Consider the following 99,735-nt stretch of genomic DNA (forward strand, 5'->3'; position numbering starts at 1 on the left):
TAACCTTGCTCGATGCTCTAAATATGACCATGTTAGATGAAAATGGAAATCCTTTTTTACTGGATGTACATAAAGAAAAAGATATTACCAATATTACCGTTAATTAATCGTGCTTATGAATGAATTTTACTCGTGAAAAAGTTGATTAATCTATTTAGTTAATTGTGAAAAAACCGTAATTCGTTACGGTTTTTTTATGCTAAAAAAATAATAATTTAATACCCCTAATTTTACGTTTTTGCTTTTTTTTCATAACTTTAATTATTGAATTCAAAATGCGATTCAAATCAGCTAAAATAAATTTTAATCTTTAATAATAACGTCATGGTAATACATTATCAGGGAAAACAACACGGAAAAAGTACTAAATTCACTATTAGGATAATTGGTAATAACCTTTCAAAAAGCAGTTCAAACTACCAGATTGATTTGTTGGTAGGAGAGAGTCAATTGCCATTATTTACTTCTGAAATTCATCAGAGTTTGTCTAATTGCCTTAGAGAGATTTATTTGTTTGCAAAATATAACGGAATCACGTTTGATGCCTCTTCAGAAAAAACGGAAAAATTATTGGTGCCTTACGATAAGGTTTTGTATGATTATAATAAATATGCTTTGTTTAGAGCATAATTGAATTTTAGAAACATAAAAAAAGACTGCCTTACTAAGCAGTCTTTTTTATGTTTTTTTAGCTGGAATTTAGATGATTTGTTTTTCTTTTTTGAAATTCATCCAACCCAAAGCGATGAATGCAAGATTAATAAAAACTAAAGGCAGAAAACTTTTTGACAGGCTGGTTTCTGAGTTGTCTTCAAAAGTTTCGACTCTAAATTTAGACCAGTTTTCTTTGGCTACTGGAGCATTATCAAAGATTTTAGGGTAAAAATACAGCCTCGTTTTTTCATGAAATGCTGTCGTTTTTTGTATAAATAAAAGCTGGTTTTCAAAATCTGATTTTGCAATTTCATTCAGTTGGATTTGGGTATGTAAAGTTGGAATAAATTGGGCTATCATCTGGCTTGCCTCGTTTCGTTGCTTTAATTTGGTCTGCAATTCCTGAGACTGTTTTGCTGATTCATCATCACCCATTTGCTGCATCGCATAATACCAAAGCCAGCTGAATTCGGTATCCGGTAAAATATAGCTTTTGAACTGTGGATAATGACTGTAGAATTTATCCATCGTCGTTTTTTTATCCATATCCCATTTTTCGTGGTAGGCATTTCGTTGTTTCAATGTCAGTTCTAATGCTTCGGGAACCGGATATTTGTTGACAATATAAGTATTGATCGTTGCCGGCAAAATGATAATCAGAAACAGCCAGACCGTTAATAAGATTACGGAATTAAAATTCGAGTTCTTTTGAAGCGAAACAATAAAAAAGCAAACGGCAAACCAAAAGAGAATGTACAAAATACTGATGATGTAAAAAGTGAGAAGTGAACTGTCAAATGGAATATTCAAAAGTATGACAGCAACAACCAGGATAATTGTCAGCAATGCAAGCAAACTTAAAATTCGGATATAGAATAATTTCAGAATGTATAAAAAAGTATTGTCGCTTTGCGAGGCAACAATTTTCCAGGTTCCGGATTCTTTTTCTTCTGAAACGATATTGTACGTAAAAGCAATGATTAGAAGCGGAAAAATATAAATGAGAACAAAACTAAAATCAAGGTTTCCCAACAAAAGATTATTTGGATTATTTAGTTCTGAATCGTATTTCTGAGCTTCCACACCCCGAATCGTAACGCTCTGAATCGAAGGATTGACATCGCGCTGACCAATTGCCAGACTATTGAGAGGAAATGTTTTGTTGACCAGTGAAAATTTTACATAATAAAGCAAAAGACCCATTTCATCTTTATGGAAAGAAGCGTTTCGGGCGATATGCTCTTTTTGATAAACCGCTGCTTCTGTAATGTTTTTATGTTGCTTTTGCTGGAATTGCTGTCCAATTAAAAGACTGATAAACCCAATAACGAAAACAAACAATAAACCAACTTTTGTTCCTTTGGAGCGTATGAAATTTTTAAATATTAATGCTAACATATTAAATGGCTTTTAGTTTTTTTGAAGCTGTCCTGATTAAGATGAATAACAAAATAATCCAGAGAAAAAGTGAAATGACAGAGATAATTTCGTTCTTTAAAACGGTGAATACTCCTTTGGGCTCATAATGAAATTCCTGGACTTCTGCCCAATGATCTTTGTCAATGACAGTTGGCTTGTCTTTTTTATTACTGATGTATTTAATTTGTAAAGCATTCATTTTTTGCGCCATATTATAGCGATACGTTTCAGCCTGTTTCTGAAAATCGATGTACGAATCATAATCTGTATTTGATAATGCCATCGACAGGTTTTTCATCGCGATATACGGATTCAAAAACGATACTGCTCTTGAAAAACTGTTTTGCTTTTCGTAAACCTGAAGCAGATTTTTCAAATGTTTGTTGTAAATATTCGAACTGATTTTCTCGCCTTCGGTCATGATAAAACCGGAATAATTGAAAGGGAGTTTCTGAACCGAGTCGACTTTGTGAACCGCAAGTAAAGAATCCTTAATCGCTTTGTAATGCGAATCATTTGGGTTGTGACTGTCACCTTGTTTCAAAATATCTTTTTCGATATCGCTGTTGAACTTAATTTTTGAAGGCGCTTCATAAATATAAGCACCAATTGCCTGCGTTGTTCTCGGTAAAATAATTGTGAAAACCAACCAAATCCCAATTAACGAAACCAATGCTTTTTTTGAAGTTTTGCATGAAGCAGAAATCAAAACAGCAATGGCGCAAAAAAATAACAGATATAGAAAATGAAACACAATAAACAAGATCATTTTAAGGGTTTCGTCAAATGAAACGGCAAAGTTCTGAAGCAATAACCAGATGAAAACCAAAACGAGAATTGCCGGAATAAAAAGCATCATAATGACAGAGGCAATTCCAAGTATTTTGCCTAATAAAAGCTGTTTCCAGCTGATTCCCTGACTCAAAAGCAGTTTTAGTGTTCCGTTTTCCCTTTCGGCTGCGACCGAATTAAATCCCAGGAAAAAAATCAATAAGGGCAATAAAATCTGTAAAACCATAGCAGTACTGATTTCCCCAAAACGCAGCATGCTGTTCGAGAATCCGGCTTCAGAAAAATTGGCTGTATTTTGCTTATGCGCTTCCAGAAATATCGCATTTCCAAAAAACGGTTCCATTCCAAATTCAAACACGCTTAGCGAAGTACTTTTTCGAAAAGCAAAATTTCCGTAATGCGCCATTCTGTGCGGATTTTTGTCCGGATTTTTGAGCCAGTCTTCTCTGGATTCGTGTTGGTATTTTTCGCTGGTTTCATTTTGATTGATGTAGTTTTTCCATCCGGATAAAACGGCATAAATCAATAAAATACCAATAAAAAAGGTAATGATATATGTAGCCAGATTTTTAAAAACAGATTTTCTAAAATGTTGGGCTATCAAATTTTCTACGTGTAATGACATAACTGCAGATTAAAATTTATAAGTTACGGTAAGCGTAGCGTTTCTTGGAGCTCCGGGAAATAATCGAAGGTAGTTTTGCGCGCCAAACCAATATGTTCTATTAAAAACATTGCCCACGTTCATCGCAATTTGCATGTTGCTTTTAGTGGGTTTGTAATAAACCGCAGCGTCAAAAATGGTAAAATCCGGAATTGTAAAATCTCTGGTAAACCATGGAATTTTGCTGCTTTGGTACTGCATTCCGGCACCAATCCCAAAGTTATCCAGAGCAGAATCAGAATTGAAGTTGTAGCGTGTCCATAAGTTTGCACTGTTTTTAGGTGTGTTTTGTTTTCTGGCACCAATTAATGAAGCATTGCGATCATTGGTAATTTCAGCATCAATATAACTGTAAGAAGCATTAATTTGCCAGTCCGGAATTATATAACCAGCCAAATCGCATTCAAAACCACGGCTTCTTTCAGCACCTCTTGTTACCAGTAAATCAGGATTTACGGGATCATTGGCATTCATCAAAATATTACGCTGGTTTATTTCGTAAATGGCAGCATTAAAACTCATTGAGTTATTGAGAAAAGTAGCTTTAATTCCCACTTCTTTCAAATTACTTTCCAACGGTTCAAACTGGCTTCCGGCAGGTAAACTTCCGGTTTGCGGCATCAAAGTTACCGTGTTCGATTGTGGCTGATAGCCCTCTAGATAAGTTGTATAAAGATTAATTGAATTGTTTACGGCATACGTTACCCCAACTCTTGGCAGTAAAGCTGATTTTTTTACAGTAAGTTCGTTGTTGGCTTTATAATTCGTAATATCCTTGAACCATTCGTTTCTTAAACCCAATAAAAAGGTAAATTTAGCCCACAGAATCTGATCCTGAATATAAATTGCATTCGTAGTGGTCAATGCAGAGGGTAAAGCTGTTCTAACATTCAAAGTATAATCTTCCGGACTTGTAACGGTATATTTTGGATTGTTCAAATTGAAATAAGTTACATTTGGTTTCGGCATAACAACTCCGTCGATAGTGATTGTTTGATAATTTGCAGCATTTGCCAAAACGAAAGAACCTGCAACAGTTCCGTCATTTAAGAGATAACCTCTGGCTGCATTTTGACCGCCGCCTATGTTTTTGTTCCAGCTGCTTAAATCGTATCCTGCCAATAATTTATGGGTCAGTTTTCCGGTTTTTAGATCGAAATTTAAGTAAGCGCTCAAATTGTCGATATCCCAGTTTTGCTGACGCTGTACAAACTGCATCATCGCCAGGTTTGTAACCGGCTGATTATCCATGTCAACCGCAAAGACATTAGTGGTTCTGTGTTCCTGAAGATCTTCTGTCCAGGTTTGTTTCATGTACGAAGCATTAAAACTAATTTTAGAATTGAATTTATGCGCAAAATTCGTCATCAGAATCATTTCTTTTGACCTGAAAAAATCGCTCGGAGCACCCAGATTCAAACTTATTGGGGTTTTGTTCAAATCTGTCACTCCGGCAACGGCACCAAAAATGGGCTGTCCTCTGTCAAGAATTCCTTTCATATCGCTCAGAATCAATTCAGTATTGATAGCCGTTTTTTCATTCGGAATATAACTGAAAGATGGCGAGATCAGGAAGGATTTATTATTAACCAGATCACGGAACGATTTGGCTTCCTGGTAAGCACCGTTTACACGGTACAATAATGTTTTGGATTCGTTGACAGGTCCGGTAAAATCTAAAGTTCCTCTCAAAGTGCTGAAACTTCCAACACTCATACTGACCTCCTTGTGTTCTGTTGCTAAAGGTTTTTTAGTCACCAGATTGATGCTTCCACCAGGATCTACTGAGGAAAATGTAGCGCTCGAAGGACCTTTTATGACCTCGACACGTTCAATATTGGTAGTCAGAGGTTGTAAAAAATAATACTGACGGGTTCGCATTCCGTTGATAATTTGCCCTTCCTCATTTTGACTGATTCCACGAATCGTATATTGGTTATAGTAACTCGCCGGAATAACACCGCTTGTCATTTTTACGGCATCGGCCAGATAAAAAGCGGCTTTATCGGCAATTAATTCTTTGGTTACAGTCGAAATAGATTGTGGAATATCTTTGTTTAATGCTGCCGTTTTTGTCGCTGCAAAAGAATAGTCGCTGTAATATTTTTTGGTTGAACGGCCAATGATTTCAACGGTTTGGAGTTCATTTCGCTTCGCTTCCATTTCAATAGAATCTTTTGCGATGCTGTCCCTTATTTTTTCATTAATGGTTTGGGATCGTATGGATTGTATGCCTGTTAGAAATAATAAGGCAAATAAAAAGAGATGTTTCATTTTGGTTGATGGAAATCCTAATTTCCTTTTAAACAGTTTGTAAATACAGATTTTCTAATTCATTGGCAGAGATTTTTTCGGCTTCGATAACGGTTACCAGATTTCCCTGTTTCATAATGCCAATGTGTGTTGCGACTTCCCTTGCTCTGAAAATATCGTGTGTTGCCATTAAAATAGCTGTTCCGTCTGCCGAAAGTTCTTTTAAAATCTGTGAAAACTCATTTGAAGCTTTAGGATCCAGACCACTTGTAGGCTCGTCCAGTAAGAGTACTTTTGCTTTTTTAGCAATGGCAATGGCGATGCCTACTTTTTGGCGCATTCCTTTTGAGTAACCACCCAGATTTTGATCGTGGGCTGTAATCTGTAAACCCGCTTTGGTTAAAAAATAAGTCAGTTCTCCGTTTGAATATTTGAATCCGGCAAGGGAAGAGAAGAATTTCAGGTTTTCCAGACCTGTTAGATTTGGATATAACATGACTGTTTCCGGAATGTATGCCACATCTTTTTTAGTTGTATCAGCATCGGTAACAACCGAAATATCATTTATTTTAATTTCGCCTTCGGTAGGTTTTATAAATCCGAGAAACAAGTTTATGGTAGTTGTTTTTCCGGCACCGTTTTGTCCTAAAAGCGCAAAAATTTCTCCTTTGTTGATGGTTAAATTCAAAGCGTTTAAAGCAATTTGGTCACCGTATTTTTTAGTCAGGTTTACTGCTGTGAGCATAATGTATAGATTTGGAAATTATTATTTTTTTAATAGATATAGCTGTTTCAGGTCGTTCCATAGGAACGTCCAGAGCTATTTTATTAAATGTGAGAGAAAGAGTATTGGTGGAACTTTTATTTAAACTTGAAAATAAAGAGATTGATCAAATTTGCTGATGGAATCTATTCGCCAAAATAGATTTCATCAAATAAATTGAAATAACAGACATTTCCTCTTGTCCAAAACAAAAAGAATGATTTTCAACATTTAAATAGTAAGATCCGGTAAACTAAAATAGGGCAGGTGGTGCTCTTAAAGCAAAGAGACTGCCTTTGAAAAACGTTGAGGTTGCTTTGCTGTAAAAGAAAACAGCCGAAGTAACAACGTTTAATTTATGAAATGAAAAAGTATGAAATATCTCTGAAATAAAAGTGCTGAATGCAAAATGACAAACAGGACAATTAGTATCTACAGCATGACTATGCGTAATCTGCTTTTGATTGGGAGTGTATTTGTGGTCGCAATGTTTCTCATGGATTTGCGTGTAAATATGCTCATAAGAATGAATAGTCTGAAAAAGCATTGCGAACAACACCATTAAAGACATGAAAAGATTAATTAGTAAAAATTTCTTTTTATTCATTCTCGATTTGGAAATCTTAGCAGTAAATAACGCAACTAGGTTGCAAATATAGAGATCTTATTTTAAAATAAAAGCAAATAATTTTATCTTTTTAAAAGCTTAATCTAACAAACTATTTTCCAATGATTTCTTTCCGGTGTAAAGTTCCCCAGTCTTTTAAGGCCATTATGACATTTCCCAAAGATTGACTGTGCAATGTTCTGCGGTATTCAACAGTTGGTGGAAAAGTATCATAAACTGTTCTTATAACCAGTTTATTTATTTCCAGATCTTTGAGTTCTTTCGACAGCATTTTATCGGTAATTCCATCCAGATCTCTTGAGATTTCTTTAAATCGTTTGGGACGATCAGACAAAGCAATCAGTATTGGCAATTTCCATCTTCCGTTCAGCACTTCCAGAGCATCCCTTACAGGTAATAAGGCACTTAAACAGGATTCTTTTGAGCAGGCGCTATCTTCGCATGTATTTGTGTTTTCGCTTGTCATTTTGATATTGCTTACGTTACTATCTTCGACGATAGCGCTATCCTTGAGGATAGTACTATAAAAGAGATAGTAAATGTAAATAAGTTTGTGTAGTAAACAAAATAAAAATAGTATGGGTAAAAGAATTCTGAATATCGTCACAAGTATTAAGGGAGATGCTTCCTTTAGCAATAAATTATCTAACGCAGTTATTGAAAAACTGACAATCGCCTACCCGGAAATCGAAGTTGAGACACTGGATCTTTCAAAAACACCTTTGCCTTACCTGGATGAATCACAAATTGGGGCATTTTTTACACCGGTTGAACTGCAGACATTAGAGCAAAAAATAGCCATTAAAAATTCTAATGATGCTGTACAAAAATTGATGGATGCTGATATAATTGTAATAGGCGTTCCTCTTTACAATTTTGGAATTCCGGCGGTTTTAAAAGGCTGGGTAGATCAGATTTCAAGAGCGGGAGTCACTTTTAGTTATGCAGACGGACATCCAAAAGGACTGGTAACCGATAAAAAAGTGTATTTGTCTGTAGCTTCAGGGGCTATATTTTCTGAAGGACCATACAAAAGTTATGATTTTGCAGAGCCGTATTTACGCGCTGTTTTAGCTTTTTTAGGAATGACAGATGTAACAACTTTCCGTGTAGAAGGAACGTCAATTCCTGATTTTGCAGAAAGTGCGTTGCCAAAAGCTTTGACAGCTGTTGAAGAATTTTCGTTTTAATTACACAAAAAAATCCCAGTCTAAAAATAGCTGGGATTTTGCTTTTGAAGCATTTTTTATTTTTCAATAATCATTGTAATTCCTTGTCCGCCTGCCGCACAAATTGAAATAAATCCTCTTCCGGATCCTTTTTCGTTTAATAGTTTTGCCATAACACCTATAATTCGGCCTCCGGTTGCTGCAAACGGATGTGCTGCTGCAAGACTGCTCCCTTTTACATTTAGTTTTTCCCGGTCAATTGATCCTAATGCTTTTTTCAAACCTATTTCTTTGCTGAGTTCAGGGCTTTCCCAAATTTTCAGGGTTGCTAAAACCTGTGCTGCAAAAGCTTCGTGAATTTCATAATAGTCAAAATCCTGTAAAGTCAGTCCGGCTTTTTCAAGCATTCTGCTGGCAGCAAATAAAGGAGCTAATAAAAGGTTTTGCTGGTTTTTAACATATTCAATTGCAGCGACTTCTGCAAAAGTAATGTAGGCCAGAATCGGAAGGTTGTGTTTTTTTGCCCATTCTTCGCTGGCTAAAAGAATACAGGAAGCTCCGTCTGTAAGAGGGGTTGAGTTTCCTGCCGTTAATGTTCCGTTTGCCTTATCAAAGGCAGGATTTAATTTGGCTAATTTTTCAATAGTGCTGTCTTTTCTCAGATTATTGTCTTTTTCAAGTCCGTTAAACGGAGTAATCATATCATCATAAAAGCCTTCGTCATAAGCTTTTGCCATATTCAAATGACTTTTAAGAGCCAGATTATCCTGATCTTCTCTTGATATTTTATAATGTTTTGCCGTAATTTCTGTATGTCCGCCCATCGAAAGTCCGGTTTGGGATTCTTCATTTCGGGGAACCAATGGCGTTAAATCTTTTGGACGGAGTTTTAAAAATAATTTGATTTTTTCGCCTAATGATTTCGCTTTTCTGGCGTTCAGTAAAATTTTCCTTAGTTTTTCGCTCACGGCAATCGGCATATCACTGATAGAATCAACACCTCCGGCAATACCGGATTCAATTTGCCCCAGAGCAATTTTATTGGCAATATAGATAGCACTTTCTATTCCGGTGTCGCAGGCTTGCTGTAAATCACAGGCCGGAGTAGCAGGATCGAGAGCTGTTTTCATGACACATTCCCTCATCAAATTACTGTCATAAGTATGTTTGATAACTGCACCGCCAACTACTTCGCCTAATAGCTGCCCGCTTAAATTATATTTATCAATAAGTCCGTTTAAGGCTGCGGCCATCATTTGCTGATTTCCAACTTCGGCATAGGCAGTATTGGCTTTTGCAAACGGAATTCGGTTATAACCTACAATAGCGACTTTTCTAATGGCATTGGGAGTACTCATATCTCGATTTTTAGGACAATTTAAAATTTTCTGAGATTAAAGATAAGCAGGAATTTCTAAATTTTGGGTACTAAAATGAGGTGATTTGTTTTAAGAAAAAGTATAGATATGAAATTTTTTACTCGAAACAAGAAAAACGATTAAATTACTTTTTCAATAAAAGAGCTGTAATTATTCAAAACGTCAGTTCGAATGCTTTTTGTGCAGAGAAACGGAACAAAAAATGTATCGAGAACCGTTTTTAATGATAATTTTTCTGTTCTCGATACAATTTTCTATCGAAAATTACTCGAACTACGAAAAATCATCATTAAAAACTAATTGCGTTAAAATATATTCGATTTTAATTTAACCGTAGTTTTTTCTTTTTTCCGAACAGCAGTAGTAAAACTGTTTTCACCTTTTCTTCCAGTGAAGATCGCAGAATAGAAAATGCTTTTGTAATCTGCGCTTCAACCGTTTTGATTGAAACATCAAGATGTTCAGCAATTTCAATATTGGTAAGTCCTTCTTTTTTGCTCAAAATAAAAACTTCCCTGCATTTAGGAGGCAAACTTTCTATCTCTTTATTTACTACCTTTAAGACACGCTGAAAAGATTCGGAGTCATCTTCAAGAACAACTGAATTTAAAGCGTCGTAATATGTTTTTTCAAGAGAAAACAAAGATTGGTTTTTTCTGTATAAATCAATGAATTCATTATAAACCAATTTATAAAGAAAACTTTTGATGGAATGGTCTGATTTTAATCGTGTTCGCTGTTCCCAGACTTTTATAAATACATTTTGAACGATGTCTTCGGCACTGTAAATATTTTTTGCCAGACTGTTAGCGTAAATACAAAGTTTATGATGATAGGTGTCAATTAGAAAAGTATAAGCCCTTTCGTCTCCGTTTCTCAGAGATTCAATTAGTATATCGTTTTCGTTATAATCATCGGTTTTCATAGTAACAAATATATTAATTTATAATTTTTCAGGTTTAGATTTTGAGGTGCATTTCGTAAAAAAGCCTCACTTTTCTGTTTTCTATTTGAATTTTATTACAAATAAAAAAGTGATAAAAATGCAAAGATAAAACTTTTACCACTTTACTTCTATCAAATTAATATAGTTTTATTGAAGGAAAACACTTGTGAAAAATAAAAAAATCACCAAAATCGAAAAAACTTTATCAAATTGTTAGGGTTTTGCTTTTTGGCTTCGTAATAATATTAAAAAAAGAAAAAATGACAGTAAAAAAGTCAGAACGATTAATGGTAAAATTCATCACCAATCAGGCAAGTCAGGATGAAATTGAAATGCTGACGGAGTGGTTAAAGGAGGAAGGAAACCAAATTGAGTTTAGGGAATTTGTAAAAACAAATTACGCCATTGATAGCACTATGAATACATTCGATTCTGCTGAAATAAGAAAGCAGTTATCAGAAAGGATTCAGAAAGAAAATAATGTTTTTTATAAAAGAAGATTTTCTTCTTATTATAAATATGCGGCGATTTTGGTTGTCGCTTTGGGCGGATTTTATTTTTATAAAAATTCAGATGTATCGAAAGAGAAACAAAATGTTGTGATTCCGAGACAGGATGAAATTGTTTTAAAATTAGATAACAATTCTGAAGAAGAAATTGATACAGCTGATACCAGAAATCTAACCGATAAAGATGGGAACATAATTGGAAGGCAGGAAAAAAACAGGCTGGTGTACAACAAAGTATATGCTGAAGGTAAGTTAGTTTACAATTCAATTAAGATTCCGTATGGTAAAAAGTTCGAAGTACAATTATCAGACGGAACCATTGTGCATCTGAATGCCGGAACTTCATTGACATATCCGGTGCAGTTTTTAAAAAATCAGGGAAGAAAGGTACAATTGACTGGTGAAGCGTATTTTGAAGTTGCCAAAGACAAGGCACATCCGTTTACGGTAAATGCTCAGGAGGTTAATGTTGAGGTTTTGGGAACCCGATTTAATGTGGATTCGTATATCGATAATAATAGTACCAATGTTGTATTGGCTGAAGGAAAAGTTTCGCTTTATAAAAATCAGAAAACAAATGAAAATCAGGTGTATTTAAAACCGGGTTCAAGAGGTTCAAATATAAAAGGACAGTCTGTGATTAAAATAGATGAGGTAAATACTGACTATTATACGGCCTGGGTAAAAGGAAGCTTAGTATTTAAAAATGATTCGTTTGCTGATATTATCAAAAAGCTGGAACGCCATTACAATGTCACTTTCATAAACAGAAATAAAATGCTGGGAAGAGAAATTTTTAATGCCCGTTTTGATAATGAGCCAATTGAAGTTGTACTGAAATATTTCAGCGACAGTTATGCTATTGATTATACTATTGACAGAGATAAAATCACTATTAAATAAGAATGGCAATATCAATAACAATATCAAAGGTCGATGGCAAAAATCAATTGTAACAAATAATAATAAAAGATCTAAAATAATAAGGAATGCCTATGTAACAAAAATCCAAACCGAAGGATCGTTATTTAAAAAAACCGGAAAATGCGCCAACATTTTCCGGGAAATAGGAATGCGATCAGTAATTAACCAATCACACTAAAAAAACATTTTAAAAGTATGAAAAAACTATTGAACAAAATTAGGTTCGACAAGCCTTTTTTGAAATTTGATTTGAAGATGAAATTGACGACATTATTACTATTAACCACTTTGTCTGTTATGCAGGCGGGTGTTACTTATTCTCAAAAGGCAAGACTTTCTTTCAGCGCCAGCAACATGACAGTTGGAAAAGCGATTGAAAAACTTGAATATACAAGTGATTACCGATTTGTATATAATGTGAGATCGGTAGATTTAGATCGTAAAATAGATGTTAATTTAACCAATGCTTCTATAGAAACTATTCTGAATACTATTTTTAAAGATTCAGGTACCGATTTTAAAGTGAGCGGTTCACACATTGTTTTAACACCTAAAAAAGCACCTGTCGATAAACCTGCACCTGTCAAAGAAGTACAGGATTTTATAGTAAAAGGAAGGGTAACAGATGAAAAAGGAATGCCTTTAGTAGGTGCGGCGATTTCTGACAATGGATCAGGAAGAGGTGTTCAGACTGATTTTAATGGTGACTATCAGATTATTACAGTGGGCGGTGAAACTACATTGGCTTTTGCTTACTTAGGATACATCAGACAGGAAATAAAAGTTGAGGGAAGAAGTGTAATCAATGTTGTACTTAAAGAAGATACAGTTGAATTAGGCGAAGTGGTATTAACTACTGGTTATCAAAATATTTCGGCAGAACAGGCAACAGGATCGTTCTCCAGTTTAAAAGCAAAAGATTTCCAGGAACAGCGATTGAGCAGTTTAGACAAAATATTAGAAGGGCGTATTGTTGGGTATCAGGACGGAAAAATTCGTGGAACGACTACTATGACAGGAACAACAACTCCCTTATATGTTATTGACGGATTTCCTGTTGAGAATACAAAATTAACTCCGTATTCTGCTCTTGATGAAAATGTGCCTAATCTGAATTTAGAAGATATTGAAACCATTACTATTTTAAAAGATGCAGCAGCTTCCTCTATTTACGGAGCACGTGCGGCCAATGGAGTTGTGGTAATTACAACTAAAAAGGCAAAAGCAGGGAAAACAAATATTTCGTTTTCAAGTAACTTAACCTTTACACCTTACAGAAACTATACAGGAAACCTAACTGATTCTGCCGATATTATTGGTTTAGAAAGAGGCTGGGCTGCAGGAAATCCTAATTTACAAGGAGCTAATGCCAGCACTTATGCAAAATCTTTATTAAATAATGCTGTATTTACAAGTTTAGGAATGCAGTCTATTTTAAATGGTTATGCCGGAAATATTTCTCAGACAGAAGCAAATAACCGTTTAAATTCATTAGCTGGGCAAGGTTATAAATACTTTGATGATATTGCCAGATATGCAAAACGTGACCAGTACTTTATGCAGCACAACGTTAGCTTAGGTAAAGCTACTGAAAACAATACTTTTAATGCCTCTTTGACCTATAGAAACAATGAACTTGAAGATAAATATTCTGAAAATCAATCTGTTGGTGTTAACTTAAAAAATACGACCCAGATTAACAACTGGCTTTCTTTGGATTTAGGAACTTATATTAACTACGGTAAAGGAGATACGCAGTATTATAAAGCTAATAATCCATCTCCTACTTCAGATAATCCGGGTTTTAAATATCAGCCATACAACCAATTGGTTAATAACGACGGAACTAATTTTGTTTCTACTGCAGCATCCCGTTATAATGCTTTTACGCTTCAGTCTTTACAAAATTATGGACTTTACAACATGGACATTACCCCAATGGACGAGTTTGGAAGAAACCTGATTAAAAGCAAAAATTTCTTAAACAGAACGTTTGCTAAATTTAACGCCAAGATCAGTCATGCATTCAATTACAACGTAATGTTCCAGTACGAATATGGTGCAGATCGTACAAGTCAGTTATTTGAAAAAGAATCTTATTATGTTAGAAGCAAAGTAAACGGTATGGTCACTGTTGTAAATAACAAACCGGTTTATAATCTGCCTTATGGAGACATTATAAAAGAAGCAAATCAATACAATAACGCTTACAATTTCCGTCAGCAGTTAAATTTCAATCAGACTTTTGCTGAGAAGCATGATTTTTCTGCCATTGCAGGTATGGAAATTCGTCATACAAAACTAGAGTATACAGATAACACCCGTTATGGCTATGATGACCAGACTTTAGGTTTTGCTCCGGTAAATCAGGCTGATTTGCTTAAAGTGTACGGAAGTGTGTTTGGCGGATCGATGACGCAAAATGATTTCTCATTAGAAAGAGAATTAATAAACCGTTATGTTTCGGTATATGGAACAGGAGGTTATACATATGACGGAAAGTATTCTGCAACAGGAAGTGTACGCTGGGACCGTTCGAACCTTTGGGGAACAGACAATAAATATCAAAATAAACCAACGTGGTCAACTGGTGTTGCATGGAATATCAATAAAGAATCATTTTTTAAAGTTTCGTGGGTAGATGCGCTTAAAGTTCGTGCTTCTTATGGTATTGGAGGAAATATTGCTAAAAATTCAGCACCATATTTAACAGCGTATTACAATTCTAATTCAAATGTTGGAGGAAATCAGGGAACTGTTAGTTCGAGACCAAATCCTGAATTATCCTGGGAAAAAACAACCACTACGAATATCGGTTTAGACTTTGCATTATTCAAAAACAGATTAAGCGGAACTGTAGATTTATACAATAAAAAAGGAGAAGATTTATTAGCAAGCAGCCAGGGAATTCCAACAGAAGGATGGGGGTATTCTACTTACAATACAAATAATGGAGAAATGACCAATAAAGGTATCGAAGTTAGTTTAAGCGGTACTATCGTAAAAACGCCTTCATTCTCATGGGATGCAACTGCTTTATATGCGTATAACAAAAATAATGTGGATAACGTGAAAGTTGAAGCTCCTGTTTATTTCTTGCAATTAGATTATCCTCAGGCTTTCCCAAGAGTAGGAACCAGTTTTAATTCTATTTATGGTTACAAATGGGCTGGCTTAAGCAACACAGGAGTTCCTCAGGTTTATGATGCTTCAGGAACTGCAGTAAAATATAATCCGGGTCAAATTGATGCTATTAAGGATTTTGGTTCAACAGTTCCTACACACAGCGGATCTTTCCATACATCTGCTAGTTATAAAAACTTCTCACTTTCTGCGCTTTTCATTTATGAATTGGGGCATAAAGTAAGAAATACATTCCTGCCAATGTTAACCAATAATTACAATGGTGCTGCAGGCGGATACGTAACAGATATTACAGTGGTTAATAATAATATTGCAAACCGTTGGATGCAGCCGGGTGACGAAGCATTTACAGATATTCCAAGAGCCGTATACGAGTACGAAGCAGATTTCAATTCAGATTCCCGTTCTATTTATTCCTATGCGGACATCAACATCTTGGACGCTTCAAATGTAAGATTAAGCAACATTTCATTGAGTTATCAATTGCCAAAAGATCTTATTCAGAGAGTAAAATTACAAAATGTACGTCTCAATCTGAATGCAGAAAATGTTTACACATGGGCTAAAAGCAGAGATGCTAAATACATGTTAGGCGGTTTCCAGTCTCCAAGTTTTGTTTTGGGTGTAAATGTTAATTTCTAATTTATAAAGACTAAATGATGAAAAATATATATAAAAATGTAGTGTGCTTCTTAGCTTTAGGATTGACTTTTGCATCCTGCGAAAACTATCTGGATGACGCTCCAAAAGGATCTAAAGTACCTACAACATTAGCAGACTATGAAGCTTTTCTTCGTGACGAATATACCAATCACAGAGTAAATATAGCAGGAGCTTCACAATTAATGAATGACCAGTATGCAACGCTTGCTACTTTATCAAGTGACAGATTAATCAATGCCAATTATATGTGGGATCAAAATGCCGACCGAATTGCATTGAAAGTATCAGATGAAACGACTTATTATGCAAGTTATCAGGGAATTTCGACTTTCAATTTAATTATTGAAAATGCTCTTTCTACAACAGAGGCTACTGAAGAACAAAAAAGAATAGTCTGGGCAGAGGCAAAAGTATTGCGTGCCATGAACTACTTTAATCTGGTTAATTTTTATGCAGATACTTATGTGGCTTCAACAGCTGCTACAAAATTATCAGTTCCTTTGATTACTAGTGCCAATATTAATGCACCTAGTAAACAGGTAACTATTCAGGAATTATACGATTTTATTATAAATGATGTTAAGGAAGCTCTGCCTTACCTTCCAAAAGTTTCTCAGACTGTTTTACATCCAAATTTGGGTGCCGGTTATGCTTTTTATGCCAGGGTTTATCTTCAAATGAACAATTATACAGAAGCTTTGAAATATGCAGATTTGGCATTGGCAGAAAACAATAAACTGTATGACTGGATTGCGTTTTACAATGCTAATAAAACATTAATTGAAACTCCTGCTAATTATACCACATTTACATCTCCAATGGGATATAATTATGTAGAAAATTACAACTATCGTCATGGCGCTTTCAATAGTTTAACAACAGAAAACAGTATTCCTGTAGAACGTGCACAGCGTTTTGAAGCAGGAGACGCGCGTTTCTTGTCACGTTGGAAAACCTACACTGTTGGTGCCGAAACTTATTATAGAAGAACCTTATCCGGAGCTTTTAATTTTGGCGGAATGACAACTGTAGAAATCTATTTAATTAAAGCAGAATGTCTGGCACGTGCCAATCAAATCAGTGATGCATTAGATGTCTTAAATACAGTTCGTAAAACCCGTATTCTTCCTGTTTCTTATCAGGATATTTCGACTACAGACAAAACAACTGCTTTAAAGGCTATTTACAGAACAAAAAATAATGAACTTACCAATACGTTGATTCCTTTTGCAGATGCACGTCGTTTAAATGCCGAAGGTGTTTATCCGGTAAGTTTCTCAAAAGTGGCAAACGGAATAACTTATACATTACCATCTAGTTCTCATATGTGGACAATGCCTTTCCCACAAGGAGCTGTAAAAAATCCGGGTAACGGAACAATAACGCAGAATGTAGCAAAATAATAAAGGCCCCAAAGCTTCCTGAGTAGGTCTTCCGAAAGGGGAGCTTCTTATAAAATATCAAAAATATCAATCAAAAATGAATACAATTAAATTTAAAATTTTAGGATTGAGTATCTGTCTGTTTATGATTACGAACATTCAGGCTCAAAAGAAAAAAGCAGCCACTCCGGCAGCAACTTCTTATACGATTGAAGGAAATATTATAGGCCTTGAAGATGGAACAGCAGTAAAACTAGTTCCGGGAGCAACCCATTCTTCTGAATTACCAGTTGCAGAAACAACACTTAAAGAAGGTAAATTTACTTTTACAGGAAAATTAAATGAGCCTCGTTTTTTCTACGTTGTACTGGGCAAAAACAAAGCATATATTCCGGTTTTGGTTGAAAATGCCAAAATCAAAGTAACCGCTGATGCTGAAGTTTCAAAAAAGGAAGATGAAAGAATCAACTTAAAAAATGAAGTGGTTTCTGGTTCAAAATCACACGATTATTACAAAAAGGAAACAGCTTTCAGAAAAGATTTAGAGAAAGATTATGAAGAGTATCATAAAGGTACTGAAGCGATTTCAGACGCTTATGGTAAAGCAAGAGTTGCCGGAAATAAAAAGGCAATGGATTCTATTGGGAACACTCCGGAATGGAAAGCTTTTGAAGCCAAAGAAAAAGCTTTTTTTAACAAAGTAGCTTCCAGTTCAAAAAATCTTATTTTAAAACATAAAGAAACCTGGTGGGGACCTTTTTTTATGCTGATGCAATACAGCTATTTTACACCTGAACAAAAACCTGAATTTGAACAATTTTCAGAGGCTGCCAAAAAAAGTTACTATGGGCAGGTAGTTGATAAAGATTTAAATCCGAAATCATTAATCGGAACCAGTGTGGCCAATTTCAAACTAAATGATAAAGACGGGAAACCACTTAGCGTAAAAGAAATAGTTGCAGGAAAAAAATATATTTTAATTGATTTTTGGGCTTCATGGTGTGCACCATGCCGAAAAGAAATCCCAAATTTGAAAACGGCATACGCCAATTATGCTGAAAAAGGATTTGAAGTTTTAAGCATTTCTATCGATAAAGATGAAAAAGCATGGCAGAAAGCATTGGCACAAGAAAATATGCAATGGCCAAATTTACACGATGACGATAAAGTGAGCAAAGCATTTAATGTAAAAACAATTCCGGCAACTTATTTAGTAGACAGCAAAGGTGTTATTATCAGCGATAATTTAAGAGGAGCAGCATTGGAAGAAAAATTAAAAGAATTATTGAAATCATAATCTGGTTTTAACAAATAAAAAAATATCAACATGAAAAATACAATCTTAAAATCAGGTTTGGCAGCTTTAGCGCTGATGACCGCAATTACTTCCTGTTCAAAAAAAGAGGAAGGCTTTACAATTAACGGAAATATTCCGGGACAAAAAGACGGAATCGTTTATTTAGAATTACAGGATGGTGATCAAACCATTGTTAAGGATTCTGTTAAAATCGTTGACGGTAAATTTAGCTTTACAGGAAAAGTCGAAGAGCCTTTACGATACAGTATAAAACTAAAAGGTCAGGAATACGGAAAAGTTTTTGTTTTATCTAACGAAACTATCGGATTTACAGCGCATAAGGATTCAGTTTATATGGCGAAATTATCGGGAGCAACGCAGGATTCTATTTATGGTTCGTATTACAAAAATGAATTTAAAAAGATCCAGAATGTTGCGGGACCAATTTATAAATTATCAGATTCTTTAAGTCAAAACGGAAAAGCAAAACTTACCACTGAACAGCAGGCGATGATGGACAAAAAATGGAAGGATTTGCAGACTTTAGCAGATGATTTGACTTTTAAATTTATCAAATCACACAAAGATCAGCTTGCAGGTGCATTGGTCTTGGATGACCGTTTGGTGACTTACGGAACTCCGGAGCAGGTAAAAGAATATTTTGCTGTTTTAAGTCCGGAAATCCAAACATCATATTTTGGTAAAAAGATAAAAGAAGGAATTGAATTGAATAATAAAACGGCCGTTGGAGTTGCAGCACCACAATTTTCTCAAACCGATGTGAACGGAAAAGTGGTAAAATTATCTGATTATAAAGGAAAATATGTATTAGTTGATTTTTGGGCAAGCTGGTGCGGTCCATGCCGAAAAGAAAATCCAAATGTGGTTTTGGCTTATAAAACTTACCATGACAAAGGATTTGATGTGTTAGGCGTTTCATTGGATGATAAAAAGAACCTTTGGGAAAAAGCAATCGCAAAAGACGGTTTAACCTGGACTCACGTTTCAGATTTAAAAGGCTGGAAAAATGAAGCTGCTGTTTTGTACGGTGTAAAATTAGTACCAACGAATTATCTTGTTGGTCCTGACGGAAAAATTGTAGCTAAAAATCTTAGAGAAGCTGAACTTCAATCAAAACTGAAAGAAATTTTCAGTAAATCATAAAACTGCTGAACACATAGAAACATACGGTCTTTTTTCATGTTTCTATGTGTTTAAATGACCATTTATATTCTTTTCTAAAATATCAAACAAATGAAAAAATACATCTTTCTGGGCTATTGCTCACTGGCTTTCTGTACAATTGTTTCTGCACAGAGTAAATCGGATAATTTTAAGAAAATTAAAGCGTTAGGCGGAATCGAAGAATATTTGTACCAGCCAAACGGAATGAATGTTTTGCTTCTGCAGGACAACGCTTCTCCGGTTGCAACCGTGCAAATTGTGTATCGTGTTGGCTCGAAACATGAAGTGTTGGGAAACACAGGATCAACGCATCTTTTAGAGCATTTAATGTTTAAAGGTACGCCAACTTTTAATAAAAAAAGCGGTACTACAATTACAGATGTACTTCAAAATACAGGAGCTCAGTTAAATGCTACAACCTGGTATGACAGAACCAATTATTTTGAAACGCTTCCAAGTGACAAAATTGGACTGGCTTTGCAGATTGAAGCCGACAGAATGCGTAATTCTTTATTGACCAAGGAAGATAAAGAAGCAGAAATGACCGTTGTCCGCAACGAATTTGAACGTGGCGAAAACGACCCGAACAGCTTACTGGATAAAGAAATCTGGGCTTCAGCTTATATAGCACATCCGTATCATCATTCAACAATCGGATGGAAATCGGATATTGAAAAAGCGCCAATTGAGGTTTTACGCAATTTCTACAATACCTATTACTGGCCGGATAATGCAACTTTAACGATTATCGGTGATTTTAAAAAAGAAAATGTATTTGAATTAATCGAGAAATATTTCGGTGGAATCACAAAAGCGCCTCATACACTTCCACAGCCTTATACCGAAGAGCCTGAGCAGTATGGCGCCCGTAAAATTGTGGTTAGAAAACCGGGTGAATTAGGTGTTGTAAATAAAGCGTATAAAATTCCAGGTGCTCTGCATGAAGATTTACCGGCTTTGAATATTTTAGGCGAAATCATCGGATCAGGGCCTTCAGCAATTTTGAACAAAACTTTTGTGGATACCCGTATGGGAATCTATGCATATGCGAGTGCGACAAATTTTAAAGAAGTTGGTCTTTTTACCATTGGGGTTGGTTTTCCAACAACATCAAAACATGAAGATATCGACGCTAAAATAAGTGAAGTAATAGCCAAAATTCAGAAAGATGGTGTAACGCAGGATGAGGTAAACCGAGTGGTTGCCAAAATTAGTGCACAGACTATTTTAGCCCGTGATGGTTCAGGTGTTATTGCTTCAGAATTAAACGAAGCTATCGCGTCAGGCGACTGGACGGACTTTGTAACAGGAGTTGACCGATTGAAAAAAGTAACACCTGCTGATGTTTTACGTGTAGCGCAGAAATATTTGGTTGAAGATCAAAGTACAACAGGATATTTTATTCCTAAACAATCCGGTACTCAAAATCAGGATGCGGCTCAGGCGAATAATTTCATGCCTGAAAATGGTCCTTTTTACTACAGACATCCGGAAGACGGACATTCACATGAAGAAAATTCTTCTGAAATTTCAATACAAAACAATAATACAGCAGAAATTGCTTTAGATAATAGTGTAATTGAAAAAACAGCTTCGGCTTTCAAAAGAGAAAAAGTAGCCGGAATTGATGTGGTTTCAGTAAAAACATCTGCAAAAGATTTTGTGACTGTTGCAGCCAGTATTTCATTAGGAAATTTTATTAATGAAACTAAAAATCCGATGGTTTCGTCTTTAACAGCTTCGATGCTTTCAAAAGGAACTACGCTAAATGATAAATTTAAATTCTCTGAAAAACTTCAAAAATTAGGGGTGAACTTAAATGTAAGCGCTTCTACAACCAAAATAAATATCGGTTTTAAATGTCTTAAAAAAGATTTAGATCAGGTAGTTGCTTTATTGGCAGAAGAAATTCGTAATCCTTTATTTGACCAAAAAGAATTTGAAAACCTGAAACAGCAGTTTACAGGAAACATGCAGCAAAATTTGAATGATCCGGGCGAAAGAGGCGATATTGCGTTGTCTCAGGCAATTTATCCAAAAGGGAATCCAAATTACAGCCTAAGTGTTGAAGATAATCTGAACAATATAAAAAATGCATCCCTTGATGAGGTTAAGGCGTTTCATAAAAAATATTTCGGTCCTGCATCGATGCATTTGGTGATCGTGGGAGATACAGATGGAGCGAACCTGAATGCTTCTTTGAAAAAATCATTTAAGAGCTGGAATGGCGGTGTTTCTGAAACCTTAAAATTTGAAGATGCCGTAAAAGCAGCTTCAAAAACAGAAGTAGTTACAATTCCTGAAAAACCAAGTGCCGAATTGTACATCGGGCAATACACAGGTTTAAAAAGAGCAGATGCAGATTATCTTCCGTTTTACATTGGAAATTATACTTTAGGTGCCGGTTTTGCAGGTCGTTTAATGCAGACTGTTCGTGATAATGACGGTTTAACATATAGTATTTCATCTGGTTTAGGTGGAAATATCCAAACCGGCGGTTACTGGCTGGTAAATGCTTCTTTCAATCCGTCTTTGTTCCAAAAAGGACTGGATGCTACTAAAGTTCAGATTGATAAATGGGCAAAAGACGGTATAACAGCGGCTGAACTTGAGAATAAGAAAACCAATTTGATCGGAAGTTTTAAAGTAGGAATGTCCACTACAAACGGAATGGCAAGAACGATTTTAAGCTTTGTAGAAAGAGGTTTAGAACCAAATTACATCGACCAATATCCAAAAGATATTGAAAAAGTGACTTTACAGCAGGTTAACGATGCCATTAAAAAATACATTCAGTTAGACAAAATGATCATCATTAAATCAGGTTCGCTGGACAAAGATGGAAATCCTTTAAAATAAACTATTCAGTCTTTCATTTTTACAAAATCATGGTTAGTTAATTATTTTGTTGAAAGGCCTAAAGAGCTGTTTTCGGACAGCTCTTTTTTTAAAATATCAAATCAAAATCCAATGAAAAATAGTATAATAACCTTCATGCTGCTGCTGAGTGCGGGCATGTTTGGGCAGATGTACAATCCAGTAAAATGGAAAACTTCTGCAAAACAGATTTCAGAAAAAGAATATCTTTTAAAAGTTGAGGCCGAAATTCAGTCCGGCTGGCACTTGTACGGGCAATATATTGAAGAAGGAGGTCCGTCAAGAACCGCTTTTACTTTTAAAAATCCGAATAAAAATTTCGAATTAATCGGTAAAACAACCGAAGAAAAAGGGCATGAAGTTCAGGATAAAATTTTCGATATGAAAATTAAATATTTTGAAGGGAAGGCGCTTTTTACCCAAAAAATCAAAGTTATTTCAGGTTCCCTAACAGCTGTAAATGCTGAGGTAGAATTTATGGTTTGTGATGACAGCAATTGTTTGCCGCCATCTTCGGAAGAATTGGTTTTTAAAATTCCTGCTTCAAAACAGGCTGTTGCCGAAGAAACTGCTACTGCAAAAATTGATACAGCTGCGATTAAGAATGATACATCAGCAGTAAATGAAACTCCGATTGTTAATGAAGAAGATGCTCAAAAACCATTAGTATTTCTAGGTTCAAAAACATCCTCAAAAGGATTATGGAGCATTTTTATTATTTCTTTTCTTTCAGGTTTTGCGGCTTTATTGACACCTTGTGTTTTCCCGATGATTCCGATGACGGTGAGTTATTTTACAAAACAGAGTAAAACCAAAACGGCAGGGATTAGAAATGCCCTGATTTACGGGTTCTCTATCGTAATTATTTATGTTTTATTGGGTTCAATCGTAACCGCGGTTTTTGGTGCCGATTCGCTGAATGCGCTTTCAACAAATGTTTGGTTCAATCTTATCTTCTTTATTTTATTGGTTGTTTTTGCCTGTTCGTTTTTAGGAGCTTTCGAAATCATGCTGCCCAATGCACTGGCGAACAAAGTCGATTCACAGGCAGACAGGGGAGGACTGATCGGGATTTTCTTTATGGCTTTGGCTTTGGCGATTGTATCATTTTCGTGTACAGGACCAATCGTAGGAACGTTGTTGGTTGAAGCTGCTTCAAAAGGAGGAATTGCTCCAATTGTTGGAATGTTAGGATTCTCGATTGCGATTGCTTTGCCGTTTTCATTATTCGCTGCTTTTCCGGGCTGGCTGAATGCTTTGCCAAAATCTGGCGGGTGGCTCAATACTGTAAAAGTGGTTTTAGGATTTTTAGAACTGGCTCTGGCTTTCAAATTTTTATCCAATGCCGACTTGGTTTTACAATTGCACTGGCTGGAAAGAGAAGTTTTTCTTGCGATCTGGATTGCCGTTTTTGGTGTTTTGGCATTTTATTTATTTGGAAAAATTACGTTGCCGCACGACTCTCCGTTAAATCATATTTCGGTAGGAAGATTGAGTCTTGGGCTGATTGTTTTAAGTTTTACGATTTATCTGATTCCGGGACTTTGGGGAGCACCTCTGAAAATGATCAGCGGATTTCCTCCACCAATGCAATACAGCGAATCACCGGACGGATTTGGTGCTAAAAGTTCAGCTATAGTTAAATCAGACTTACCTGAAGGAGCAGAATTTGGTCCGCAGAATATTATCACTTTTCATGATTATGATAAAGGAATGGAATTTGCCAAAAAAGCCGGAAAACCTGTATTACTTGATTTTACAGGATATGCCTGCGTAAACTGCCGAAAAATGGAAGAATTGGTTTGGTCTGATTCTAAAGTTTTAGGTGTTTTAAATAATGATGTGGTTTTGATTTCACTATATGTCGACGATAAAAAAGAACTGCCTGAAATCGAGCAGTATGTTTCTGAAACTACCGGAAAAAAAATCAAAACGATTGGGAATAAATGGAGCGATCTTCAAATTAAAACGTATAAAGCCAATGCACAGCCATTTTATGTAATTGTAGATCATAAAAGTACAAATCTGACAGAACCTTCTGCTTACAATCCGGATATTACAGCCTATTACAACTGGCTTCAAAACGGAATTAAAAATTTTAAAAAATAAGCTGTTTTAAAAGAAATAAAGTAATGAATACTATTCTGAACAAAATTGAGACCACGCAATTAGAACAACATTTTTCAAAGTTTAGAGGTAATATAATTGGCGTGAATCATACTTTCGAATCGGTTTACGGAACGCAAAAATTACGCTACGCCGACTGGATTGCCAGCGGAAGACTGTATATTCCGATTGAAGACATTATGCTCAATAAAATAGGTCCGATGATTGCCAATACACATTCTTTTTCGAGTGAAACAGGCAAAGCATCAACTTATGCATACCAGCATGCCAGACATTTGATCAAAAAACATGTTAATGCCAATGAAGGAGATGTTTTGGTAACAACCGGAACCGGAATGACAGCCGCTTTGAATAAACTGCAGCGTATTATGGGACTACGTTCTGCTGATAATATTTACAATGTGAAACTGAATTTTGATGCAGAAAGACCAGTGGTTTTTATCACGCACATGGAGCATCATTCGAATCAGGTTCCGTGGTACGAAACAATCGCAGATGTGGTGGTTTTGCCTGCAGGCGAAAATAATTTGGTTGACCCGAAAATACTTTCAGCAGAACTTAAAAAATACGAAAGCAGAACTTTAAAAATAGGTTCTTTTACGGCCTGTTCCAACGTTACAGGAATTATTACTCCGTATCATGAACTGGCAAAAATCATGCATCAGCACGGAGGTTTATGTTTTGTCGATTTTGCAGCTTCGGCACCTTATGTCAAAATTGATATGCATCCTAAAAATCCGGAAGAACGTTTAGACGCGATTTTCTTTTCTCCACACAAATTTTTAGGCGGCCCGGGCACTTGCGGGGTTTTGGTCTTTAATCAAAAAATATATAAAGCTGATTTTCCTGATAATCCCGGCGGAGGAAATGTAAAATATACCAATCCGTGGGGTGGCTATGAATACAGTGATGCGATAGAAGTAAAAGAAGATGGCGGAACTCCGGGTTTTCTACAGGTGATGCGGACTGCCTTATGTCTCGAACTGAAAGAGCAAATGGGAGTAGAAAATATTCAAAACAGGGAGAAAGAGTTATTGGCTCTTTGTTTTTCGGAACTTCAAAAAGTAGAAGGCTTATCTATTCTGGGCGATTTGAAAAGTGAGCGAATTGGCTGTGTTTCTTTTACTATAGAAAACATTCGCTACAATTTAATCGTCAGGCTTTTAAATGACCGTTTCGGAATCCAGGTTCGCGGAGGCTGGTCCTGTGCGAGTACGTATGCACATTATTTGTTTGACTTTGACGAGGAAAAGTCCAAAATGATGACCAATGAACTTCAGCAGAAAAACCTGAGCAATAAACCAGGTTGGGTACGTCTGTCATTACATCCTACCATGACTGATGAAGAACTATTATTTATTTGTGATGCCATACAAAAAGTAGTTCTTAATTATAAAAAATGGCAAAAGGCGTATCAGTATAATTCTTCTAATAATGAATTTGAAAGTGTTATTGATAAAGAGACGATTGCCGAAGATGTAAAAAAATGGTTTTGTTTATACTAAAGTATTTATTTCTATACTATAAATAAAGGCACTTCTTTTTGGAGTGCTTTTTTTTTGCAAAAATTCAGATCTGATTTTAAACTTTCTTAAGAGTGGTAAGAATGACAGGACAGGACAGGACGGTTTTGTTTCCTTAATAAAATATGTTTGTAAGAGGATAGTGAACTTTAGTTAGAATATTATCTATTTTATTAACACAAAGGCGATTAGTTATGAATGAGGTCACGATTGATTGTGTAGTTTTCGGTTATGATAACGGAAGCTTAAAAGTACTCTTGTCAAGAGAAAATAAAGGTGTAGGGACAAAATGGGGTCTTATATCCGGAATTGTGAAGAATGTGAAGAAAGCAGATGAGGCTGTGATGAATCTATTGAATGAATTTGGCAATTTTGAAAAAGCATCCTTAAAACTGCTAACCGGAGTCGGTGCAAATTCTCAAACGTTACGATATTATACTGTCATTAATATCGAAGATTACAGAATAAAATTTGGGGCAGTTGATGCCTACCAAAGATGGTTTAAAACGGCAGAGATACCTGACTTAATTCATGATCATAATTTAATATTAGATTATAGTTTGTATCAGTTGGAAACATATGTGCGTGAGTCACCTGTTGGTTTTAATCTTCTGCCGGAGAAATTTACAATATCAGAATTAATGAATCTTTACAAAGGAATTTTGGGAATAGAAACTGATAAAGAGAGTTTTAGCAGGAAATTTTTGAAGAAAAAAGTATTAGTTCCTTTGAAAGAGAAAAAAGAAAACATTTCTAATGAGTCAGATAAACTGTATAAATTTAATACGTCTTTTTTCGACAAAAATGCTACAAGAGATTTTGTTTTGGATTTTTAAATAAGCAAAAATTAAACAGAAGTTTCTGTTTGAAAAAAGATCGGATAGAGAAAGGCTAATAGGTATAAAAAAAGCGGTTGTAAATTTAGTTACAACCGCTTTTTGCTAATCTGGCTAATTCGAATATTGTATAGTAGATAGCTGTATTGTATAATCAAAATCTAAGTAGTCCATGAATCAGATTAATAGAAGTTAACGGGCTGAAACATGTTTTTATTAAAAAAATTAAAGGCTTATAAATATTAAATCTATAAGCCTTTTTAAAATTTTATTTGCTATCCCAAGTAAAGGGCAAATACCAATTATTAACATTCATTAGTTTAGAACGTACTTCATCAGCATTTGCATTTCCTTCCTTACTAAGTTTTTCGTATACTTTATCAGCTAAAAAAGCAGGGTGATTTCTGCGTAAAGAAATACGTACCAGATCTTCCCAGCGATTTCCTTCATACGCTAATTCTAATGCTGCTTCATCGATGATATTATTTTCTATAGAAATCAAAGGATCTCCAACAATTTCTGCTCTTTGAAGTCTCGCACGGCCACGAATCCCACCACCACGGTGCCAGATTGCTCTAAAAGATGGGAAATCACCCTGACGGGCATCAAAATCATATGGAAAAGGAAGTTTGGTTTGCTTAATATCTGTAGCATCTCCAGTAGCATTATTGTATCCTGCAGGGGTATAAGCTTCTTGTATACCAAAATTTAAAAGGGCATCAGCAATTTTATGTTGATTATCTCTGTTGGCTGCTTCTGCATAACGTAAATGCAATTTGGCTGCACGATACAAAAACCAGTCACCATCTGTTTTAAAGGTATTGGCTGCAGCTTCATATTTATAAATATATTTCATGATTACAGGTTCTCCGCCTACCATTTTATAAGTAAATTTTTGCCCACGCGCATCGTAAGGGAAACCATTGCTTTGTGTGTTGCTTTGCCAAAGATCTATTGCTCGCTTAGATGGTTTTGCTAAGTATTTTCCGCTTGTTTTTGAAAAAATTTCAATAAATGGATTTTTAGGAGCAAAATCACTATCAAAAGGTAATGACCAAACCCATTCTGTGTTCCATAATACATCTCTGTCTCTCCCAAAAATGGATCTCCAGCCCTGTGTATTGTTATCTACCAATGTTGTAGCGTCCTGTTCGTAATATCTTAAATAACCTACCGCTAAGTCATTATTTGTAACAACTTCAGCATATTTAATTCTATACATGTCAACATCATTTCTTGGAGTACCTGTTTCCATTACATTTTTGTAATGCATGGCCGCCTGCAAATAATTCCCTTTCCAAAGTTGTAAGTCGCCCAATAAACATTCTTTATTGATAAAAAACTTCTCTGTATTATAACCGTCCACAGTTACTAATAAGCTGCTTCCTGCTTCGTATATTTTTTTATACTTCAGCCCTTCAGTAAACGTAACCAGTTCATCCAGAAGCTGATTAAAAGAAAGTCTTGGGAATTTATTAATATTCTTAACATCTTCTATGTTTGCCAAAGGTTCCGTGATGTAAGGCACAGTACCATATTGAATTCCTAGTTGCAAATAAATCCAGGAACGGATACAGGCAACATCTGCATAGCGCTGTTCGTATTGTGATTGCGTAAATTTCTTTTCGGCAACCATAATATCGAAATTTTTAAGAGCGTCATTACAGTTTTGAATTACCAGATAGAAGTCTTTTGGACTTACATATGGGTTTTCTGCCGAAACATTTTGTTCTGAAAGTTCTTTTAAATAAGGATCAGAATTATTGGTTGTTGTCATCAAATCTGCACGCATTTCGTTAAGGATAACGTACTTCTTTGCAAGCCCCATAAATTTTCCATAAATCCCAATAACAGCAGCATCGGCATCATATACATTGCGGTACATTTGCTCTTCAGCTACTTTATCCTGAGGCTCTACATCCAGATATTGCTCACAAGAGCCAAGGCTCAGTAACAGCACTGAAACCCATAAAATGGCCTTGGTCGATTTTTTTGTTCTTATTGTTGTTGTCATTGGTCTTTTCTGTATGTTGTAATAATAATTTTAAAGTCCTAAGCGTAATCCAAGCTGATAGTTTGTAAACTGAGGAACCAAACCAATATCTGCTCCCTGTCCAAAAATAGATGAGGTAGCACTGAATTCAGGATCATATCCAAGATATTTGGTGAAAGTAACTAAATTGTTGGCTGTAGCGTACAGTTGAATATATTTAAGATACTTGCTATTCATCGGAATATTATATCCTAATACTAACGTTTTTAATCTTAAGTAAGAACCATCTTCAATCCATCTGTCTGAAAATTCAGAGTTGCCCATTGGATCTCCCCAGACCGCTTTTGGCATATCTGTTTGCTGGCCTTCGGCTCTCCATCTGTTTGCAACAGCAATACTTTGATTTTCATATCCGCTCATTTTTTCAAGATTGTAACGTACGCCATTATAAAGATCATTACCAACAGAGAAATTAAACAAAGCCTGAAGGCTAAATCGCTTGTATGTAAAATTTGTACTGAAACTTCCTAGTACATCAGGATTCGGGTTTCCGATAACCATACGGTCTTTGTCGTCAATTACTTTGTCTCCGTTAACATCTGTAAAACGCATGTCTCCACCGGCAAAAGGAACTAAGCTGCCATTTGTTAAGCGTCTTGATAATCCTTCAGCATTAGCTTCAGCAGTTGTACTGTACACACCATTACTATTTAATCCGTAAAATAAATTGGCATCTTTGCCTACAGAAGTCAAGTAAGTAGCTCCGCCAAATTGCGTAAGAATATCTCCGCTTGGTAAACTTTCTACTTTATTTTTATAATGGCTTAAATTAAGTCCAAAGTCAAAAGCAAAGTCTTTAGTGTTGATAACACGGGCATTCAAAGCAAGTTCAGTTCCATAAGTACGCATTGCACCACCGTTGGTAACTACATAATCAAATCCGCTTTCAGCAGCGATTGTTTCATAGGTAATCATGTTGGATGTTTTATTAAGATAATAATCCACAGAAAGATTGATACGTTCTTTGAACAAACCTAAATCCACACCTAAATTCTTTTTTAAAACGGTTTCCCATTGCAAATCAGGGTTTCCAATATTACCACGAACCAAACCTTGCATTCCCAATAAATTTTGAGAAACATAATACGTTTGAGCCGTATAATTACCAATATCATCGTTTCCGCTTGTACCGACACCAACTCTAAGTTTAAGGTAATCGATGTCTTTTATATCTTTCATGAAATTTTCTGAAGATACTAACCAGGCACCCGAAATTGAAGTCATCAATGCATATTTACTTTTTCCTGTTGCTGCATCATCTCCAAATCGGCTTGACCCATCTACAGCATAACTTGCGGTTAGAAAATATTTATTACGGAAATTATAGTTTCCATTAGCATACATATTCATCCAGTTCGATTCGCCCAATGCTCCTCCAACCTGACGTAACAAATTTGAACCAGCTCCTACACTTGTAAAATCATCCGTAGAAGAATTATATCCTAAACCTAAATCACTTTCTGTTTTATTAGTTTGAGCCCTGAATCCAAAACGAACATCTAAATTATGATCATTATTAAAGTTTTTCAAATAACTGGCAAAAGTATCCGTGTAAAGGCCATTATAAATCTGAACTTCGCTTCCTGACTGGTTTTTACCAATAGCAGTAGGCAAGATAAGATCTGCAACTCCCAAATCCGGAAGAAAAAATGATTCTCTTTCCTTATTATAATTCAAACCTACTACTGAAGTAATATTCCATGCTTTGTTTAGGGCATAGTTGAATTTTAAGTTACCAAAAAAGCGGTAGTTATTGTTCTTAGCAAATCCATTTGACAGAATAGCATTGGGATTACTAACATTAAAATAATCTGTATCGGCAAAATTTGGTGAAACTTCTCCGGCATCGCTAACATCATTATAAGTTACAAGAGGAGATTTTGTCAATGCTAAATATAATGGGCTTGTTTTATAAGCTAAACCTTGATTCCACTGATTTTGCTGATTGTCAATAAAAGAAAGATTAGCGTCTACAGTTAATTTTTCTGTTAATCGTAAGGCAGCATTTAAACGAACGCTATAACGTTTTGAATCTGTACCTTTAATAACTCCCTGGCTGTCTAAGTAACCTACAGACAAACCAAACTTTGCGATATCGTCACCTCCACGAACTTTTAGGAAGTAATTTTGATTATAACTAGAGTTAAAAACCTGATCCTGCCAATTGGTCTGGTTATGATATTTATAATATCCAACAGAACCAACCTGATCATTCATGTATGGTAAAGCGGCAATTTGTTCCTGAGATAGTCCACGGCTTGATTCTAACTGAGAAATGTGAGTACGATAGGCATCTGCACCAAGCAAAGGCAGTTCATCCGGAGTTTGATTAACCCCACCGTACATAGTGAAATCAATTTTAGTTGATAACTCACTGGCACGGGTAGTGGTAATATTTATTACTCCATTCGCTCCTTTGGTTCCGTACAACGAAGTACCATCTTTAATAATAGTAACATCTTCAATATCTTTAACATCAATATTTGTTAGAGGAGAAGAGCTGTTGTTTTGTATAATTCCGGAACCGTAATCCTCATCATCATAAATCATTCCGTCTACCACAATTAAAGGTCGGTTACTTGCATATAAAGAATTAAAACCTCTTAAAGCCAGATAACTTCCGGCGTTGGGGGCACCGGAGTTTCTGATACTGGTTAATCCTGCTGCTCTGCCCTGAAGAAACCCAGCTACAGATTCGGTTACAGAACTTGACCATTGATCTTTTTCGAAGTCAACTACACTGGCAGCATTTGTATTATTATACTGCATGAGATTACCGGATGGTAAATTAGCAATTTGATAAGCAGGGGAGTAGTTGGCTCCATGAAGCACTATTTCTAAACCTGATTTTCTGTTTTTAACAGGATAAACTTTAGTTTGAAAATCCTGACCACTTATGGTAAGAAGTGCTCCTAAATTGGGTACTGTAATTTCAAAACTACCGTCATCTTCTGTAATAGCTGCCGAAAATCCTTCAACAGCGATATTAATTCCTGATAGAGGTGCTTTAGTTTTTGCGCTTTTAACAACACCCTGTACTAAAATTCCCTGTATTTTTTTCTGAGGAACTGTTGCAGTTGAGTCCTCAGCAGCCTGTGCATATAATTGCGAATCAAAGCTACCGGCAACAAAGAGGCTTACAAGGCAGGTTAGTTTTATAATTTTTAACATAATTAATTTTTTATAAAATATTAATTTTTAAGGAAGGTCAGGGACAAATTTTAAATAATCAAGAGTAAGGGCACTGGTTGCTTTTGAACCGCCTATAAGGGAAATCAAACCACTATAGCCTGCGTTAGTATATTGAAAATCCCCAATATAAACCTCTTCATAATAATTAAGCGGTACTATTACAATTGGGAACGTTTTCGTAATGTTTTCAACAGGGAATCCAGTAATAGTTGTGTTGATTTTTCCGCCAATAGCCAATTGCTGTTCAAAAAGATTGGCTGTTCTGTCGTTTATGGCTCTCCAATAGATTTTATATTTTACACTAAACATGTCATTTGCCTGATAAAACAGGGTAAACTTAGTCAGGTTAGGAAGTTCTACCATAAGGTCATTGTAAAGACCATCTGGGTAAAGTGGACTAGTTGGTCCTTTTTTATCACGATAAAGCATTCTGCTTCGAACTCCATAATATCCCCAATTCTTTTCTCCTTGTATGATGGTAGTAACTAAACGTTTTTTAAGCTTAACGTCTACTTTTTTCATGATGTAAACAATCCCGTTACTCAATACAATTGGCTCGCCAACAATTTGTGTTTTGTCCACATCAAACTCAACTCCAAATCTTGATGTTAATGTAGCAGGCAGTTGATCTTTTGTATAGGCTTTCGGAAAAGCCATATCTCTTACTGTAAAATATTTTGAATAAATAGCAGTTGAATCAATAGCAGGATTATTGGACGTTTTATTCAAATAAGGTTTCATTTTGGTTACTTCGGCATCGTAACCTCCATCTTCCATTAAGAAAAGTGTATATGAATTCTTTTCGTTGTTCAGGTTGTAAACATTTTTTAAATATGAATTTGATAATGAATCCGCAAGAAATCCCGGAACGGCAGTAGATTTAGCAATAGCATCAGCATTATAAATACTAAATTCTTTCAGACTTAATAAATAATTACTCATTGCCGAAGTACCTCCTTGTGAAGTAACATATTCCCAGATATTCAGTTTTGGAGCAAGGGCTTTATTGACAATATGGAATACTCCATTGGCAGCATAATGATTTGCAGCAACTATCGTAGCATCACCAATTGTTGTACTTCCTTTGAAGGTTAAGTATTTATCACTAAGCATTTTAATTCTTTCTTCGGCAGTATTTCTTACAGATGAATAAGAACTTAATGCAATATGGTTTTCAACGAATTTTTTAAGTGCTTCCGGGTTATTTAATATGGTTGTACTAACTGCTTTCAGCGCTTCGTTTGTGGGCACAAAAACAGTGTAGGTTTTAGAAGCGGCTAATATTTTGTCATAGCCCGTTTGCGTTAGTAATTTACCAAATTCAGCTGTTTCTGATGTAGTACTGATAGCTTCATTTAGCGTCACATTTAAATTTACATCACCATTGCCTTCTTTATCATCCCACGGACTGGAACATGAAACCAATCCGATTGTGAGAATGATAAAAAGAAGTTTTTTATATTTTAATAAAGTCATTTTTACTTAATTAAGTTTGAAATTATATTTTTGAGTCAACTTTTGAATTATGGAGTTGGCGGTGTGTAAAAGCCAGGTCCTCCTGATTCAAATTGCGGATACAACTGATCCATATCTACTGGTCGAAATTCCGCCACATCAAACCAGGCCTGTGCTGAGAATGCATTATTACTTTGTAGTGTTAGCTTATGTCTTCCTGTAGTGGTAATATCTACTGTACCTACTAATCTACAATTCATTTTGGTGGTATGTGGGTAAACATGACGTTTGTAGCCTTGCGACTCTAATACTCTTGCTTCTATACTGCTGAATTTGTTCCCGTTTTCCAGCATATTTATTTGTCGGGACATTTCTACTCCGTCAACAAACACTTTTACAAGCCCTACTTTTGAATCCTGGCCTCTGTAAGAAATCCATAATTTATATTTTCCTTTAATGATTACTGGAGTATTAAAAGTAATATTCTGGCAATTTCCATCTCTAAAACGATTTATTTCAAGACAATCACCATGCCATCCAAAACCTACTGTTCCTCCTTTTGCCGGATCTTTGAAATAAGTTAGAACATCATTTCCATCCCAGGTAACATCCTTAAATAGAGTTTTTGCTAAAGATGTTTTAGGAGCTGCTCCAGGGATTCTGAATACAGAAGTTAACTGTCTGAATTCATTTTGATCGCAGAAATCAAAATATACAGGTGCCGGTAAACGTTTTTTGATGGCAAAATTAGCAGCAGCAAAATGCAATACCCCATTTGAAGCCGTTACATCACTTTTTTCTCGGGTAATAGCGACACCTTTTTCTAATACGCCATTAAAAACCTCTTCGTTTAATAAAATGACATCCTTATCAAGTTTTGCACTGATAACTTCAAGCGGAGCTTTAGTTACCAAAGCTGGTGATATTGCTATATCTGCTAAATATTGCAATTTTGGTAAAATACGGTAACTCACAAATAAATTCAGACTGTCTTTTGGATTTGAAGGCTCATGCAAATGGCTGTATTTTGCTTTTAATTCTTCTATGTTATTAATGCCAGCTGCTTTAAAAGCATCATTTGTCTGTGCTAAAACAGTAACATAACTATCGATATCATTTTTTGTATAATCAATAGGTTTATTGAGTTCATCATACCATCCTGTAATTTTTAACGCTTCAGTAAACAAAGATAGGTTTGTATCCTGTTCAATAGTTTTTGCTAACGTTTTATCTGCCACACGCAATACTTTGTCAATCACATGAATAACTCCGTTTCCAACTTCAACATTAGACTTAAGAATACTGGCTTGTTTATTAACTGTAGTACTGGACTGTCCATTTTTATTTGTCGCACCGGTTACTAAAAACTGGCCGTATAAACTTGGCGTGGCTATTTTTCCATCGGTAAAAGATGTGGTATTTATTGTTTGGCTTAATATATGAAGTTTAACAACATTCTGTAAATCTGCCAAAGGAACTTCCTTTAGAGAATTAGCGCCTACATCCTTTAAATACTCTTTCATAGCATCATTAGTAGGAACAAATACGGTATAAGTACCATACGTATTCATAAATGGAGCATAATTGGTAATGTCAAGGGCTTCTACAAACATAGAATATTCCGGTGCATCTCTTAAATAATCGGTGATATTAAGAGTTTCATCTGTACTTTCCTTAATCTTTTGCTCAGTGCAATTTTGAAACACTAAAGCGATCAAAAACACTAAAGTAAATCTCAAGAGGCTAGGTAATCTTAATAGTCTTTTCATGTCTTGTTGTTTTTTTATTTATAAAATGGATTTTGTACAAGTTTTTTATTGGTGTAAAGCTCGTAAGTATTAATAGGCAAATAGTGGCTATTTGGATCTTTTAATTTTGCAACGATGGATTGCTGCTGCTCAGGAGGTGCACTCAAAAGAGCAGCATCAGTTAAAATATCTAATCTTTCGTAGTTGTTTCTTCTGGCATTACGAAGCATATCGAACCAGCGCTTGCCTTCAAATGCAAGTTCACGTGAACGTTCTGCTAATATATAATCTATAACTTCTTTTTTGTTATCAGTACCAATTGACTCAGCAGTCTGGTCGATTGCATCATGCTGTAATCTGACATATTCAATAATTGCGAGTGCCTCTGATCCTCTGTTCAATTCAGCAAGTGCTTCAGCCTGCAATAGTAATACATCTGCATAACGATATACAAACCAATGGGTATCTGCATCCTGCAAATCTTTTCTGGTATCGTTATCTAAACCTACATATTTATAAATCTCATTTGTTCCGGGAACCAAAGCGGTACGCTCACCGCGAATATCTTTATTAGCAGGATTTTCAAAGTCAACACCAAATACATCTTCTAAAACAGTTGCTGAAGCCAAAAACTGTGGCCTGAAAGTAAGGAAACCGTAAAATGGGCCTAAATTTGTTTTAGTATATTGGAATTCAAAAATGCTTTCAATTGAATTTCCTTTTGCAAAAACAGTATTAAACCAGATATTGTTTGAAGCTTCAATTAAACCAAATTTACCGGATTTGACTACTTTGTCAGCTGCATCAAAAGCTTCCTGAAAATTATCATTCCACAGGTAAACATCTGCCAGCATCGCATTAATACTATACACTGTAATGCGCCCTTTGTCAGATGCAATATCACCATAACTCTCAACAGCGTATCCTTCAGCTAATTTTAGGTCTTTGATTACCTGGGCAAAAACCTCTTTTTGAGGAGTAACAGGCAATTGAAAATTATCCTCATCAGTAAGTGTTGCTGTTAATTTTAAAGGAACATCTTTAAAAGTACGTGCCAATGTAAAATACAAATAAGCTCTTATTGCCAAAGCTTCAGAAAGAAAATGATTGAGCTGAACCTGAGTTAATGTTGGATCATTTTTCAGAACTGTAGGTGCAAGATCAATTATGGTATTGCAATAATTGATGGTTCTGTAAAAGATAGCCCAATTTGTCAAATCATTGGATGCCATAATATTCGAGTTCATAATGTCTCTTTGATCCTCCGTAACATTCGGACCCGGGGCAATCATATCGCCTCTTAATTCTCCGTGCATAAATAAATATTGAGGCATTGACAAATCACCTACTCCCGGAGGTGAATTTAACAGAGAAGAATACATACCAATAACAGCGGCCTGAATGTCTTCTTTGGTTTTCCAAAATTCTTCACGGATAATTCCGTCCTGCGGACGTAAATCTAAGTAATCATCACATGATGTTACAGAGATAAACAGGGTGAAGATGGCGAAAATGGTTTTTATTTTAGTTTGCATAATTCAAATTTTATTATTAGAAACGGACAGAAGCTCCTACTGTAATACGTTTTGTTGGCGGAGTGCTGGATTTGTCGGCTGCGATAGCAAATGGATCGCCAGACTTCATAGTTACCTCAGGATCCTGACCTTTATAGTTGGTAAATGTGATTAGGTTATCTGCGGTTATGTAACAGCTTAAGTCTCCCAGTCTTAATTTTTTTATTAAATTTTTGCTGAAAGTATAACTGAAAGTAACTGAACGAAGACGGGCAAAAGAAGCATCTTCAACATAACGATCAGAACCTAACCAGTTGTAACCCGCTCCATAAACTGCTCTTGGCATATCGGTTACGTCACCCGGGTTGCGCCATCTTGATAAAACAGCCGTACTCTGGTTGCTGTATCCATACATGTTAGTGGTTTTCATATCAGTATCATTCACGACTTCATACCCTACTCTGTATGTAAAATAAAGCAATAGTCTGAATTGGTTATTAAAAGTTACTGTAGGTCCAAAACCACCTGAGAATTTAGGATTACTATTTCCTAAATATACAACATCACGGCTATCGATATTTCCATCATGGTTGACATCTTCGTACATGGCATCTCCGGGTTGGAATACATAATTTGTAATTGGATAATTGAAACGCATAAAAACGTCTTGTCCGTTAGGACCTACAATAGTATTACCACTGGCATCTTTAGCTTTAGTCGCATTTAGATCAGTATATACTCCTTTAAAACGGTATCCGTAAAATGATCCAAAAGGATTGCCAACCTGAAGAAAACGCTTATATTCTCCATTTTTGTCTGTATTTCCACTTTCACTTGGATAATATTCAGAGATTTCTTTAACCGTATTTTCATTGCTTGAAACGTTAAAATTGAAATCAATTTTCCATTTATTAGATTTGAGAGGAGTGGTGTTAAGTGCTATTTCAAATCCTTTGTTTTGTAATGTTCCTACGTTTTGATCTACACTATTGTAACCTGAAACACTGCTTAGTTGAAGATTGTCAAAAATAAGATCTTTGGTAATGTTTCTATACAAATCTACATCTAGATTAATACGGCCTTTAAATAATTGCAGGTTGAAACCTAAGTTTGTACCTTGTAATGTTTCCCAACGAAGATTACTCAATTCGATATTGGAAGGAAAAACGCCATTAAGACCTAAATACTGAGTTGTGAAATTCGAATACGTGTTGAAATAAGTATAATCAGCTTTTGGGGCTCTTCCGGATTCTCCGTAACTTGCCCTGATACTCAAATCGTCAAGAAATGAAATGTTTTTCATGAATGATTCTCCTGAAACTCTCCAACGACCGGATATTGAAGGGAAAAAACCATACCTGTTTTCCGGCCCAAATTTAGAACTTCCGTCTCCACGTACCCCTACATTAAGGATGTAACGATCCAGTAAACCGTATTGTACACTCATTAATGCACCAACAGTTCTGGCCTGACCATTACTGGTATATAAAAATAAATCAGAGTTTTGAGTTCTTGACGGAACTGATGGGTCTGTTAATACAGATGAAGCGGTATTGGAGGTCATTGACCTGTGAGTCGTGTACATGAAATCATTGGTTTGCAATGATAATAATGTTTGTAAAGTTTGTTTTTCTCCAATATTTGGCGTCCAGATAAAGTTTGTTTTGGTTACAATATTAGACTCATCGCTATCAGCATCAGATGCTCTGTTTACAGCTGTTTCAGTAAAAGGGCGTCCTGTTGCATTTTGTGGTAAAAATGCTTTGGATTTTGTGCTTTTATAATCAAATTGTAAATCGAAAGTCGAAATAAATATTTTAGGTATAATATCCACATTCACATTAAAATGCGGAGTTATACGGTCCTGCACCTGATCATTCATAGCATATTCAGCCATTGCAAGTGGATTATAGGTACCTGAATAAGTCCCCTGAATATTAAATGCCGGCGAAAAATAATTTGGTGTAAGATTTCCCATTTCGTCATATTCATAAATGCTCATATTTGGCATTTTAGTGAAGGCAACAGCACGCAAACGGTCACCATCCTTATCATCAAAACTATTTACATAGTTACGTTGCGTTTTAGTATGAGTATAAGCGATATCGGTTCTGAATTTAATACGGTCAGAAACGATATAATCCAAATTTAATCTGGCATTTAATCTTTCCAGACCTGTTCCTACGGTTACTCCCTTTTGTGTGTAGTAACCAACAGAACTAAAATATCGGGCTTTTTCTCCACCTCCCTGTAGAGAAAGGTTGTGTTCATGTGTTATACCTGTTTGTGAAATAGCACCTACCCAGTCTGTATTTTGCCCGTAATTCTTATAATTGTAAACATCTATAGGATCATACTGAAATTCTTTAACAAGCCAGGTATTCAACGGAATTCCGTTTCTGTTCATAACTGCTTCAGGAATCAGTTGAGAATACTGATCTCCACTTAACATTGGAATAGTAGAAGGCAATTTAGAAATCGTTGATTTATAGGTGTAAGAAATTTTAGGAGCACTTACTCCTCCACGTTTAGTAGTAATTAATAAAACCCCACTGGCAGCACGTGAACCCCACATTGCAGTAGCAGCAGCATCTTTTAAAACGGTGATGCTTTCAATATCTGTAGGAGCAATATTTAATAAAGCAGAGTAACTTTCAGAATCTGCAGTACCAAAATTAAAATCATCCGGTACAGATGTTTCATATGGCATTCCATCCACTACAATTAAAGGATCTGAAGAACCAGAAATAGAAGAAGTCCCTCTAATTCTGATTTGCATTCCTGCCCCCGGATCACCGCTGGTAGATGTAATGTCTACACCGGCCAGACGTCCTTGTAAAGCTTCATCAATAGTAGGAGCCTGAGTGTAAGCTAAGTCTGCAGCATTTATAGAGACAGAACTGGTAGTCCTGTTTCTGTCATCAATTTTCATTAAACCGTTATCAGATTTTTTTGTACTGGTAACCACTACCTCGGTAAGTGATTCTACAGTAGAAACAAGTGCAATTTTAATTGATTCTCTGCCTTTAATTTCAATGCGTTGGGATTTGTATCCTATTGTTGAAATAAATAGTTTATTGTTTGGATCTTTAACACGTATGGCAAAATTTCCATCGATATCTGTTATTGCACCGGAAACAGTACGATTTTCAGAATCCTGCTCTGCAATTGTTGCTCCGGGAATACTTAGTTTATCACTTGAGTCAATAACCTGACCACGAACTAAAAAAGTTTTATTTCCTTGTTGTGCCAAAGCTGGAAAAGCAGTCAGTAAAACCAAGGCAAAAGTAAAACTGTAAAATATATTTGTAATTTTGTGTCTCATTTTATTGTTGATATGTAAGATAGTTATCTACTAAATGAATTAAAGATCTGTCTGCCAAATTATTACTTTGTGCGGGTACGTAGTGAGCCCAGTTTAAATAAGAATCTCTGAAGGATAAAGTACCAGGGGTGCTCTCAACCAACACATAGATTTTTTCGCCAAAATTATCTTTTCTTTGAGTTTCAAACTCCCCCGTTGTCAATCCGTCATTAGAAGCTATTTTATTTACTAAAATGTGTGCACGAATAAAGTCTATAACCTTATCCTTATCACTTTGAATTGCTGGAGTAACAGAGGAAGGCAAAGCACCTTTTGTTACTGCCTTTGCAATTGCAGCATTATTAGGAATTATAAAAGTGTAAGACGTTCCTAAATCAACTCCCTGAATTTTACCTGTAACAGGATCGTATATAGTAGAGTTTTTGAGATAATCAAAGAAAGAAAGGTACTGGGAATTAGCCGTTTCAGATAAACGTTTTATTTTTAGTCCCTGCATCTCTTCACTATATTGAAGTAAATTATCAACATAGTAGGTTCTTCCATTTTGCTGGTCTTCGTGACCAAGAATTCCAACTGGTGTACCGCCTGTTACTTCATTTCCTGCCGCATATAATTTATTATTGCTCCATTTGATGTATTCACCCGGAAGATCCATATCTCCTGAACGAATAATACCTGAGCCGGACAAATCGTTTAATTCTCCGTTTGGAGTTAGCACTATTCCATTATACAGAATGCGTAATAAGCGAGCCCTTGCAAGACCACTTGCAATAGATGAACCTCCAACTGCGGGATTAATATAAGTCCATGATGAAAGTGTAGCATTGTATCCAAATCCCATTTCCATAAGCTTAGCATCTGATGGTAAAAACAGGGTATATCTTGTACTGATATTACTAATCATTTCCTTTAGCCCTGATCCATCATTCATTAGCCTTGTAGCCATGGTGAATTTTGGATCTAAATATGCCGAGGTGTAAACACTGTAAAACAAATTCGATTTTTGAATTTTATTAGTGCCATAAAAAAATCCGTTACTCAGGATTTTAGCCTCAGTAATATCAGCATTAAAATTAAATCTTAGATTTTCATTCAAGGCATTGCTATTAGCTGGTCCTTTTGATGGCCAAACAGCATTTTGAACCATATGAGCATTAATAAAATCGCGAAAAATGTATATAGGAAGTACATTCAGAGAAGGATAATTTTTGAGTAACACATGGTCTATAAAATCTTGTAAAGGTCCATTTTCAGGAACTAACATCGTATACAAATCACTTTGACCGTCATTATCAGCCTGTTTTAAATAATTCTCATTATTTGGAGAAAATGACAAAGTAGGATCGTAAAATTTAATGTAAACATTATCTGATTTTCCAGTGTAATTACGATATGTGTTTGTAACATCCTGATTAAAGTAGTAAGAAACCAGTCCATGATCTTCCAGCAATTCGCGAAACTTACTATATTTTGGGTTTTGCTCTAAATATTGCTCAAGTGTTGGTAAGGGAAGATTTACTTTATTAACTTCATGAATAATTCCATTTTCAGCAACAATATCAGCCTCGGTAACTTTAGAATCCAAAACATTAAATCCGGAGTATTGCGCATTAGGATAGAAATAATTAAAATCGACAGCACTTAAGCTTTTTGCTGCGAAATGCTCATCTGTAAAATAACTGATATATTTATTGTTGTTGTCTCCAATAGCATAAGCTCCATTACGATTGGCACCTACGATCACTTTAGATTCTCCTTTAATTGTTTTAGTTACAAATCCGTCATAATATGCCGTTCTTCTTCTAAAAGCATTGTCAATTACCCATCCCGTCCCGGATTGGTAGTCAGAAAGTTGCTCAGTACGGAAAGCATTGTATATAAGGGCATATCTAACAATTTTTGCCGCAGTTTCAGCATCAATTTTATTTACATCTGTGATACCTTGTTCCTGAAAATACTTATTGAAAGCCTCGTCATTAGGAGCCATCATAGTCCAATAACCGGCTTTGCCTAAAATATCTTTGTATCCGGCTTTTTCTATTAAAACCAGAAGATTTTTAAAATTTCCAAGAGCTTCAAGTCGTTGGTAAATAGGAGGTTCCAGAGTGTCTGGTCGCTCATAGTAATCATCATATGCATCCTTGCTGCAGCTTGACAGAAGGATTAAAAATGAAAAGACAAGTAATTGGTGTATTTTTTTCTTCATTCCTGGTTAGTTTAATATAATTGAAAGGCTAGTTAGTTTTAACTTTTTTTTAGTAAATACCGATATGCCAAACCTAAAGTGTTCTGCTGCTAATTCTATCCTGCACTATCCTGTTTTTTTTTATATGTGTTTTTTTTAGCAGAATTAAATATTAATACCATAATCTCTGTGTTAATATTTTGTAAATATGTAAAATCAGTATTTATAAGGGTTTGCATTATAATTTATGTGATTTTTAACGGTAACAGGCTCTTGAAAAAAAAGAAGTTATTTTTGAAAAAAACGTCAAAAAGAGTAGCTATATCAGCATTTTATGAAAAATATTGAGCTTTTTTTAGAAGAAAATAAATACTAAAATCATACGTAGTTTTATTGAAAAAGTGAATTAATTTTCTAATAGCAAAAAGTTTAACTTAGAATATACAATATGTTTCGTTTTAACATTTTTTATGTTAAATTTGTTAACACAGTTTAATTGAATCAGAATGCTTCCAGAAATACAAAGATTACACGATGTTTGGCTGAATAACCGAACAGCTCAAACCACATCTTCAAATCAAATATCCTTTAATGATCTTACTAATTCAATTATTAGTACAGGGCCATTTTCTTTTTACATTATTGACTTTTTTGATATGTCATTGTCACATATAAGTCCTTCCATATTTGAAATGCATGGCTTTGATCCGGAAACTTTAACGTTCAATGATATATTAGGTGCCATTCATCCCGATGATATTAGTTTTGTAGTAAAGGCAGAAGCATTTTTGACTAAGTTTTTTTTCGAAAATGTAGGACGGGAAAAACTCTTAAGTTATAAAATCAGTTACAGTCACAGATGCAGAGTAAAAAGTGGCGAATATGTTTTGTATAACCATCAGGCATTAATGCTGACTATGGATGATAACGGAGGATACGGAAAATCATTAAACATTCATACCCGAATAGATCATTTAAGCAATTTTAATACCTACAAAATATCTCTTATTGGTTTAAATGGTGAACCTTCTTTTATGAATCTGAGTCTTGATGATGAAAATAAAGAAAATAAAGAATTTTCTAAAAGAGAAATTGATATTATCAAACTAATTGGAAAGGGCTTGAGTAATGCTGAAATAGCTGATGAACTTTTTATTAGTCCTTTGACGGTAAAAAAACATCGAAATAATATATTGGCTAAATCTGATTCTAAAAATACAGCAGAACTCATAAAAAACTGTATTCTGCAGGGGATTATTTAAATTTCTCCATTATGAGAACATTTGCAATTTCGAAACCTGCTTGAAATTATTAGATGTTAGCAGTATTGATGCATTGAAAATTGATTTTAATTTTATTGCATTTAAAAAAAAAGACCATCTCAGAATAAGATATTCTGAGATGGTCTTTTTTTTTAAATCTAACAACTGAAAATATTTTTAAAATATTACTTTAAATATTTTGAATACTAAATCGTTTTAGTATATTTGCCTGCTAATTGTTCGTTTTTGCTAATAAGTATGATAATTTCAAAACTTATTTATTAATTGATTTTTTAATAGTTAAATTTTGATGTACTTATCAATATCAAAACAAAAAAGCAGATAAATTTTGAAACGTTATTTCGAATTTTTCAATGTAGACAAATGCCTTTTTATTATAAATCAACCCTTATTTTTAGAATGAAAATCAAACTTTTTTTTTACCAAATCTTATTAATATTGGTTGCTTCTAATTTTTCATATGCTCAGGATTGGCCTAATTTAAATAAGTATAAACAAGAGAATGCTACAGTATCGGTTTTAAATTCTAAAGAGAATAAGAGGGTCGTTTTTATGGGGAATTCTATAACAGAAGGATGGCGGAGTAAAAGACCGGATTTTTTTAAAAACAAAAATTATATTAACAGAGGGATAAGCGGTCAGACAACACCACAAATGTTATTGCGATTTCGACAAGATGTTATTGATTTGAAACCTTCAGTAGTTGTTGTTTTAGCCGGGATAAATGATATCGCGCAAAATACAGGACCCTATTCGGTTGAAGCTACCTCGGGGAATATTTTTTCGATGTGTGAATTGGCTAAGCAAAACGGAATCAAAGTTATTATTTGTTCAGTACTTCCTGCTATAGATTTTCCCTGGAGGCCAGGTCTTGATCCATCTCAAAAAGTTATTGCTCTAAACACTATTCTTAAATCTTATGCGGCAAAACATAAATTTGAATATGTGGATTATTTTTCTGTAATGGTCAATGACAAACAAGGTTTAAAAGAAGAATTGGGTACGGATGGTGTGCATCCAAATGAAGCAGGATATGCTATTATGGAACCAATTTTACAAAAATCTATTTCAAAATTACTGAAAAAATAAACCAAAAGTTACTTTTAAAAGGAAGGTGATAATTTAAATATTTAACATTTTTTCTGATTAGCACGAGAATGGATTGATAATAGTGGAGACTGCATACGAGAATAGTATTGTTTTTTGATAATATAGTATCGAATGACAAAAGTCTTTCTTTTTAGGTTTGAATATTATTTTTAATCTAAAAATAATAAGGATTTGAATAATAAGCATAATGAATTTAATAATTGATTATAAGTTAAAATAATTAAAACGATTGAAAAAAATGTCAGTAACAATAGGTATAGATATAGGAGGGAGTCATATTAGCAGTGCAGCCGTAAGCAGTGATAATTTTAAAATAATTCCGGGAACCTATTTTAGCGGAGCTGTAGACAGTAAAGCGTCTAAAGAAATAATAATCCAAAAATGGGCTGTAATAATCAATCAAACAATAAAGGTACTTCAGGAAACTAATGAGATTTCTTCTGATGAAACGATTGGAATTGCTTTTTCAATGCCGGGCCCATTTCAGTACCAAACCGGAATTGCTATGTTTGAAGGTAATGACAAATATGAATCATTGTATAATGTTTCGGTTTCTGATGAGCTCTTGAAATATTTAAGTACCAAAGATGTTAGTTTTAGATTTTTAAATGATGCGAGCTGTTTTGGAGTAGGAGGAGCACTTCAACAAGAATCTACGGAGAATAATAAAGTGGTTGCGATTACTTTGGGGACCGGATTTGGAGCTGCTTTTTTAGATAACAAACTGCCTGTAACACAAGGAAGCAATGTACCGAATAATGGATGTTTATGGGACAAGCAATTTAAAGACAGTATTGCAGATAACTATTTTTCGACAAGATGGTTTTTAAATCAATATGAGAATATTACCGGAGAAAAATTAACCGATGGAGTAAAAGAAATTGCCAGTATCGAAAATTATTCAACAGCAAAAATATTCGATGACTTTGCAAATAATTTGAGTAACTTTTTGTCGCCCTATCTTATTGATTTTGATGCCGATTTGTTAGTAATAGGAGGGAATATCGCAAAATCATACCGTTTGTTTTTACCTAAATTGAAAGAGAATTTAAAAAATAATAATATTGATATAGCAATAAGTATTATTGAAAATACCGAAGAAACGAGTGTTTTGGGGTCAAGCTATCTTTTTAATGAGGTTTTTTGGGAAAAAATAAAAGCAGAACTGCCGACTTTTTAGATTGGCTTAATTAATTATAAAAAAAAATACAATGAATATAGAAATTTCAAATCAGGATAGTAAGGCAACAGTATTTGATAAAATCAGGAATGAAATTGAAAAATATAATTTCAACATTATAAATGAGGATCAAACCAGACCCTGGGGAGGTTTTTTTGTAATTGATGAAACTCAGGCAAGTGATTTTATTGCTAAGTTTTTTTCACACTTAAAACTTGACGATGTAAAAATTACAAACAAATTAAGCCCTAAAATATTAGTTGTAGCCCCAAACAGCAGACTTTCATGGCAATATCATTTTAGAAGATCAGAAATTTGGAAAGTTGTCACAGGTCCTGTTGGAGTGAAAATTAGTGATACTGATGTTGAAGGAGAATTAAAAACACTTGATAATGGTGATTTTATTCAAATGGATAAAGGAGAGCGCCATCGTTTAATTGGTTTAGATTCATGGGGTGTTATTGCTGAAATCTGGCAGCATACAGATGAAAACAACCCATCAGATGAGGATGACATTGTGCGTCTTCAGGATGATTTTGGCCGCTAAAACTGATTTGTTTTTTAAAGTGAAAAACACAAATGTTAGAAGTAGTTTTTGATAAATGTTTAAATTACACTAAATTAGATTTTAACAATACACTATAACTTTAGTATATTTGAACCCAATTTGTGGATTAAATTTAAAAATGATTCTTGATGAAAAAGAAACCTGTTTCTATTAGAAATATTGCTGACGAACTAAAAATATCTGTTACAACTGTATCATTTGTTTTGAATGGTAAGGCAAAAGAAAAACACATTTCTAAAGAACTTACTAAGAAGGTTTTAGATTATGCAAAATTGATTAACTATAAGCCAAATCAAATTGCACAGAGTCTCCGTACGGGAAAATCAAAAATTTTGGTTTTTATGGTTGAAGATATTTCAAATAATTTCTTTGCCAAATTAGCTCGTATTTTTGAAGATATTGCGTATGATAAAGGATATAAAGTAATTTTCTGCAGTAATGAAAATGATGATGAGAAATCTAATGAGTTGATTACTTTATTTAATTTTCGTCAGGTTGACGGATTTGTTATCGTCCCTTCACCAGGTATAAAAAATACTATAGAGAATTTAATAAAAGACAATATACCTGTTATATTGTTAGACAGGTTTTTTGATGGATTGGATTGTAATAGTGTTGTCATTGATAATGAAAAAGCTTCGTTTGATGCTACCCAGCACTTGATAAACAATCAATTTAAAAACATTGGCTATGTTACAATTGCTCCGGATCAGACCCAGATGGAAGGCCGTCTTTCTGGTTATCTAAAAGCAATAAACGAAAACGGTTTAACGCCCCACACACTTGAAATTCCTTATGATCAGGTCTACAAAGGAAAAGGTAAAGAGCATATCAGAAAATTTTTTGATGAAAAGAAAGATTTAGATGCCGTGTTTTTTGCAACCAATTACCTGACACAGACAGGATTGGAAATTTTTAAGGAAAATAATCCAGCCTTAATAAATGAGCTTGGAATTATTTCTTTTGATGATAATGATATGTACAAAATTTACAGTCCTACCATAACATCAGTTTCTCAGCCGCTAAATGATATAAGTACTAAATTAATGGAAATTATGCTGCCTCTTTTAAAGAAAAAAGATGTAACAGAAACAATTCACAAAGTCATGGTTAATGCTGAACTTATTGTACGCGAATCTTCCTTAAAAAGAGAATAGTTTTTATTTTTTTTTAACGATATCCCTTCTAATCTGATTGTCAATGCTAAATTGATTATCAGATTTTTTTTTATTATTTAATTTCTGACAGTATCAGGTTTTAGATATTACTCTATGATTTTCTTTTGATTGATTTTTCATCGGGGTTTATAACGTTTTCGTTGATTTTTATTGAATTATACTCAATTTATTACTTCGTTTTAACGTATGCTTTATAAAATTAACATAAAATTTATATTTAGTAAAAAAAATTTTGTTTTACTAAAACGTTTTAGTATGTTTGCTATGAATTAGTTGCTTAATTAATTGTTTGGCTTTTGATTTAAGGATTTACCGGGATCTTTTAACCTTCAAAAAAAGTTTACAATTTTGGCTATACTTTTTAATAATAGTTTTTTTTTAATTTTAAAAAAGAACGTTTTCTAAAGTTAAATACTAATTTGATTAAAAACTAACCTAAAATTTTTATGATGAAACAATCAAATTGCAGAAAGAAAAGAATGCTTCTCATGCGTTTCTTTCTTACAAGTATTCTCTTTTTTGGCGGATATGTTTATTCTACCGCCCAAAATCAAAACACACAAGTTACCGGAGTTATTACTTCAAAGTCAGATAACTTGTCTCTTCCGGGGGTTTCTGTTATTGATGTAAGTGAGCCTAAAAATGGAGTTAATGCAGATTTTGACGGACATTACTCCATAACATTAAAAAATGGCAGTGGTACATTACGATTTACTATGCTGGGATATAAGCCAGTCGAAGTAAAAGTAAATAACAGGACTTCTATAAATGTTGCTATGGACTTAGATGTATCAAGTCTGGATGAAGTTGTTGTGGTTGGTTACGGGACTCAAAAAAGGAGAAAGGTTATTGGTGCAGTAGACCAGGTAAACAGCAGCGCTTTTGAAGGAAGACCAAGCGTTAATGTAACTCAGGCATTACAGGGAAAGGCTCCTAGTTTAATAATCCAACAGAACAATTCTGAGCCGGGTGCGGGCTTGAATATCAACATTAGAGGTATAAGTACGTTAGGGAACAATAGCCCATTGATTGTAATTGACGGTATTGTAGGAGGAGATATCAATGCCTTAAATCCTGCTGATATCGAAAGTGCGAATGTTCTTAAAGATGCTGGTAGTGCAGCAATATATGGTTCAAGAGCTAGTAATGGTGTTCTTCTTATAACCACCAAAAAAGGAAGTAAAGGCAAGCCAATGACTGTGCAATTTAGCAGTCTTGTTGGATATAACAATCCATTTTTCTTTACCAAACCAGTGCATGGTTATGAAAATGCAATGCTGAGAAATGAAGCAGCTTTTAATTCTGATGCAGCAAATGCAGTATTTACTTCAGAACAAATTGCTGAATTAAAAGCAAAAGGGGATACAGAATGGTTTGCAGAAGAAATTGTAAAACCTGCCCTTCAGTTAAATCAGACTCTTTCAGTTTCGGGAGGTAGTGAACACTCAACTTATATGGTGTCTTTAGGATATTTAGGCCAAGAAAGTAATTTTGTAGGTCCTAAAAAAGGGATGGACCGCTATAATTTCAGAATAAATCTTACCAATGACTTCGGTAAGCTTAAACTGACGTCTATTTTAGCCTATTCAAAACAAAAAATCACAGATCATTCATCAAGTACAGGTACACTAATGGTAGATGCTTTCAGGGTTCCATTATACTATACACAAAAAGATGAAAATGGAAATTATCTAACAAACGATGTACTGCAGCAATTCAACTCTTTAGGTATTTTGGAGCAGGGAGGTTTTAGAAAATATGATAATGACGATCTTTTCGGATCATTAAATGCCGAATTTAAATTAACAAGTTTTCTAAAACTTAAGGGAGTTTTCGGAGGACGCTTGTGGAACGGAAGCATGTACAGCAGAACAAAACAAGTTGATTTTCTGCCTCAGGGAGTGTATGGTGCTGACAGGGACACGAGAGATGAATCCAGAAAAAGCCTTGACCTGAATACACAATTTATGCTGGAGTTTAATAAATCTTTTGCAGGTGTTCATAACGTTGGTGCATTAATTGGAGTTTCGAATGAAAATCATTCAGACAGAGGAATTGGAATTTATAAAAAATTCACAGATCCTGATTTAGGTACACCTACAAGTGAAACTGTTATTGGTGAGAATTCATATAACTCTAATGGCAGTTCAGGTAAAAATAGTCTAAATTCTCTTTTTGGACGTCTTACTTATGATTATAACGATAAGTATTTTGCTGAATTTAGTTTCAGATATGATGGTTCATCAAAATTCAGGGATGAAATAAGATGGGGTTTCTTTCCATCTGCTACTGTAGGTTATTCGCTTACTAAAGAAGACTTTATGGAAAACTATAGAGACAAGATAGGGAATATCAAACTGAAATCTTCTTATGGAGTTCTGGGGAATCAAAACGTTGGTAATTTTCAATATCAAACGACATATTTTACTTTTCAGAATGCGTACGGGTTTAACAATTCAGGTGTAAGCGGTACAGGATATAATTTCTCAAACCCTGATCTTCAATGGGAAAGAGCTGCAACTTTTAACGCGGGTATTGAAGCAGATTTCTTTAAAGGAGCTTTAAGTTTTTCTTTTGATTTTTTCGACAAAGTTACATCAGATATTCTTCTTCCTCCACAGGTACCAGGTGTTTATGGTACAGGCCTTCCTGATTTTAATTCGGGCAAGCTAGGTAACAGAGGATGGGAAATTAGTGCTACTTACAGACATAAAGGAAAAGCTTTAAATCAGAGTCTGACTGTTAATTTTGGGGATTCAAAAAACAAAGTTCTTGATTACAATGGTGGAGATGAAAGATTGACAGGTGTAGAAGAGCTTCAGGTTTTGCTTCGTGAAGGATTACCTTTTAATTCATACGTAGGTCTAAAAAGAGATGGATACTTCCAAAGTTGGGAAGAAATTCAGGGAGCAGCTGTTCCTGAAGGATTATCTGTACAGCCAGGTGACAACCGTTATGTAGATGCTAATAAAGATGGTAAGATTGATGATAATGATAAATTCATTTTTGGGAATCCTTTTCCGAGATACACATTTGGAGTAACTTATACTGCGGATTACAAAAATTTTGATCTAAGTATTTTTATTCAGGGTGTTGGAAAAAGAACTATGATGATCAGAGGGGAACTTGTTGAACCATTTCATTACAATTACGGTATGACGATGTATACGCATCAACTGGATTACTGGACACCCCAAAATCCTGATGCAAGATATCCGCGTTTGGCAAACAACGGAACACAATCTAATACGAATAACTTTAGAAGAGGTTCAGATATGTATTTATACGATGGTGCTTACGCCAGACTTAAAAATATTCAGTTAGGGTATTCACTTCCAAACAGTGCAGCCGAAAAATTAGGTATGAGCCGATTCCGTATGTATGTATCAGGGCAAAACCTGCTTACATTGTCGAAGGTAAAATTTGTTGATCCTGAGCTTTCTGAATTTAATAACAGCATGTCTCCTTCCGGAGCAAATAGCGGAAGAGCATATCCAACACAGGCTTATTACGGGATGGGTATTGATATTAGCTTTTAAAAAAAACGAAAATGAAAAATATACTTAAACAAATAAAATTCATACCAGTTGTATTATTGCTCCTGGTAAGTTGCGAGGATCTTGATCTTGTGCCTGAAAACCAATTTACCGATGCCACGTACTGGACAAGTGTAGATAAGGCACAGACATTTCTTAATACGGCATATTCACAAATGCAAAACAGTTCCAATTTCTTTTACAATGAAGCTTTGTCAGACAATGCTTATAATGGAAGAGGGGACAATGCAGGAGCTGCATCTATTGCGGCAGGAATTTATGATCCGTCTTTAGGAAGACTAAAAAGTGAATGGAATGATAGATATGCAGGAATTAAGACCTGTAATCTTATAATAGAAAATATTGATCGTGTACCTAATGCTGATCAGGCTGTAATTGCAAGAATGAAAGCAGAGGCACGTTTTCTAAGAGCATTTCAGCATTTTCAGTTAACAACATGGTTTGGAGATATTCCGCTTCTTAAAAAAGACCCTTCTCTTCAGGAAGCAAAAACAATAAGCAGAACTCCGCACGCTGAAGTGGTTGAATTTATATTAGATGAACTTGATGCTATTATTCCTGCATTGCCAAAAAATACGCAATTGGCTGAGGCTGAAAGAGGAAGAATTACTGTGGGTGCTGCAGCTGCTTTAAAAGCAAGAGTGTTATTATACGAAAGCAGATGGCAAGATGTTATCGAGACAACAGAGGACTTCATGGCAATGACTTACGGACAATATAGTCTTTTTCCATCTTATGAAGGTTTATTTCAGGCTCAGAACGAATATAACAGTGAGGATATTTTGAGCCTGCAATATGTACTTGTAGACAGAATGTGGGGAGAATTTTTTGATATGGCACCTATATCTGCAGGAGCAAGGTTAAATGCATTGGCTCCAACTCAGGAATTGGTTGACAGTTATTTAATGCTTAACGGAAAAAGAATTAACGAAGCAGGATCAGGTTACAATGAAAACAATCCATACATTAACAGAGATCCTAGACTTACAGGGACAGTAGTATATGATCAGTATATTTGGAAAGAAGGAAATGGAAGTTCTCATATTATTAATATTAAGCCAGGTGTGTCACCAGGGAATCCTGATGAGTATGTACAAGGATCATCTGCAACTCCAACAGGATATTACACACGCAAATATTATGATACACAGCATTTAACTTCTTTGAATTCGGGATTAAACTTAATGCTTTTCCGCTATGCTGATATATTATTGATGTATGCAGAAGCTAAAAATGAATTAGGCCAAATGAACAGTACTGTTTGGGATCAGACCATTAAGGCTATCAGAACACGTGCAGGTTTTACAGATGCGGCAGCTTTATCATTTGACAGTTCATTAAATCAAACGGGTCTTCAGGAAATCATAAGAAACGAACGTCGTACAGAATTTGGTATGGAAGGCTTAAGAATATTTGATATCAGAAGATGGAAAATAGCCGAAGATGTATTAAATGGTTATGCACACGGAGCAAAATTCGGGCCTTCATCAGTTGATAATGGTTATCTAAGAGTCAACTTAAGAGCTTTTGATCCGGATAAGCATTATTTGTGGCCTGTACCAAGAGACGAACGCTTGATTAACACTAATTTATCTCAAAATCCAAATTGGTAATTCTAATTAAACCTAAAAACATATAAAGATGAAAAATATATATTCAAAATTATTAATGATTGTATGTGCAGTATTTCTTGTAAGCTGCGAGAATGATGATTCAATGAGTCACACAAAGGTAAGTGCAGTTAAAACGCTTTATTCACCTGAAAACAATAAATTTTATGATCTAAACGCACAGAGTTCTGCAGTGTTCGAGTGGGAAGGAGCCAAAGCAGAAGATAATGGAGTAGTGCTTTATGATGTAGTTTTTGACCGTGTAGATGGAGATTTTTCTAATCCTGTTTACGTTATGCCTTCTGATGGTAAAGGATTTCAGCCAAGTTTAAATCTTTCTTTTACAGATTTGAACAAGATTGCAAAATTGGCAGGTATAGAATCAGAAACCCTTGGGAAATTAAAGTGGACTGTTTATTCTTCTAAAGGAATAAATGTTCAAAAATCTACAGTTTCTAATGTAATTGAAATACTAACACCTAGTGGGTTTCCTGCTCCAGATCAGTTATTTATTACTGGTACAGGTTCTGAAACCGGAGATGTAACAGCAAATGCACAAGCTTTCAAAAAAACAGGTGCTAATACATTTGAAATATATACGAAGCTGCAAGCGGGTAGTTATAAATTCATAACAAGAAAAAGTGGTACTCCTGAAGTTTTTTACATTAATGATGGTAAATTAAAACAAGATGGCACTACATCTTATACTGGAGATAGTAAAGTATATAAAATTGCAGTTGATTTTACTAATGGTTCAACTACTATGACGGAAATAAAAAAAGTAGAATTATGGTTTCCACCGTTAAGCCAGTATCTTTTTGAATATACTTACGCAGGAGGAGGAATCTGGAAAGCGGATAACAAACTTATTACATTTAAACAAGAATCATGGGGTAGAGATGAGCGCTATAAATTTAGGTTTACAGTTGTAAATGGTACTACTACAAGTGAGCAATGGTACGGAAGTACAAAAGGAGACAACAACAGACCAGATGCAAACACTCCGGCTTCATTTTGGTACATGGTCCCTGTAAGCAATGATTTCTGGGCTAACAGTTTCAAATTTTCAGGTGCAGTAGACAACAAAAATGTAAATGCAGTAATTAACTTTAGTGCAGCTACACCAGCTTATACACACAGTTTTACAATTTTATAAATAAAACCATGACGCCTCCTGAGGATTGTCTTCGGGAGACGTTATTTAAATGAATTATATTATGAAAAGATTTTTTTCAAAAAGTTATAGTATTCTATTTTTATCTATTGTAGGATTGGGATTAATGACCGTTTCATGCGAAGATGAGGCAATTCCATTGCGAGATCCTAATAATTCAGGAGGACAGGAATTTGAATACACCTGGGTGAAAACTGCAGATTCTTTACAGCTTTCTACTTATAATAATTATTTAGGATCAAACGGTACTTTTATACAAAACAATACAGGAAACAGCACTTTTCATTATTGGCCTAATGCCCACGTTTTGGATGTTTTGGTGGATGGTTATTTAAGAACTGGAGATGCAAATTATCTTCCTAAAATGAAAGCATTACTAGTGGGTATTAAAGTAAAAAACGGTAATACTTATAATAATGACTTTAATGACGATATGATTTGGTTGGCACTTTCAAGCCTTCGTGCATATAGTGCTACACAAGATCAGGAATATAAAGCCGTTGCCGATTATTTATGGGGAAGAATAAAATTAAGCTGGAGCGACAATGTTTTTGGAGGAGGAATTACCTGGAAGCAAAATACTCCAAAACAAAAAAATGCTGTGTCTAATGCTCCTGCAGCAATCGTTGCAATGAGACTTTATGATATCGATAAAAAACCGGAAGATTTAGAATGGGCCAAGAAAATTTATGCATGGCAAAAAGCTAATCTTGTCGATCCTGTTACAGGAGCCGTTTGGGATAATATATCAGAAGAAAATGGTGTAATTAAAACTAATAAAGATTGGGTATTTACTTATAACATGGGTACATGGATAGGCATAGGTTTAAGATTGTATAAAGAAACAAACGACCAGACTTATCTTAATGATGCTGTAAAATCCGGAAGAAACGTTTTAGTTAATCCAAAATTAATTTCAGAAGGTCTTCTTAGAGATGAAGGTCAGGGAGATGGAGGTTTATTTAAAGGTATTCTGGTACGTTATTTTACTGAGCTTACCCAGCATCAAACAATCAATTCTACAGATAAAGAAAAATTTGCTGCTTTCCTGAAATTTAATGCTGTGACCTTTTATAAAAAAGGAATCCAGAGACCAGCTATGTTTTCTGGTAATAACTGGAAAGTGGCTCCTGCTGCCGGTGCAAATACAGATCTTACAACGCAATTAAGCGGTGTAATGCTTATCGAAGCAGCAGCAAAATTGGATAAAGACGGAGATTTTGATTAAATAAAAGTGTTTGTTTTTGTGTTGGTAATTTTTGTAACACCTGAAGGAAATGAGCAGCCTTCAGGTTTTATAATATCTGTCTGACTGAAATCAAATTATTACTATAGAAAAATCACCTCATTTTAAAGCACACGCTAAAATTCAAAAATAAAATATTATAATGAAAAATAAATTAACCATTCTAATTTTCTTTTTTGCAGGATTTGCATGTATTGCACAATGGAAACCACAAGGAGATAAGATAAAAACAAAATGGGCAGAACAGGTCGATCCAAATCATACACTGACTGAATATCCACGACCTATAATGGAAAGGGAGCAGTGGAAAAATCTTAATGGCTTATGGAATTATTCAATACAACCCGTTGGACAAGCAGCACCAAAAGGATATGACGGAAAAATACTCGTTCCTTTTGCAGTTGAATCAAGCCTTTCGGGAGTAATGAAATCTGTAGGCTCAGAGAAAGAGATTTGGTACGAAACTGACTTTACATTAAACAGTAATTGGAAAAATAAAGATATTTTATTGCATTTTGGAGCAGTTGACTGGAAGACAGAGGTTTGGTTGAATGATGTAAAAATTGGAACTCATACCGGAGGTTTTACACCATTCAGCTTTAATATTACACCGTTCCTTAATGGAAAATCACAAAAATTAGTGGTAAAAGTTTGGGATCCTACAAGTGACGGAACACAGCCAAGAGGTAAACAGGTTAAAAATCCGGAATCAATTTGGTACACACCTGTTAGCGGAATCTGGCAAACAGTCTGGTTAGAACCGGTAAGCAAAAAGTATATTAATAATTTAAGAACCACACCTGATGTTGATCGTAATCTCATAAGTATTATACCCGAAGTTAAAGAAAGTAATGCAGGCGATATCATTGAAATTACAGTTTTTGATGGCATAAAAGCAATCGCTTCTGAAAAAGCAGTTGCAGGTCAATCTTTGGATATAGTACTTAATAATCCAAAATTATGGTCGCCTGATTCTCCTTTTTTATATGATATTAAGGTTAAATTGATTAGTTCAGGCAAAATCGTTGATGAGGTAAAAAGTTATTTTGCAATGCGTAAAATTTCTTCAAAAAGAGATGAAAATGGTATTGTTAGAATGCAGCTCAATAATAAAGATTGTTTTCAGTTTGGACCACTTGATCAGGGCTGGTGGCCTGACGGATTATACACTGCTCCAACAGATGAAGCATTAAAATACGACATAATCAGAACTAAGGAATTAGGCTTTAACATGATTCGTAAACACGTAAAAATAGAACCGGCAAGATGGTACACGCATTGTGATAAAATGGGTGTTTTAGTATGGCAGGATATGCCAAACGGAGACGCAGGACCAATTTGGCAAATGCACAACTACTTTGATGGGAACGAATTAAAAAGAACTGCGCAATCTGAAGAAACATATAGAAAGGAATGGCGCGAAATCATGGATCATTTGTATTCTTATCCAAGTATTGTGGTTTGGGTGCCATTTAATGAAGCCTGGGGACAGTTTAAAACGGTTGAGATTACAGAATGGACTAAAAACCATGATCCAAGCCGACTGGTTAATTCTTCAAGTGGAGGAAATCATTTTCAGACGGGAGATATGTTAGATATCCACCACTATCCAGGGCCTGAATTAAAATTGTATGATGCACGCCGAATCACGGTTTTGGGAGAATACGGTGGAATAGGTTTTCCGGTTACCGGACATTTGTGGCAAACCGATAAAAATTGGGGTTACACTCAATTCAAGAATATTGATGAAACAACGGCTAAATATAAAGAATATGCTGATAAGCTAATTGCATTGGCAAAAGTTGGTTTTTCAGCTGCCGTATATACGCAGACAACTGATGTAGAAGGAGAAGTAAATGGTTTTATGACTTACGATCGTAAGGTTGATAAAATGAATTTTTCTGAAGTAAGCAAGATAAACAAGGAGGTAATTAATTCTATTAAATAAAATAAGTTTTGATAAAAAATAAATACACTTTTGCATTAGTATTTTTTGCCTTTGTTTCTGTTAAAGCACAAAATGCAAAAATAATTATGCCACAGCAGCCTGTTGATTGGGTCAGTCCTTTAGTAGGAACTGATTCTGATTACGGCATTTCAAACGGAAATACGTATCCTGCAATTGCAATGCCGTGGGGAATGAATTTCTGGACTCCGCAAACGGCTAATATGGGTGATGGCTGGGCTTATACGTATAAGTCAAGCCGGATTAAAGGTTTCAAACAGACACACCAGCCTTCGCCATGGATGAATGATTATGGTCAGTTTTCAATCATGCCTGTTACTGGCGAATTAAAATTTAAGGAAGAAGACAGACAAAGCTGGTTTTCGCATAAAGCCGAAACCGTTACGCCGTATTATTACAGCGTTTACCTGGCAGATCATAATGTAACAACAGAAATTACGCCAACAGAAAGAGCAGCGAGGTTCAGGTTTACATTTCCGGAAACTGATAAGGCCTACGTTGTTATTGATGCATTTGATAAAGGATCTTACGTAAAAATTATTCCGGCTGAAAGAAAAATTATTGGTTACACAACCAAAAACAGCGGTGGTGTTCCGGAAAATTTCAAAAACTATTTTGTCATTATTTTTGATAAAGATTTTGAGGTAAATTCAACTTTTAACGGAGCTATTTTAGGGAATGCTTTAGAAATGAAAGCAGATCATGCAGGAGCTGTAATTGGTTTTAAAACTAAAACAGGAGAAAAAGTAAACGCTCAGGTTGCTTCTTCTTTTATTAGTTATGATCAGGCTGAGTTAAATTTAAAGGAAATCGGAAACAGTAATTTTGATCAGCTTAAAGAAAAAGGAAAAGCAGTCTGGAACAAAGAATTGAGCAGAATAAAAGTAGATGGCGGAACACCGGATCAAATAGGAACTTTTTATTCCTGTTTGTACAGATCGCTTCTTTTTCCAAGAAAGTTTTATGAATACGATCAAAACAAAAAAGTGGTGCATTACAGCCCGTATAACGGAAAGGTTTTGCCGGGTTATATGTTTGTTGATACTGGTTTCTGGGACACTTTTAGAGCTTTATATCCTTTTTTAAATTTGATGTATCCCGAACTGAATACACAAATGCAGGAAGGTCTTTCAAACGCATTCAATGAAAGTGGCTGGCTTCCAGAATGGTCCAGTCCGGGATTACGAGATATTATGGTCGGAAATAATTCGGCATCCATTGTATCCGAAGCATATTTAAAAAGCGGTAAAGTAAAAAACTACGATATCGAAAATCTTTACAAAGCACTATTGCATGGCGCTAACAATGCAGGTCCGTTGAGAGCTGTAGGACGTGCCGGAGTTGATTCTTATAACGCTTTAGGATATGTTCCTCATGATGAAATTCAAGAAAGTGCAGCCAGAACATTAGAATATGCTTATGATGATTTTGCTATTTATCAATTGGCAAAAGCGTTGAATAAACCGCAGTCAGAAATTGATTTGTACAAAAAGAGAAGTTTAAATTACAAGAACCTTTTTGATCCAAAATACAATCTGATGCATCCTAAAAATAAAGACGGCAAATTTATGGAGCCATTTGATCCTTTTCAATGGTTTAATGGTTTTACTGAGGGCAACAGCTGGCATTATTCGTGGTCCGTTTTTCATGATGTACAAGGTTTAGTTGATTTAATGGGAGGGAAGCAGATATTTGTTTCGCAATTGGATAAAGTTTTTTCGTCACCTCCAGTTTTCGCTACGGGAAAATTTAATGGAGGAGTAATTCATGAAATGAGAGAAATGCAAATTGCAAACATGGGGCAATATGCACATGGAAATCAGCCAATTCAGCATATGATTTATCTTTATAATTATGCAGGAGAGCCGTGGAAAGCACAATATTGGGTAAGAGAAACCATGAACAGAATGTACCACGCAACCCCTGATGGTTATTGCGGAGATGAAGATAATGGACAGACTTCTGCCTGGTATGTTTTCTCTTCTTTAGGATTTTATCCTGTTACTCCGGCTTCTGATCAATATGTTGTAGGTGCCCCATTATTTAAAAAAGTGACTATTCAACTCGAAAATGGCAAAACCATAACCATAAATGCTGCTTCAAATAACAATGAGAATCGATATATTAAAGGAGTAAAACTGAACGGAAAAGTTTATTCGAAAAACTGGCTGAGCCATTCAGAACTAATGAAAGGAGCAACACTTGACTTCGATATGTCTGAAACTCCAAATACCAAAAGAGGAATAAACAAAGAAGATTTTCCATACTCATTATCCAATGAATAAAAGAAAGTTCTTTTTTATACAATTTTAAAACTTACAAAAAAATGCAAAGAAGAAAATTTATCCAAAACGCTGCTTTATTTAGCAGTTTAGCCCTTATTGATCCTATGGAAATCATTGCCGGAACAAAGGCAATCAAAGATTTTCCGATTGTGAGAGTGCCAAAAGGCAAAAGAAATTTTGAAAGCGAATTTATTGAAAAAACAATTGTAGAGTTTCAAAAGAATGTAAAGGATAAAGAATTAGGATGGCTATTTAATAACTGTTTTCCTAACACTCTTGATACAACGGTGACTCACACTCAGAAAAATGGACGACCTGACACTTATGTTATTACAGGAGATATCGATGCTATGTGGCTAAGAGACAGTTCTGCGCAGGTTTGGCCCTATATGGCTTTTGCCGGTAAGGATTTAAAATTAAAAAATCTTATTGCAGGTGTTATAAACAGACAGACAGAATACATACTGAAAGATCCGTATGCAAATGCCTTTTATAACGATCCAAACAAAAAAGGGGAGTGGACGACAGATCATACAGATATGAAACCGGGTGTCCACGAAAGAAAATATGAAATTGATTCCCTTTGCTACCCAATCAGGCTTGCTTATAATTATTGGAAGAACACAGGAGATGTTGCCCCATTTGATGAAAATTGGGTAAAAGCGATCAAATCGACACTCAAAGTTTTCAGGGATCAACAACAAAAAGACGGTAAAAACCCATATACTTTTCAAAGAACAACACAGTTTGCCACTGACACAAGGCCATTAAGAGGTGCTGGATATCCAGTAAAACCAGTTGGCCTTGTTTGTTCTGCTTTCAGACCAAGTGACGATGCAACTGTTTTTTCTTTCCTTATTCCGTCTAACTTTTTTATTGTAGCCAGTATGAATCAGGCTGCAGAAATGTTAGAGGCTATTAAAAAAGATACTGCGACTGCAAAAGAATTAAGAGATTTAGGAAATGAAGTAAACAAAGCTATTAAAGAACATGCAGTGGTTAAACATCCTAAATATGGTGACATTTTTGCATTTGAAGTAGATGGTTTTGGAGGTCATTTGCTTATGGATGATTCGAATGTACCAAGTTTATTAAGTCTTCCATATTTAGATGCTATAGACGTAAATGATCCAACGTATCAGAATACCCGGAAATTCATCCTTTCAGAAGATAACCCGTTTTTCTTCAAAGGAAAAGCTGCCGAAGGAGTCGGAGGACCACATTGTGGGATGGATATGATCTGGCCAATGTCTCTTGTAATGAGGGCTTATACAACTTCTGACCAAAATGAAATAAAAGAATGTATCAGAATGCTTAAAGGATCACATGGTGATACTGGTTTTATGCACGAATCTTTCCATAAAGATGATGCTAAAAACTTCACAAGATCCTGGTTTGCGTGGACAAATACTTTGTTCGGAGAATTGTTATGGGATACGTATAAAAAGAATCCAAAATTACTGGAACTGTAATAATTTACCGACTTTTTAAATTCTTATAAAATGATAAAATTTCACAAGAATATTGTTCTTGCAGCCCTTTCTATGTCATTTTTTGGCTATAATGTGGCAGCACAGAAATCAGGCGGTGGTCTTTCAAAAGGGAAATATACAGCTTTGGTAAATCCGTTTATCGGAACAGCACCTTTGCTTGATACCAAAATAATAGGATATACGCCTCCGGCAGATATGCGTGTTTGGGCAGGTTTGGTATTTCCGGGGTCATCAGTGCCTAATGCTATGGTGCAGTTAAGTCCTATGACAAAATACAGATCGGGTGCAGGATACGAGTATGAAGACACCGATATTTTAGGGTTTACGCACACCAATAAAGGACATTGGAATTTGTGTCATATTCCGCTTTTGCCGGTTCCGGACGGAGCAGCTTTCCCATACAAATCATCTTTTAGTCACGATCAGGAAAAAGCAAGCCCTGCTTATTATGAAGTATATTTAAAAGAGTATAATGTTCAGGTAAAGCTAACATCAACTTTACGTTGCGGTGTACATGAATATACTTTTAAAAACAATAAAGGCAGAAAAGTACTTTTTGATTTAGGAAGAGCGAATAACCGTGTAGATGACTGGCAGATTAAACAGGAAGGATCAAATGCAGTAAGTGGTTTTCAAAGAACCGGAGGCGAAAAAATATACTTTTATGCGACCTTAAGCAGTCCAATTGAAAAGCTAGACACCAAAGATCTTGCTAAAAGCGGTGGCTATACCTTAGTAAATATTAAAGATGGAGACACTAAACCGGTTACAGTAAAAATTGCCTTATCGTTTGTAAGTGTCGAAAATGCAACTGAAAATTTGAAAGCTGAAGTAGGAGAAAAAAGTCTGTCAAAAGTTTTTAATGAAGGAAGTACGCTGTGGGAAAATCTTCTTTCTAAAATTCAGGTTAAAGGCGGTACTGAACAACAGAATGTTATGTTTTACAGTATGCTTTACAGATCGTTTTTATGGCCTGCCTTACGAAGCGATGTAAACGGTCAGTTTACGGATGATGCCGGAAAAGTACGTAAAGAAAATTACCATTATTATACACTTCCTTCATTGTGGGATGATTATAGAAATAAATTGGTTTTATTGAGTATTTTTTCACCTGAAGTCACCGCTGATATTATTAGCTCTATGATTAACGAAGGAGAGATTAAAGGCTTTATGCCTACATTTTTCCATGGAGACCACGCAGCATCTTTTATTGCAGGTTCTTACATGCGTGGAATTAGAAATTATGATGTTAAAAAAGCCTATGAATTATTATTGAATAATGCGTATAAAGAAGGTGGAACAAGACCTCATATCTCAGAATATATTGCAAAAGGGTATGTTCCTGAACAGGATATTAAGGATCCAAAAATAGAGACAAAAGGAAATGCAGGGGTTACTAAAACTTTGGAATATGCTTACGATGATCACGCACTTTCATTATTAGCTAAAGAGCTAAATGACACAGAACATTATAACGATTTGGTTAAACGTTCTAAAAATTATGAAAACGTATTTGATGAATCGACTACTTTCATGAGAGGAAAACTTGAAGATGGAAAATGGGTTACGCCATTTAACCCTGAATTTCCGTACTATGAGTACATGTACAGGGAAGCAAATGCATGGAACGTATCTTTTTATGTACCACACGATATGCCTGGATTGGTCAAGCTTTATGGAGGAGACAAACCTTTTGAAGCTAAACTGGATGAATTGTTTACAAAACCATGGAATCCAAATTATATTGCCTGGAATATTTCCGGATTTATAGGACAGTATTGTCATGGAAATCAGCCGGCTCATGAAGCTCCGTTTTCGTATTATTTTGTAAACAAACCTGAAAAGTCGCAAAAGAGAATTGACGAGATATTAGCAACAATGTATGGGATTGGTCCTGAAAAACTTGCCCTGAGTGGTATGGATGATGCGGGTGAAATGTCTTCGTGGTATGTGTTTGGAGCACTTGGACTTTACCCGTTATCGCCTGCCGATCCGGAATATATTGTAACAGTTCCAATTTTTAAGGAAGTGGTCTGGACAACACCTGCCGGAAAAAAAGTGACAATAAAAAATCCTAATGAAAAAAGAGATTTAGAAGCCATTAAAGTAAATGGTTCTAAAATTGACGGTTACTTCATTCCGCATGATTTGTTTAAAAATGGCGGTGATATACAAGTTATAACCAAATAATAAAATTAAATAAAATGTAGAAGCCGTTTCAAAATATGTTTTGGAACGGCTTCTTTTTTGCATTTATAACGAATTAAAATCCGTTTACTCTTTATTTGAGTTTAAATCATTTTTATTTTCATCATTAGTACTATCGTCGTCTTTATTTGTGATATTTTCCTGCTTCTCTGATTGTGTTTTATTAGTTTCAAAATCATTTTCAGGGTGTTTAAGATCTTCAATAAATTCTTCCTGATATTGATATGGATCTTCATCTCTCGCATAATTATCATTGTCAACGAGTGTATTTTGATCTATATAATCAGGATCACTTTCTCCAAATTCGGTTTTATTTTCTTTATTAGCTGCCGGCTGAGAATGAGTTTCATTTTGAATATCACTACCATCAACAAGTGTATTTTGATCAATAAAATCCGGATCTGTTTGGCCATATTCGTTGTTGTTTTGATTTTCCATGATATTGTTGTTTTAGAATATTATTTGTTTTAGTCTCTTTTGACTTTACTATTTTACAAATTTATTCTAAAGAATTGATGGAGGTATTACAGAAAAATAACTTATAGTTCCATAATTAATAGGAACTTATTCAAAGACAAATACTTTAAATAAAAAATATCTGGGATTTAACTTATAATTGAAATAATCATTTTATTTTTTAAATTAATGTAATTTATTTAGTAGTTGGATAGCGAAAAATTATATATTTGTTACTTTACTAAATCGTTTTACTATATTCGGATCCTTAGGAAAATAAAAACTACTAACTAACCACCTTATTATGAATAAAATACTTTTATGGTCCATTACCGCTGCTTTGGCCGGTTTCTTATTTGGATTTGATACCGTTGTAATTTCCGGAGCTGATAAAAAATTACAGGAATTATGGCAAACTTCAGATGTTTTTCATGGATCTGTAGTAATGGCAATGGCTTTATGGGGAACAGTTTTGGGAGCTATCTTTGGAGGTATTCCAACCAATACCTTAGGAAGAAAGAAAACACTGATCTGGATTGGTATTTTATTCTTAGGTTCTGCCATAGGATCTGCTTTTTCAAATGGTCCGTGGACTTTTGCATTTTTCCGCTTTTTGGGTGGATTAGGAATAGGAGCGTCAACGATTGCTGCACCGGCATATGTTTCTGAAATTGCTCCTGCAAAAGATCGCGGAAGATTAGTATCATTATATCAGTTTAATATTGTACTGGGAATTTTAATGGCTTTTTTATCTAATTATTTGTTGAGAGATGCTGGTGAAAACGCATGGCGATGGATGGTTGGAGTGATGGCTTTCCCGGCTTTTTTTTATACTGTTATTGTTTTTACTATTCCGGAAAGTCCAAGATGGCTTTTGTCAAAATCAAGAATTGCTGATGCTAAGGCTATTTTAGAAAAAATTGACCCTACAGCAAAAATTGAAGATTTAATGCAGGAAATGCATATTGGAGAAAGTGACAATGAAGCAATAAAAGGGGAAACAATATTTTTAAAGAAATACAGATTTCCGCTACTTTTGGCTTTCTTAATAGCGCTGTTTAATCAATTTTCTGGTATAAATGCATTTTTATATTATGCCCCAAGGATTTTTGCCGAAGCAGGACTAGAAGAAAGTGCTGCATTAATAAGCAGTGTAGGAATTGGAATCACGAATCTTGTATTTACACTATTTGGAGTATTTCTGATTGATGTTTTAGGGAGAAAAGTGTTAATGTATATTGGCTCTATTGGTTATATTATTTCTTTAGGACTTGTATCAGTTGCTTTTTTCTTAAAATGGCAGGGTATGCAGGTTCCTCTTTTTCTGTTTTTGTTTATTGCTTCACATGCGATTGGTCAGGGTGCTGTGATTTGGGTTTTTATTTCTGAGATATTCCCTAATCATTTAAGAGCCAGTGGTCAGGCCTTTGGTTCTTCTACGCATTGGGTTTTAGCAGCGATTATTCCATCTGCGATCCCTTTTTTATTTTCGACAATTGGTGCGGGAGTTGTTTTCCTGATTTTTGCTGTGATGATGGTATTTCAATTGCTTTTTGTGATTTTTATAATGCCAGAAACTAAAGGAAAATCTTTGGAGGAACTTCAGGAAACGATTTTAAAGAAGTAATAAATTGATTAAAATTTGTAATCATATAACAATAGAACATTAAAGTAATTAAATATTTTTTTGATTTATAAACCTTAACAATTGCAAGTTTTAACTATTTTAGTTTTATTTTTTTGGAGTTATAAATCAGATAAAAAAGCACTTGAAAATTTAATAAATGAAACTTAAAAATATATTCTTTTTCCTCATTTTTTGCACATCCGGTATGCTGAAAGCTGCAGTAATTGATACTGTCCAAACATTCAGCAAGTCCATGGAGAAGCAGATTAAAGCAATAGTAATTACGCCGGATAGCTATTCAAAAGGAAAACAGTTTCCGGTAGTTTACCTATTGCATGGCTTTAGTGATAATTATAAAGCGTATGTTACGAAAATGCAGGGAATAGAAAAATGGGCGGATACTTATGATATCATAATTGTATGTCCTGATGGAGGATTTAGCAGCTGGTATTTTGACAGTCCTGTTGATCATAAAACGAAGTATGAAACCTATATTTCTAACGAACTGGTAAACTGGGTAGACAAGAATTACAAAACTATAAAAAATAGTAACGCAAGAGCCATAACCGGTCTGAGTATGGGAGGACATGGTGCACTTTATTTAGCGCTACGCCATCAGGATGTTTTTGGAGCAGCGGGAAGTATGAGCGGAGGTGTCGATTTTCGTCCTTTTCCTGATAATTGGGACATTCCTAAACGTTTGGGAAAATATTCTGAGAATCCTGAAAATTGGGAGAAAAATACAGTTGTAAATCTGTTGAATTTATATAAACCAAAAGGTTTAGCACTGATTATTGACTGTGGAACAGAAGATTTCTTCTATGCTGTAAATACAAATTTGCATGAGAAATTGAGATACCTAAATATTTCGCATGATTTTATCAGTCGTCCCGGGGCTCATGATTGGAATTACTGGAGTAATTCTATTAAGTTTCAGTTATTGTTTTTTAATAATTTCTTTAAAAAAAATATCTAAAATAGTCTTGAATTAAATGAATCTTGGATAATAAATAGATTAATTATTCAAAAGGATCATTTTAGTTTCAGAGTTAAAGCTAACCTCAATGGAGTCTTTATATTTTTTCTTAATTGTAAGGCCATTTTGAGGCTCATTCAGTTTTAATTTATATAATTTAGAATCTATTTTTAACAATACCAATTCTTTATCTTTTGATTTTAAGTAACCATAATACTGGAGTGCAGGCCAGCTGATATTGGTCTGTTTTTTTTGTACAGGCTGAACTATTGCTTTTTTGACAGAATTATAACTGATGGCTTTTTTGCTAACGGCTACAATGGCAGTTTTTTGAAATTCTTTATTCAGAAAGGGATCCCGATTTATTTTTTCTAATTCAAAAGTATCTTTATTGATTTGTTTGATCGATACATTATATTTTTGATCCTGGATTGTATTACTAACTTCACTGTCTGCAAATTGACGGTAAAGCGCTCTGTAGCCTGCAGTTCCCCATAAGCCTAAAACTACCAGAATTAGTATTATATTAATTTTCTTTTTAGCCATTTTAATTTACAGTAAATTTATATCCTGTGCTGTTAGTGCCACTATTACCGGCCCCATCAATAGCTCTTACCCTCCAATAATATATTCCGGTTGTGGTAAATGTTCTTTGAAGTGATGTTGAGTTACTGTTTTGTGTTTGAATATTAGTATTAAAATCGCTGTCATTTGCAAATTCTACTATGTAAGTAACAGGCGATTTAGAAGTGCCAACATCAGCAGCTATGCTCCAGGTAAAAGTGATATTAGAATTGACTGTTTGAGTTGAATTGTCTGCGGGTAATGAGTTTTTTGGCTGATTAGGAATAGTGGTGTCAATATTAAATTTTCTAAAAGAGTATTGTCTGGTTTCACTTTCATCATTTTTAGCAGTTAAACGCCATTCATAATTTCCATCTGATAAAGTGATCAGGTCAAGTTTGATACCTGTGTCAGTTAAATTTGATTTTGAGAATACCTCCTCATTTGTCGCTGTATTTATGACTTTAACATTATAGCTAGTGGCTTTGTCAAGAGCTTTCCAGGTTAGGGCAATATCAATAAAATTAAAAAATTCATTATTTTCAGGACTTGATAAAACAACTTGTTGATTAGTTAAATCATCAGGGATGACAGTTGAAAAATTAGTAGGAGATGAATAAATAGATTCATAAGCATAATTTTCACCTCTTACACTCCAACTATAACTTCCTGTTTCCAGAGGTAAGGTTAAATTGGTCTTTTCAGTTAGTGAATCAAGCAATAAAATCTCGTCTTCATATATCTGAATTCGATATTTATCAGCTCCCTCAAGACTGGCCCATTTAAAATTTACGACATTACTTTCTATGGTTGTATCTTCTGTTGGAGAAATAATCTGAACAGTATTATCACTAATGTCTTCTTCCAAAATATCATCACATGAATAAGTAAGGATTGCTAATGCAATGAATATTAATTTATTTATTGTTTTCATAGTTTTGAAAAATCATTTTTAGATGTAAAACTTCAGACTTGTTATTCTTTTTGGTTGTGTAGAAATTCATACTCACCATTCTGGAAAGGCTGAATTTTTTTTCAAAATCATAGGCCAGAGCCAGAAGCTGATTACTGTTTCCTGTTACGTCCAGCTGATTGGTGATAATATGATAATCATCTTCAGGGAAATCGTGTATGGGCTTCAGGTCACTTATTGAAACAGCAGGAGCATTTTCTGATGCAAAACTTACTATGCCTTGCTGTACCATTTCTTTTGTGGTTCCTTCCTTTCCAATAATTTTATCTAAATAGGCAATGTCTTTGGTTAGGCCATCTGTGTTTTTTGCTTTTTTGTTAATATCATCAGCTTTTTTCGAAAGTATTCTATATTCACAAATTACATCAAATAAAGTATGAAATGATCTTTTATAGGCTGTTATTGACAGTATACAAAAAAGGACGCCCAAGGCATAAAATTTTTGTTTATAGGAATAGTTTTCAAACATTTTTAATCGCTATTTTTATTTCAAAAATGGTTTTGTTTTTCTTGTCTTTTTTTAAGCTGATAATTTCAAAACGCTGCAGCCATTTCATTTTTTTTAAATCTTCCAGCCAGTTATTAAAGGATGCTTCCTGAAAAGTTTCTCCTTTAATGATAATGGTTTTAGTTTCAAAAAAGGCTTTTTTGTTTTCTTTGTACTCTTCCTTTAGCGGAATGATATTTAATTCGTTTAAAGAAACATTTGAAGGTATCGATTGGATGATTTCGTATCCGTAATAAGAGAGAAATTTAGAAGACAAAACTCCGGATTCTTTTAAAATGCTGAGTTTTTTTTCTTTTTGAGCTTCTAAATCCAATATCAATTGATAGGACTGATTTGAGTATACTGTCTGCAGATTCAATTCGGAATTTTTTGTTCCATAATACTGAATCATAAAATAGCTGACTAATAACGAAGTTAGAAAGCTTATTAGTATGGCAACGCCAAAAATTCCAAAAGCTTTTTTATAAATTAATTCTTCACTGTTTAGAGTTGGATTTGTAGTTTTTGAAACTTCATTAGGTTTAACAAAAAAATGAATAATGGCACCGTACAAAGGTAAAAAGACATTAGAAACAGTTTCTTCTCCAACCTCATAATTGATTGATTTGATCTCTTCATTTTGTTTGCTGAAACTAACGAGTTTTTCATTTTCAAATTCTAATCGTAAATCAGTGGAAAACAAGGTATCTTTTTTCACGACATTATTAAGTAAGGCCGCCAAAAATGAACCAATGTAAACATCAATTACCTGAAATCCTTTTTTTTGAAATTTCGAAATGGTTTCCTCAACAATGTTTTTTCTGCAGAAACTAATAAAATTAGATTTTAGTCCTTTTAAATCAGTAAAATAAATAGCATTATGGTCAATGTTTTTTTGCCAGCTTACATCAGCTTCATTATCAAAATCGATTTCTTTATTTAAAACTCCTTTTCCTTCGATAACAATTAAAACAGGCAGTTTTTTATCTGTTGATTTGTTTAATTCTTCAAGGGTTTCAAAAGTCTGTTTAGTGACTATAGAAATCTTGTTTGCTTTCTTTTTAATAGTCAGCAAATTATAGATATCATAATCTTCTCTTTTGATTACACCAACAACATTTAAGTCGGTTATTTTTATAAATTTAGATAAAGTAGCTAACATTAATAAATAACCGTTGGTTTAATAAAAATATGAAGTTTAGAATCACTTTTGCCTTTTTTTCTACTGCTAAAAAACCATTTGATAACAGGGATTCTTGATATTAAGGGAGTCCCAGTTCCTGAGTTTTCTTTTTTCAGTTCATCTAAACCGCCCAACAAAATCATTTCACCATTTTTAACCCTAACCAAAGATTCAAACTTTTGAGTAGCTTTTCCGGGAGGAGCATCTTCACCGGCTCTGGCTAAAAAGGAACTTTTTTCTACAGCAATAGTCAAGGTTACGTTTTCATCGGTAGAAACGTATGGTTTTATCGATACACTTAAATTAGCATCGGTTGATTTCCATGTTCCGGAATTTAAGATATCATTTCCGATGTTGCTGTTTATTAGTCGGTTATTTTGTTCAAAATAATAGCTGGTTTCTCCAATTGACAGTTTTGCTTCGTGTCCGCTTATGGTGGCTATCTTAGGTGTAGATTCAATTTTTAGAGCCGAATTACTTTCTAAAAGTTTCAGGTTGAGATAGAATGATTCGGTTACTTTTCCTAATTTAAAAAGACCAAAACCATTAAAAGCATCAATTAAGCTATTTACGGAAGTGCCATTTAAAGTCATATCAGAGTTGGGAAATAATACTCCGCCGGTCTGAACCGAATTTATTTTGTCTAAGCCCGCTTTCATTCCGGTCTGAATGTCATAGGATTTATTATATTGTACGATGATAACTTCAATTTGTACCATCGGCACAACCTTATCAATTTGCTTGATGTATACTTTTAATTCTTCCAGGATAGATCTTGATCCCGAAACAATTAATCCGTTTAACTCTATAAATTCTTTTATTTCTAATTTTTCCGAAAAGACTTTTGGTAATGTATTGATGATAGATTCAATCGATCTGTTTTCTAACTGGATCATTTCGGTTATTCTTAATCCTTCCGTAGCTTCTTCACCAATTAAATATAAATTATCTTGTTTTTTAAAAGTATATTTTTTCCCTTTAAAGATGTTTGCCAGCAATTCATCAAAGGTAATGTTGTCAGCAGAAAGTGTCGTTTTTTCGTTTTCGGGCTTATTGTATAAAAAATAATTAATGTGCAGTTTTTCTGCTGCTTCGGTTAATAAATCAGAAGCATCGGCCATGTATGCATTAACCTGTAAAAAACCATTTTTATTGATATTTACTTCATAAAAACCGGGAACTCCAAGACCTACTTTTGGTTGTTTTGCTTTAGCATTGGTGCTTACTGTATTTATATTGGCAATTGTGTTTTTTTGTAGAAAATAAAATCCGTTGTCATCTTTAACAGCAGATAAATCGTTTGATTTTGCCATCATCTCAATCACCTGATCGAAAGAACGATTCAGGATATAAGAAGAAATCCGGATGTTTTTTATATCCTGTGCGAGAATCACATTCTTGCCCGATTTATCAATAATCGCTTTGGCTACGGCGGATAAAGTGTCGTTTTCTACTCTTACTGATAAAAAGTCATTTTCAGGATTGTACGTAACATCTATAATTTTAGGTTGCTTTTTTGGAACAACAGTTATAATTTTTCTTTTTTTGAAAATTATGATATTGTTCATAAAGGAAACTTCAAGATCATATTTCTGAGCAAGATGAATGAAAACATCTTTTACCGTAACATCAAAGAAATTATTGGCTACAGGCTGGTTCAGTTCTATATCAACGTCAATATTTAGCTGATGTTCCTCTGCTATTGAAGAAATAAAATCATGAAGGGTAAGTCCTGAAACATCAATTTTAATAGTTTCATTTAATCCTTTTTTTTGTATGGAGAGTTCGTCAAATTTTCTACTTAATTCAACAATATCCTGCTGGGCTACAAGAATGTTGGTAAAAAATAACGCAGTTAGTACGCAAAGAACCTGTTTAAGCATTTATTATATGTTTATTAAAATTGAATATATTTCTTCCAGAGAAGTTTCTCCGACGGCTAAAATCTCAAATGCTTTTTCGGGCAGTGATTTATAGCTCTTATCATTATTATATAATTTGGTAATTGTATTATTTTTGATTGCTTCGGCAATTTTGTTGTCAATATTTAATATTTCGTAAATAGCTGTTCTTCCTTTATAACCTGTATGAAAACATTGATTGCAGCCCACAGGTTTGTAATAAGAGGAGATTTCAAAAGGAAATTTAAAATTGAGAGGAAAATCTTTAGGATTGCTGATTGTTTCTTTTTTGCAGTTATCGCAAAGTTTTCTAACCAGTCGCTGGGCTACAGACAAATTAAGGGTTTCGGCAATTAAGTAGGAGGGAACTCCCATGTCAATCAGCCTTGATATTGTTCCTATTGCTGAATTAGTGTGGATAGTTGATAAAACCAAATGTCCCGTCAATGAAGCACGAATTGCCATTAAAGCAGTTTCTGAGTCACGAATTTCTCCCAGCATGATTACATCAGGATCCTGACGTAAAAAAGATTTTAATGCAGAAGAAAATGTTAAGCCAATATCTTCCTTAAGCTGTACCTGATTAATTCCTTTTAAAGTATATTCAATAGGATCTTCAACGGTTACAATATTTCTTCGGCTATCGTTGAGTAATCTTAAAGTAGCATAAAGTGTGGTGGTTTTTCCTGAACCGGTTGGACCGCTTATCAAAATAATTCCGTTAGGTTTTTTTACAGCTTCAAGGTAGCTTTCTAATTCTTCTTTTTGAAGTCCTAAAGTACTCAGGTCTATATTTGATGCATCCTGACCTAAAAGACGCATTACTATTTTTTCTCCAAATAATGTTGGTAAAATAGAAACCCTGATATCAAATGATTCATTGGTAATTCTTCCGTCTTGTGGAAGCCTTTTTTCGGTAATGTTTAATTTAGCTTTAATCTTGACCTTGTTAACTAATTCAAGATAATTATCCCGTTCTATTTTATAGCGTTCAATTAATTGACCGTCAATCCTGAACCGAATTCGGGATGAATCTTCATAAACTTCAAAATGAATATCGCTGCATTTTAAGGATTTTGCTTCGGTAAGCAGGTTTTCAAGAAAATCGCCCTTATCTACATTTAAGGATTTGTTTGAAGTTAGGGCTCTTTCCTTTCGGTAATATATAGACAATGCTTTTTCTATTTCGGCAGCATTTACAGGATGAAAAACAATGTTTTTTCCCAAAAACAATTCTAATTCGTCTTTAGCGTCTTCATTATTATTAGCATCATCAACGTATAATTCTAAAGTGTTCTCAAGTAATGTTTTTGGCAAAACACGATACTGGTTGGCCAAATCATTAGAAACAGTATGCTGTATTTCAGGAAGGATTTTGATTTCTTGTTCCATTATAATAAAGTGATTTTCTGAAAATCAATTAAGCTGTCTTTCAATAGTATAATGAATAAAAATAAAGCCGAAAACCCTGCTAACGGAACACTTTCTTCTTTAATAAACTTCTTCAGTCCCAATTGCATCAAAATCGCAAATAGCATGGATAAAATAAAATATAAAATATAATTTTTTAATAAAAACAGGGGAGTAATAGCCACGTAGAATAACAAGTCCCCTAATCCGAAATAATGTTCGAACGGGTTCAGAAATTTTTTAGATTTCAAACTCATATAAAGTGTTAGTATGCCTAATGTAATGAAGAAGAAACCTGTATTGAAAAGGAATATTTCTACTAAATCATATTTTTTTAAAGGAACTATAAGAAAGGATATACCAAAGATTACGATAGGTAAGATGATATGAATTCTTCTGTATTTTATGTCCTGAAAAAAAATAAGTATTAAACAGCATAACAAAATTGCTGGGGCTATTTTCAATTTATTCTTTTGTTACTTCCGTTAATATTTTTTTACTGTCAATTTCCCAGGTATTAAAACTGCCATCACCGTCCAGATCAGATGTAGCTGTTGCTCTGGCAGAAAACGAATCATTAGAAGCTTCTAAAATTTCTATTTTATAAACTGCCTGTCCGCCTTCTTCAACTGTTTTTTCCTGTTCAAAACCAATTTCTTCTAAACTGCCTGAATATTTTGAATGCCTGTAGAAATAACTTTTTTCCAACCCGTAAACCTGATTTAGCATGGCTTGGGCTTCAATAGCTTTTGCCTGCCCAATTACTGAAGTTTGATTTGGTAATACCATTAGCAATAAAATACCAATGATGCACAAAACAATTAAAATTTCTGTTAAAGAGTATGCTTTAACATTTAGTTTCTTATTTAATTTATAATATTCTCTAAGCTTATTTAACATTTATGTGCTTTTTTCTGTGTTAAAATCTGTTAATTAATAGGTCGCAAAAATACAAATTGAATCGAAATAACTGCTATTTATTTATAATTTTACTTAAGTCAAACATTGGTGCATACATAGACACCATAATAACGCCAACAATTGCTCCGATTACAATAATAATCATGGGTTCCAGAATCACTCCGATCATTTTTGTCTGATGGCTTATTTCTTCATTATATTGTTCGGTTAACCTTTCAAACATAGTTTCCAGCTGATTTACCTGTTCGGCAACTTCTACCATAGAAACCATTTTATTTTCGAAAACCGTATGCTTTTTTAAGCTTTCATTTAAAGAGGCTCCTCTTGTAATATCTTCTTTTATTTGGTTAATAGCGATTTCAATCGGATAAAAACCAATCATTTTTGCCGTTAAGGTTAGTGAATTGATTAGCGTTGTTTTTGAGGTAATCAACAAGTTCATGGCCTGACAAAACCGTGAAATGTAAATTTTCCGAATCAGGTTTCCGAAGTATGGAATTTTCAGGACCATATTTGTGGTAAACGATCTGTAGCTGTTTTTGTCTTTGAATAACATATGAATGGCAATCAAACCGACAATAATTCCAATGACAACAGAAAAAATAAGTCCGGAATGATTTGATATTTTCAGAATAATCTGTGTGCTTTTTGGCAGTTCGCTTCCAAATTGTTTAAAGACCGAACTAAACATAGGAACTACTTTGTTCAGCATGAAATAAAGGACCAAAACGGTAACCAGCATCACAATTGTCGGATAAGTCATTACCGATATGATTTGCCTTTTCATCTGAATTTTTCGGTTGAAATATTTTTGCAATTCCCCTAAAACTTCTTCTAATTTTCTGGTTTCCTCACCAATCTGAATACTGTAATATTCATAAGGTGAAAACTGGTTGGTTTCAAGCATCGATTCGTAAATACTTCTTCCCTCAACGACTTTTTCCTTGATTTGCAGAATAAGCTCTTTCTCAAATTTATTATTAGACTGATTGCCCAGAATTTCTAATGCCTTTTTAAAATCAACTCCTGATCGCAAAAGCATTCCTAATTCTCTGTAGAAAATCTCCTTTTTTTTATCAGAAAGTTTTTTAGAAAACTGAAAAGAACCGGTTTCAATCCTGAAATCTTTTTTCTCAGCCTTTGGGGCTTTGTATGTCGTTAAATCAAAACTCATTTTTTAATTGTTTGTAATAATTCATTAGGATATACTCTCTTATAAAATCGTAAATCCATTTCCTTTTCGTTTGATTCTATGTTTAATTTTATTTTTTGAAAAACAAATTGTTCCGATTTGCTTTTTACGGTGTCCATTATCATTCGGTTCAGTTTTATTCGGAATGTATCAATGAAAGTTTCACTGTTTCTCAGGATATAATCGTCTGAGAACTGATACAAAACTCTTTCTCCTGCATATCCGTTAAACGCTATTTCAGTTTCATAAACCGTCATTTTTTCCTTTTCAAAAATATCTTTGTTCAAACTATAAGTTAATCTATTCAAATCATTTACTAATTGATTCTGATTTTTAAAGTCCAGCATCCTTCCGGAAACAATCGAAAAAATAACGAACAAAATTCCCATGATAATAGCCGTTATGGCCATACCAACAACCGCTTCGATAATGGAAAAAGCGGGTACATATTTTGAATTGTCATGGGCGGATCTGAACATAAAAGCTTTTTTGAAACCTGAATTGTGTACTGTCTTTATAGTCGATCGAAATCTTTTTAAGTTCAGGATTGATATTTTCTTCTTCTATCAAAAGGTTTTCATCTTCACTTTCGTTAGACAATGAATCACTTTTTAGTTGTGATAAATAAAAAAGCTCATTGACCTTATTCTGGGTGCTGTAAAATTTGGCAGAAGTTTTTGGCGTGTAAACCGAAGCAAAAATCATGACGGCAAAATACAGGCAGATCGAGATAATGGTCAGGGCAATAACCGATTCTAATATGGAGTTGGCTGCGGGTTTATAATACTTTTTTGATAACACCATACGTTGTTTTTTGAGTGTTAAACAATGGAATCGAAATATAATAATCAGGACGTTTTTCAGTATTGATTTCAATATCAGTGATCAGATTTTCATAGGAAGAAGAACTGGTTTTCAGAAAAAACCGATTCGTATAAACCGAACCGTAAACATTGCTTCTGAGCATGAGTTTCCCGCTGCAGTACAAATCGCCAAACAGCAGTCCGTCTTCCTCTATTTCAATTGTATTTTTATCAATCATATCCGTTGTGCTGCCAAACAGAACAACAGCGCCGGTTATCTGGCATCCTTTTTTTATTTTTATTTTAGATGCTTCGGTGCTTTCATTATACACGCAAATTACCGATGGATAGTTTAAGGTAACCTTTTCTTCTAATTCAATTCCTTTGATTGCAAATGCCTGAACAGTACCTTTAAAACCTTCTTCAAAAGTTATTTTCGGGGCCATTAAAATAACATCTTCCAGAACTGCATTTTTTTTAACCCGGATAGAATCTTCAGAGCGTAAAATGAAATTACCTTTGAAGATGATATTTCCTAAAGTCGATTTTACCTGAATTTCTTTGGTGGCATTAAAAAAAGAATTGTAGTACAAGGAGTCTTTTGGTTTTTCTACTTCGGAGAGTTTTATTTTTTCAGACTTTATGCCTTGAAATATCTTTTTGAAATCAGGATTTATTTCGGGTAAAAAAGGTTCTGAAATAGTCTTTTCTCCTTTTACAACAAGCTGATTCAGATTGTTGTTGATATAAGACGTTTCAATAAAAGGACTTGGAAGCTGATTATTACCTATCAGTTTTACTTTTCCGGAATAGTAAAGTGATTTTGATAAGTTGGTCAGATAAATGGCATTTTTATCTGTATTTCGTGCGCCAACAAAATGTACAGATGAAACCGTGTCATTTGAAACATAGGACCTGGCTAAAACCAAAGACAGCAGCCCGTATGGTTTTGTTTCGTAGCTTCCTTCGATTCCTGAGTTTTCGTCTTTTTCAATTTCTGTTGGAATAGTTTTATTGCCCAAAGCAAAATTTAAAACCGATTGATTCTGGATATAAAGTTCTTCCTGCAGGTTGTAATACAAATTAAGCTGACTGAACAGATTTGAAAAATACAACAGCGCTCCGCAAATAATAGAAACAATCAGGCAAATATAAATAGCGTACAACAAACTATGGGCCTTAACCATTATTGAGGAGCTTTATCTTTCTTTTTGAAAAGATTGTTAAAGAATGTAGTGACCTTTGAATCTTTTTTAGGCTGATTTTTGGATTGTTCTTTAGCTGCCTTTTTCGCTTGCTTTTCGGCTTCTTTTTCTACTTTTTGGGCAGCAGCAGCTCTTTCTTTTTCTTTTTTGGTTCTCTCTTTTTCTAATGCTTTTTCTTCTTTTTCTTTGGCTTTATAATTTGCCAGTTTCAAAGCATCAGAAGTAGCTTCTAATTCCTTTTGTGTTTCCTTTACTTTTTCTAATTTGGCATTTTCCTTTTTGATTCGGTATTGTTCAGACTTCGTGAAAATTTCTTTTTGTTTAACGATTACACCTTTTTTATAGGTTGTGATTTCTTTGGTCTCCGTATTGGTCCATTTTCCGGTTTTAAGGTTCGAACTGAATTTTCCGTTTTCAACCAATGTACCGCCTTCATTATATCTTAAATATTTTCCGTGACGTAAGCCTTTATAATAGGTTAGGGTAGTAGCCAACACACCATTTGGATACCAGGTTTTCCATAAACCAATTCGTAGTCCTTCTTTAAACTGCCCTTGTTCTGCCAGCTGATTGCTGTGGTACATTTTTATAAATTTGTCATGAAGCAAAACCCCGGCAAAACCGCCCTGAGCTTCGTGTATAAGACCGCCTTTGAACCAATAATAGGTTTTATGCAGCTTAGGGTCTATTTTTTTATCAGTAGTATAAAATTCGTATCTGAAATCTTTGTCAGAGATTCTTTTTATGGTGTAAGGATCAGCAAAAGAAACTAAGGCAAAGGTTAAAAATAATAATATAAAGCGTTGAATAGTAGTTGTTCTCAATGTACACGGGGCGTTTTTTATAGGCGAAGCAAGATAGTTTTTTTTTATTATCCTGCAAAAATAATTTGTACGTTTGATAGGACTAATATTTTATTAACAAGATGGAAGGAAATAACTAATTTTGAAAATGAAAAAAGGTTTTTATTTCTCGTGTTTCAGTAACTTTGAAATGCCGAATATTGCTGAAAACTGCAATTTTTAAGTTTTTAAATTGCATACAAGTTCTTTTATTTATTGACATTAGCCGGGATTGGATTACTATCCTTTTGGAATGGTAGTACCATCACGACATGGGAAGTCTGAATCGTATCGTTATGGGTTCCAGGGGCAGGAAAAGGATGATGAGATTAGAGGTGGTGAAGGGAATTCTCTTAACTATACCTATCGTATGCATGACCCGAGGATTGGTAGATTTTTTGCGGTGGATCCGCTAGCTAATAAATTTTCATGGAACTCACCTTATGCTTTTAGTGAAAATAGAGTAATGGATGGTATAGAATTGGAAGGGCTTGAATTTGTTAATTTGAATAAAACACTTTTCGTTAATAGAGTAAATTATCTTAAAAATAATCCTATTGCTATAAATCAAAGATTATCTGGAACATGTGTTTTAGCCGCGGTAACATATTTATGGATTAAACATGATAGAAATGGATTTGTCGATACAATGATGAAACTTTATGACACAGGTGAAGCCAAATACAATCAATTTGTATTTCATCCTGGAGATTTACAGGATTTTGATCCAAATGAAAGCGAGTCTTCTCATGAAAAAAAATATACTGCAGATTGGATGATTTTAAGTAGTATACAACAAACTATTAATTCTCAAACTAATCAACCTGACTATAAAGGAAGACCTCATGAAGATACATCTAATGGCGATGGTGTTTTAAATTACTTAATGAGCAAATTTTTAGGTTTTGAATCTGTTAAGACAATTAAACCAAATACTAAGAATACCGGTGAGTTTACTTTAAAACAAATAGATAATAAATATAAGAAAGGATTTGAAATTATATTAGTACTAAGATCTTCTGCTATGAATTCATATAGTCTTAGAAAGTCTGATTTTAATGTAGAAGATAACGAATACCATGCTGTTACTTATCTTGGTGGGCTAACCTATGCTGGAACCAATCAATATGGTAGTAAAACATATACATTTAATATACAAACTTGGGGTAATCCTGTCGGAACCCTGACTTTGACTGAGGGGGGTATAGAAGCTTTACTTAGTAGTTATACACAAGGGAAACCAAATGAAAAAAAAGATAATGAAAAACAAGGTAAAGATGATTCGTCAAAATAATAAATTTATAAACAATTCTATTGTAATCATTTTTTCTTTGTTTATGATAAATTGTATCTATAAAAAAGAAAAAGATTTACGCGAGTTTAATCCAGAAATGACGACAAAATTAGATTTAAATAGAACTCATAGTCTTATTTTGGAGAAATATCATAACAACAAAAGGATTTCTTCTGAAAGGATAAATTTTGAATATAAATTTAAAGTTGATACCTCGTTTTCAAAATTTAAATTAGCAAAATATAGATTTAAATTGAGCAAAAAACTTGATCTTAGTTATGATTATAAAATAGCTATTAATATAAATGATAAAAATTATTTATATTATTTCCAAAATTTTGATTATGATACTGTACATTCAAATAAAAGCATGGGTCTTGCAATTGATTCATATATTTTAAATGGAAAAAAACGTTATTATAGAGACACAAAATTTTATCTAGACCCAGATGACGAGGATATCTCATCTCAACGATAGAGTGAAAATGCTTTCCGTGCCCACAACGATAAGACACAAAAGTATAAAAACTACAACCCTAAAAAGTTGTAGTTTTTTTATTTACATCCTAGGCAATTTTAAGCTCTCACTTAAAATTGTATTTTTGAAAAAAAACAAAAACATGAAAAAACCGAGTCCAATTATACCCTTATTCAATCAATTCATTAAAGAAACCGAAACAGGGAAACGACTCAAAAAGAACGGAGAAAAAATAAAACCAGACTCGATTCAAAACTATAAATATGTATTAAATAATTTAATAAGGTTTTCGAGTGAAACTAAATTTGAATTGCGTATTTGTGATGCTTCCAAGCTGGACAAACGCGAACTGACATCTGAGAAAAGTTACTGGAAAAAATTCTATCAAAAGTTTACAGAATTCTTATATAAAAAAGGTTGTCATGACAATTATGTAGGTGCCAATATCAAAGTAATTCGGGTATTTTTTAACTATCTCAAAAATGACAAGGACTTAAATACAGGCGATTTTCAGCGATTGTTTTATGTGCGCAAAGAAGAAATTGAAATTTTTGTACTCTCACCGGAACAGCTCAAATTTCTAATTCACGACAAAGAATTCGAACAAACACTTATTCCGAGTTACAAACGTATTAAGGATATTTTTGTTTTTGGCTGTACCACTGGTTTGCGCTACTCAGATATTTTTTTGTTAACGAATAAAAACTTCGAAAAAATAGAGGGTGAATGGTATTTAAAACTGAAATCCAAGAAAACTAAAACCTTTAGCTTTATCAAATTATCTGCTTATGCCGTAACTATTTTCCAGCGTTACACAATATCAAACAATAAAGCCACTCTTTTTGGGAATACAAGCTTATTCAATTTCAACAAAAGTTTAAAACAAATTGGGGAACTTGCCGGTTTTACAACCCCAATAGAAGTTTCCAGAGAGAAACAGGGCAAAACGCAACGCATCACCAAAAAGACAGACACTGCTAAAAATCGATTTTGCGATAAAATGAGTTCGCATATGATGCGAAGAACTGCTATTACAACCTTATTAATTTTAGGTATGCCGGAACATTTAGTCCGCAAAATCAGCGGGCATAGTCATGCCAGTACTTCTTTTAATCGTTATGTACATTATGCACAGGCTTATATGGATAAGGAAATTGAGATGGTTCATAGCAAGCTGGAGAGTTATTAAATTAAAAAACTACAACTTTTTTAAGGTTGTAGTTTTAATACTTTGTGGCTCATTGTTGCGGGCACAGAATGCAATTCTGCGCTATCGTTGCGTTGATATATCTGCGCCATCTGGTTTTCTGTAAATGTATTATCAAATAATTAGCCACCAACACATCTGATACGTTATCCATTATCTCAGAATCACCAAATTTCATAGATTCGTTCAAAATTGGAATCAACAAAAAAAATCTTCATATTAGAATTTCTCTTAATTTTGACAATTCTTAAATAATGTACTTCATTCAAGTCTCTTTCTAATTTTATTAAAAACTCATAAAAAAGATTTGAAAGATTAGTATCCTTTAACTCCAAGGTTCTTTTGTATCTAATTTTATAAGTATTAATGACATCATTAATTGCCAGTTTATTAGTATTTAATTCTATTTCAATAGTATTAAGCTCCTGGTTATTAACAAGTCCTTTTTTCAAAAGCAATTTTTTAACCCATTTTATTTCTTCCATTATTTTTTTGGTGTTACTTCTTTCGGTTTTGCGTCAGTTACAACTCCTGCTAACCATTCTGCCTCTCCCATCAGCGAAGCTGTAAAAGATATATTTGGAATTATATCTTTTCCTATAGTAAAAGTTTTAGTTAAAATTATACCATTTGATGTGCCTTTTGGCCCTTTTGCAAAATTGAGTGCCATATTTTTATCTGATGTCCATGATGTCCATATACTATAATTATCACCCATAGCATGATCATCCATATCAGAGTGAGCCACCCCTTTAAACTCAGGCAATAGTCCTTTTGGAATAGCAACTCCCATTTTTGCTTGATTATATTGTTGTAAGTTATCAGATGAAACACCTCTATACAATGTAATTTTTTCATTGTTTTTTTTATCATCCTTAAATTTCTCCTTTATAACAGAACTAGGTACCGAAACTGGTTTAGAACTCGGTTTAATTTCATTAAGAGGAACAAAATTTGGAGGAAATGGTATTTCATTAGTTCTACCTCCATAATTTGGACTCATTGTATCTGTTAATAACATTGCAGCTAATCCTATTCCCTGAGCCAGAGTTGTAGCTAAACTTGAAGCTGTAACAGAGCTAGTCGAAGTTACTACATTTGGGTTTTTCCAAACAACTTGAAGTACTACCTCAGTTGATTCTGCGACTACTTTTTGTGCAGGTTCCAACCCTTCTAACTCTCCAGAATCAATTACCCTATTACCACTAAAGGCATATGGAGAATAAAACGGGTAGCGTGACTCAAGCGGATCTCTCCCAAAAAACCTACCAACCCTAGGATCATGCATCCTAAAAGTATAATTCAACGAATTCCCTTCACCACCTTTAATTTCATCATCCTTCTCCTGTCCCTGGAACCCATAACGATAATCTTCAGACTTTCCATGGCGTGATGGTACTATCATTCCAAAAGGATAGTAATCTGAGTAGCTGCGAACGTCTGGTGAAAAAGCAATAACTGAAACCTGATTACTTGCAGATTCAACGGCTGTATTAACATTATCCAGCGTAAATACTTCTTCTAAATTTCCGTCTTCCCTGTTTTTTAACCATTCAATATTTGTAACTACACCAGTTGCGATAAAAGTTATGCTGTTCCTTCCTGAAGTTTTATCCGTTTTTTGCTGGAAAGGTACTCCAAAATTGGATGCTCTTACCTGAATTTCAGGAGAAGTGGTTAGTTCCAGGTCATAACTTACGGTATATTTTTTACCGGTTGTTGTAAGCATAGAATATACAACTCCAGTACCCAACCCCTTAGCGGTTATTACCAGTTTATTTGTATTTGTTGTAACTATTGCAGCATTTGCTGCACTCCAGTTATTATCTGCATTAATGTTTGCCCAGCCAGTGAAATTAAAATCATTAAGTGTCGTCAAACCAGGCACATTGATTGTTCCTGCTAGTTTCCTGTCGCTAATTACCGAAAGAACGTTACCTAAATGGTTCGATAATTCATACTGTTTGTCTCCTACAAAACGATAAGCAGTAAATGGGGTAGTGGCAAACGAATTTTTACCAGTACCTTGTGCCAGTCCTTCGCAGGCATCTCCAATACCGTTTTTGTTATCATCCTTCTGATCAGGATTGTACATGGTTCTGCAATTGTCGCAGGCATCTCCAATTCCGTCCGGATGTGGTTTTCCATTTTCGTCTACATCAGTATCCGTTTGTTCAAAGTTAGCAAATCTTTTACAATTATCGCATGCATCACCTATTCCATCGCCATCAGTATCCAATTGATTTCCTACATCTTCTAAAGATGCCTGTGCGAGACCATTAGCTTCTATACGACAATTGTCACATACATTTCCAACACCATCATCATCATCATCTTCCTGTCCTGGATTGAATACTGTAGGACAATTATCAATATCGTCTTTTACACCATCCGCATCTTTGTCATCGTCTCTTACACCACAATAGGTTTGTGAAAAGCTCGCACCTTGTAATGTCATAGTTTGATTTGTTGAAGAAGTAGTTTCACTTGTACCAGGTACTTCATCAAGATCAAAATAATTGGTTAAGATATCTTCTTTTTCCTGTCCATTATCAATAGTATACCCAAAATCGCATATCTCGCCAATCATAGGTAAATATTCTGATTTCTGATCAGGGCGGAAAGTAATGGTCGTCTTTCCAATTGTATTTGGAGGTAAAACAATTTTTAATTTTGGTGATTTCCCGTCTCTTATTTTCCTGTTTTCAGGACCATCATAATTAAAATCTTTATCTGTGCTATATGTTGTGCGATACTCGTTACCATTTAAAGTTATGCTTACATTATAAATTTCAGAATTTTCACTTCGTGTAATTTTTGCTTTAATATCCCATTCGTTTTCCGGAATAATTGGAGAAACAATGTTATAATTAGCTATATTTCTATAACTTCTGTAACTGTAATATCTTTTACCTCCTTCTTTAGATCTGTGATGTATTCTTCGGTATTTTATAAGAGATATCATAGGTTTGTAGCCGTTACCTTCTTTAACGACCCTTAATAAAATTGAATTTAGAAAAGAACGAGCCGGACCTCTTGGCCAAATATCTTCTTTTTCAATATGGGTGCTGTGTATTGCAGCTACAACACCATCGCCTGTACCAATTTTAAAATGGGCTGTTAATTCAATTTCTCTTGTTTGCTCTCTTTCGCTTTTAAATAAATTAAAAGTATTTTCAGGTTTTTCAATCCAGCTCGCACTGTCAGCAGGATCATTTATATCCAGACCTGCAAGAGTAGTTGCGGCAGGAGTTTCTGTTGTCACAGCCGCAGTTTCAGCACTTGCAGTGATTTTACTGGTTATCGCCTTCATTTTAAGCGACAGTGCCGAATTATCTTCAGCAATCTGTATTTTGCGGCTTTCAGTTCCAAGTCGGCTGCTGCCATAAATATCCTGTTCAACCAGGAAATAAGTCGTCAGGTTGCCTTCTTTTACCATCTCATACGTACTCAGTACATTGCCCTGTGCGTCTCGCTCGTAGTAAGTTGTTGTGGTTTTTGTAGGCGTGGCCATTGTTTTGGCAATTCGGTTTCCTAGTCCGTCGTATTCAAAACTAATAACCGTCCCGTTATTTTTTGTAACCGACTTCACTTTTCCGTCTACACGCCAGTCAATGTCTATTCCTTCCTGTTTGTCTTTTGTTAACTGCCCAATATTATCATAGACATAATTTTGATCTTCGGTTTGATTGTCAATATCCAACGAAGTATCATTGGCTGTACCACCCGGGGCTACAAACACACCATTTCCTACTGCGTCATTAACACGACGTAACTGGTTGTTGCCGGGATTGTACGTATAAGACAGCTGATCCATTGGTGTGATATTACCATTTAAACGATCTGCTCTGTTCAGGGTAGCTAAATTTCCGTTTTTGTCGTAGCTGTAATTTGAATAATAACCATTTGAAGCAACACCAGCCGGTGTAATCGACTTAGATGTCATTTCTTTAATCCTGTTCAGCTGATCATATTTGTAATAATTGAACTGGGAAGGAATGATATTTTGCTCGTGATCTGTCAATGAAGTAACCATTTCTTTGATATTTCCATTGAACAAATTATTCGTATCCAGTTCTAAAGCCTGTACTTTACTGAAACTGAAAACAGCATTATCCTTACTCACACCTGCGCGTGATTTATAATCTCCTTTGTAATAATTCAGCGCAAAACCGAAAGCATCCTGAGCAACATTTAATCCATCTTTACCGGCATCGTATGCAGAACCTAATTTTTCAGAGTTCACTCCTTTTAGCCAGCCTTGTAAAGTATAGACATAATCGAGACCCTGAACTTGTTTGTCACCAAGCTCCACACGAGCCAGCGGACCGTGATCGTAATACAGATAGTTGGCTTCTTTTTCCCAGATGATATTATCTTTACTCGTATATACCTGCTTGATTCTGTTATCGGCATCGTATTCGTAGCGGTGTATAAACTGGTCTTTTGGGCTATTAGGCTGATACGTTACCTTGTTTACATTCCCACTGATAAGATCATAATCGTATACTACTTTTTTAACAGCATTATTCATGCTTGTCAGTTTCGGGTTGTTATTGATATGATGTACCAGTTCTTTTACGTTTCCGTGAACATCGTAATCATAAAAGATACCATTGGCATAACCGGATACCGGAGAAGCACTTGTATGTGTATCGTAGTACAATACTGCGGTAACCCTTTTATGGCTATTATCTGATCCGTAAGAAGTAAACCAGCTTTGGGTATCTTTTACCGGACTGTCGTATATAGTTGTGGTTACCTGTTCTGTTTCATCAGCGATGTTGTACGGATAATTAATTGATTTTGTGACGGCGTCTGAAGGAACCTCAATTCCTGAGTTGTATATCAGACGTCCATTTTCATTGATTTTTATAGCAATCCCGCCTTTTGTTTTTAGCTGGCCTGCTTCTGTGATTCGGCCCAGACCATCGTAACGGGTATAACTGAACTGCCCCTTGGTTTTTTGCTTACTATTCTGGCTGGCAATGATACGGCCTAACGGATCATATGCAAAAGTAGTCTGGTTGCCAAGCTTATCCTCTAATTGCCCGTTCTCATCTTTGTCTTGGTGTCGTCCATCTGGTGTATGCTGCCATACCAGCTGGTTCAGCGAGTTGTAGCGGTATTGCGTCTGCATTTTATGGGCAGGCTTAACATTGTCGGCATTCGGCTCATTTTCCGGCTGATTTTTTCTGATGTTATCGATCGTTTGATCATCAGGAGCTGATAACCTGTCAACACCCTGTGGAGGAACTGTCTGAACCAGGTTTCCTGCCTGATCATAGTAATAAAGAGTATATTGATATTCCTTATCAAATGATTTTTGTGTTAAGGTTTCATCTAATCCTTCAAGTGCTTTTTTAAGATAGTTTTGCTTAAAAGCTTCTCTTTTTTCGTTATAAAAAGCTTCTGAAACCTGCTGGATATTGGCGTCGTTTATGGCTTTTTTATAGATTTCGCATGGGGTTTTTACGCCTTCCTGTACCGGTATATCCAAACTAAAAGACGGTACCATCATTGCAGGAGCACAAAAACCGTCATTTGAGTTTACATAAGTATTTGCATAATCATTCCATGATAGGGTTTCATCTGTTGAATTGGAACTACGCCCGGCGATATAGGAATGATAGGCTGTAATGACGTCATCGGTTCTAGGATTGCCATATCTTAAATTGGTCGAACCAAATTTATCAATGCTTATAAAAAATGGGCTCTCTACAGTTGTAACACTAAACATTGCTAAATACGCCAGATAGTCAGTACTGATATATCCGTAGTTAGCTTCACAAAAGAACTTGCCATCTAAATCAGCAGGAATTACATAATCCTGTACCTGGTTCTGCATACCTGTTTTAAATTCGTTCCATTTGTCTCCGCAGATTACCGGGGTTACTGTTGGGGGGATGCAGAGCTGGCTACAGGTTGGTGGGGTTGATTCTAGGGTTGTTGCTGATTTTGCTGTTAGACTTTTTCTTTGGCTAGAAGTAAGAGGCTCTCCTTCAGTAAAAAATCGGCATAAATTGTATCCAGGAGCATGCCATCCTCCATCAGCTTTTCTATTATAGAATATATTAAACCAAAATTGACCTTCAGTAATAATAACATTTCCATCTGTATTTGTATAGTTAATCTCTATTATATCAGTAATAGTAGATGAAGGGTTTAATTTTATATCAATTGAATTAATTCTTTTTATGTTAATTAAAGAAATAATACCAATAGTAAGTTCTCCTATACAATAATCATCATTTGTGCCAATATATGGATAGTCGTTTAACTTTAAATTAAAATGAGTATTACTGTGAGAAATGCTATATTCATCAAATAAAACTGGAGCTTGAAAATTTTTATTTTTACGAATTAAGATGTTGCTGTAACGTTCTCTTACTTTAGAATTTTGTAAGAAATTAGATGCTTCCGAGTTGTCAGATACATATTTATAATTTGTTCCAACATTCCTGCCAATTGTAGTTTTTACTTGTACGCCACCAATTGTCTGTAATACATTGTTTCCGGGTAATAAAAAGTCATTAATTATATCCCTTAATCCATTTTCAAAAGTTATTTCATCATCTGCAAAATCTGAATCTGAACAAGAAGCAACCTTAGGAGGTGTGTAATCATTAGCCATAAACTGGCAAAAAGAAGGAGCATCCGCCCCCTGAAGATATGATGTTTCAATTCGATTCTTTAGAGATGCTTCTGCTATTAAAGTTTGATTATTGGAATTAGTATATTTTAATCTCACTATTGAAGAATTATTATTTATAATGTCAATAGATTCAATAGTTACGATTTGATTAGTATTAGGAAATGAAATCTCAATCAGTGCATCTACTTTATAATCATCATTATAAAATGAAATTCCCAAACTATTAGCCCCTCGGTACGCATTAAATCTTGAAAGCTGCACAGCTGTAGTATATCCACCTGGACTAGTATCCAAACGATAATTTCTTAAAGCTTGGAAATGTTGAATAAGATTTGATCCTGATATAAGGTTGGTTATTTGGGTATTACTGGAAGAAAGCTGGGTTCCGTTTGGAAAATTACTAAGTATTGAATTCAAAGCATTTTTCAAATTCTCTTCATAATCGGCTTCCTCTTGAGCCTTTAGCTGACACACCGTCGTTGCGGGTGGAGAATAATTAGGATCTCCACATTCATCCCCATAACCATCTCCGTCAAAATCATTTTCACCACATACACCACAACAGGCAAAGTATAAGGCGTTGTTTTTGCCTGCCGTTATAGACCAGGTTTTGCTATCAAGACGGTATCGTGCTCCATTGAAATTTTTTGTAACAATCCTAAAGATGTTGCTTTTGCTGTCAGCTTTTAGGTCGCCAATAAAAGCGTCTGTGATGTTATTAATACTTATTGTAACATCTCCGGCATTTATTTTCATACGGAGCGTGTCGTTTACGGCAATAGAGAAAAGTCTTTGGCCGGAAACTGTTTCATATTTCCATTGTACAGCATCAGTTGTGTTAATTCCAAAATAAGTTTTTAAATAACCTGTTTTGAAAATATCTTTATTTGTAATATCCTGAGTTGTTGTAAGGGTATTTGTTTTTTGAAGATCAAGCATTAAGTCTTTTAGTGCATTACTAAAAAGCTCTTTTTTAGAACACTGATTGTCGGCTAAAGCTAAGGTTTCGCCTATGCCATTATTACCTGCAAAATGACATTCTCCAACAGCTGCTTTTGTATAACCCTCAATAATTACTTCTTCCGGAATTGAACAGGCACTTGCGGGACTGCGAACAATGGTAGCGAGGATACTAAATTTAAAGGTTTTATCAGATGCCCTATATTCGATATAATGAAAATTTTTAAATCCTTTTACCTGTGCCCATTGTGGTTTCGCTACACTAGCGCCACAAGGATCAAGATAAGTACCGGATCCAGGAATGAAACTTGCAAATTTTAGGGTAATTGAACTGGCTAAAGAATTTTGTGAATTAGCTGTTTGATCAGGATAGAAATTTATAGTGAGATCATTCCCTTCCGGTTTCCCGATTAACCATGGAGAAATTGTAGTAGTGGCTAAGTCAAATTCCGGTTTTTTTTGTGCATTGAAGATACCTGATGTTAAATAAGGCATACTGGTAGCCGGAATATTTAACAATAATCCATTAGGCTGAATCGTTGCATCCACCAGACCTTTTAAAAAGTTTTCCATTTCTGATGCCAGAGGACATTTTCCGGTTTCAAGGTAGGAATTGGCATCCGCCTGGCTTTCAGCTGCAGCTAATATTTCCTGGTCGCTTAAACCGGAATCATAATTGTAATCAGCCGGTACAAAGCGTTTTTCTTTGCCCGCGTAATACGATGCAGTCTCTTCTGAACACGAAGGCAATATTCCGTCTGATCCGGCTGGTAAAACAAAAGGAGTACCTATTGAAGTATGTACCAATTGTGTTACCCGAGAAAAATTACCGGTATATTTTTTTAATAAATTGGCATAAGAGTCTGTACTGTTGGCATTGCCGATACAATCATTATTACCTAATTTTTTGTTGGCATAAACATGTGCAAAAACAGTACGTGTTTTTTCTTTCAGGGCAAGATAATAGCTTTTGAAATTAGCCCACACTCTTTGTTTTAAAGCATTCGGAAGATCATTAATCTTTGTTAGTAAAACAGCATTGGTTACGTTTATTTCATCCTGAAGTTTATTAGAACTCATAATGCCGTTTGAAAACACTGCAAAATAGTAAGCGGTCTGCAGCATGTTCATATGTAAACTATTGTTATATACCATGCCATCATAATTTGATGTCAGGGCTTCCTCCATAATGTCTTTACGCAAATCGTATTCTTGGGTAGTCTCTCCTAAATTACTATTTGCAGAGCTATAGTATGGGTCTTGTGGACTTGCAATGTTCAGTAATTCAGCTAATTTACCACCACTAGTATTAAAAATATTATTATTGGGTACGACAGTATTCTTCTCCGTATCAAAATATTCCAAATCTTTTAAAGCTTCATCATAACCATCAGAATTAGTGCCATTGGCATCTTTTTTATTGCAGATAGCCAGATTGTATAAATAATAGTTATACTCAGGATGGTAAGGTAATAATTCATTTGCCCATCTTGGCTGCCATTCTTTGATGAAATCAGCAACATGATCTAAATAGTGAGGTGCCACCAAAACGTCTTTTTCATCGTCGCTTTCAGGGTCGTCTGTAGTAGGCGGCATTGTGCCATCTTCCAGAGGTCTTAGTGCAGGAGTGTAAGATCCGTCTTCTTCTTTAATAATTTTGATGGTTTCCGGTTCTCCGTTTGCGTCTTTATAGAAACCACCATAAGGATACCTCCAGTTGAATTTTGAAATTTTTACAAAAGTAGTGGTATCGGTATCTTCGTCGGTTACTGTTGTGTTTTTATATCCGCCGTATAATAATTGGTTATTTTCATTAAAGACACTTAAACGATCAATTTCAGCATCTTCTGTTTCTGTTGCTTCTGTTTCTGTTGAACCTGTTTCATGATCCAGACCTGTAATAGAACCGTATTGTCCTTCCGGGCTTACATCTCCCAACAATGTTTCGAGATTGGCATTACAAGAGTTTACCGGCTGCTGACATAATTCATGACAACCTGCAAGCAGTTCTTTAAATTCTGTTTCGTAATGTATGGTGTAAATTCTTATTTCTTCTGTAGAGAAAGTGGTGTTCTGTATTTCTTCTAAATTTTGAATATTATCATTCACATATTTTCTTTCGGCAGCATCAATATAATTTTTTCTGTTGTCTTTAATTCCAAGACTGCTTTGATCTGTGGGAAGTGTTGCTTTGTATGCGGCCCTTTGTGCTTCATCTGCTAAATTTGAACTTACAAGGGCTTCTTCACAGCTTATACAGGTAACATTACAGTCCGTTTCCTGAATAACAGTCTGAAATTGTGCAATAACAGGTTTGCATGCAGTACCATTTTTTAGCTGTGCAATATAATCATCCGCATATTGATTTAATACCTGTGTGTCTACCTGCAGGTTTTTGTTGAAATTATAGGTGCCAATATTAAGTAATTTATAATCGTTTTCACTTATTTTTTCTTTACCTTCAAAAATCTGATTGCTAAAATTAATAGAAGAAGGTGCATAAGATGAAATACTTGGAACCCCAATTTTTGTTGAGCGGACAGTTGACGCTGTTCCGTACAGCAATTCAGTTGCACAGTCATTTGTCATGCTTACAGACCAGTCATATACAAAAGGATAATATTTAGTATTTAAACAAGAATCTACATAACTTCCAATGGTTTTTGTAAGACCATATGTGAATTCAATAGGGTCTTGTTTTATAATGTTCACAGTAGTATTTAAGCGTACGCCATCTTCTGTAACATTATTATTTCCTGAAGCATATTTATCATTGTTGATTAGGAGACTTTTTGTGGTCAGTTGATGTAAACGGATATCGGTTTCATCATCCAAAGAAATCAAATTACCTTTTTTATCTCCGGCAAGGGCAGTAGCTATGGTTCTGCCCTGAGGGTCTAAATAGCTTACGCTGGCCTGACCATTTGGGTCAACGACAATATTTTTTTTGTATAAAGAAGCATCACCAACTTTATAACCAAAAAGTCTGTTTAATTCAGGCTGAAAAGGACGTCCATAGAAATAGGTCATTTCATGGCCGGATCCAATCTGATGTTCTTTTCCGACTCCTCCTTTTCGTTTAACACGCCCGGTATTGTCAGGCGTATATTCGATTTGGGAGAACGGAAGCAAATCAGCTTTTGGAACTAAATCCTGATAATTGTCTGAAATATCATTTTTTTCAGAATAATATTTACTGGCACCGCTTGTATTTGACATTACCGGGGCAGGAGCAGGGGCGCAATTATTGTTATTTGCTTTTTCCTCCCAGTCAAAATCGTTGTGTGTATAAATAGAAGTACCGGTACTGTTTTTATTCAGATTCGGATAAAAATGCACTCCTGAAGATTCTACAGGAACAGGTAAAACCTCTATAGCCGGTCTTCCCTGGGTGTCATAAATAACTTCTCCGATAACGGCTTTGTTGTTTGAATTTATTTTGGTTACCGTCTGACGGTTTCTCAGCGAACCATCAAAATAGCTTACGACTTCTTTTTTCTTTCCGTCTTCAGCAAATGAAGATTGATACTGCCAGTTTTTCTTTCCGTCTTCGTGATTTTTATCAATTTCCAGAAAATGAGGCCATCCACTAACCTTTTTATGTGTTTCCTCAATTCCGGAGGTCCAGTTTCCATAATAATTTTTTGAAACATCATCCAAAAATCTTCCAACAGGTCTTACTCTGTAAACAAGATATCCTTTTGAATAAATAAGAGGAATTCTATAACTGAGTTCTTTAGTCTGGATTCTGGTATTGTTATGTTTAAAATCCTGATCGGTTAACGGAATCACGTCAGCTGCCAGCTTAGTACCATCTTCTGCAAAATTGTCTATCCAGGTCCATTCTAGCTCATATTCTACAGCCGGTGCAACCGGATCTTTAGACCATTTTATCACAACTTCCTCTGCACCTTCGCTTATGCTATTTACTTTGGCTGGATATGTTGCGTTATATTTGATAAATTCATGGCTTAATGTAGAACTAAGCTGTGTACTGCTTAACTGCAGATTATAATAACGTTCTGTATTAAAATTTAATTCGAGATAAGTTGATGGATTAGTAATTGTTGTAACGGCACCGGCTTCGTCATAATACGTTATAGCTTCTACTTCTACATCTGCTTTATGAACTCCCGGAAGTTTATAAACAGCATAATCGTCAAACTGTAATCCTTTGGTTTTATTGTTATATTTTATTTTTAAGGTAATACGTTCCGGATAAGAAAAGTTTTTATTATCCTGACTTGCATCTTTATACGAGGTAACAACAACACCTGAATTGTCATAAGCTGTTATCTTTAATTTTATTTCGCACGAATAAATCCTTAAATACTCGGCTGTATTTGTTTTATTGTCAATAAACCCAAAATGAATGGATACATTCGGATTAACGGAGGTAAAGACATTTTGCTTTTTTATGTCTTCGAACTTTGGGTCTTTAACCACCAGCTTAGGCAGTGATGACAACTCATTCCCAACTTTTTTTTCACCGGGATATGTTTCCTGCTGAGCAAATGACAATAATGAAAAAAGGAAAAATGTAAACGCGATTATATATTTATTGATATACATATATCTGATTTTATTTATTGGAAATGTTTCGTTGGTCAATAATTTCATAATTCTTTAATCGGGCTGTTGGTACGTATTTATTTTTGCTTAGGACATCGAAATAGGTTTTGTCTGCAAAAAGTGATGCATTAACTGCTTTTCGATTAAAGTTGAAATTACTCACTTCTAATCTTGGCAGATAGGATTTTGGTGACCGGTAATCTTTAGAAAAATTGACGGCGGTATTATAATAAAAAACTGATTTTTGTAAAAAATACTTTTTTGATATCTGAACCACTATTTTAGAGTAGGGAAGATTTGAATATTTTTTTGGAGTTAGAATTATTTCCCAATATATTTTAAAATCTTTAAATGACTCTATTGTGCATAAATCCAGCAAGGGATTAATGTCAAAGTTTCCAAAATAACTTTGCAATGGATCTGATAGCAATATGGCTTTTTCGGAATGATTGATTTTCAGGTTTATGCTTTTAGAATTCAGTATTTCTGTCTGATCTACTTTCATATAAATCTCGTTACGGGAATTTTTGCAAAAAAGCCCTTTGTAAGACTGCTCTATTTTTTTAGATTCCGCAGTTTTATATAAAGTATAATTTGAGTTATACTGCAGCGATTCAGCACTGCTGTATTGTTTTCCCATTCGCTGCAAAACTTCATTGACAGTCTGGGCATGCCCTACTACAGTGGTTGCCAGAAAGCTGATGATGAATAAGGATTTATATAGCATAAATTTAATTTTGTGTCGTATTAATAAAATTACCTGAACGTGTTTCCTGAATTGTTTTGATTCCTTTGGCCGTTTCTTTTTTCACACGTACTAAACCGCCTTCGTTATCATACTCATAAAATGTAGAGTAGTTGTTTTCATCGAGTTCAGACATGAGCTTAAAGGTTTCAGGGTCATAAACAAATGTTTTAATGCTTCCTTCAAGCGGATGAATCCTGATATCATCAAAGTATGCCGCAATTCCGTTACTATTGTTTTGAAGTTCAATACTGATTGTTTTTGTAAACTTAGGAATCAGGAATTTGCCGGTAATTCTTTGCCATCCATCAATAATATCACCACTTGCCATCAGTTTTTGTGTGCTGATTTTTTGAAGTTCGCTGGCTTCTGCATCACTATAAAAATGAATATTGACTGCTGCATTCTCATACGTTTTTACTTGTACAGTAGATTCTTCTTTTACCCATACACTCAACATATATTCTTTTCCGGGAACAGGCTGAAAAGAAAGACAGTCAGAACAGTAATTTTTATCAGTAGGTTTTCCACACGAAAATCCGGACAGTTTTAGATTATCAGACAAGAATGCTAGATTTTCGGTAGTTGCCAGAGGATTAAACGTTTCATAACCATAAAAATCGAAATCACGGAAATTTTTAATATCCTCCTGAGGGAATTCAGATACAGGATAATCCAATAAATATTTAAGTGATGTTCTAAGGTTGGGAACAACTTTGGAATCAATAACAGAAGTTGTAGTCTGACCATTATTTGGGTTTTGTGTAGTCGATGAAGCAGCTCCAAAGTTATCGGCATCAACGTAAAAACCATTTTCTATTCCCAGTACATATAGATGTGGCTTATCTGTACTGGTATTAGTAGTACTTTTGGAATTATTAAATCCTGACATGGTTTCTTTTAATTGAGCAACATCAGCTGTCTGGCATCCATCTGTAATCATTATAACTACGCTAGGCTTCATTGTAGAGCTTAGGGCTACATCCAGACCACTTTTCCAGTAATCAGAGGAAGCACTTACACGACGTTTGTCATTAACTAAACCGTAATTATCAATCCAGTCATTAAATTGTTTTAATATTCCCGGTTCATTAGTCACTCTTATTTGTTTTATATGATCTGTTCTGTTGTTGAAATCGTTGTCAGACATTCCTATCAGGGAAACGTAAACATTGGATTGCAGTTTATCGTTGTCGTTGGCTTGCTGCTGGATATAATTTCTAAGCTGTTTCTTTATTTTACCTGCTTCTGTAGTATCTATTGACCCCGATTCGTCTACTACGAATGCAATATGGGAAACACAATACAACGCTGAACAAAAATCGATATGGTTGACAACACTTTTAAAAGGGTCATTTAAACCGGTACGCAATTCTGTTTCGACAGTATCAGACTCATAATTGTCTAAGTTAAAATCAGCAACAGTATTGCCGGTTACAGCAATTTTAACATCATAGTTAGTGTGATCGTTAAACGAAAAGGCAACAAATCCCTGCTCTGTATCCCGTGTAAAATTATAAATACCCGGGTATTGGTCTTTAATGTAAGGAGAAAGCGCAGTTAATTCATCGCAGTTGTATCCGTATGTAATATCTTCTGCAGGAAGACTTAGTAATTTATTTACCAAAGTGGTGAAAATGCTCTTGATTACAGGAGAATTTCTATTTGATTTTGTACAGGAAATAAAAGGTTCACACGATTTAACAAGCACAGTTTTTTTAAATTCAAACTGGCACTCATTATTTTTATAAGCATTTAGGTATATAGTATAAGTTCCTGCTGTTGAAGGCGTGAATGTGTACAAGCCTGTTGTATTTGTGATTGGGTTAAGATGTTGTGTATCTCCGGATTTAATAGTGTACCAACTGTAAGTAAGGTTCGAAGATCCTGTTTCAAAAGTTAAGTTTATGGGTTTGTTGACACAAGTGGTTTCTATATCTTCAGGACAAAAATCAATATACCTTATGTCAGATGAACGACGGCAATCATTAGGTTCAAAAACAATGGCTGATTTATTGGACATTCTTCCTCCATAATCAACCTTACATGAAGTTAAATAATCAGAAGACGTCTTATATTGTGTGATATCAATGTATATTTCATATTCTATATTTGAATATAATTCTTCAGTTGTACCACCTTCATAATAGTAAATGCCGTTTGGAACTGAAATATTGATATCGAAATCTCTTTCAGGAGCAAAAGAAAATTTTATACCTGTAATTTGATTGTATTCATTTCGCGTAGTCGTATAATTATATATTTGATTTCCGGTACTATTGGTAATATATGGTTTCAATAAAACCAGTTCATTATTAGCCGAACTTTTATTGATTTGTTCATCTGTTTCTCCCAGAATGGAGCGGGCAACCAGTTTCTTAATCAAATCTGTTAAGAGGTTGCGGACTACGATTGATTTTGGGTTTTCATTAGTACAACTGTTTTGTATTAATGTTCCAACTGGTTTGGTATATTTTGTTTTACAGCCATCGCTAGTATCCGTTATCTCTAATTCAATTCTATGAAACCCTTCAGCTGTTATAGCAATAGGAAAAGTACTTTCGGTACCTGAATTTATTAATTGAGCATTCGGGCTAAATAAGCTCCACTTATAAGTATAGGTTTTTGCAGGATTTTGATAATACAGATAAAGTTCAGGAGTTATGGTCTCATTTAGAGTAACAAAAGCAGTACCACTGCCATAAAATTCAGGGATGGATATTCTTCCTAAACGTTCTTCTGTTGTTAAGGAACAAGGGTCAATAACTGTGATGCTTTTCTCAAACTTTCTCATACATCCGGTTGCATCAGTAACCTCTAAAACTATTTTATGGATTCCAGACGTAGAAAAATTTTGTAAAACCGTTGCAGAAGTTTTAGTGTCAATTAATGCATTATTTGCGTTATAAAATTTCCAGATATAAGTTAGGCTTGTTGCAGTAGTTTCAAGACTAAATGTTACATTGGTGTTTTGCATCGGGTTTTGTTCAGAAACTTTAAGTACCATATTAACAGGGGTACAATTTGTTACTGCCAGATGTATCGGGTTTCTTTCTAATGTAAGGGTTCTGTACCACGGATCTAATTTAAGACTGATTTCAGGATGTGTTGCAACACAATAATAATCTCCTTCATTAGACGAATCAAGATTGGATAGAACAAAATTACGTGAAGTGGCTCCTTCAATTAAAACGCCATTCGGAGATACACCCTTGTACCATTGATAGGTTTCTTCAGGGGTAAATCTATTGTCTTCATACATGGTTAATGTAACAGAACCACCAACTGCACCTGTAATTGTTTTTTCTGAATCTATTTTACCCTGATTTACAAAATAAAGAAACTGAAGGTTATTGGCATATGCGTTAAATTCATTAACAAAGTCTGCATAACGGAAATTATTACTTTCAAATCCTAAAATAGACAACGAAGGAGAATTTGTAAAGTCTGGCATAGGACCAGAAAATTGATTTGCATTAAGTACCAGCCATCTTAAATTTGGTAAACTTGTAAGTACAGACGGAATTCCTCCGGTTAACTTATTATCTGATAAAAAAAGATCCTGAAGCAGATTTAGTTGTCCTATTCCAACAGGAATTGTTCCAGTCAGGTTGTTATTTTCTAAAGAAAGTATATGTAATTGAGTTAAATTAGATATCTGTGGAGATATGTTTCCACTTAAATCATTATTCCCTAAAAAGAGATACTCCAAATTAGATAATTGATATATTTCATTTGGAATCAGACCGGTTAAATTATTGTGGTTAAATCTTAAATCTGTAAGCTGAGTCAATCTGGAAACCTGAGATGAAATGCCTCCGGTCAATTCATTGATACCTAGATATAGCTCTTTTAGATGACTAAGATTATATATTTCCAGAGGAATATCTCCCGTTATATAGTAGTTTGAGGATAAATTTAGTCTTTCTAAAAGAGATAATTGACCAATTTGGTATGGAATTGTATTACTAAATCTGTTACTTGCCAGATCTAGTAACTTTAAAGAGGTTAATTGTCCAATTTCTATCGGAATGCTTCCTGTTAATCCATTGTTTTGTAAGTTTAGTATTTGTAGGTTTTCTAATTGACCTATTTCATGAGGTATAGATCCTTCAAGAAGAATATTACCATTTAAATTCAGAATTTCTAAATTGTTTAAGGTACACAATCCCTGTGGTATTTCTCCTGATAAGTTACTCTCTCTTATTTCAAGGCTTTTTAATTGGGTTAATTGTCCTATTTCATTTGGTAATGATCCCGATAACCTAGCTCTCCAAAGATCTATGCCAATTACGTGCCCATTTTCTACTCTAACGCCATACCATCCTGCTACGTCAGAATCGGGATCATTAATTTCCCAGGCTATCCCGTGATTTGGTAGTTGAAGAATCCAGTTAGGTCCATTGGTATTATTATAGATAGCGATAAGTGCTTCTCTTTCTGATTGCGGTACACTTGCAGCTGTTGTCACTGCTGCAGTTTTTGCAGTGGAACGGCTTACCGTTTTTTTAGAATTCCACTCAGATTTTATTTTTTTTACAAGAAGTTCTTGACTTGCTCTTGATTTAATAAACTGATCTGTAAGCTGCTTACGGGCAAAAGCAATTTGTTGTTGTAAATTTTCCTCTTTTACACCATGTCTTTTTAGTGATGCAGTAATCCTTACCAGGTCAAAACCAATAGTTTTATCGTCATAGTTCTGAGCAAAAGAAGCTAATGATAATAACATCATACTTAAGGTAGTAATCCAGTATTTTTTTATTTTAAAAATGTTTGTCATAATTTTTTAATTAAGATTCTTTGCTTTATCAACAAATTCATCTATTCATTTTTATTTTCTTCTTTTTTTTATTGCGTATTGCAAATTACTTCTGAGGATAGTATGCCTCCATTGCCAATTAGGTAAGCAAAATTTGAATCAGCAAGTTTAACCCAGTAGCCACTGCCCAAAGCGGTTGTTAAACTTTTACTGGTATAAAGAGTTGTCCCAACACCTACAAAATTTGTAGCAGCGTAGTAGGTTACCGGGAAAGTAGTCGCTCCACAGTCTCTTTTGAGTCTGGGTTGTGAAAATTGAAATGCATAACCAGGGCCGGAATCAGGATCAGACCCTGAACCACAAGTACTAATCGTGACTATTTTCCCGGAACTGTCTACTTTGTATGAGGTTCCATTGGCCTGGTTCTTATACCATAAGCTTCCATATGCCAAAGGAGTTGTTAGGGCTTCGTTTGTATAAAGTATAGTACCAACACTTAATGTTGCTGTTGCCGCATAAAATGTATTAGGAAATCCTGTTTTGGTACAAGCTGCTAATTTAACTGTGCCGGAGTCTGAAAACTGAAATGGATAGCTGATTGGTGTTGTTGGCTCATTAATGATTTTTATTACACCTGTAATGGGCTCACATAATGAAGTGATCTTTCCGCTTATAGTAGTATTACATTCTCCTGTTAGGGTTATTAAATAATTAAATGTTCCTGAAACTGTTGGAGTACCAGCAATAGTTATCGTATTCGAAGCAAAACTTCCCGTAACACCGGCAGGCAGTCCTGTAACAGCAGCTCCCGTAGTACCAGTGGTAGCGTAGGTTATAGGGGTAAGGATGCTATTGATATTTTTTGATTGGTTGTCTGTACCCGCTGCGGAACTTAGCATTATAGTACCCGGTGTTGAAACAGTAATCGTTCCGGTGGCATTTATAGTATTACCGCATCCTCCCAAAAGAGGAATACTGTAGTTAAATACTCCTGAAGCTGTAGGAGTTCCGCTGATGGTTAAGATGTTTGTTGCCCATGCAGCCGTTACGCCGGAAGGTAA

The 99,735-nt window shown here is 34.7% G+C and carries 63 protein-coding genes (1 of these 63 cut by a window edge); 30 read left to right on the forward strand and 33 right to left on the reverse strand.

Annotated elements, in window-relative coordinates:
* Window positions 1-107, forward strand: the 3' end of a protein-coding gene (locus tag DMB68_RS22085) for a leucine-rich repeat domain-containing protein (protein WP_231131719.1). Its footprint begins 517 nt before the window's first position; 107 of the gene's 624 nt are visible here — the last part of the coding sequence; its start codon lies beyond the left edge, outside the window; its stop codon occupies window positions 105-107.
* A gap of 217 nt (window positions 108-324) precedes the next feature.
* Window positions 325-630: a hypothetical protein gene (locus DMB68_RS22090; RefSeq protein WP_110348797.1), complete on the forward strand. Its 306-nt coding sequence runs from the start codon at window positions 325-327 to the stop codon at window positions 628-630.
* A 69-nt stretch (window positions 631-699) separates the two neighbouring features.
* Here the strand turns inward: DMB68_RS22090 and DMB68_RS22095 are convergent, their stop codons facing one another.
* The 6 genes from DMB68_RS22095 to DMB68_RS22120 all read right to left on the reverse strand — a co-directional run bounded on the left by DMB68_RS22095 (window position 700) and on the right by DMB68_RS22120 (window position 7,639).
* Complete coding sequence (locus DMB68_RS22095) at window positions 700-2,052, reverse strand: DUF3526 domain-containing protein (RefSeq protein WP_110348798.1); 1,353 nt, start codon at window positions 2,050-2,052, stop codon at window positions 700-702.
* 1 nt (window position 2,053) lies between these two features.
* Window positions 2,054-3,490: an ABC transporter permease gene (locus DMB68_RS22100; RefSeq protein ID WP_110348799.1), complete on the reverse strand. Its 1,437-nt coding sequence runs from the start codon at window positions 3,488-3,490 to the stop codon at window positions 2,054-2,056.
* Window positions 3,491-3,499: 9 nt separating this feature from the next.
* Entirely contained in the window at window positions 3,500-5,803 is a 2,304-nt protein-coding gene (locus DMB68_RS22105) for a TonB-dependent siderophore receptor (RefSeq protein ID WP_110348800.1), read from the reverse strand.
* 28 nt (window positions 5,804-5,831) lie between these two features.
* A complete protein-coding gene (locus tag DMB68_RS22110) occupies window positions 5,832-6,527 on the reverse strand; it encodes an ABC transporter ATP-binding protein (RefSeq protein WP_110348801.1) in 696 nt (231 codons plus the stop codon).
* Window positions 6,528-6,798: 271 nt separating this feature from the next.
* Entirely contained in the window at window positions 6,799-7,152 is a 354-nt protein-coding gene (locus tag DMB68_RS22115; protein ID WP_231131721.1) for a hypothetical protein, read from the reverse strand.
* Window positions 7,153-7,264: 112 nt separating this feature from the next.
* Window positions 7,265-7,639, reverse strand: coding sequence for a winged helix-turn-helix transcriptional regulator (locus DMB68_RS22120; protein ID WP_110348802.1), 375 nt, complete (start codon window positions 7,637-7,639; stop codon window positions 7,265-7,267).
* 112 nt (window positions 7,640-7,751) lie between these two features.
* Between DMB68_RS22120 and DMB68_RS22125 the strand changes: the two genes are divergently transcribed.
* Window positions 7,752-8,363: an FMN-dependent NADH-azoreductase gene (locus DMB68_RS22125; RefSeq protein ID WP_110348803.1), complete on the forward strand. Its 612-nt coding sequence runs from the start codon at window positions 7,752-7,754 to the stop codon at window positions 8,361-8,363.
* Window positions 8,364-8,419: 56 nt separating this feature from the next.
* On the opposite strand, the gene DMB68_RS22130 is transcribed toward DMB68_RS22125, so the two are convergent.
* Window positions 8,420-9,700, reverse strand: a complete 1,281-nt coding sequence (locus tag DMB68_RS22130) for an acetyl-CoA C-acetyltransferase (RefSeq protein WP_110348804.1) — start codon at window positions 9,698-9,700, stop codon at window positions 8,420-8,422.
* Window positions 9,701-10,043: 343 nt separating this feature from the next.
* Window positions 10,044-10,646, reverse strand: coding sequence for an RNA polymerase sigma factor (locus DMB68_RS22135; RefSeq protein ID WP_110348805.1), 603 nt, complete (start codon window positions 10,644-10,646; stop codon window positions 10,044-10,046).
* A 281-nt stretch (window positions 10,647-10,927) separates the two neighbouring features.
* Between DMB68_RS22135 and DMB68_RS22140 the strand changes: the two genes are divergently transcribed.
* The 9 genes from DMB68_RS22140 to DMB68_RS22180 all read left to right on the forward strand — a co-directional run bounded on the left by DMB68_RS22140 (window position 10,928) and on the right by DMB68_RS22180 (window position 27,134).
* The gene (locus tag DMB68_RS22140; protein ID WP_110348806.1) at window positions 10,928-12,079 is read left to right on the forward strand and encodes a FecR family protein; all 1,152 of its coding nucleotides are present in this window, start codon (window positions 10,928-10,930) and stop codon (window positions 12,077-12,079) included.
* Window positions 12,080-12,295: 216 nt separating this feature from the next.
* Entirely contained in the window at window positions 12,296-15,886 is a 3,591-nt protein-coding gene (locus DMB68_RS22145) for a SusC/RagA family TonB-linked outer membrane protein (protein WP_110348807.1), read from the forward strand.
* A 17-nt stretch (window positions 15,887-15,903) separates the two neighbouring features.
* Window positions 15,904-17,310, forward strand: a complete 1,407-nt coding sequence (locus DMB68_RS22150) for a RagB/SusD family nutrient uptake outer membrane protein (RefSeq protein WP_110348808.1) — start codon at window positions 15,904-15,906, stop codon at window positions 17,308-17,310.
* A 76-nt stretch (window positions 17,311-17,386) separates the two neighbouring features.
* Entirely contained in the window at window positions 17,387-18,586 is a 1,200-nt protein-coding gene (locus DMB68_RS22155; RefSeq protein WP_110348809.1) for a TlpA disulfide reductase family protein, read from the forward strand.
* A gap of 30 nt (window positions 18,587-18,616) precedes the next feature.
* Window positions 18,617-19,750, forward strand: a complete 1,134-nt coding sequence (locus DMB68_RS22160; RefSeq protein ID WP_110348810.1) for a TlpA disulfide reductase family protein — start codon at window positions 18,617-18,619, stop codon at window positions 19,748-19,750.
* 90 nt (window positions 19,751-19,840) lie between these two features.
* The gene (locus DMB68_RS22165; protein ID WP_110348811.1) at window positions 19,841-22,630 is read left to right on the forward strand and encodes a M16 family metallopeptidase; all 2,790 of its coding nucleotides are present in this window, start codon (window positions 19,841-19,843) and stop codon (window positions 22,628-22,630) included.
* 111 nt (window positions 22,631-22,741) lie between these two features.
* Window positions 22,742-24,757, forward strand: a complete 2,016-nt coding sequence (locus tag DMB68_RS22170; protein WP_110348812.1) for a protein-disulfide reductase DsbD family protein — start codon at window positions 22,742-22,744, stop codon at window positions 24,755-24,757.
* Between the two features lie 23 nt (window positions 24,758-24,780).
* Window positions 24,781-26,280 carry an aminotransferase class V-fold PLP-dependent enzyme gene (locus tag DMB68_RS22175; RefSeq protein ID WP_110348813.1) on the forward strand — a complete coding sequence of 500 codons (1,500 nt, stop codon included), beginning with the start codon at window positions 24,781-24,783 and terminating at the stop codon, window positions 26,278-26,280.
* Window positions 26,281-26,492: 212 nt separating this feature from the next.
* On the forward strand, window positions 26,493-27,134 hold the full coding sequence (locus DMB68_RS22180) for an NrtR DNA-binding winged helix domain-containing protein (RefSeq protein ID WP_110348814.1): 642 nt from the start codon (window positions 26,493-26,495) through the stop codon (window positions 27,132-27,134).
* A gap of 268 nt (window positions 27,135-27,402) precedes the next feature.
* On the opposite strand, the gene DMB68_RS22185 is transcribed toward DMB68_RS22180, so the two are convergent.
* The 7 genes from DMB68_RS22185 to DMB68_RS22215 are packed head-to-tail and all read right to left on the reverse strand — an operon-like array spanning window position 27,403 to window position 42,627.
* Window positions 27,403-29,148 (reverse strand): RagB/SusD family nutrient uptake outer membrane protein, encoded by a 1,746-nt coding sequence (locus DMB68_RS22185; protein WP_110348815.1) that lies wholly within the window; start codon window positions 29,146-29,148, stop codon window positions 27,403-27,405.
* A 30-nt stretch (window positions 29,149-29,178) separates the two neighbouring features.
* On the reverse strand, window positions 29,179-32,358 hold the full coding sequence (locus DMB68_RS22190) for a SusC/RagA family TonB-linked outer membrane protein (protein WP_110348816.1): 3,180 nt from the start codon (window positions 32,356-32,358) through the stop codon (window positions 29,179-29,181).
* 27 nt (window positions 32,359-32,385) lie between these two features.
* Window positions 32,386-33,855: a fasciclin domain-containing protein gene (locus tag DMB68_RS22195; protein WP_110348817.1), complete on the reverse strand. Its 1,470-nt coding sequence runs from the start codon at window positions 33,853-33,855 to the stop codon at window positions 32,386-32,388.
* A 47-nt stretch (window positions 33,856-33,902) separates the two neighbouring features.
* On the reverse strand, window positions 33,903-35,603 hold the full coding sequence (locus DMB68_RS22200) for a fasciclin domain-containing protein (protein WP_110348818.1): 1,701 nt from the start codon (window positions 35,601-35,603) through the stop codon (window positions 33,903-33,905).
* A gap of 14 nt (window positions 35,604-35,617) precedes the next feature.
* A complete protein-coding gene (locus tag DMB68_RS22205; RefSeq protein ID WP_110348819.1) occupies window positions 35,618-37,117 on the reverse strand; it encodes a RagB/SusD family nutrient uptake outer membrane protein in 1,500 nt (499 codons plus the stop codon).
* Window positions 37,118-37,133: 16 nt separating this feature from the next.
* A complete protein-coding gene (locus tag DMB68_RS22210) occupies window positions 37,134-40,421 on the reverse strand; it encodes a SusC/RagA family TonB-linked outer membrane protein (protein WP_110348820.1) in 3,288 nt (1,095 codons plus the stop codon).
* A 1-nt stretch (window position 40,422) separates the two neighbouring features.
* Window positions 40,423-42,627, reverse strand: a complete 2,205-nt coding sequence (locus DMB68_RS22215; protein ID WP_110348821.1) for a fasciclin domain-containing protein — start codon at window positions 42,625-42,627, stop codon at window positions 40,423-40,425.
* A gap of 485 nt (window positions 42,628-43,112) precedes the next feature.
* Here DMB68_RS22215 and DMB68_RS22220 point away from each other — a divergent pair, with 485 nt between their 5' ends.
* The 13 genes from DMB68_RS22220 to DMB68_RS22280 all read left to right on the forward strand — a co-directional run bounded on the left by DMB68_RS22220 (window position 43,113) and on the right by DMB68_RS22280 (window position 63,446).
* Entirely contained in the window at window positions 43,113-43,868 is a 756-nt protein-coding gene (locus DMB68_RS22220; protein WP_110348822.1) for a LuxR C-terminal-related transcriptional regulator, read from the forward strand.
* Window positions 43,869-44,288: 420 nt separating this feature from the next.
* A complete protein-coding gene (locus tag DMB68_RS22225) occupies window positions 44,289-44,978 on the forward strand; it encodes an SGNH/GDSL hydrolase family protein (protein ID WP_110348859.1) in 690 nt (229 codons plus the stop codon).
* A gap of 259 nt (window positions 44,979-45,237) precedes the next feature.
* Window positions 45,238-46,179: an ROK family protein gene (locus DMB68_RS22230; protein ID WP_110348823.1), complete on the forward strand. Its 942-nt coding sequence runs from the start codon at window positions 45,238-45,240 to the stop codon at window positions 46,177-46,179.
* Between the two features lie 31 nt (window positions 46,180-46,210).
* Entirely contained in the window at window positions 46,211-46,726 is a 516-nt protein-coding gene (locus DMB68_RS22235) for a cupin domain-containing protein (protein WP_110348824.1), read from the forward strand.
* Window positions 46,727-46,875: 149 nt separating this feature from the next.
* Window positions 46,876-47,904, forward strand: a complete 1,029-nt coding sequence (locus tag DMB68_RS22240) for a LacI family DNA-binding transcriptional regulator (protein WP_110348825.1) — start codon at window positions 46,876-46,878, stop codon at window positions 47,902-47,904.
* Between the two features lie 467 nt (window positions 47,905-48,371).
* Complete coding sequence (locus tag DMB68_RS22245; RefSeq protein ID WP_110348826.1) at window positions 48,372-51,464, forward strand: SusC/RagA family TonB-linked outer membrane protein; 3,093 nt, start codon at window positions 48,372-48,374, stop codon at window positions 51,462-51,464.
* Between the two features lie 11 nt (window positions 51,465-51,475).
* A complete protein-coding gene (locus DMB68_RS22250; protein ID WP_110348827.1) occupies window positions 51,476-53,095 on the forward strand; it encodes a RagB/SusD family nutrient uptake outer membrane protein in 1,620 nt (539 codons plus the stop codon).
* A gap of 28 nt (window positions 53,096-53,123) precedes the next feature.
* The gene (locus tag DMB68_RS22255) at window positions 53,124-54,248 is read left to right on the forward strand and encodes a SusE domain-containing protein (RefSeq protein WP_110348828.1); all 1,125 of its coding nucleotides are present in this window, start codon (window positions 53,124-53,126) and stop codon (window positions 54,246-54,248) included.
* 61 nt (window positions 54,249-54,309) lie between these two features.
* Window positions 54,310-55,494, forward strand: coding sequence for a glycoside hydrolase family 76 protein (locus DMB68_RS22260; RefSeq protein WP_165830192.1), 1,185 nt, complete (start codon window positions 54,310-54,312; stop codon window positions 55,492-55,494).
* A 160-nt stretch (window positions 55,495-55,654) separates the two neighbouring features.
* Entirely contained in the window at window positions 55,655-57,460 is a 1,806-nt protein-coding gene (locus tag DMB68_RS22265; RefSeq protein WP_110348830.1) for a glycoside hydrolase family 2 protein, read from the forward strand.
* An 11-nt stretch (window positions 57,461-57,471) separates the two neighbouring features.
* Window positions 57,472-59,763, forward strand: coding sequence for a GH92 family glycosyl hydrolase (locus DMB68_RS22270; RefSeq protein WP_110348860.1), 2,292 nt, complete (start codon window positions 57,472-57,474; stop codon window positions 59,761-59,763).
* 41 nt (window positions 59,764-59,804) lie between these two features.
* Window positions 59,805-61,235: a glycoside hydrolase family 125 protein gene (locus DMB68_RS22275; RefSeq protein ID WP_110348831.1), complete on the forward strand. Its 1,431-nt coding sequence runs from the start codon at window positions 59,805-59,807 to the stop codon at window positions 61,233-61,235.
* Between the two features lie 30 nt (window positions 61,236-61,265).
* Window positions 61,266-63,446, forward strand: coding sequence for a GH92 family glycosyl hydrolase (locus tag DMB68_RS22280; RefSeq protein ID WP_110348832.1), 2,181 nt, complete (start codon window positions 61,266-61,268; stop codon window positions 63,444-63,446).
* A gap of 84 nt (window positions 63,447-63,530) precedes the next feature.
* On the opposite strand, the gene DMB68_RS22285 is transcribed toward DMB68_RS22280, so the two are convergent.
* Entirely contained in the window at window positions 63,531-63,902 is a 372-nt protein-coding gene (locus tag DMB68_RS22285; RefSeq protein WP_110348833.1) for a hypothetical protein, read from the reverse strand.
* Between the two features lie 322 nt (window positions 63,903-64,224).
* On the opposite strand from DMB68_RS22285, the gene DMB68_RS22290 reads away from it, so the two are divergent.
* Both DMB68_RS22290 and DMB68_RS22295 read left to right on the forward strand, forming a co-directional pair.
* Window positions 64,225-65,547 carry a sugar porter family MFS transporter gene (locus DMB68_RS22290; protein WP_110348834.1) on the forward strand — a complete coding sequence of 441 codons (1,323 nt, stop codon included), beginning with the start codon at window positions 64,225-64,227 and terminating at the stop codon, window positions 65,545-65,547.
* Between the two features lie 157 nt (window positions 65,548-65,704).
* Window positions 65,705-66,523 (forward strand): alpha/beta hydrolase, encoded by an 819-nt coding sequence (locus DMB68_RS22295; protein WP_110348835.1) that lies wholly within the window; start codon window positions 65,705-65,707, stop codon window positions 66,521-66,523.
* A gap of 39 nt (window positions 66,524-66,562) precedes the next feature.
* Here DMB68_RS22295 and DMB68_RS22300 read toward each other — a convergent pair whose 3' ends face one another.
* From DMB68_RS22300 to DMB68_RS23460, 12 genes are all read right to left on the reverse strand, one after another.
* Complete coding sequence (locus tag DMB68_RS22300; RefSeq protein ID WP_110348836.1) at window positions 66,563-67,069, reverse strand: hypothetical protein; 507 nt, start codon at window positions 67,067-67,069, stop codon at window positions 66,563-66,565.
* 1 nt (window position 67,070) lies between these two features.
* On the reverse strand, window positions 67,071-68,021 hold the full coding sequence (locus DMB68_RS22305) for a hypothetical protein (RefSeq protein ID WP_110348837.1): 951 nt from the start codon (window positions 68,019-68,021) through the stop codon (window positions 67,071-67,073).
* Entirely contained in the window at window positions 68,005-68,529 is a 525-nt protein-coding gene (locus DMB68_RS22310) for a hypothetical protein (protein ID WP_110348838.1), read from the reverse strand. The genes DMB68_RS22305 and DMB68_RS22310 overlap by 17 nt, the downstream gene beginning before the upstream one ends.
* Window positions 68,522-69,709 carry a hypothetical protein gene (locus tag DMB68_RS22315; protein ID WP_110348839.1) on the reverse strand — a complete coding sequence of 396 codons (1,188 nt, stop codon included), beginning with the start codon at window positions 69,707-69,709 and terminating at the stop codon, window positions 68,522-68,524. The genes DMB68_RS22310 and DMB68_RS22315 overlap by 8 nt, the downstream gene beginning before the upstream one ends.
* Window positions 69,709-71,613: a type II secretion system protein GspD gene (locus DMB68_RS22320; protein ID WP_110348840.1), complete on the reverse strand. Its 1,905-nt coding sequence runs from the start codon at window positions 71,611-71,613 to the stop codon at window positions 69,709-69,711. Before DMB68_RS22320 ends, DMB68_RS22315 begins: the two co-directional genes overlap by 1 nt.
* A gap of 3 nt (window positions 71,614-71,616) precedes the next feature.
* Window positions 71,617-73,023 carry a GspE/PulE family protein gene (locus DMB68_RS22325; RefSeq protein ID WP_110348841.1) on the reverse strand — a complete coding sequence of 469 codons (1,407 nt, stop codon included), beginning with the start codon at window positions 73,021-73,023 and terminating at the stop codon, window positions 71,617-71,619.
* Window positions 73,024-73,506: 483 nt separating this feature from the next.
* Entirely contained in the window at window positions 73,507-73,941 is a 435-nt protein-coding gene (locus DMB68_RS22335; protein ID WP_110348843.1) for a type IV pilin protein, read from the reverse strand.
* 73 nt (window positions 73,942-74,014) lie between these two features.
* Window positions 74,015-75,136 carry a type II secretion system F family protein gene (locus DMB68_RS22340; RefSeq protein WP_110348844.1) on the reverse strand — a complete coding sequence of 374 codons (1,122 nt, stop codon included), beginning with the start codon at window positions 75,134-75,136 and terminating at the stop codon, window positions 74,015-74,017.
* On the reverse strand, window positions 75,133-75,633 hold the full coding sequence (locus tag DMB68_RS22345; protein ID WP_110348845.1) for a PulJ/GspJ family protein: 501 nt from the start codon (window positions 75,631-75,633) through the stop codon (window positions 75,133-75,135). The genes DMB68_RS22340 and DMB68_RS22345 overlap by 4 nt, the downstream gene beginning before the upstream one ends.
* Window positions 75,614-75,958, reverse strand: coding sequence for a hypothetical protein (locus DMB68_RS22350; protein ID WP_110348846.1), 345 nt, complete (start codon window positions 75,956-75,958; stop codon window positions 75,614-75,616). Before DMB68_RS22350 ends, DMB68_RS22345 begins: the two co-directional genes overlap by 20 nt.
* Window positions 75,933-77,144: a hypothetical protein gene (locus DMB68_RS22355; protein WP_110348847.1), complete on the reverse strand. Its 1,212-nt coding sequence runs from the start codon at window positions 77,142-77,144 to the stop codon at window positions 75,933-75,935. Before DMB68_RS22355 ends, DMB68_RS22350 begins: the two co-directional genes overlap by 26 nt.
* On the reverse strand, window positions 77,144-77,986 hold the full coding sequence (locus DMB68_RS23460) for a toxin-antitoxin system YwqK family antitoxin (RefSeq protein WP_165830193.1): 843 nt from the start codon (window positions 77,984-77,986) through the stop codon (window positions 77,144-77,146). The genes DMB68_RS22355 and DMB68_RS23460 overlap by 1 nt, the downstream gene beginning before the upstream one ends.
* A gap of 250 nt (window positions 77,987-78,236) precedes the next feature.
* Here DMB68_RS23460 and DMB68_RS22360 point away from each other — a divergent pair, with 250 nt between their 5' ends.
* The 3 genes from DMB68_RS22360 to DMB68_RS22370 all read left to right on the forward strand — a co-directional run bounded on the left by DMB68_RS22360 (window position 78,237) and on the right by DMB68_RS22370 (window position 80,965).
* Window positions 78,237-79,298, forward strand: a complete 1,062-nt coding sequence (locus DMB68_RS22360) for an RHS repeat domain-containing protein (RefSeq protein WP_124019462.1) — start codon at window positions 78,237-78,239, stop codon at window positions 79,296-79,298.
* Entirely contained in the window at window positions 79,264-79,776 is a 513-nt protein-coding gene (locus tag DMB68_RS22365; RefSeq protein ID WP_124019463.1) for a hypothetical protein, read from the forward strand. Before DMB68_RS22360 ends, DMB68_RS22365 begins: the two co-directional genes overlap by 35 nt.
* Before the next feature lie 142 nt (window positions 79,777-79,918).
* On the forward strand, window positions 79,919-80,965 hold the full coding sequence (locus DMB68_RS22370) for a tyrosine-type recombinase/integrase (protein WP_165830194.1): 1,047 nt from the start codon (window positions 79,919-79,921) through the stop codon (window positions 80,963-80,965).
* A 182-nt stretch (window positions 80,966-81,147) separates the two neighbouring features.
* On the opposite strand, the gene DMB68_RS22375 is transcribed toward DMB68_RS22370, so the two are convergent.
* The 5 genes from DMB68_RS22375 to DMB68_RS23465 form a co-directional block, all read right to left on the reverse strand.
* A complete protein-coding gene (locus DMB68_RS22375; RefSeq protein ID WP_110348851.1) occupies window positions 81,148-81,468 on the reverse strand; it encodes a hypothetical protein in 321 nt (106 codons plus the stop codon).
* Entirely contained in the window at window positions 81,468-93,170 is an 11,703-nt protein-coding gene (locus DMB68_RS22380; RefSeq protein WP_124019464.1) for a DUF6443 domain-containing protein, read from the reverse strand. The genes DMB68_RS22375 and DMB68_RS22380 overlap by 1 nt, the downstream gene beginning before the upstream one ends.
* Before the next feature lie 10 nt (window positions 93,171-93,180).
* Window positions 93,181-93,897: a LolA family protein gene (locus DMB68_RS22385; protein ID WP_124019465.1), complete on the reverse strand. Its 717-nt coding sequence runs from the start codon at window positions 93,895-93,897 to the stop codon at window positions 93,181-93,183.
* 4 nt (window positions 93,898-93,901) lie between these two features.
* Window positions 93,902-98,695, reverse strand: a complete 4,794-nt coding sequence (locus tag DMB68_RS22390; protein WP_110348854.1) for a hypothetical protein — start codon at window positions 98,693-98,695, stop codon at window positions 93,902-93,904.
* 68 nt (window positions 98,696-98,763) lie between these two features.
* The coding region (locus DMB68_RS23465; RefSeq protein ID WP_165830195.1) for a hypothetical protein at window positions 98,764-99,735 on the reverse strand (972 nt) is incomplete at its 5' end.

Source organism: Flavobacterium hydrophilum (assembly GCF_003202405.1).
Taxonomy (GTDB): domain Bacteria; phylum Bacteroidota; class Bacteroidia; order Flavobacteriales; family Flavobacteriaceae; genus Flavobacterium; species Flavobacterium hydrophilum.

Bases quoted from the DNA above. Each gene is read 5' to 3' on its own strand.
- DMB68_RS22090 (WP_110348797.1), top strand. From the start codon at position 325: ATGGTAATACATTATCAGGGAAAACAACACGGAAAAAGTACTAAATTC.
- DMB68_RS22095 (WP_110348798.1), bottom strand. From the start codon at position 2,052: ATGTTAGCATTAATATTTAAAAATTTCATACGCTCCAAAGGAACAAAA.
- DMB68_RS22100 (WP_110348799.1), bottom strand. From the start codon at position 3,490: ATGTCATTACACGTAGAAAATTTGATAGCCCAACATTTTAGAAAATCT.
- DMB68_RS22105 (WP_110348800.1), bottom strand. From the start codon at position 5,803: ATGAAACATCTCTTTTTATTTGCCTTATTATTTCTAACAGGCATACAA.
- DMB68_RS22110 (WP_110348801.1), bottom strand. From the start codon at position 6,527: ATGCTCACAGCAGTAAACCTGACTAAAAAATACGGTGACCAAATTGCT.
- DMB68_RS22115 (WP_231131721.1), bottom strand. From the start codon at position 7,152: ATGAATAAAAAGAAATTTTTACTAATTAATCTTTTCATGTCTTTAATG.
- DMB68_RS22120 (WP_110348802.1), bottom strand. From the start codon at position 7,639: ATGACAAGCGAAAACACAAATACATGCGAAGATAGCGCCTGCTCAAAA.
- DMB68_RS22125 (WP_110348803.1), top strand. From the start codon at position 7,752: ATGGGTAAAAGAATTCTGAATATCGTCACAAGTATTAAGGGAGATGCT.
- DMB68_RS22130 (WP_110348804.1), bottom strand. From the start codon at position 9,700: ATGAGTACTCCCAATGCCATTAGAAAAGTCGCTATTGTAGGTTATAAC.
- DMB68_RS22135 (WP_110348805.1), bottom strand. From the start codon at position 10,646: ATGAAAACCGATGATTATAACGAAAACGATATACTAATTGAATCTCTG.
- DMB68_RS22140 (WP_110348806.1), top strand. From the start codon at position 10,928: ATGACAGTAAAAAAGTCAGAACGATTAATGGTAAAATTCATCACCAAT.
- DMB68_RS22145 (WP_110348807.1), top strand. From the start codon at position 12,296: ATGAAAAAACTATTGAACAAAATTAGGTTCGACAAGCCTTTTTTGAAA.
- DMB68_RS22150 (WP_110348808.1), top strand. From the start codon at position 15,904: ATGAAAAATATATATAAAAATGTAGTGTGCTTCTTAGCTTTAGGATTG.
- DMB68_RS22155 (WP_110348809.1), top strand. From the start codon at position 17,387: ATGAATACAATTAAATTTAAAATTTTAGGATTGAGTATCTGTCTGTTT.
- DMB68_RS22160 (WP_110348810.1), top strand. From the start codon at position 18,617: ATGAAAAATACAATCTTAAAATCAGGTTTGGCAGCTTTAGCGCTGATG.
- DMB68_RS22165 (WP_110348811.1), top strand. From the start codon at position 19,841: ATGAAAAAATACATCTTTCTGGGCTATTGCTCACTGGCTTTCTGTACA.
- DMB68_RS22170 (WP_110348812.1), top strand. From the start codon at position 22,742: ATGAAAAATAGTATAATAACCTTCATGCTGCTGCTGAGTGCGGGCATG.
- DMB68_RS22175 (WP_110348813.1), top strand. From the start codon at position 24,781: ATGAATACTATTCTGAACAAAATTGAGACCACGCAATTAGAACAACAT.
- DMB68_RS22180 (WP_110348814.1), top strand. From the start codon at position 26,493: ATGAATGAGGTCACGATTGATTGTGTAGTTTTCGGTTATGATAACGGA.
- DMB68_RS22185 (WP_110348815.1), bottom strand. From the start codon at position 29,148: ATGACAACAACAATAAGAACAAAAAAATCGACCAAGGCCATTTTATGG.
- DMB68_RS22190 (WP_110348816.1), bottom strand. From the start codon at position 32,358: ATGTTAAAAATTATAAAACTAACCTGCCTTGTAAGCCTCTTTGTTGCC.
- DMB68_RS22195 (WP_110348817.1), bottom strand. From the start codon at position 33,855: ATGACTTTATTAAAATATAAAAAACTTCTTTTTATCATTCTCACAATC.
- DMB68_RS22200 (WP_110348818.1), bottom strand. From the start codon at position 35,603: ATGAAAAGACTATTAAGATTACCTAGCCTCTTGAGATTTACTTTAGTG.
- DMB68_RS22205 (WP_110348819.1), bottom strand. From the start codon at position 37,117: ATGCAAACTAAAATAAAAACCATTTTCGCCATCTTCACCCTGTTTATC.
- DMB68_RS22210 (WP_110348820.1), bottom strand. From the start codon at position 40,421: ATGAGACACAAAATTACAAATATATTTTACAGTTTTACTTTTGCCTTG.
- DMB68_RS22215 (WP_110348821.1), bottom strand. From the start codon at position 42,627: ATGAAGAAAAAAATACACCAATTACTTGTCTTTTCATTTTTAATCCTT.
- DMB68_RS22220 (WP_110348822.1), top strand. From the start codon at position 43,113: ATGCTTCCAGAAATACAAAGATTACACGATGTTTGGCTGAATAACCGA.
- DMB68_RS22225 (WP_110348859.1), top strand. From the start codon at position 44,289: ATGAAAATCAAACTTTTTTTTTACCAAATCTTATTAATATTGGTTGCT.
- DMB68_RS22230 (WP_110348823.1), top strand. From the start codon at position 45,238: ATGTCAGTAACAATAGGTATAGATATAGGAGGGAGTCATATTAGCAGT.
- DMB68_RS22235 (WP_110348824.1), top strand. From the start codon at position 46,211: ATGAATATAGAAATTTCAAATCAGGATAGTAAGGCAACAGTATTTGAT.
- DMB68_RS22240 (WP_110348825.1), top strand. From the start codon at position 46,876: ATGAAAAAGAAACCTGTTTCTATTAGAAATATTGCTGACGAACTAAAA.
- DMB68_RS22245 (WP_110348826.1), top strand. From the start codon at position 48,372: ATGATGAAACAATCAAATTGCAGAAAGAAAAGAATGCTTCTCATGCGT.
- DMB68_RS22250 (WP_110348827.1), top strand. From the start codon at position 51,476: ATGAAAAATATACTTAAACAAATAAAATTCATACCAGTTGTATTATTG.
- DMB68_RS22255 (WP_110348828.1), top strand. From the start codon at position 53,124: ATGAAAAATATATATTCAAAATTATTAATGATTGTATGTGCAGTATTT.
- DMB68_RS22260 (WP_165830192.1), top strand. From the start codon at position 54,310: ATGAAAAGATTTTTTTCAAAAAGTTATAGTATTCTATTTTTATCTATT.
- DMB68_RS22265 (WP_110348830.1), top strand. From the start codon at position 55,655: ATGAAAAATAAATTAACCATTCTAATTTTCTTTTTTGCAGGATTTGCA.
- DMB68_RS22275 (WP_110348831.1), top strand. From the start codon at position 59,805: ATGCAAAGAAGAAAATTTATCCAAAACGCTGCTTTATTTAGCAGTTTA.
- DMB68_RS22280 (WP_110348832.1), top strand. From the start codon at position 61,266: ATGATAAAATTTCACAAGAATATTGTTCTTGCAGCCCTTTCTATGTCA.
- DMB68_RS22285 (WP_110348833.1), bottom strand. From the start codon at position 63,902: ATGGAAAATCAAAACAACAACGAATATGGCCAAACAGATCCGGATTTT.
- DMB68_RS22290 (WP_110348834.1), top strand. From the start codon at position 64,225: ATGAATAAAATACTTTTATGGTCCATTACCGCTGCTTTGGCCGGTTTC.
- DMB68_RS22295 (WP_110348835.1), top strand. From the start codon at position 65,705: ATGAAACTTAAAAATATATTCTTTTTCCTCATTTTTTGCACATCCGGT.
- DMB68_RS22300 (WP_110348836.1), bottom strand. From the start codon at position 67,069: ATGGCTAAAAAGAAAATTAATATAATACTAATTCTGGTAGTTTTAGGC.
- DMB68_RS22305 (WP_110348837.1), bottom strand. From the start codon at position 68,021: ATGAAAACAATAAATAAATTAATATTCATTGCATTAGCAATCCTTACT.
- DMB68_RS22310 (WP_110348838.1), bottom strand. From the start codon at position 68,529: ATGTTTGAAAACTATTCCTATAAACAAAAATTTTATGCCTTGGGCGTC.
- DMB68_RS22315 (WP_110348839.1), bottom strand. From the start codon at position 69,709: ATGTTAGCTACTTTATCTAAATTTATAAAAATAACCGACTTAAATGTT.
- DMB68_RS22320 (WP_110348840.1), bottom strand. From the start codon at position 71,613: ATGCTTAAACAGGTTCTTTGCGTACTAACTGCGTTATTTTTTACCAAC.
- DMB68_RS22325 (WP_110348841.1), bottom strand. From the start codon at position 73,023: ATGGAACAAGAAATCAAAATCCTTCCTGAAATACAGCATACTGTTTCT.
- DMB68_RS22335 (WP_110348843.1), bottom strand. From the start codon at position 73,941: ATGTTAAATAAGCTTAGAGAATATTATAAATTAAATAAGAAACTAAAT.
- DMB68_RS22340 (WP_110348844.1), bottom strand. From the start codon at position 75,136: ATGAGTTTTGATTTAACGACATACAAAGCCCCAAAGGCTGAGAAAAAA.
- DMB68_RS22345 (WP_110348845.1), bottom strand. From the start codon at position 75,633: ATGTTCAGATCCGCCCATGACAATTCAAAATATGTACCCGCTTTTTCC.
- DMB68_RS22350 (WP_110348846.1), bottom strand. From the start codon at position 75,958: ATGGTGTTATCAAAAAAGTATTATAAACCCGCAGCCAACTCCATATTA.
- DMB68_RS22355 (WP_110348847.1), bottom strand. From the start codon at position 77,144: ATGGTTAAGGCCCATAGTTTGTTGTACGCTATTTATATTTGCCTGATT.
- DMB68_RS22365 (WP_124019463.1), top strand. From the start codon at position 79,264: ATGAAAAACAAGGTAAAGATGATTCGTCAAAATAATAAATTTATAAAC.
- DMB68_RS22370 (WP_165830194.1), top strand. From the start codon at position 79,919: ATGAAAAAACCGAGTCCAATTATACCCTTATTCAATCAATTCATTAAA.
- DMB68_RS22375 (WP_110348851.1), bottom strand. From the start codon at position 81,468: ATGGAAGAAATAAAATGGGTTAAAAAATTGCTTTTGAAAAAAGGACTT.
- DMB68_RS22380 (WP_124019464.1), bottom strand. From the start codon at position 93,170: ATGTATATCAATAAATATATAATCGCGTTTACATTTTTCCTTTTTTCA.
- DMB68_RS22385 (WP_124019465.1), bottom strand. From the start codon at position 93,897: ATGCTATATAAATCCTTATTCATCATCAGCTTTCTGGCAACCACTGTA.
- DMB68_RS22390 (WP_110348854.1), bottom strand. From the start codon at position 98,695: ATGACAAACATTTTTAAAATAAAAAAATACTGGATTACTACCTTAAGT.